Source organism: Brevundimonas sp. Bb-A, assembly GCF_009394735.1.
GTDB classification, from domain to species: domain Bacteria; phylum Pseudomonadota; class Alphaproteobacteria; order Caulobacterales; family Caulobacteraceae; genus Brevundimonas; species Brevundimonas aurantiaca.
In genome coordinates this window covers 1,972,455-2,084,998 of sequence record NZ_CP045456.1, presented here as the reverse complement: position 1 = coordinate 2,084,998, position 112,544 = coordinate 1,972,455, and the positions used below count along the sequence as shown (strand labels likewise).

107 protein-coding genes and 1 tRNA gene (2 of these 108 cut by a window edge) are annotated in these 112,544 nt (G+C 67.3%); 38 read left to right on the top strand and 70 right to left on the bottom strand.

Annotated features, from left to right (window positions below; all coding sequences use genetic code 11):
• Positions 1–1,186, top strand: partial view of a PPC domain-containing protein gene (locus BSP_RS10255; protein WP_054765798.1) — the 3' portion only. It extends 638 nt beyond the left edge of the window; 1,186 of the gene's 1,824 nt are visible here — the last part of the coding sequence; its start codon lies off the left edge, out of view; its stop codon occupies positions 1,184–1,186.
• 18 nt (positions 1,187–1,204) lie between these two features.
• On the opposite strand, the gene hutH is transcribed toward BSP_RS10255, so the two are convergent.
• The 3 genes from hutH to hutG are packed head-to-tail and all read right to left on the bottom strand — an operon-like array spanning position 1,205 to position 5,216.
• A complete protein-coding gene (hutH, locus tag BSP_RS10250; protein ID WP_054765797.1) occupies positions 1,205–2,734 on the bottom strand; it encodes a histidine ammonia-lyase in 1,530 nt (509 codons plus the stop codon).
• A 2-nt stretch (positions 2,735–2,736) separates the two neighbouring features.
• On the bottom strand, positions 2,737–4,398 hold the full coding sequence (gene hutU / locus BSP_RS10245) for a urocanate hydratase (protein WP_152950279.1): 1,662 nt from the start codon (positions 4,396–4,398) through the stop codon (positions 2,737–2,739).
• Complete coding sequence (gene hutG / locus BSP_RS10240) at positions 4,395–5,216, bottom strand: N-formylglutamate deformylase (RefSeq protein ID WP_054765795.1); 822 nt, start codon at positions 5,214–5,216, stop codon at positions 4,395–4,397. Before hutG ends, hutU begins: the two co-directional genes overlap by 4 nt.
• A 74-nt stretch (positions 5,217–5,290) precedes the next feature.
• Between hutG and BSP_RS10235 the strand changes: the two genes are divergently transcribed.
• From BSP_RS10235 to BSP_RS10220, 4 genes are read left to right on the top strand one after another with little or no spacing between them, the layout of a single operon-like run.
• Positions 5,291–6,667 (top strand): formimidoylglutamate deiminase, encoded by a 1,377-nt coding sequence (locus BSP_RS10235; RefSeq protein WP_152950278.1) that lies wholly within the window; start codon positions 5,291–5,293, stop codon positions 6,665–6,667.
• Positions 6,664–7,398 carry a histidine utilization repressor gene (gene hutC, locus BSP_RS10230; protein WP_152950277.1) on the top strand — a complete coding sequence of 245 codons (735 nt, stop codon included), beginning with the start codon at positions 6,664–6,666 and terminating at the stop codon, positions 7,396–7,398. The genes BSP_RS10235 and hutC overlap by 4 nt, the downstream gene beginning before the upstream one ends.
• A complete protein-coding gene (hutI, locus tag BSP_RS10225; protein ID WP_152950276.1) occupies positions 7,395–8,606 on the top strand; it encodes an imidazolonepropionase in 1,212 nt (403 codons plus the stop codon). The genes hutC and hutI overlap by 4 nt, the downstream gene beginning before the upstream one ends.
• 55 nt (positions 8,607–8,661) lie before the next feature.
• Entirely contained in the window at positions 8,662–12,066 is a 3,405-nt protein-coding gene (locus tag BSP_RS10220) for a DNA methyltransferase (RefSeq protein WP_227975920.1), read from the top strand.
• An 8-nt stretch (positions 12,067–12,074) separates the two neighbouring features.
• Here BSP_RS10220 and BSP_RS10215 read toward each other — a convergent pair whose 3' ends face one another.
• Together BSP_RS10215 and BSP_RS10210 are read right to left on the bottom strand one after the other, a co-directional pair.
• Positions 12,075–12,452, bottom strand: coding sequence for a response regulator (locus tag BSP_RS10215; protein ID WP_152950274.1), 378 nt, complete (start codon positions 12,450–12,452; stop codon positions 12,075–12,077).
• The gene (locus BSP_RS10210; protein WP_227975919.1) at positions 12,449–13,954 is read right to left on the bottom strand and encodes a sensor histidine kinase; all 1,506 of its coding nucleotides are present in this window, start codon (positions 13,952–13,954) and stop codon (positions 12,449–12,451) included. The genes BSP_RS10215 and BSP_RS10210 overlap by 4 nt, the downstream gene beginning before the upstream one ends.
• A gap of 114 nt (positions 13,955–14,068) precedes the next feature.
• Here BSP_RS10210 and BSP_RS10205 point away from each other — a divergent pair, with 114 nt between their 5' ends.
• Complete coding sequence (locus tag BSP_RS10205) at positions 14,069–15,658, top strand: carboxylesterase/lipase family protein (protein ID WP_227975918.1); 1,590 nt, start codon at positions 14,069–14,071, stop codon at positions 15,656–15,658.
• A gap of 25 nt (positions 15,659–15,683) precedes the next feature.
• On the opposite strand, the gene gor is transcribed toward BSP_RS10205, so the two are convergent.
• From gor to metC, 7 genes are all read right to left on the bottom strand, one after another.
• The gene (gene gor, locus BSP_RS10200) at positions 15,684–17,066 is read right to left on the bottom strand and encodes a glutathione-disulfide reductase (protein WP_152950273.1); all 1,383 of its coding nucleotides are present in this window, start codon (positions 17,064–17,066) and stop codon (positions 15,684–15,686) included.
• Between the two features lie 117 nt (positions 17,067–17,183).
• Positions 17,184–17,516, bottom strand: coding sequence for a hypothetical protein (locus BSP_RS10195; RefSeq protein WP_152950272.1), 333 nt, complete (start codon positions 17,514–17,516; stop codon positions 17,184–17,186).
• A 62-nt stretch (positions 17,517–17,578) separates the two neighbouring features.
• Entirely contained in the window at positions 17,579–18,262 is a 684-nt protein-coding gene (gene rpiA / locus BSP_RS10190; protein WP_152950271.1) for a ribose-5-phosphate isomerase RpiA, read from the bottom strand.
• On the bottom strand, positions 18,259–19,620 hold the full coding sequence (gene glmU, locus BSP_RS10185) for a bifunctional UDP-N-acetylglucosamine diphosphorylase/glucosamine-1-phosphate N-acetyltransferase GlmU (RefSeq protein ID WP_054765786.1): 1,362 nt from the start codon (positions 19,618–19,620) through the stop codon (positions 18,259–18,261). Before glmU ends, rpiA begins: the two co-directional genes overlap by 4 nt.
• A gap of 81 nt (positions 19,621–19,701) precedes the next feature.
• A complete protein-coding gene (locus tag BSP_RS10180) occupies positions 19,702–21,777 on the bottom strand; it encodes a DNA topoisomerase IV subunit B (RefSeq protein ID WP_054765785.1) in 2,076 nt (691 codons plus the stop codon).
• On the bottom strand, positions 21,752–23,101 hold the full coding sequence (locus BSP_RS10175; protein ID WP_224762051.1) for an O-antigen ligase: 1,350 nt from the start codon (positions 23,099–23,101) through the stop codon (positions 21,752–21,754). Before BSP_RS10175 ends, BSP_RS10180 begins: the two co-directional genes overlap by 26 nt.
• Positions 23,102–23,123: 22 nt before the next feature.
• The gene (metC, locus tag BSP_RS10170; RefSeq protein WP_054765784.1) at positions 23,124–24,302 is read right to left on the bottom strand and encodes a cystathionine beta-lyase; all 1,179 of its coding nucleotides are present in this window, start codon (positions 24,300–24,302) and stop codon (positions 23,124–23,126) included.
• Positions 24,303–24,379: 77 nt separating this feature from the next.
• Here metC and BSP_RS10165 point away from each other — a divergent pair, with 77 nt between their 5' ends.
• Positions 24,380–25,477 (top strand): amino acid ABC transporter substrate-binding protein, encoded by a 1,098-nt coding sequence (locus tag BSP_RS10165; protein WP_227975917.1) that lies wholly within the window; start codon positions 24,380–24,382, stop codon positions 25,475–25,477.
• A gap of 33 nt (positions 25,478–25,510) precedes the next feature.
• Positions 25,511–26,839 (top strand): dicarboxylate/amino acid:cation symporter, encoded by a 1,329-nt coding sequence (locus tag BSP_RS10160; protein ID WP_152950270.1) that lies wholly within the window; start codon positions 25,511–25,513, stop codon positions 26,837–26,839.
• 6 nt (positions 26,840–26,845) lie between these two features.
• Here BSP_RS10160 and sseA read toward each other — a convergent pair whose 3' ends face one another.
• From sseA to BSP_RS10145, 3 genes are read right to left on the bottom strand one after another with little or no spacing between them, the layout of a single operon-like run.
• On the bottom strand, positions 26,846–27,694 hold the full coding sequence (gene sseA, locus BSP_RS10155) for a 3-mercaptopyruvate sulfurtransferase (protein ID WP_152950269.1): 849 nt from the start codon (positions 27,692–27,694) through the stop codon (positions 26,846–26,848).
• A 15-nt stretch (positions 27,695–27,709) separates the two neighbouring features.
• The gene (locus BSP_RS10150) at positions 27,710–28,930 is read right to left on the bottom strand and encodes a cyclopropane-fatty-acyl-phospholipid synthase family protein (protein ID WP_152950268.1); all 1,221 of its coding nucleotides are present in this window, start codon (positions 28,928–28,930) and stop codon (positions 27,710–27,712) included.
• Positions 28,931–28,952: 22 nt separating this feature from the next.
• Positions 28,953–30,404: a deoxyribodipyrimidine photo-lyase gene (locus BSP_RS10145; protein ID WP_152950267.1), complete on the bottom strand. Its 1,452-nt coding sequence runs from the start codon at positions 30,402–30,404 to the stop codon at positions 28,953–28,955.
• A 100-nt stretch (positions 30,405–30,504) separates the two neighbouring features.
• Here BSP_RS10145 and kdsA point away from each other — a divergent pair, with 100 nt between their 5' ends.
• From kdsA to BSP_RS10120, 5 genes are all read left to right on the top strand, one after another.
• Positions 30,505–31,374, top strand: a complete 870-nt coding sequence (gene kdsA, locus BSP_RS10140) for a 3-deoxy-8-phosphooctulonate synthase (RefSeq protein WP_370513357.1) — start codon at positions 30,505–30,507, stop codon at positions 31,372–31,374.
• A gap of 1 nt (position 31,375) precedes the next feature.
• A complete protein-coding gene (gene rfaD, locus BSP_RS10135; RefSeq protein WP_227975916.1) occupies positions 31,376–32,377 on the top strand; it encodes an ADP-glyceromanno-heptose 6-epimerase in 1,002 nt (333 codons plus the stop codon).
• Positions 32,374–33,471 (top strand): DUF3089 domain-containing protein, encoded by a 1,098-nt coding sequence (locus tag BSP_RS10130; RefSeq protein ID WP_054765778.1) that lies wholly within the window; start codon positions 32,374–32,376, stop codon positions 33,469–33,471. The genes rfaD and BSP_RS10130 overlap by 4 nt, the downstream gene beginning before the upstream one ends.
• A gap of 77 nt (positions 33,472–33,548) precedes the next feature.
• The gene (locus tag BSP_RS10125) at positions 33,549–34,532 is read left to right on the top strand and encodes an SPFH domain-containing protein (RefSeq protein WP_054765777.1); all 984 of its coding nucleotides are present in this window, start codon (positions 33,549–33,551) and stop codon (positions 34,530–34,532) included.
• A 14-nt stretch (positions 34,533–34,546) separates the two neighbouring features.
• Complete coding sequence (locus tag BSP_RS10120) at positions 34,547–35,005, top strand: NfeD family protein (RefSeq protein WP_054765776.1); 459 nt, start codon at positions 34,547–34,549, stop codon at positions 35,003–35,005.
• 15 nt (positions 35,006–35,020) lie between these two features.
• Here the strand turns inward: BSP_RS10120 and BSP_RS10115 are convergent, their stop codons facing one another.
• The 3 genes from BSP_RS10115 to BSP_RS10105 all read right to left on the bottom strand — a co-directional run bounded on the left by BSP_RS10115 (position 35,021) and on the right by BSP_RS10105 (position 41,538).
• The gene (locus BSP_RS10115) at positions 35,021–38,395 is read right to left on the bottom strand and encodes a PAS-domain containing protein (protein ID WP_152950266.1); all 3,375 of its coding nucleotides are present in this window, start codon (positions 38,393–38,395) and stop codon (positions 35,021–35,023) included.
• A gap of 93 nt (positions 38,396–38,488) precedes the next feature.
• Positions 38,489–40,159, bottom strand: coding sequence for an MFS transporter (locus BSP_RS10110; protein WP_054765775.1), 1,671 nt, complete (start codon positions 40,157–40,159; stop codon positions 38,489–38,491).
• Positions 40,160–40,719: 560 nt separating this feature from the next.
• Positions 40,720–41,538, bottom strand: coding sequence for an NAD(P)H-hydrate dehydratase (locus BSP_RS10105; RefSeq protein WP_054765774.1), 819 nt, complete (start codon positions 41,536–41,538; stop codon positions 40,720–40,722).
• Positions 41,539–41,652: 114 nt separating this feature from the next.
• On the opposite strand from BSP_RS10105, the gene BSP_RS10100 reads away from it, so the two are divergent.
• Together BSP_RS10100 and glnA are read left to right on the top strand one after the other, a co-directional pair.
• Positions 41,653–41,991, top strand: coding sequence for a P-II family nitrogen regulator (locus BSP_RS10100; protein WP_054765773.1), 339 nt, complete (start codon positions 41,653–41,655; stop codon positions 41,989–41,991).
• Between the two features lie 51 nt (positions 41,992–42,042).
• Positions 42,043–43,449: a type I glutamate--ammonia ligase gene (gene glnA / locus BSP_RS10095; protein ID WP_054765772.1), complete on the top strand. Its 1,407-nt coding sequence runs from the start codon at positions 42,043–42,045 to the stop codon at positions 43,447–43,449.
• 123 nt (positions 43,450–43,572) lie between these two features.
• On the opposite strand, the gene tatC is transcribed toward glnA, so the two are convergent.
• From tatC to BSP_RS10080, 3 genes are read right to left on the bottom strand one after another with little or no spacing between them, the layout of a single operon-like run.
• On the bottom strand, positions 43,573–44,463 hold the full coding sequence (tatC, locus tag BSP_RS10090) for a twin-arginine translocase subunit TatC (protein WP_054765771.1): 891 nt from the start codon (positions 44,461–44,463) through the stop codon (positions 43,573–43,575).
• Entirely contained in the window at positions 44,460–45,077 is a 618-nt protein-coding gene (tatB, locus tag BSP_RS16620) for a Sec-independent protein translocase protein TatB (protein WP_152950265.1), read from the bottom strand. The genes tatC and tatB overlap by 4 nt, the downstream gene beginning before the upstream one ends.
• A gap of 30 nt (positions 45,078–45,107) precedes the next feature.
• A complete protein-coding gene (locus BSP_RS10080) occupies positions 45,108–45,320 on the bottom strand; it encodes a twin-arginine translocase TatA/TatE family subunit (protein WP_152950264.1) in 213 nt (70 codons plus the stop codon).
• 109 nt (positions 45,321–45,429) lie between these two features.
• On the opposite strand from BSP_RS10080, the gene rnhA reads away from it, so the two are divergent.
• The gene (gene rnhA, locus BSP_RS10075; protein WP_054765769.1) at positions 45,430–45,882 is read left to right on the top strand and encodes a ribonuclease HI; all 453 of its coding nucleotides are present in this window, start codon (positions 45,430–45,432) and stop codon (positions 45,880–45,882) included.
• Between the two features lie 7 nt (positions 45,883–45,889).
• Here rnhA and BSP_RS10070 read toward each other — a convergent pair whose 3' ends face one another.
• Positions 45,890–46,504, bottom strand: coding sequence for a response regulator transcription factor (locus tag BSP_RS10070; protein ID WP_152950263.1), 615 nt, complete (start codon positions 46,502–46,504; stop codon positions 45,890–45,892).
• A 164-nt stretch (positions 46,505–46,668) separates the two neighbouring features.
• On the opposite strand from BSP_RS10070, the gene BSP_RS10065 reads away from it, so the two are divergent.
• From BSP_RS10065 to BSP_RS10055, 3 genes are all read left to right on the top strand, one after another.
• Complete coding sequence (locus BSP_RS10065) at positions 46,669–48,018, top strand: DcaP family trimeric outer membrane transporter (protein ID WP_152950262.1); 1,350 nt, start codon at positions 46,669–46,671, stop codon at positions 48,016–48,018.
• A gap of 2 nt (positions 48,019–48,020) precedes the next feature.
• Positions 48,021–49,973, top strand: coding sequence for an acetate--CoA ligase (acs, locus tag BSP_RS10060; RefSeq protein WP_152950261.1), 1,953 nt, complete (start codon positions 48,021–48,023; stop codon positions 49,971–49,973).
• A 98-nt stretch (positions 49,974–50,071) separates the two neighbouring features.
• Entirely contained in the window at positions 50,072–50,980 is a 909-nt protein-coding gene (locus BSP_RS10055; RefSeq protein WP_152950260.1) for an SDR family NAD(P)-dependent oxidoreductase, read from the top strand.
• Positions 50,981–50,998: 18 nt separating this feature from the next.
• Here BSP_RS10055 and BSP_RS10050 read toward each other — a convergent pair whose 3' ends face one another.
• Together BSP_RS10050 and BSP_RS10045 are read right to left on the bottom strand one after the other, a co-directional pair.
• Positions 50,999–51,757 (bottom strand): chorismate mutase, encoded by a 759-nt coding sequence (locus tag BSP_RS10050; RefSeq protein ID WP_054765764.1) that lies wholly within the window; start codon positions 51,755–51,757, stop codon positions 50,999–51,001.
• A 281-nt stretch (positions 51,758–52,038) separates the two neighbouring features.
• Positions 52,039–52,614 (bottom strand): prephenate dehydratase domain-containing protein, encoded by a 576-nt coding sequence (locus BSP_RS10045; RefSeq protein WP_152950259.1) that lies wholly within the window; start codon positions 52,612–52,614, stop codon positions 52,039–52,041.
• Between the two features lie 201 nt (positions 52,615–52,815).
• Between BSP_RS10045 and BSP_RS10040 the strand changes: the two genes are divergently transcribed.
• Positions 52,816–54,027, top strand: coding sequence for an FAD-dependent oxidoreductase (locus BSP_RS10040; RefSeq protein WP_152950258.1), 1,212 nt, complete (start codon positions 52,816–52,818; stop codon positions 54,025–54,027).
• Here BSP_RS10040 and BSP_RS10035 read toward each other — a convergent pair.
• Positions 54,005–55,375: a class II 3-deoxy-7-phosphoheptulonate synthase gene (locus BSP_RS10035; protein ID WP_152950257.1), complete on the bottom strand. Its 1,371-nt coding sequence runs from the start codon at positions 55,373–55,375 to the stop codon at positions 54,005–54,007. The genes BSP_RS10040 and BSP_RS10035 overlap by 23 nt on opposite strands.
• A gap of 213 nt (positions 55,376–55,588) precedes the next feature.
• Here BSP_RS10035 and BSP_RS10030 point away from each other — a divergent pair, with 213 nt between their 5' ends.
• Both BSP_RS10030 and BSP_RS10025 read left to right on the top strand, forming a co-directional pair.
• A complete protein-coding gene (locus tag BSP_RS10030) occupies positions 55,589–55,780 on the top strand; it encodes a hypothetical protein (protein WP_054765761.1) in 192 nt (63 codons plus the stop codon).
• 155 nt (positions 55,781–55,935) lie between these two features.
• On the top strand, positions 55,936–57,153 hold the full coding sequence (locus tag BSP_RS10025; RefSeq protein WP_152950256.1) for an LL-diaminopimelate aminotransferase: 1,218 nt from the start codon (positions 55,936–55,938) through the stop codon (positions 57,151–57,153).
• Positions 57,154–57,236: 83 nt separating this feature from the next.
• On the opposite strand, the gene BSP_RS10020 is transcribed toward BSP_RS10025, so the two are convergent.
• The 5 genes from BSP_RS10020 to BSP_RS10000 all read right to left on the bottom strand — a co-directional run bounded on the left by BSP_RS10020 (position 57,237) and on the right by BSP_RS10000 (position 61,182).
• Positions 57,237–57,449: a hypothetical protein gene (locus tag BSP_RS10020; RefSeq protein ID WP_054765759.1), complete on the bottom strand. Its 213-nt coding sequence runs from the start codon at positions 57,447–57,449 to the stop codon at positions 57,237–57,239.
• A gap of 55 nt (positions 57,450–57,504) precedes the next feature.
• Positions 57,505–57,579 (bottom strand) — tRNA-Val (locus BSP_RS10015).
• A 56-nt stretch (positions 57,580–57,635) separates the two neighbouring features.
• Entirely contained in the window at positions 57,636–58,925 is a 1,290-nt protein-coding gene (locus BSP_RS10010; protein WP_054765758.1) for a dicarboxylate/amino acid:cation symporter, read from the bottom strand.
• A gap of 115 nt (positions 58,926–59,040) precedes the next feature.
• Positions 59,041–59,754 carry an HAD-IA family hydrolase gene (locus tag BSP_RS10005; protein WP_152950255.1) on the bottom strand — a complete coding sequence of 238 codons (714 nt, stop codon included), beginning with the start codon at positions 59,752–59,754 and terminating at the stop codon, positions 59,041–59,043.
• A 15-nt stretch (positions 59,755–59,769) separates the two neighbouring features.
• Complete coding sequence (locus tag BSP_RS10000; RefSeq protein ID WP_054765757.1) at positions 59,770–61,182, bottom strand: FAD-binding oxidoreductase; 1,413 nt, start codon at positions 61,180–61,182, stop codon at positions 59,770–59,772.
• An 85-nt stretch (positions 61,183–61,267) separates the two neighbouring features.
• On the opposite strand from BSP_RS10000, the gene BSP_RS09995 reads away from it, so the two are divergent.
• Positions 61,268–63,004: a patatin-like phospholipase family protein gene (locus BSP_RS09995; RefSeq protein WP_152950254.1), complete on the top strand. Its 1,737-nt coding sequence runs from the start codon at positions 61,268–61,270 to the stop codon at positions 63,002–63,004.
• Positions 63,005–63,006: 2 nt separating this feature from the next.
• On the opposite strand, the gene BSP_RS09990 is transcribed toward BSP_RS09995, so the two are convergent.
• Positions 63,007–64,812: an aminopeptidase P family protein gene (locus BSP_RS09990; protein WP_152951114.1), complete on the bottom strand. Its 1,806-nt coding sequence runs from the start codon at positions 64,810–64,812 to the stop codon at positions 63,007–63,009.
• A gap of 18 nt (positions 64,813–64,830) precedes the next feature.
• On the bottom strand, positions 64,831–65,697 hold the full coding sequence (locus tag BSP_RS09985; RefSeq protein WP_152950253.1) for a 50S ribosomal protein L11 methyltransferase: 867 nt from the start codon (positions 65,695–65,697) through the stop codon (positions 64,831–64,833).
• Positions 65,698–65,884: 187 nt separating this feature from the next.
• Here BSP_RS09985 and BSP_RS16225 point away from each other — a divergent pair, with 187 nt between their 5' ends.
• Positions 65,885–66,421 carry a hypothetical protein gene (locus tag BSP_RS16225; RefSeq protein WP_194166955.1) on the top strand — a complete coding sequence of 179 codons (537 nt, stop codon included), beginning with the start codon at positions 65,885–65,887 and terminating at the stop codon, positions 66,419–66,421.
• A gap of 62 nt (positions 66,422–66,483) precedes the next feature.
• Here the strand turns inward: BSP_RS16225 and BSP_RS09975 are convergent, their stop codons facing one another.
• A complete protein-coding gene (locus BSP_RS09975) occupies positions 66,484–67,380 on the bottom strand; it encodes a LysR family transcriptional regulator (protein ID WP_152950252.1) in 897 nt (298 codons plus the stop codon).
• A 103-nt stretch (positions 67,381–67,483) separates the two neighbouring features.
• Between BSP_RS09975 and BSP_RS09970 the strand changes: the two genes are divergently transcribed.
• Positions 67,484–68,653, top strand: a complete 1,170-nt coding sequence (locus BSP_RS09970; protein WP_054765751.1) for an MFS transporter — start codon at positions 67,484–67,486, stop codon at positions 68,651–68,653.
• Positions 68,654–68,659: 6 nt separating this feature from the next.
• On the opposite strand, the gene BSP_RS09965 is transcribed toward BSP_RS09970, so the two are convergent.
• Genes BSP_RS09965 through BSP_RS09955 form a run of 3 tightly spaced genes read right to left on the bottom strand, consistent with a single transcriptional unit; the run spans position 68,660 to position 74,308 of the window.
• Complete coding sequence (locus BSP_RS09965; RefSeq protein ID WP_054765750.1) at positions 68,660–72,022, bottom strand: error-prone DNA polymerase; 3,363 nt, start codon at positions 72,020–72,022, stop codon at positions 68,660–68,662.
• Positions 72,019–73,590, bottom strand: coding sequence for a DNA polymerase Y family protein (locus BSP_RS09960; protein ID WP_227975915.1), 1,572 nt, complete (start codon positions 73,588–73,590; stop codon positions 72,019–72,021). The genes BSP_RS09965 and BSP_RS09960 overlap by 4 nt, the downstream gene beginning before the upstream one ends.
• The gene (locus tag BSP_RS09955) at positions 73,490–74,308 is read right to left on the bottom strand and encodes an ImuA family protein (RefSeq protein WP_054765749.1); all 819 of its coding nucleotides are present in this window, start codon (positions 74,306–74,308) and stop codon (positions 73,490–73,492) included. Before BSP_RS09955 ends, BSP_RS09960 begins: the two co-directional genes overlap by 101 nt.
• Positions 74,309–74,555: 247 nt before the next feature.
• On the opposite strand from BSP_RS09955, the gene BSP_RS09950 reads away from it, so the two are divergent.
• The 3 genes from BSP_RS09950 to BSP_RS09940 all read left to right on the top strand — a co-directional run bounded on the left by BSP_RS09950 (position 74,556) and on the right by BSP_RS09940 (position 78,020).
• Positions 74,556–76,085, top strand: a complete 1,530-nt coding sequence (locus BSP_RS09950) for a DEAD/DEAH box helicase (RefSeq protein ID WP_054765748.1) — start codon at positions 74,556–74,558, stop codon at positions 76,083–76,085.
• A 100-nt stretch (positions 76,086–76,185) separates the two neighbouring features.
• Positions 76,186–77,232, top strand: a complete 1,047-nt coding sequence (locus BSP_RS09945; protein ID WP_054765747.1) for a diguanylate cyclase — start codon at positions 76,186–76,188, stop codon at positions 77,230–77,232.
• A gap of 38 nt (positions 77,233–77,270) precedes the next feature.
• Positions 77,271–78,020, top strand: coding sequence for a 1-acyl-sn-glycerol-3-phosphate acyltransferase (locus tag BSP_RS09940; protein ID WP_152950250.1), 750 nt, complete (start codon positions 77,271–77,273; stop codon positions 78,018–78,020).
• Here BSP_RS09940 and BSP_RS09935 read toward each other — a convergent pair.
• From BSP_RS09935 to BSP_RS09880, 12 genes are all read right to left on the bottom strand, one after another.
• Positions 78,017–78,739, bottom strand: coding sequence for an RNA polymerase sigma factor (locus BSP_RS09935; RefSeq protein WP_054765745.1), 723 nt, complete (start codon positions 78,737–78,739; stop codon positions 78,017–78,019). The genes BSP_RS09940 and BSP_RS09935 overlap by 4 nt on opposite strands.
• Before the next feature lie 182 nt (positions 78,740–78,921).
• Positions 78,922–79,239 carry a hypothetical protein gene (locus tag BSP_RS09930; RefSeq protein WP_054765744.1) on the bottom strand — a complete coding sequence of 106 codons (318 nt, stop codon included), beginning with the start codon at positions 79,237–79,239 and terminating at the stop codon, positions 78,922–78,924.
• Positions 79,236–79,490 carry a hypothetical protein gene (locus tag BSP_RS09925; protein WP_054765743.1) on the bottom strand — a complete coding sequence of 85 codons (255 nt, stop codon included), beginning with the start codon at positions 79,488–79,490 and terminating at the stop codon, positions 79,236–79,238. Before BSP_RS09925 ends, BSP_RS09930 begins: the two co-directional genes overlap by 4 nt.
• A gap of 8 nt (positions 79,491–79,498) precedes the next feature.
• Positions 79,499–79,849, bottom strand: a complete 351-nt coding sequence (locus BSP_RS09920) for a hypothetical protein (protein WP_054765742.1) — start codon at positions 79,847–79,849, stop codon at positions 79,499–79,501.
• 21 nt (positions 79,850–79,870) lie between these two features.
• A complete protein-coding gene (locus BSP_RS09915) occupies positions 79,871–80,254 on the bottom strand; it encodes a hypothetical protein (RefSeq protein ID WP_054765741.1) in 384 nt (127 codons plus the stop codon).
• Between the two features lie 34 nt (positions 80,255–80,288).
• Positions 80,289–80,522, bottom strand: a complete 234-nt coding sequence (locus tag BSP_RS09910; protein ID WP_054765740.1) for a RebB family R body protein — start codon at positions 80,520–80,522, stop codon at positions 80,289–80,291.
• 19 nt (positions 80,523–80,541) lie between these two features.
• Positions 80,542–80,877, bottom strand: coding sequence for a RebB family R body protein (locus tag BSP_RS09905; RefSeq protein ID WP_054765739.1), 336 nt, complete (start codon positions 80,875–80,877; stop codon positions 80,542–80,544).
• A 3-nt stretch (positions 80,878–80,880) separates the two neighbouring features.
• Positions 80,881–81,108 (bottom strand): RebB family R body protein, encoded by a 228-nt coding sequence (locus BSP_RS09900; protein ID WP_054765738.1) that lies wholly within the window; start codon positions 81,106–81,108, stop codon positions 80,881–80,883.
• A gap of 24 nt (positions 81,109–81,132) precedes the next feature.
• Positions 81,133–81,459: a hypothetical protein gene (locus BSP_RS09895; protein WP_054765737.1), complete on the bottom strand. Its 327-nt coding sequence runs from the start codon at positions 81,457–81,459 to the stop codon at positions 81,133–81,135.
• Positions 81,456–81,821: a RebB family R body protein gene (locus tag BSP_RS09890; RefSeq protein ID WP_054765736.1), complete on the bottom strand. Its 366-nt coding sequence runs from the start codon at positions 81,819–81,821 to the stop codon at positions 81,456–81,458. Before BSP_RS09890 ends, BSP_RS09895 begins: the two co-directional genes overlap by 4 nt.
• Before the next feature lie 102 nt (positions 81,822–81,923).
• Entirely contained in the window at positions 81,924–82,247 is a 324-nt protein-coding gene (locus BSP_RS09885) for a RebB family R body protein (RefSeq protein ID WP_152950248.1), read from the bottom strand.
• 35 nt (positions 82,248–82,282) lie between these two features.
• Complete coding sequence (locus BSP_RS09880; protein ID WP_054765734.1) at positions 82,283–82,621, bottom strand: RebB family R body protein; 339 nt, start codon at positions 82,619–82,621, stop codon at positions 82,283–82,285.
• A gap of 292 nt (positions 82,622–82,913) precedes the next feature.
• On the opposite strand from BSP_RS09880, the gene BSP_RS09875 reads away from it, so the two are divergent.
• Entirely contained in the window at positions 82,914–83,522 is a 609-nt protein-coding gene (locus BSP_RS09875; RefSeq protein ID WP_152950246.1) for a hypothetical protein, read from the top strand.
• Positions 83,523–83,561: 39 nt separating this feature from the next.
• Here the strand turns inward: BSP_RS09875 and recO are convergent, their stop codons facing one another.
• The 3 genes from recO to BSP_RS09860 are packed head-to-tail and all read right to left on the bottom strand — an operon-like array spanning position 83,562 to position 85,430.
• Positions 83,562–84,293, bottom strand: coding sequence for a DNA repair protein RecO (recO, locus tag BSP_RS09870; RefSeq protein WP_152950244.1), 732 nt, complete (start codon positions 84,291–84,293; stop codon positions 83,562–83,564).
• The gene (locus BSP_RS09865) at positions 84,293–84,802 is read right to left on the bottom strand and encodes a nuclear transport factor 2 family protein (protein WP_152950242.1); all 510 of its coding nucleotides are present in this window, start codon (positions 84,800–84,802) and stop codon (positions 84,293–84,295) included. The genes recO and BSP_RS09865 overlap by 1 nt, the downstream gene beginning before the upstream one ends.
• Positions 84,803–84,824: 22 nt before the next feature.
• Entirely contained in the window at positions 84,825–85,430 is a 606-nt protein-coding gene (locus BSP_RS09860; protein ID WP_152950240.1) for a flavodoxin family protein, read from the bottom strand.
• 185 nt (positions 85,431–85,615) lie between these two features.
• Here BSP_RS09860 and BSP_RS09855 point away from each other — a divergent pair, with 185 nt between their 5' ends.
• Positions 85,616–87,127, top strand: coding sequence for an acetyl-CoA hydrolase/transferase family protein (locus tag BSP_RS09855; RefSeq protein ID WP_152950239.1), 1,512 nt, complete (start codon positions 85,616–85,618; stop codon positions 87,125–87,127).
• A 113-nt stretch (positions 87,128–87,240) separates the two neighbouring features.
• Here BSP_RS09855 and BSP_RS09850 read toward each other — a convergent pair whose 3' ends face one another.
• The 10 genes from BSP_RS09850 to folK all read right to left on the bottom strand — a co-directional run bounded on the left by BSP_RS09850 (position 87,241) and on the right by folK (position 96,295).
• Positions 87,241–88,476: a serine hydrolase gene (locus tag BSP_RS09850; RefSeq protein WP_227975914.1), complete on the bottom strand. Its 1,236-nt coding sequence runs from the start codon at positions 88,474–88,476 to the stop codon at positions 87,241–87,243.
• A gap of 15 nt (positions 88,477–88,491) precedes the next feature.
• Positions 88,492–89,439, bottom strand: a complete 948-nt coding sequence (gene era, locus BSP_RS09845) for a GTPase Era (RefSeq protein ID WP_054765728.1) — start codon at positions 89,437–89,439, stop codon at positions 88,492–88,494.
• On the bottom strand, positions 89,436–90,146 hold the full coding sequence (rnc, locus tag BSP_RS09840; protein WP_152950235.1) for a ribonuclease III: 711 nt from the start codon (positions 90,144–90,146) through the stop codon (positions 89,436–89,438). Before rnc ends, era begins: the two co-directional genes overlap by 4 nt.
• Complete coding sequence (gene lepB / locus BSP_RS09835) at positions 90,146–90,859, bottom strand: signal peptidase I (RefSeq protein WP_224761566.1); 714 nt, start codon at positions 90,857–90,859, stop codon at positions 90,146–90,148. Before lepB ends, rnc begins: the two co-directional genes overlap by 1 nt.
• A gap of 349 nt (positions 90,860–91,208) precedes the next feature.
• Positions 91,209–91,610, bottom strand: a complete 402-nt coding sequence (gene acpS / locus BSP_RS09830) for a holo-ACP synthase (protein WP_054765726.1) — start codon at positions 91,608–91,610, stop codon at positions 91,209–91,211.
• Positions 91,607–92,347, bottom strand: coding sequence for a pyridoxine 5'-phosphate synthase (locus BSP_RS09825; RefSeq protein ID WP_152950233.1), 741 nt, complete (start codon positions 92,345–92,347; stop codon positions 91,607–91,609). Before BSP_RS09825 ends, acpS begins: the two co-directional genes overlap by 4 nt.
• A 40-nt stretch (positions 92,348–92,387) precedes the next feature.
• Positions 92,388–92,972: an orotate phosphoribosyltransferase gene (gene pyrE / locus BSP_RS09820; protein WP_152950231.1), complete on the bottom strand. Its 585-nt coding sequence runs from the start codon at positions 92,970–92,972 to the stop codon at positions 92,388–92,390.
• A 39-nt stretch (positions 92,973–93,011) separates the two neighbouring features.
• Positions 93,012–95,168 (bottom strand): bifunctional (p)ppGpp synthetase/guanosine-3',5'-bis(diphosphate) 3'-pyrophosphohydrolase, encoded by a 2,157-nt coding sequence (locus tag BSP_RS09815; protein WP_194167030.1) that lies wholly within the window; start codon positions 95,166–95,168, stop codon positions 93,012–93,014.
• 134 nt (positions 95,169–95,302) lie between these two features.
• Positions 95,303–95,662 (bottom strand): DNA-directed RNA polymerase subunit omega, encoded by a 360-nt coding sequence (gene rpoZ / locus BSP_RS09810; protein ID WP_054765722.1) that lies wholly within the window; start codon positions 95,660–95,662, stop codon positions 95,303–95,305.
• An 84-nt stretch (positions 95,663–95,746) separates the two neighbouring features.
• Positions 95,747–96,295, bottom strand: a complete 549-nt coding sequence (gene folK / locus BSP_RS09805) for a 2-amino-4-hydroxy-6-hydroxymethyldihydropteridine diphosphokinase (protein WP_227975913.1) — start codon at positions 96,293–96,295, stop codon at positions 95,747–95,749.
• Positions 96,296–96,320: 25 nt separating this feature from the next.
• On the opposite strand from folK, the gene BSP_RS09800 reads away from it, so the two are divergent.
• The 3 genes from BSP_RS09800 (at position 96,321) to BSP_RS09790 (ending at position 97,788) form a co-directional block, all read left to right on the top strand.
• The gene (locus BSP_RS09800) at positions 96,321–96,863 is read left to right on the top strand and encodes an NYN domain-containing protein (RefSeq protein WP_152950228.1); all 543 of its coding nucleotides are present in this window, start codon (positions 96,321–96,323) and stop codon (positions 96,861–96,863) included.
• Complete coding sequence (locus BSP_RS09795; protein ID WP_054765720.1) at positions 96,860–97,498, top strand: uracil-DNA glycosylase; 639 nt, start codon at positions 96,860–96,862, stop codon at positions 97,496–97,498. The genes BSP_RS09800 and BSP_RS09795 overlap by 4 nt, the downstream gene beginning before the upstream one ends.
• A gap of 98 nt (positions 97,499–97,596) precedes the next feature.
• On the top strand, positions 97,597–97,788 hold the full coding sequence (locus BSP_RS09790) for a hypothetical protein (RefSeq protein WP_054765719.1): 192 nt from the start codon (positions 97,597–97,599) through the stop codon (positions 97,786–97,788).
• Positions 97,789–97,804: 16 nt separating this feature from the next.
• Here the strand turns inward: BSP_RS09790 and smpB are convergent, their stop codons facing one another.
• A complete protein-coding gene (gene smpB / locus BSP_RS09785) occupies positions 97,805–98,278 on the bottom strand; it encodes an SsrA-binding protein SmpB (RefSeq protein ID WP_054765718.1) in 474 nt (157 codons plus the stop codon).
• The gene (gene dapA / locus BSP_RS09780; RefSeq protein WP_054765717.1) at positions 98,278–99,162 is read right to left on the bottom strand and encodes a 4-hydroxy-tetrahydrodipicolinate synthase; all 885 of its coding nucleotides are present in this window, start codon (positions 99,160–99,162) and stop codon (positions 98,278–98,280) included. The genes smpB and dapA overlap by 1 nt, the downstream gene beginning before the upstream one ends.
• A 125-nt stretch (positions 99,163–99,287) precedes the next feature.
• Between dapA and BSP_RS09775 the strand changes: the two genes are divergently transcribed.
• Positions 99,288–101,339, top strand: a complete 2,052-nt coding sequence (locus BSP_RS09775) for a lytic transglycosylase domain-containing protein (protein ID WP_227975912.1) — start codon at positions 99,288–99,290, stop codon at positions 101,337–101,339.
• Here BSP_RS09775 and BSP_RS09770 read toward each other — a convergent pair.
• From BSP_RS09770 to BSP_RS09755, 4 genes are read right to left on the bottom strand one after another with little or no spacing between them, the layout of a single operon-like run.
• Positions 101,333–102,088, bottom strand: coding sequence for an ABC transporter ATP-binding protein (locus BSP_RS09770; RefSeq protein ID WP_370513383.1), 756 nt, complete (start codon positions 102,086–102,088; stop codon positions 101,333–101,335). The genes BSP_RS09775 and BSP_RS09770 overlap by 7 nt on opposite strands.
• Entirely contained in the window at positions 102,088–103,077 is a 990-nt protein-coding gene (locus BSP_RS09765) for an iron ABC transporter permease (protein WP_054765715.1), read from the bottom strand. The genes BSP_RS09770 and BSP_RS09765 overlap by 1 nt, the downstream gene beginning before the upstream one ends.
• The gene (locus BSP_RS09760) at positions 103,074–103,877 is read right to left on the bottom strand and encodes an ABC transporter substrate-binding protein (protein ID WP_054766935.1); all 804 of its coding nucleotides are present in this window, start codon (positions 103,875–103,877) and stop codon (positions 103,074–103,076) included. The genes BSP_RS09765 and BSP_RS09760 overlap by 4 nt, the downstream gene beginning before the upstream one ends.
• Complete coding sequence (locus BSP_RS09755; protein ID WP_054765714.1) at positions 103,877–104,506, bottom strand: TetR/AcrR family transcriptional regulator; 630 nt, start codon at positions 104,504–104,506, stop codon at positions 103,877–103,879. The genes BSP_RS09760 and BSP_RS09755 overlap by 1 nt, the downstream gene beginning before the upstream one ends.
• Positions 104,507–104,633: 127 nt before the next feature.
• Between BSP_RS09755 and BSP_RS09750 the strand changes: the two genes are divergently transcribed.
• From BSP_RS09750 to BSP_RS09740, 3 genes are read left to right on the top strand one after another with little or no spacing between them, the layout of a single operon-like run.
• Positions 104,634–106,016, top strand: a complete 1,383-nt coding sequence (locus tag BSP_RS09750; protein ID WP_054765713.1) for a glycosyltransferase — start codon at positions 104,634–104,636, stop codon at positions 106,014–106,016.
• An 18-nt stretch (positions 106,017–106,034) separates the two neighbouring features.
• Positions 106,035–106,946, top strand: coding sequence for a class I SAM-dependent methyltransferase (locus BSP_RS09745; RefSeq protein ID WP_054765712.1), 912 nt, complete (start codon positions 106,035–106,037; stop codon positions 106,944–106,946).
• Positions 106,943–107,752: an RNA methyltransferase gene (locus BSP_RS09740; protein ID WP_054765711.1), complete on the top strand. Its 810-nt coding sequence runs from the start codon at positions 106,943–106,945 to the stop codon at positions 107,750–107,752. The genes BSP_RS09745 and BSP_RS09740 overlap by 4 nt, the downstream gene beginning before the upstream one ends.
• Positions 107,753–107,774: 22 nt before the next feature.
• Here the strand turns inward: BSP_RS09740 and BSP_RS09735 are convergent, their stop codons facing one another.
• The 3 genes from BSP_RS09735 to hrpB form a co-directional block, all read right to left on the bottom strand.
• Complete coding sequence (locus BSP_RS09735) at positions 107,775–109,061, bottom strand: MFS transporter (RefSeq protein ID WP_152950224.1); 1,287 nt, start codon at positions 109,059–109,061, stop codon at positions 107,775–107,777.
• A 71-nt stretch (positions 109,062–109,132) separates the two neighbouring features.
• Positions 109,133–109,342, bottom strand: coding sequence for a hypothetical protein (locus BSP_RS09730; protein WP_042823661.1), 210 nt, complete (start codon positions 109,340–109,342; stop codon positions 109,133–109,135).
• A 75-nt stretch (positions 109,343–109,417) separates the two neighbouring features.
• Complete coding sequence (hrpB, locus tag BSP_RS09725; protein WP_152950223.1) at positions 109,418–111,853, bottom strand: ATP-dependent helicase HrpB; 2,436 nt, start codon at positions 111,851–111,853, stop codon at positions 109,418–109,420.
• A gap of 156 nt (positions 111,854–112,009) precedes the next feature.
• Between hrpB and BSP_RS09720 the strand changes: the two genes are divergently transcribed.
• Positions 112,010–112,544, top strand: partial view of an amino acid permease gene (locus BSP_RS09720; RefSeq protein ID WP_152950221.1) — the start only. It continues 1,076 nt past the right edge of the window; 535 of the gene's 1,611 nt are visible here — the first part of the coding sequence; it begins with the start codon at positions 112,010–112,012; the stop codon falls past the right edge of the window.

Below are 112,544 nucleotides of genomic sequence, written 5' to 3'. Positions count from 1 at the left end.
CAATGACGACGGCCCCGATCAGGGGCTGAACTCCCGCCTCGTCTTCACGGCGCCGACGGCGGGCGACTATGTGATCCGCGCCACGGCCGTGCAGGACGGAACCGGCGCCTATACGATCGGACTGGCGCCCGCCCCTGACGCCCCGCCGGCGAAACCCCTCGCGATCGGCGATAAGGTCGAGGGCGAACTGAATGCCGACACGGGGGCCAATGACGACGGTCAACGCGCCCAGCTGTATCGCTTCAGCGCTGAGGCGGGTCAGCGGGTCGCCATTGAACTGTCGTCAAAGGATTTCGACACCTATCTGGTCCTGCGAAACGGTGTTGATGGCAGTGTGATCGCCCAGGACGACGACGGCGCAGGCGTGGGTACGAATTCGCGCCTGACGGCGACCCTCGATACGGCGGGAGACTATGTGGTCGAGGCGCGGGCCTTCAGCGGCGACGGAGAGGGACGATTCACCTTGACCGTCAGCGAAGTCGCGCCCCCGCCGCCGCCGACGCCGATACAGTTCGGCGACACGGTCGAAGGCGAGATCAAGACCGAAGATCCCCAGTCGGATGGCGGCAAACACTATCACGCCTACGCCTTCTCCGGCGCGGAGGGACAGCGTATCCAGGCGATCCTTCGATCCGGCGACTTCGACGCCTATCTGGAGGTTGGGGCCGCCGAAGGCGATTTCACCGCCTTGGCCAGCGACGACGACGGCCTGGCCCAGGGTACGGATTCGCGGCTGAACTTCACCCTGCCGAAGACCGGCGACTACGTCATCCGGGTCATGCCCCTGTCGGCGGAAGAGGACGGGCTCTACGCCCTCGAACTGACCGAGCGCGGCCCGGAGCCGGAACCCGGCAGCATCCTGGTCGGCGCCACGGCGCGCGGAACCCTGAGTTCCACCGACGCCATGACCGAAGAGGGCGCCTATTACGACGCCTATCGCTTCCAGGCCAAGAAGGACGAGAAGCTGCGCATCACCCTGGTCTCGAACGCCTTTGACGCCTTCCTGGATCTGGGCGAAGGCGGCGAAGCCTTCACCAGTCTGGCGACGGACGATGACGGGCTGTCGGACACCCACGCCAAGCTGGAATGGACCGCGCCGGAAGACGGCTGGTACGTCGTGCGCGCCCGGGCCCTGGCCCCCAATGAGACCGGCGCCTATGCGCTGGCGGTGGAGCGCCAGCCCTGATCAGGGGCTGGCTCCGTCTCAGGCGGAGGGCAGCAGGTCGAGGGCGAAGGGGCGGTACCGCCCCGCCCGCACCCCGTCGGTCGCGCGGGCGATGTCGGGCGCGAAATAGTGGTCGCTGGCGTAGGGGGCGGCGGCTTCGCGGACGAGGGCGTAGACCCGTTCCAAGTCCTGGGAACTGGTCAGAGGACGGTGGAACTCCAACCCCTGGGCCGCCGCCAGCAGTTCGATCGCGACCACAGTGGCGGCGTTCTCCGCCATGTCCAGCAGGCGTCGCGCGCCATGGGTCGCCATGCTGACGTGGTCTTCCTGGTTGGCGCTGGTCGGCACGGTGTCGACGCTGCACGGGTGGGCCATCATCCGGTTTTCGGCCACAAGGGCCGCAGCCGTCACCTGGGCGATCATGAAGCCGGAGTTCAGCCCGCTTTCACGAACCAGGAAGGCCGGCAGTTCGCTCATCTTCGGATCGACCAGAATGGCCGTTCGCCGCTCGGAGACATTGCCGATCTCGCACAGGGCCATTGCGATCTGGTCCGCTGCAAAAGCAACGGGTTCAGCGTGGAAGTTGCCGCCTGAAATCACATCCCCGTCGTCAATGAAGACCAGGGGGTTGTCAGTCACTGCATTGGCCTCGCGTTCGAGGGCGTCGGCCGCCGTGGTCAGGACGTCAAGCACGGCGCCCATGATCTGGGGCTGACAACGCAGGGAGTAGGGATCCTGAACCTTGGCGCAGTCGTCTCTATGGCTGTCGCGTATGGCCGAGCCCTGCATCAGCGCTCTCAGCCGGCTCGCGACGGCGATCTGGCCCGGCTGGCCGCGCAGGGCGTGGATTCGTGGATCGAATGGGGCGTCTGACCCCTTCAGGGCGTCGACGGACAAGGCACCGGCCGCGATCCCTGCGGCAAACACCGCCTCTGCGGCGAACAGACCCGCCAAGGCCAGGGCGGTCGAGCATTGGGTGCCGTTCAGAAGCGCCAGGCCTTCCTTCGGCCCCAGAACCAGCGGCTCCAACCCGATCTTGGCCAGGGCCGCCTGGGCGTCCAGAACCGCGCCGCCCTGACGAGCCTCGCCGACGCCGATCAGTACGCTGCTCATATGGGCGAGGGGCGCAAGGTCGCCCGAGGCGCCCACCGATCCCTTGGATGGGATACAGGGCAGGATGTCGGCCTCGACCAGGGCGATAAGGGCCTCCAGCGTCTGACGGCGAACGCCCGATGCGCCGCGGGCCAGGCTGGCGATCTTCAGCACCATCATCAGCCGCGTCACTGGGTCGGGCAGGAGAGGGCCGACGCCGCAGGCATGGCTCAGCACCAGATTGCGTTGCAGGGTCTCAAGATCTTGAGGCGCGATGGAGGTGTTGGCCAGGAGACCGAAGCCGGTGTTGATCCCATAGACCGTTCGCCCTTCAGCGACGATGGCGGCCACCGTCTCGGCGCCGCGCCCGACGTCGGACCAAGCCTGGGGCGTCAGGGCTACCGTCACCGGCCCCTCCAGGACGGCGCGCAACTGGGGCAAGGTCAGGCGCGCAGCGCCGATGATCAGTTCTGTCATGATCAAGCCTCGAGGCTGGGAAGATTCAGACCGTGGGCCCGCGCCGCCGCACGGGCGATCTCGTAACCGGCGTCCGCATGGCGCATGACGCCTGTCGCGGGGTCGTTCCACAGGACCCGCTCAAGCCGGCGGGCCGCCTCCGGCGTGCCGTCGGCGACGATGACCACGCCGGAATGCTGCGAATAGCCCATGCCGACCCCGCCGCCGTGATGCAGCGACACCCAGCTGGCGCCGGAGGCCGTGTTCAGAAGGGCGTTCAGCAGGGGCCAGTCCGATACGGCGTCGGACCCGTCCGCCATGGCCTCAGTCTCGCGGTTGGGACTGGCGACGGAGCCGGAATCCAGATGATCCCGCCCAATCACGATCGGCCCCGACAACTCGCCCGAGGCGACCATGTCGTTGAACATCAGCCCCGCGAGATGACGGTCGCCTAGTCCGATCCAGCAGATTCGGGCCGGAAGTCCCTGAAAAGCGATTCTTTCCTGCGCCATGTCCAGCCAGCGGTGCAGGCCCGCATTGTCAGGAAACAGCCGTTTCATGGCCGCATCGGTCTTGCGGATGTCCTCTGGATCTCCAGTCAGGGCCGCCCAGCGGAACGGCCCCACCCCCCGACAGAACAGGGGGCGGATATAGGCGGGCACAAAGCCGGGGAAGTCGAACGCGCGCGCCACACCCTGATCCAGTGCGACCTGGCGGATGTTGTTGCCGTAATCGACCACGGGCGCGCCGGACGCCTGGAAATCAAGCATGGCCTGGACATGGCGGGCGATGGAGGCGGCGGCGGCGGCAGAGACGGCGCCGGGATCGGACTGGCGACGGTCCTCCCATTCCGCCACAGACCAGCCGGAAGGCAGATAGCCGTTCACCAGATCGTGGGCGCTGGTCTGGTCCGTCACCAAATCCGGCTTCACCCCACGCTTGACAAGTTCAGGCAGAAGTTCGGCCGCATTGCCCAACAGGCCGACCGAGATAGGTTTTTTGCTGATCTTGGCCTGCTCGATCAGATCGAGAGCCTCGTCCAGGCTTTCCGACATGACGTCGAGATAGCGGGTCTTCAGCCGCATCTCGATCCGGCTGCGCTGGCATTCGACGGCCAGACAGGAGGCTCCCGCCATGGTGGCCGCCAGCGGCTGCGCCCCGCCCATTCCGCCCAGGCCCGCCGTCAGGATCCATCGCCCGGACCAGTCGCCGCCGTAATGCTGGCGACCGGCCTCCATGAAGGTCTCATAGGTGCCCTGAACAATGCCCTGGGTGCCGATGTAGATCCATGACCCGGCGGTCATTTGTCCATACATCATAAGCCCTTTACGGTCGAGTTCTGAGAAATGATCCCAGGTCGCCCACTTCGGCACGAGGTTGGAGTTGGCGATCAGCACGCGTGGCGCATCCGCATGGGTGCGGAACACGCCCACCGGCTTGCCTGACTGGACCAGAAGCGTCTCATCGGGGGCCAGATCGGTCAGGGTTTGGACGATCCGGTCGAAGGCCGGCCAATCCCGCGCCGCCTTGCCGATCCCGCCGTAGACGACCAAATCCTGCGGTCGTTCAGCGACTTCCGGGTCGAGATTGTTCATCAACATCCGGATTGCGGCCTCGGCGGCCCAGGTCTTGGCGGTCCTTTCAGGACCGCGCGGGCTGCGGATCTCGCGCATATTGGTCTTCATGTCCGGCTCTCGGCGAAGGTGATGCAGGCGTTCAGGATGCGGCGCAGATGACGACGCATCGTCTCGGCCCGGTCCGGCTCATAGGGGCTGGGCCAGTTTTCGGGCGTCAGACCCTCGGCCGGTTCGCGCATATAGCCTCGGTCCGCCAACTCCATCTGGATGGCGTGCACGCCGACTTGGGGACGGCCGTAGTGGCGCGTGGTCCAACCGCCCTTGAACCGCCCATTGACGACCAGACTGTCGCCGCTGACGGCGCAGGCGGCCTCGACCGCCTGGGTCAGCTGCGGCGCACAGGTGGCGCCGTCATTGTCGCCGATGTTGAACTGGGGCAGTTCGCCGGCGAACAGCCGGGGCGCCACCGATCGGATCGAGTGGGCGTCATAGACGACCAGGGGCCCCTTCGCCTGCAACCGGTCGATCTGGGCCTGAAGCGCCGCATGATAGGGATCGAACCAGGCCGCCCGCCTTTCCTCGATCTCGGCAGCGTCGGGCGCCTGGCCGGGCCGGTAAAGGGGCTCGCCGTCGAAGGTTTCGAGCGGACAAAGGCCGGTCGTGATCTGGCCCGGATAGAGGGATGCGCCGGACGGGTCGCGGTTCACGTCGATCACACTGCGCGCCAGGGCGGTGCAAACCGTGGTCGCGCCCATGTCCCGGGCGAAGTCGTAAAGCCGATCCACCCACCAGTCGGCGTCCTTGCGCGCCAGCCAGGGCGAGCTCATCCGCGCCTCGATCGCTGCAGGAATGGTCGTTCCCGTGTGGGGCAGGCCGATGATCAGGGGGGCGGCGCCCTCGTGCACGGTCAGCCAGTCGGACGTCATCTCGGCCTCCCTCGCCAAATCGGATCGTCGTGGTATGTCTAGACATATTGATCGCAACCCGATGGACCTGTCCAGTGACGCCTGAGCCCACGCCCGTCGATCTGTCGCTCTGGTTCGAAGCGGCCCTGCTGCCGCAAGGCTGGGCGCGCGGGGTCAGGGTCCGGGTCCGCAAAGGCCGCATATCCCGTCTGGAGACGGAGGTCGCGCGATCGCCGCAAGACCAGGGCGGCGGCGTGGCCCTGCCGGGCGTCGCCAATCTGCACAGCCACGCCTTTCAGCGCGCCATGGCCGGTTTGACCGAGGCGCGGGGGCCGACCGATGACGACTTCTGGACGTGGCGGCGTCTGATGTACCGGTTTCTGGATCGGGGCGGCCCTGACGAGATCGAGGCCATCACGGCCCTGGCCTTCGCCGAAATGCTGGAGGGCGGCTTCACCCGGGTGGCGGAGTTCCACTACCTCCACAACGACCCGACCGGCGCGCCTTACGCCGACCGGGCGGAGATTGCGACCCGGATCGCGGCGGCGGCCGAGGCGACGGGCATCGGCCTGACCCTGCTGCCGGTCTTTTACGCCCATTCCGGCTTCGGCGGCCTGGCGCCGACCGAAGGTCAGAGACGGTTCATCACCGACCTCGACGGCTATGCGGCCCTTGTCGCCGATTGCCGCGCCCTGACCGCCGGACTGGCGGACGCCAGGGTGGGGGTGGCGCCTCACAGCCTGCGCGCCGTCACGCCGGAACAGTTGCAGGCGCTGCTTGCCATGGCCGGACAGGGGCCGATCCATATACATGTGGCGGAACAGACCAAGGAGGTTGAGGACTGTCTGGCCTGGTCCGGGGCGCGCCCCGTGGAATGGCTGTTGGCCAACGCTCCGGTCGATCCACGCTGGTGCCTGATCCACGCCACCCATGTGGCGGAGACCGAATGGCGGGGAGTCGCCGCGCGCGGGAGCGTGGTTGGCCTGTGTCCGATCACAGAGGCCAATCTGGGCGACGGAATCTTCCCGGCGGCGGCCTATCACCGCGCCGACGGCCGTTTCGGCGTAGGCACGGATTCCAATGTACAGATCGGCCTGGCCGACGAATTGCGGATGCTGGAATACAGCCAGCGGCTGGCCCTCAGAGGCCGGGCCGTCATGGCTGACCCCGGTCGTTCGACCGGACGGCTCCTCTTTGATCAGGCCCTGGCCGGGGGCGCTCAGGGGACCGGCGTGTCCTGCGGTTTGAGCGTGGGCGCTGCGGCGGACATCGTCGCCCTCGACGGCGGCCATATCAGTTTCGAGGGCCGGTTCGGAGACGCGGTGCTGGACAGCTGGATTTTCGGGGCGCCCAGAGGGGGCGTCGCCTCGGTCTGGCGCGCGGGACGGCAGGTGGTCCGGCAGGGGCGCCATGTCGCGCGCGACGCCGTTGAGGCGCGCTATCGCCAGGCCTTGAAGGCGGTGCTGGCGTGAGCGCGGGGCCGCTGCATCGCCGCATCTATTCCGATCTGGAGGATCGCATCCTTTCGGGCGCCCTGGCGCCGGGGCGGCGCCTGCCGTTCGAACATGAGCTCATGCAGGACTACGGTTGTTCGCGGGCGACCGTGTCCAAAGCCCTGTCGGAACTGGCGGCCCGAGGCTTGGTGGTGCGCCGACGCCGGGCGGGCACCTTTGTGGCCCAGCCCAAGGCCCACGCCGCCTTTCTGGCCATCCCCGATCTCAGGGCCGAGGTGACGGAGCGGGGACAGGTCTACGGCTATCGGCTTCTGACGCAGATCGAGCGCGGGCCGGCCGACGCCGCCGAAGCGGAGCTTGCGGCCGGCGCGCGCCTTTTGGACCTGACCTGTCTGCACAGCGCCGATTCCATTCCCCTGGCCCTCGAGCGGCGACTGATCGGGCTGAAGGCCGCGCCCCAGGCGATCGCCGTCGATTTCAAACGGGTTTCGCCAGGAAGCTGGCTCCTGGAATCAGAACCCTGGACCGAGGCTGAAAATCGCATCGGGGCGATGGGGGCGGACGCCCAATCGGCGCGCCTCCTGCAGATCAAGAGGGGCGCCGCCTGCCTTTGCGTGGAACGACGCACCTGGCGCGACGGTTTGGGCGTGACCCAGGTGCGCCAGCTCTTTCCGGGCGACCGCTATGATCTGGTCGCGCTTTTTTCCTCCGCCCGTTCCGGTGGACGCGCCGGGGAGCCGAGACGATGAAGATCGACCTGCTTTTGATCGACTGCCACGCCGCGACCCTGTCCGAAGGCGAGGGGGGCTATGGGGTGATCGAGGACGCCGCTGTGGCGGCGGCGGACGGACGCATCGTCTGGATCGGACCTCGGGCGGACCTGCCGACCGTTTCGGCCCGCAGGACGGAGCGGCTCGACGGGCGCTGGATCACGCCCGGTCTGATCGACTGCCATACCCATCTGATCTTCGGCGGCGATCGATCGGCCGAGTTCGAACAGAGGCTGGGCGGCGCGACCTATGAGGCGATCGCCCGGGCCGGCGGAGGGATTCTGTCTTCGGTCCGGGCCACGCGCGCGGCGTCGGAAGCCGAACTGTTCGCCTCGGCCATGGAACGGCTGGAGGGGCTGAAGGCGACGGGGGTCACCACCGTCGAGATCAAGTCCGGCTATGGTCTGGACCGAGACAGCGAGTTGAAGATGCTGCGCGTCGCCCGCCGCATCGGTCGAGAAGGCGGGGTGCGGGTTCGCACCACCTATCTGGGTCTGCACGCCACGCCGCCGGAGCATCGCGCGAACCCCGAAGCCTATGTCGATGAGGCCGTCGAACACATACTGCCCGCCGCCCACGCCGAGGGACTGGTCGATGCGGTGGACGCCTATTGCGAGCCGATCGCCTTTTCCCCCGATCAGGTGTCGCGCCTGTTCGACAAGGCGAGAGGGCTGGGGCTGCCGGTCAAACTCCATGCGGATCAGTTGTCCGACAGCGGCGGGGCGGCCTTGGCGGCGCGTTACGGCGCCCTGTCCGCCGATCATATCGAATATGCGACGCAGGCCGGCGTGGCGGCCATGGCCCAGGCGGGCGTCGTCGCGGTGCTGCTGCCGGGCGCCTTTCTGATGCTGCGCGAGACCCGGATTCCGCCGACCGACGCCTTGCGCCGTCACGGCGTGCGAATGGCGGTGGCTACAGATTGCAATCCGGGAACCTCTCCGCTCGCCTCCATGACGGCGGCGATGACTCTGGCCTGCGTTCAGTTTCGACTGACTCCCCAAGAGGCCTTGGCGGGGGCGACGCGAGAGGCGGCCCACGCCCTGGGTCTCGGCGCCGACCTGGGGCGTTTGGAGGTTGGTCTCAGGGCCGATCTGGCCGCCTGGGACATCCAAAATCCCGCAGAACTGGCCTATTGGCTGGGCAAGCCTGTGCTGCACGCCCGTTGGCTGGACGGCGTGCGCTCTTAGGTTGCAGACGTGCGGAATTTAACTGTAGGTTGCTTCCATAGCCGGGGAGCAATCTGTGGATGTTGACGCCTTTATCGCGCATTGGGACCAGGCCCCGATCGGGGAACGGTCGCATTATCAGACCTTCATCATTCAGCTGTGCCGTCTGATCGGGGTCCCGGCGCCCGACGACGAGCGAACCGGCGACCTGGACTATTGTTTCGAGCGGCCGGTTCGCTTTCGGCATGACGACGGCCGTGCGACCCAGGGCTGGATCGACTGCGCCAAGCGCGGCTGTTTCGTGCTGGAGGCCAAACAGTCGTCGAAGCGGCGCAACGGCGGCCCCCTTGATCCGGCGGTCCAACTGTCGCTTTTCCTCAAACCCAGCGCCAGGCCCCGCGCGCCTTCGCCTGAGGCGGTGGATCGCCTGATGCGCGCGGCGAAGCGCCAGGCTGAGAACTACGCCAAGGCGCTGGATGAATGGCCGCCCTTTCTGATCATCGTCGATGTGGGCCGGTGCATTGAGGTCTGGTCGGATTTCGATCGTCAGGGGAAGGCTTATATTCCTTACCCGGATCGCGCCACCTACCGCATCGAGCTGGAGCATCTTCGCGCGCCCGAGGTCCGTGACCGGCTGCGCCGGATCTGGCTCGACCCCCTGTCCTTGGACCCCGCCGCTGCCGTCGCAGAGGCGACGACGGACATCGTCCGACGTCTGGCCTCGCTGGTGCGCTCGATCGGCCAGAGACGATCGACGGCGGGTGAGGACCGGGTTCAGCGGGCGGCGCGCGCCAACCAGACCGCCCTCTTCGTGATGCAGTGCATCTTCGCCATGTTCGCCGACAGCGTCGGCCTGATTGAGGAGCGGGGATTTCTGCGGTTTCTCGAAGCCTATCGGGGCAAGGCGGATCGGTTCCACGAAGGGGCGCGGGTCTTCTTCGGCCTTATGGACCAGGGCGGGCATTGTCTGGCGATTCAGCAGCGTCTTCGCCGCTTCAACGGCGGCCTGTTCCGCTCCGCCGTCCCCTTGCCGATCACGGAAGAGGAGCTTGAGGCCCTGATCGCGGCGGCGCGGTGCGACTGGGCCCTGGTCGAGCCGGCCATCTTCGGCGCCCTTTTGGAACAGGCCCTAGACCCGCAAGAGCGCGCGGAACTGGGGGCGCACTACACCCCCAGGGCCTATGTCGAACGCCTGATCGAGCCGACCATCATGGAGCCCCTGAGAGCGGACTGGGAGGCGGTCGAGGCCCAGGCCCTGGGGCTCTATCTCGAAGGCGACGTCCAGGGCGCAAGGCGGATGATCCGCACCTTTCACGACCAGCTTTGCCGGGTGCGGGTGCTGGATCCGGCCTGTGGGACGGGGAACTTCCTCTATGTCGCCATGCATATGATGAAGGCGCTTGAGGGAGAGGTTCTGGGCGTTCTGGCGGAAATGGGGGAGGAGCAGGGCCGCCTGGGTCTGGACGGCCATGTCGTCAGTCCCGAACAATTCCATGGGTTGGAGAAGAACGCCTATGCCGCCTGGATCGCCGAGATGGTGATGTGGATCGGCCATCTGCAATGGCATTTTCGCCTGTTCGGCGACGCCGCCCCCTCTGAACCGATTTTGAAGGACTTTCGCCGGGTCGTGCATGCCGACGCCCTGGTCAGTTGTTCGCGGATCGCTGGGCGGCTGGGCGAAACGGGCGGGGATCGTGCGGTCGAACACTATGTCGATCCACGGCCGACGCCCTGGCCGGAGGCGCATTTCATCATCGGCAATCCGCCGTTCATGGGCGGCAAGGATCTGCGTGCGGCCTTCGGCGACGGCTATGTGGCCGCCCTGGACCAGGTGCGCGGCGGTCGGTTTCGCTCCGCCGATCTGGTGACCGTCTGGTGGGATCGTGCGGCCGAGATTCTGACCCGGCCGGGCTCGATCCTGCGCCGCTTCGGCTTCATCACCACCAATTCCGTCACCCAGACCTTTTCGCGCCGTGTCATCGCGCATCATCTCAACCGCCGCCCGGCGGTTCGATTGGTATTCGCCATCCCCGACCATCCGTGGGTCGTCGGCGTCGGCCGCGCCGACGTCCGCATCGCCATGTCGGTGGCGGAAAGGGGGGAGGCGGACGGCCAGGGCCGGTGGCTGGGCGTGACCGACGAGGCCGACCTCGACACCGATCTTCCCCGTCTGACCTTTCAGGAAAGGCGAGGGGTCATCGGCGCAGACCTCATGATCGACGAGGGTCTGGGCCGGGCGGTCGATCTAAGGGCCAATGCGCACCTGGCCTATCGCGGCGTCCAGCTGATGGGCGCCGGATTCCTGGTGACGCCGGAGCAGGGGCGCGCCCTGCTGGGCGGTTCAGAGGTCGGAGCGCCGTCGCCGATCCGCGCCTGTCGGAATGGTCGTGATCTGGCTGATCGCAGCCGAAATCTTGAGGTGATCGACCTGTTCGGGTGGGACGAGGCCGACGTGCGGCGGCGCCATCCTCTGATCTATCAGCATCTGCTTGAGACGGTGAAGCCCGAACGGGAGCGCAACAACCGCGCCGCCTACAGGGACAGTTGGTGGCTCTTTGGCGAGCCGCGCCGCGAGCTTCGCGCGGCCCTGACGGGTCTTGATCGCTATATAGTTACGGTCGAAACCGCCAAACACCGCTGGTTCCGCTTTCTGGACAAGGACGTCCTGCCCGACAACAAGCTCGTCGTCATCGCCAGTGACGATCCGGCCGTGCTGGCGGTGCTGTCGTCCCGCGTCCATCGGGCCTGGTTCGCCGCGAACGGTGGAAGGATCGGCGAGTATCAGCGCGAGGCCGTCTATGTGAAAGGCGTCTGTTTCGACCGCTTTCCCTTTCCCGAACTGGACCCGGCCCAGGCGGCTGAACTGGCGGCCCTGGGGGAGGAGTTGGACCAGACGCGGGCGCGCGTCCTGGCTGAGAATCCCGACCTGACCATGACGGCGCTTTATAACGCGATGGCCCGCGCGGCCGAGGCCCGTCCCCTCGAGACGTCCGAACGGGACAGACATGACCGCGGCCGCATCGGCATCCTCGATCATCTTCATCGCCGGCTGGATGAGCGGGTGACCAAGGCCTACGGCTGGCCGGCCGATGCGGATGAGGCGACGATCGTCTCGGGACTGACGCAGCTGAATCGAAGGAGGGCGGAGGAGGAGACCCAGGGAAGGGTGCGCTTCGTCCGTCCCGCCTATCAGAGCGGCAAGGTACGGATCATCGCGCCCCAGCCCGTCCAGACCGAGGCGGTCCTGGTATCGCCGCCCAGCCGGCCGCAGCTTCCGGAGGAGCCGGGCCCCTTGGCCTCAGCCCTGCTGTTCCGTCTGAGACGCGCCGGCGTCCCCATGCAGCCTGAGCATCTGGCGGCGGCGTTTGAAGGCGGCGGACGGCGTAAGACCCGCACGATCGAACATACGCTGGCGGTCTTGGCCGTTTCAGGGGCGGTTCAACATTCGGAGACAGGCTGGTTCGCCCCCCATCGAGCTTGAAACCCGAATCAGACCTCGGCCACGCCCATAGCCTTCAGCAAGGCGTCGCGCACCGCCGCCTCTGTGAAGGGCTTCTGGATGGTCGGCGACCCGCGCCATTCGTCCGGCAGACCGCCTTCGCCATAGCCGGTCGAGAAGACGAAGGGCACGCCGCGGGCTTTCAGGGCCTCCGCTACGGGAAAGACCTGCCGGCCGGCGACATTGACGTCCAACAGGGCTGCGTCCAGCTCGACCGTGTCGCGGGCCAGGGTCTCGCCCTCGTCGATATTGGACGCGGGACCGATGGGCACGCACTCCATGTCCTCCAGAATGGTCTCGAGCAACATGGCGACGAGGGACTCGTCCTCCACAACCAAGACACGGCGTCCATTCAGCGGCTGGTTCATAGGGGTGTCCTGTCGAGGGGAACCATGAGTTCCGCAATCAATCCGTCTTTGCCGTAAACCAGATCGATCTCACCCGCCAGATCGTGACGAATGTTTCGTTCAATCAATCGGCTACCAAAGCCTCTTGTGTCCGGTGGCGTAACTTTCGGCCCGTCCAGCTCTCGCCAGGACAGCTTTAATTTCGGCGCAGTCTGATCCGCCACGCCCCAGTCGACCAGAACCCGTCCGTGGGGCGTGGACAGGGCGCCGTATTTGCCGGCGTTCGTCGCCAGCTCATGGAAGATCATGCCCAGAGACAGGGCTGTCGCCGGCGCCAGGGCGACGGCGGGACCGTTCAGGTGGAAGCGCGTCGGACCGAACGCCTCAGTCTCGTGTTCCAGAATGGCGCGCAGATCGGCGCCCTCCCAATGGGTCCGCGTCAGAAGATCGTGGGTGTGGGAGAGTGCCAGGATTCGCGCCTGGAAGGCCTGGGCGAAGGTGGAGGGGTCGCGGTGGGACCGCGCCGTCTGGATCGCGATGGACTGGACCGTCGCCAGGGTGTTCTTCACCCTGTGGTTCAGCTCGTCGATCATCGACTTCTGACGGCGGGCGGCCAGGACGTTCTCGGTCACGTCGTGACCCTGTACGAAGATGCCGACCACCTGGCCGGCCTCGTCGCGAATGGGCTGATAGATGAAGTCGAGATAGTGGTTTTCCAGCGGCGCTCCCGGCCGCCGCTGAAGTTGCGCCAGGCTTTCGCGCCCCTCATAGGCTTCGCCTGTAGCGAAGACGGAATCGAGAAACTCGTAATAGCCTTGGCCGGCCAGCTCAGGCAGCGCCTCTCGGATCGGCTTGCCGGCGATGTCGCGGTGGCCGATCAACTGCCCATAGGCGGCGTTGTACATCTGAAAACAGTGGTCCGGGCCCGACAGAATGGCGACGAAGCCCGGCGCCTGCATGAACATCTCGACCAGGCGGTTGCGTTCCTTCTCCAGGCGACGGTTGTCCTCCTGCACCGACTGGGCGCGCCGCAGAACGGAACCGCCGACGATGGCATCGAGGGCCGTGGTCGGTTCGTCGGGCGGGGCGGCCGGGAACAGGTCCGTGATATCCATCGTGTGCTGAAGCAGAAGGACGACCTCGCCCTCGGCGTTGAGCAGCGGCGTATGGGTGGCGCTCCAGATCCGCTCCTCGAACACTTCCCGGCAGTCATCCAGGCGTCGCGGGAGCGAATAGCGGACGAGGGCCAGATGGTCGCGCTGTCGGGTGTCGCGCGCCTTTTCAAGTGAGGCCCTGACCTGCCGGACGTTTTCGGGCGCCTCCTGCCCCGGCCCGGAATCGAAGGCCTGAAACAGCGGTCGACCCAGGAGATCGGGCCGATTCGAACGGGTGACGTCCAAATAGGCCTGATTGACGTCGAAGATCCGCAAATCCGGGGTGAGCAACAGATAGGGATTGGGCGAAGCCGCAAACGCGGTCGCCAAATCGGCGATCGACGCGCCCTGTGTCAGAAGTTCAGTCAAGCCACGCCCCAGTCGAACCGGGCATAAACGCCGACCTGACGAAAAGGTTCACGCCAGCACAAATCATTTTCGGATCGTCATTGGCCCGTCGAGGGAATTTGCTAAGGACAGGGCATGACAATCGCCGGCGCCTTGGCCACCCTCTCCCTGATGATCGCTCAACCCACAGACCGGCCCGCCAACGATCCGCCTCTGATCCGGATCGACCAAGGCGAGTTGACGGGCGTGGCGGACGGCGACATCGCCGCCTTCAAGAACATTCCCTACGCCGCCCCGCCGGTCGCAGAGATGCGGTGGCGGCCGCCGGGGACAGCCCCGCGATGGGAAGGCCGTCGCGACGCCTCGACCTATGGGCCGATCTGTATCCAGGCCACGCCGCAGGGCGATCCCGGCGTCGGCCCTCTGCCGATGAGCGAGGATTGCCTGAACCTGAACGTCTGGCGCCCTCTTGATACGGCTGAGCCGGCGCCGGTGATGGTGTGGATCCATGGCGGCGGACTGGTGAACGGCTCGGGCACGGCCGCGCTCTACGACGGGTCGCACCTGGCGCGTCAGGGCATGGTGGTGGTCACGCTCAACTATCGCCTGGGACGGCTGGGCTTCTTTGATCACCCCGCCCTGGCGGCCGAACGGCCGGCCGATGAGCCGGCGGGCAACTATGGCGTCATGGACGTCATCGCCGCCCTGAGGTGGGTAAAGGCCAATATCGCCGCCTTCGGCGGCGACCCCGACAACGTCACCATATTCGGGGAATCCGCCGGCGGCGCCATGGTGACCCGCCTGATGATCTCGCCTCCGGCGCGTGATCTGTTCGCCCGGGCCGTCGTTCAGTCCGGGCTGGGTCGTGAGTTGCAGACGCCCCTGGATCGACGCGGCGCCTTTGACCTGCCGTCCGCCCGCGAACGGGGCGAGGTTTGGGCGCACGGTCATAATCTGATGACGGCGGCTGATCTGCGGTCGGCGCCGGTCGAACTGCTGCTGACGCCTGCGCCCGTCTTCGCCAACGGCGACCTGACTCTGATCGACGGCAGGATCGTGCCTTCGACCGTCGAGGCGGCCTTCCGCGCCGGGCTGCAGTCGCCTGCGCCCTTGATCATCGGGACCAACAGCGCCGAATTCTGGTGGATGAAGCCCACCGACCGCAACGGCTACGGCATGATCGACGACGACATGACCTGGCTGGAACGTGCCCAGATCACCCAGGCCTATGGCGGAGAGGCCGGGTTTGACCGCGGTTTCATCACCGACGCCGTATTCTCCGAACCCGCTCGGCTGCTGGCGCGGCTGCACGCCGCTGCGGGACGACCCGCCTATCTCTATCGGTTCGACATTTCCTCGCCGGACAATCCCGAACCGCACGGCGGCGCTACCCATGCGATCGAGCGGCCCTATGTCTTTGGAACGCTGTCGCTTCTGCCCTATCCGGTGCGGCCGGTGGATCAGGCCGCGTCCCAGGCCATGATGGGCTACTGGACCAGCTTCGCCCGCTCCGGCGATCCGAACGGAGTGGGCCGGCCCGACTGGCCGATGGCGGCCGGAACGGGGAATCCGACGTTGCTGCTGCTTCGGAACGACGGTCCCGTCGCCGTTCCGACCCCGGACGTGGGGCGTCTGGACCTGATCGAACAGTTCCGTGAGCGCCCGCGCGGGCGTCCTCGTGCGCTTCGGCCGGATGAAGATGCGGCTAGGCCCTATCAACACTGAGGGCCCGGCCTGAATTGCGGAAGGTTCAGCCCGCCGAGGTGCTGCTGGACTGCTTTTCTTTCAACGTCACCAACTCCTCCGCCATGGTGGGGTGGACGGCGCAGGTCGCATCCCATTGCGCCTTGGTGAGGCCGGCCTTAACGGCGATGGCGGCGAGCTGAATCATCTCCGGACTGTCCGGCCCGACGATATGGACGCCGACCACCCTTTGGCTGTCGGCGTCGACGACCAGCTTCATCAGAACCCGCTCCTCGGAGCCGGTGAAGGCGTATTTCATCGGCCTGAAGCGGGTGACATAGACATCGACGCCGGCCGAACAAGACCGGCGCGCCTCGGCCTCCGACAGGCCGACCACGCCGACGGGCGGCTGGCTGAACACCGCCGTCGCCACGGCCTCATAATCGAAGTGCTGGGGATTGTCGCGGAAGACGGTCTGGTGAAAGGCGACCGCTTCGCGAATGGCCACCGGAGTCAGGTTCATCCGGTCGGTGACGTCGCCGATGGCCCAGATGTTTTCGGCCGTCGTCCTTGACCAGCGGTCCACCTTGATCGCCCCGGCCTCGTTGAGCTCGACCCCGGCGGCTTCCAGCCCCAAGCCCTTCACATGCGGAACCCGGCCGGTGGCGAACATGACCACATCCGTTTCCAGCTTCATGCCGTTTTCGAGGTGGTTGATCAGTCCGGTGGGCGTCTTCTCGATCTTCTCGTGCTGGCAGCCCAGGATCACCTTGATGCCGCGCTTTTCGATCTCGCCGGCCAGATGGGCGCGCACATCGTCATCGAAGCCGCGCAGGATGTTCGGCCCGCGATAGATCAGGGTCGTCTCGACGCCCAGGCCGGCGAAAATTCCCGCAAACTCCACCGCAATATAGCCGCCGCCCGCAATCAGGATGCGCTTGGGCAGTTCGGGCAGGTGGAAGGCCTCTTCCGAGGTGATGGCGTGCTCGATCCCGGTCAGGCCGTCCGGCTTCCATGGGCGGCCGCCGGTGGCGATCAGTATCCTTTCAGCGGTGAAAACCTGATCCTTTCCGACGATTTCGACCGTATGGGCGTCTTTCAACACAGCCCGACCATGGACCAGCTCAACGCCGGCCTTACCCAGATTGGCGGCGTAGATACCCGAAAGACGCGCGATTTCGACGTCCTTGGCTTCGAGAAAGGTCGGCCAGTCGAACCGGGCCTGGTCGAACGACCAGCCGTAGCCCTCAGCGATCTCCAACGCATGGCTGACTTCGGAGGCCATGACCATGAATTTCTTGGGCACGCATCCTCGGATGACGCAGGTGCCGCCGACCCGGTATTCCTCGGCCACCGCGACCCGCTTTCCGTCCAGGGCGGTCAGCCGCGCTGCACGCACGCCCCCGGAGCCGGCGCCGATGACGAAGAGGTCGTAGTCGTAATCAGCCATCTGGCGCTCCGGCGTCCCGACGCTGCACAGAGCCGGACTCATTTAAGTTCGGCGGCATACGTCGCAGCCTGAGGTTCGAATTAGGAGGGGACGCTCGGCACGGCAAGGCTTGCGCCTTCAGCCGGCAGGGCGCCCCTTCACGATTCGGGCGTTGGCCGCCCGGGTCTTCGGCCCCTGTCCGCTCATCACTTCCGTTCGATACGGGCGATTGGTCTTGTCGCCGCCTTGCTGGAAGGGCTCGTCCAGCGCTTCGCCGTCGTCCGCATAATCGGCGACTTCTCCAGCGGCCGGAGGGGCGAGCGCTGCGTCGCGATAGTCGTCGGCGGCATAGGATTTCGCCTCGGGATGGACGGTGACGTGCTGCTCGCGCGCCTCATCGTTCGGGACTTGCGGCTCGTTGACGGCGTTCTGCGCCGTTGCGGTCGGAGACTCAGAGTTCTGGTGCGGCATGGTTCGCGTCCTTTTCGGGTGAAAAGGGATAGCGGCTAGGGCGCCAGGTCGTTCCGAGACTCCTAGGGCAGAAGCGTGTCCACGCCCTTGTCCGTGCCGATGATGGCGAGGTCGGCCAGGTCGAGGAACAGGCCGTGTTCGACCACGCCGGTGATCAGCTTCAGGTCGTCGGCCAGGCGCACCGGGTCGTGGATAGCCTTGCAAGCCGCGTCATAGATCAGATTGCCGCCGTCGGTGCGAACCAGACCGCGATCCGCCTGGCGCACGCGCGCCGGCGCATGGATATCATGGTCGACCAGGACGTCGGCGATGCGATTGGCCGTGGTCTTGTGCCCGAAGGCGACGACCTCGATCGGCAGGGGAAAGGCGCCGAGCACCGGAACCACCTTGGCGGCGTCGGCGATGACGATGCAGCGGCTGGAGGCCTCCCACACCAGTTTCTCACGCAACAGGGCGGCGCCGCCCCCCTTGATCAGGGCCAGGCCGGGACCGACCTCGTCCGCGCCGTCGACCGTCAGGTCGATGCGCGGCGTGTCTTCCAGCGTCGATAGGGTCAGTCCCAGATCGCGCGCCAGGTCGGCGGTCTTTTCGGATGTGGGGACGCACCGCAGACCGGACAGATTGCGGGCGGCCAGAGCCTTGACGAACCAGGCGGCCGTCGAGCCGGTGCCCAGGCCCACCACCATGCCGGGCTCGACATGCTGGGCGGCGGCTTCGCCGGCGTTCTTCTTTTGCAGATCGCTCATTTCAGCTTAGCGGCCTTGGCCGCCTCCTTCTTGGCCTTGGCCTTTTCACGGAAGTCGGCGGCGGCTTGCGGCCTGTTCGTCTGGCGGGCCCGGCCGAAGGCGAGGGCGTCGGCCGGCACGTCCTCGGTGATGACGGAGCCGGAGGCGACCAGGGCGCCCGCGCCGACCGTCACGGGGGCGACGAGACTGGAATTGGAGCCGACGAAGGCGCCGGCACCGACCTCGGTCTGCGCCTTGTTGAAGCCGTCATAGTTGCAGAAGATTGTTCCCGCCCCGATGTTGGCGCCGGCGCCGACCGATCCGTCGCCCAGATAGGCCAGGTGATTGGCCTTGGCGCCCTCGGCCATACGGACGTTCTTGACCTCGACGAAGTTGCCGACCTTGGCGCCCCTGCCCAGGTCCGCGCCTGGCCGCAGCCGGGCGTAGGGGCCGACCTCCGACCCGGCCGCGACGCGCGCGCCCTCGATATGGCTGAAGCTGCGGATGCGCGCCCCGCCCTCGATCACCGCGCCCGGCCCGAAGACCACATAGGGTTCGATCACCGTTCCGCCTCCGACCTGGGTGTCCCAGGCGAAGTGGACGGTATCCGGCGCGCTCATGGTCACGCCGGCGGCTAAGAAGGTCTCGCGCTGAACCTTTTGGAACAGGGCCTCGGCCTGGGCCAGTTCCGCCTGGGCGTTGACGCCCATGACCGCGTCCTCGTCGGCGAAGACGGCGCGGGTGGGATGGCCGGCCTTGCGCGCCAGTTCGACGACGTCAGTCAGATAGTATTCGCCCTTGGCGTTGTCGTTGCGGACCTGGGCCAACAGGGAAAAAAGCAGGGCGGCCGGCGCGGCCATGACGCCCGAGTTGCAGGCCGTGACGGCCAGCACCTCGGGCGAGGCCTCCTTGGCCTCCGTGATGGCGGTCAGGATGTCGCCCTCGAGGATCAGACGGCCATAGGCGCCCGGGTCGCGGGCTTCGAAACCGATCACGGTGACCCCCGACGCGCCGAAGACAGGCGCGATGTCGGCGGCCTTCAGCAGGGGGACGTCGCCATAGGTGACGACCACGTCTCCTTCGAACCCGGCCAGAGCCTGTTCGGCGGCGCGCACGGCGTGACCGGTGCCCAGGGGCGGGTCCTGGACAGCGATCGCAGCCTCGCCCAGGCGGTTGACGACGTGGGCCCGGACCTCCGGCGAATGCTCGCCCACCACCACGACCACCCGCTCGCAGCCTAGGGCCTCGGCGGCGTCAATGGCGTGATCCAGCATGGCGCGCCCGCCGACCGGATGCAGCACCTTGGGCAGGGGCGATTTCATCCGCGTGCCCTGGCCGGCGGCGAGGATGATGGCGGCGCGGGGCGGCGTCTGGGTCATGGATCGATCCGGCTGTCGGTCTTGGTCTGTCGCCCTCTAGCGCGCCTGGGTCCAGGCGTCACGGGGGCGTGGCGGGCGGGATCAGACGTCCAGCTCTTCCTTCACGAACTGGGCGTTTTCCTGGATAAACTGGAAACGGGCCTCAGCCCGCTTGCCCATCAGCCGTTCGACCAAATCCTCGATGCTCGCCTCGGCGTCCGGCACTGTGATCCGGGCCAGGGTGCGCTTCTTCGGGTCCATGGTGGTCTCCTTCAGCTGGGAGGCCATCATTTCGCCCAGGCCCTTGAACCGGCCGATCTCGGTCTTCTTGCCCTTGAAGACGGTGGCCAGAAGCTCGTCGCGGTGGGCGTCGTCGCGGGCGTATTCGCTCAAGGGGCCGGCCGAGATCCGGTACAGCGGCGGCAGGGCCATGAAGACCCGGCCCTGACGGATGGTCTCAGGCATGACACGATAGAAGAAGGTGATCAGCAGGGCCGCGATATGGGCGCCGTCCACGTCGGCGTCGGTCATGATGATGATCCGCTCGTAGCGGAGGTCGTCGATGTTGAAGCGATTGCCGGGCTGGACGCCGAGCGCCAGGGCCAGATCGGACAGTTCGACGTTCTGGCGCAGCTTGTCCGCCGTGGCCGACGCGACGTTCAGGATTTTGCCGCGCAGGGGCAGGATGGCCTGGGTGGTGCGGTCGCGCGCCTGTTTGGCCGAGCCGCCGGCCGAATCGCCTTCGACGATGAAGAGTTCGGTGCCCTCGGCGGCCTGACGGGAGCAGTCGGACAGTTTGCCGGGCAGGCGCAGCTTGCGGGTGGCGGCGGCGCGCTGGACCTCCTTGTCCTTGCGGCGGCGCAGCCGGTCTTCGGCCCGGTCGATGACGAAGCCGAGCAGGGCGTTGGCCTGTTTCGGGCTTTCGGTCAGCCAGTGGTCCAGCGGGTCGCGCAGCAGCTGTTCGACGATCCGCGCCCCCTCGGGCGAGGACAGACGGTCCTTGGTCTGGCCCTGGAACTCGGGATTGCGGATGAAGACGCTGATCAGGGCGCCAGCGTTGGCGATGACGTCCTCGGCGGTGATGACCGAGGCGCGCTTCTCATTGGTCAGTTCGCCATAGGCCTTGAGCCCCTTGACCAGGGCCGCGCGGAAGCCGGCTTCGTGCGTGCCGCCGTCGGGGGTGGAGACGGTGTTGCAGTAGGACTGGATGAAGCCGTCCGCCTCGCCGAAACCGGCGGGCGACCAGGTGACCGCCCATTCGAAGGCGCCCGCCTCGCCCTGACGCTCGGCGCGGCCGGCGAAGGTGGGGGTGACGGTCTCCAGCTGACCGATGCGGTCGGCCAGGGCGTCGGCCAGGCCGCCGGGGAAGTGGAGCAGGGCCTGGGCCGGGGTGGCGTCGGTGATCCGTTCGGGGGCGCAGGTCCATTTGATCTCGACGCCGCGGAACAGATAGGCCTTGGAGCGCGCCATGCGGAACAGGCGGGCGGGCTTGAAGGCCGCGCCGACGCCGAAGATCTGCTCGTCCGGCTTGAAGCGGATCAGGGTGCCGCGCTTCTTGGACGGGCCGACCTGCTGGATCGGGGCCAACACGTGGCCGCGCGAGAAGGCCTGCCTCCACTCGAAACCGTCGCGCCAGACGGTGACCTCGACGCTTTCGCTGAGGGCGTTGACGACCGAGACGCCGACGCCGTGCAGACCGCCCGAGGTCTCATAGGCCTTGCCCGAGAATTTGCCGCCCGAGTGGAGGACGGTCATGACCACCTCCAGCGCCGACTTGCCGGGGTGTTTGGGGTGGGGGTCGACGGGGATGCCGCGGCCGTCGTCGCGGACGGACAGATAGCCTTCGGCGTCCAGGTCGACGGTGATCAGCCGGGCGTGGCGGGCCACCGCCTCGTCCATGGCGTTGTCGAGGACTTCGGCGAACAGGTGGTGCAGGGCGCGTTCGTCGGTGCCGCCGATATACATGCCGGGGCGTTTGCGGACGGGCTCCAGGCCTTCCAGCACCTCGATCGAGGAGGCGGAATAGCCGCCGGGGACCGCAGCGGCCGGGGGCGGTGCGGGCGCAGGGGCGGGCGCCGCCGGCGCTGCAGGCGTTGCAGCCGGCGTGGGGGCAGGCTTGGGCGCCTCCGGCTTCTGAGGCTGGGGCGTGTCGTCAAAAGCGAAGAGGTCGGCGGCCATTCACATAGTCTGAGGCGATTCGGGGCCGGTTCTGGTAGGCCCGCTGGGCCGGTCGAGCAAGCGGCGGTCGTACCGGAACGGGATCGAAGGTCACGGCGCGGGCCAAAATCGCCAGCATCAGCACCCAGGGCAGGTTGGCGTGGGTCAGAAGCACGCTCTCCGAAAGGCTCAGGACGAAGAAGCCCGTCATATAGCCCAGGCTCCAGAAACCCTCGCGCGCGCCCATTCCGTTCAGCCGGGCCAGAATCATCACCGCCGAAACGGCCATGACCAAACCCACGAGGACGGCGCCGGGCCAGCCCAGCTGGACCAGAAGGTCGATCCAGCCGTTGTGGGCCGAGGGAACCGGCCATTGGGTCTCTATTCGGATCTCGCGCGCGGGGATGGAGTCCACGCCCCAGAAGGCGCTGAAACCGTAGCCGGTCCAGGGACGGTCGGCCACCTTGCGCATCAACGCCTCCCAAATCAGGGTCCGGCCGGTCAGGGAGGGATCCTTGCCCAGGGCTTCCAGGATGACGGCGGACTGGGTATTCCAAAGCCAGGCGCCGCCGGCCGCCATGACGACCCCCAACCAGACCGCAACCACGGTGACGGCGGCTCCGCCTTGGCGAAGCACCCACCAGCCCCCGACCATGCCGACCCCCAGGATCAGGCACAGCAGGGAGGTCTTGGACTGGGTGGCGACCACCAAAAGCGTGGTGAGGGCCAGGGTCAGGAGGGCGATCCAGGGTTTGCGGCCATTGTCAGCCAGATGATCGGCGACAAGAACGGCGGCGGCCGAGACGGCGCCGACCACCATGACCAGGCCCATCTGGTTCTTTTCGTACCAGAGCCCGCGCCACAGGCCGGCGTTGTCCAACTGGTGCACCCCGATCCGAGGAAACAGAAAGACCATGATCAGGCTGCCGATCGCCATCACCAGGCCGGCGCGCATCAGCAGGCGCGGCAGGGCGGAGCCATGAAAGACGGCGCCCAGATAGACGGCGAAGGCGCTGTTGATCGCCAGGGCGATGACGCGCCGCTCCGTCACCTCCGCATCGATCGACCAGTACTGGGAGACATAGGCCAGGCCGATCAGGGCGCCCACCGCCAGCCAGGCCGGCCAGGCGCGAATGACGCGCTCGAACCGGAAGACGATCAACCCCGCCGTCACCGCATAGACCGGCAGCCACAGGAACCGCAGCATGGGGGTCTCGCTCTGGTCCGGCGCAAAGACAGGGGCGAAAAGGGCGCCGGTCAGCATGAAGACGACGAAGCCCGCCGCCCACTGCTCCCAGGCGGGCGGATCGGTCGGCTGATCGAATCGGTCAGGCGAGGCGCGCACGCCCAAGGGTGACGCCGCCCGCTTAAGGAAGGGTGAGCGCGGCGCGGAAGGCCGCCAGTCCCCGCTCCAGGTCCGCAATCAGGTCCGACGGATCTTCCAGCCCCACATGCAGTCGGATCAGCTCTCCCTCCAAGGCGGGCGGGTAGACGCGAGAGGCCGTCTGATGGGTTTCGTGGGTGATCAGGCTTTCGAATCCGCCCCAGGAATAGCCCATGCCGAACAGGCTGAGGGCATCAAGCAGGGCCTGGCCGGCGGCCTCGGTCCCCCCCTTCAGAACGACCCCCATCAGGGAGGCGGCGCCGGTGAAGTCGCGTGTCCACAGCTCATGGCCGACAGAGCCGGGCAGGGGCGGATAAAGGACGCGGGACACCTCGGGCCGGGCCTGCAGCCATTCGGCGATGATCAGACCCGACCGACCCTGCTCGGCGTAGCGCAGCGGCAGGGTGCGCAGGCCACGCAGGGCCAGCCAGGCGTCGTCGGGCGAAACGTGCCAGCCCAGGTCTTCGATCGTATCTGCGATCGCCCGGCGACAGGCTGAATCCGTGACGGCGATCCCGCCCATCAGGACGTCGGAATGGCCGGAAACATATTTGGTCAGGGCCTGGACGCTGACGTCCACGCCGTGGGCCAGGGGTTTGAAGGCCAGGCCGGCGCCCCAGGTGTTGTCGATCATGCTGAGCACGCCGCGTTCTCGACAGGCCCGAGCCACCGCCTCGACGTCGATCATTTCAAACGTCAGGGAGGCGGGCGACTCCATCAGGACCAGGCGGGTGCGCGGCCCGATCGCGGCGATCACCGTTTCAGCATCCGCATCGGCCGGCAAAAATCGTGACGTGACGCCACGCGCGGCCTGGTAGCGGGACAGAAAGCGTCGCGACGGACCATAGAGGGCGTCGGTCGTGATCACCTCGTCGCCCGGCCGGGTCAGGGCCAGCAAAGGCACGGTGACGGCGGCGAGGCCGGAGGGGACGATAAAGGCGTCCTCGGCCCCTTCCAGATCGGCCAGGGCGGCCCGCAGCTGGCGCGCGGCCGTCCCGCCGTCCAGGCCGTAGGTCGGGCCATCAGCGTTATCTCGCATGGCCGCCGCACGGTCGCTGAGCATGGTCGAGGCCCGCTCGACGGGCGGATTGACCGGACGGCGGCCCTGCCCCCGGCGTGTGGCGGACGAGATCAGGCGGGTGCGGTCCGAATGCGGCGACATGGCCTCTCCGATGGCTTGCGGATCAGGGTCTAAAGGCCTCTAAAGTCGGCCTGGCGCAAGCGGAGGAGACGAACGCGATGCGGATCATGGCGATCGGAGCGATGACGGTCCTGCTGTTGGCGGCGGCGGCTTGCGGCCGCGACGACACGAGACGCGCCGCCGAAGACGACGCCCCCCCGGTCCCGGCGCCGGCGGTGACGACCGATCGTCCCGAAAGTCCGACCCTGGCGGCGGTCAAGCGCCGCGGGCGGCTCAATTGCGGGGTGCATCAGGGTCTGGTGGGCTTCGCCCACACCGACAATCGCGGGCAATGGCGAGGTTTCGACGCCGACTTCTGCCGGGCCATGGCGGCGGCGATCCTGGGCGACGCCGAGGCGGTGCGCTTCGTGCCCCTGTCGGCCTCAGACCGGTTCGCCGCCTTGGATGAGGGCAGGATCGACGTCCTTTGGCGCAACTCATCCTGGACCATGAGCCGCGACGCCGGCGAAGGCTTCGTCTTCGCCGGCGTCAACTATTACGACGGCCAGGGCTTTCTGGTGCGGCGGTCACTCAGCCTGAACAGCGCGACTGAGCTGAATGGGGCGCGGGTCTGCGTCCAGGCCGGCTCGACCGCCCAGGCCAACGCCGACGACTTCTTCAGGTCACGGGGGATCCCGTACCGGCCTGTCGTCTTGCCCACGGAGGAGGCGGCGCGCGACGCCTATGGCCGCGAGGACTGCGACGCCCTGAGCGCCGACATTTCGGCCCTGGCCGCTGCGCGCGCCGTCCTGGCCGATTCCCAGGCGCACACGATATTGTCAGACGTGGTGTCCAAGGAGCCGCTGGGACCAGTCGTCCGCGCAGGAGACGAACGCTGGGCCGACGTGGTCCGCTGGACCCTCAACGCCGTCATCCTGGCCGAAGAACTGGGCGTGACCCAGGAGAATGTCGAAGCCCAAGCCGAAGACGCCCGCGACCCGCGGATCCGGCGTCTGCTGGGCGCAGAGGGGGATTTCGGAGCCATGCTGGGCCTGTCGAAGACCTGGGCGAAGGACGCTGTTTCCGCAGTCGGCAACTATGGCGAAATCTTTGATCGAAACCTGGGATCTCAATCGCCGCTCGACCTGGCACGCGGATTGAACGCACAGTGGAACGGTCGGCCGCCCGGCTTGATCTATGGATTGCCGATCCGTTAAGCGCGACGACTTGCATCGTTTTCTGGGGGACAGATGACTGAGACCAAACGCGGGGGCTTGGCGCTCCACTGGCTGATGCTGATCGGCTTCACCGTCGGCTTGGCCGCCGGCCTTTGGGTCAACTTGACCCTCGGCGGCGACACGCCCTGGGTCGTCTGGCTGACCGACAACGTCACCGGCCCGGCCGGTCAGATCTTCCTGCGCCTGCTGTTCATGATGGTGATCCCCTTGCTGTTCTCAGCCCTGGTCATCGGGGTGGCGGAGATGGGGGATCTGAACGCCCTTGGCCGGGCGGGGATCAGGACCCTGCTTCTGACCATATTGGTGTCCGGCATCGCCGTGGTCATAGGGCTGGTGATGGTCAATCTGTTGCAGCCCGGTCGCGGCGTCGATCCGGCCATGGCTCAACAGTTGCTGGAGCAGGGCCGCGACGGCGCGGCCGGGATCGTCCAGAATGCGCCGGAGACCATCCAGCTCGGAGACTTCTTCCTAGACCTGGTTCCGTCCAACGCGGTCACGGCGGCGGCGGAGAACCAGATCCTGCCGCTCATGGTTTTCGCCCTGTTCTTCGGCATCGGCCTGGTCATGGCCAAGAGCCCCGCCACCGACCGCCTCCAGCAGGTCATCGAAGGCATTCTCGAAGTCACGATGAAGCTGATCAACCTCTTCATTAAACTGGCGCCCATCGCCATCGCCTGCCTGATGTTCAATCTGGCGGCCCTGTTCGGCTGGGATCTGCTGGTGCGTCTGGCCGCCTTCGTCGGCGTCGCCGTGGGGGCCATGGCGATCCATATGTTCCTGGTCTATCCCCTGGTCATCTGGATTCTGGGCGGACGCTCGCCGTTCGGCTTCTTCAAGGCGGTGCGCGAGCCCATGGTGGTGGCCTTCTCCACCGCCTCATCCAACGCCTCCCTGCCGGTGTCGCTGAAGGCGGCCGAGCACGAGTTGAAACTGCCGCGCAAGATCGCCCGCTTCGTTCTGACCGTCGGCGCCACCGCCAACCAGAACGGCACGGCCCTGTTCGAGGGAGTGACGGTGCTGTTCCTGGCCCAGTTCTTCAACGTCGAGCTGAGCCTGACCCAGCAGTTGATCGTCATGCTGGTCTGCATCCTGGGGGGAATCGGCACGGCGGGCGTTCCGGCCGGCTCACTGCCCGTGGTGGCCATGATCCTGGTCATGGTGAAGGTGCCGCCGGAAGGGATCGGTCTGATCCTGGGCGTCGATCGCTTCCTGGACATGTGCCGCACGACGCTGAACGTCACCGGCGACCTGGTGCTGGCCACCGTCGTCTCGCGCGGCGAGAAGGACGAGCCGGTCGAGCCGATCACCGAAACCCCGGCCTCGCCGCCGATCCTGGCCTGAGCGGCGTCAGGCCCCGGTGGCGACGGGGGTGTCGGTTCGAGATCCCCATTCAGCCCATGATCCATCATACAGGCGCGACGGCCGCCCCAGGGTTTCGAGCGCCAGGCTGATGATTGCGGCCGTGACGCCTGATCCGCAGGTCGTCACGACCGGTCGGGCCGGGTCCAGTCCGGCGGCGGCCAGGACGTCATCCAGGGACGCGCCCTGTTTCAGGCGACCGTCGCTGTCGATCAGGGCGGCGTAGGGCAGGTTGATCGCGCCGGGCATATGGCCCGCACGGACGCCGGGTCGGGGTTCCGCCGCCTGGCCGGCGAAGCGGGCGGGACCACGGGCGTCGGCGACCTGAATCCCCTCAGCGAGGGCGGCGCGCACATCATCCAGACCGGCGACTGCGCCCGCGTCGAAATCCGGGGTGAAACGAGCGGGCGAAGGCGAAGGCGGGGTCCCGGCTTCGACGGGGCGTCCCTCGGACTTCCACTTCGGCAGACCGCCGTCCAGCACCTGGACATGGGCGGCGCCCATGACCTTCAGCATCCAGCGAACGCGGGCCGCCGAGAACAGGCCGACGGAATCATAGACCACCACCCGGTCCGTCTCGCCGATCCCCAGGTCCGACAGGGCGGATGCAAAGGCTGCGGGCGAGGGCAGCATGTGGGGCAGGCCGCTGGAGCCGTCCGAGACGCCGTCCAGATCGAAGAATCGGGCGCCGGGAATATGTTCGACCGCGAACTCGGCCCGGCCGTCCCGTCCGTCCAGATGCCAGCTGGCGTCCAGTATGCGCAGCGACGGATCGTCCGTCAGGGCGGCGAGATCCCCTGTGGAAATCAGGGGAAAGAGGGGCGAGGTCTGGGTCATGGCCCCAGCCTAATGTCAGGCGCGGTCCAGCACCAGTTGCACCACATCGGTCCGCCGCGATCGGAAGCCCGCCTCGCAATAGGCCAGATAGAAGCGCCACAGGCGGCGGAACCGCTCGTCGAAACCGGTGATGCGCCGGATGTCGGACCAGGCGGCCTGGAAGCGATCGTCCCAGAGCTTCAGCGTCTCGGCATAGTCCAGACCGAACCGCTCGATGGGGCCCCAGGTCAGGCCGGCGGCGGCGACGACCGGCTTCAGCCGCTCTTCCGACGGCAGCATGCCGCCGGGGAAGACGTATTTCTGGATGAAGTCGGTGCGGGCGTTGTATTCGTCGAACAGGGGCTCCTGGATGGTGATGATCTGGAGGCCGGCGCGGCCGCCGGGCTTCAGCACCTCGTGGATCTTGCCGAAATAGGCGGGCCAGTATTCCTTGCCGACCGCCTCGAACATCTCGATGGAGGCGACGCGGTCGAACCGACCCTGGACGTCGCGATAGTCGGTCAGTTCGATCGTCGCCCGGTCCGAAAGGCCGGCGTTGAACAGGCGCCGGCGGGCGAAATCGTACTGTTCCTTCGAAATGGTCAGGCCGGTGACCTGGGCGCCGATCTCGCGGGCGGCGAACTCGGCGAAGCCGCCCCAGCCGCAGCCGATCTCCAGCACCGACATGCCGGGCTTGAGGTCCATCATCCGGGCCAGGGCGGCGTATTTGGCCTGCTGCGCGGCCTCCAGCGACCGGTCGGCGCCGTCGAACCGGGCCGAGGAATAGGTCATCGAACGGTCCAGCCAGGTCGAGTAGAAGGCGTTGCCCAGGTCGTAGTGGGCGTGGATGTTCTTTTTCGAGCCTGTCCGGCTGTTGCGGTTGCGCCGGTGGGCCAGCCAGTTGACCGCCTTCATCAGCCAGTTGCCGTCGAACAGGCGGCGGATGTGGTCATAGTTCTCGACCAGGGTCTCCAGCAGGGCGGCCAGATGGGGGCTGTCCCATTCACCGGCCATATAGGCCTCGGCGAAGCCGATGTCGCCGGCGGCCAGGACGCGGCGGGCGAAGCGATAGTCCTTGACTTCAAGCACGCCGCTGGGGCCGGGACGCGCGCCCTCCAACACATGGACCTCGCCGTTCGGCAGACGAACGGTGAGGCGGCCGAAGGTCCAGTTCGACGCCAGCAGACGCAGCAGCAGGCCGAAAACGCGTGGCGTGCGGGCGGCGGCGGCCTCGATGTCTAGAGCGGCGGCAGTCATGCAAGAACCTCTGTCTCAGTCGTCAGTCAGGATCAGCGGACGCATCGCGACCCGACACCGTCTTCAGGGCGTCGAGGGCGCGCGCACGCGCCTGGGCATGATCCAAGATAGGGTGCGGATAGTCCGTTCCAAGCCTCACTCCCGCGTCGCGCAGAACTTCGGCCGGGGCTGTCCACGGCGAATGGAGCCAACGATCCGGAAGGCGGCGCAGCTCGGGAACCCAGCGACGGACATAGGCGCCGTCGGGGTCGAACTTTTCGCCCTGACCTATGGGATTGAAGATGCGGAAATAGGGGGCGGCGTCGGCGCCCGAGCCCGCCACCCACTGCCAGTTCTGCACATTGCTGGCCAGGTCGGCGTCCACCAGAGTGTCCCAGAACCAGGCCTCGCCCTCGCGCCAGTCGATCAGCAGATGTTTGACCAAGAAGGAGGCCGCGACCATCCGCACCCGGTTATGCATCCAGCCGGTCGTCCACAGTTGACGCATGCCGCCGTCAACCAGGGGATAGCCGGTGCGCCCGCGCTTCCAGGCCGCCAGGCCCTCGGGATCGTTCCGCCAGGGCATGGCCTCGTATTCCGGGCGGAAGGCGCGGTCGACGATCGTCGGGAAATGGTGGAGCAGATGGGCAGAGAAGTCGCGCCAGCCCAGTTCGGAGACGAACTTGGCCGCCTCGGCCGCTGGCGCGGCCTCGCGGGCGCGCTGGGCCGCACGCCAGGGGCTGATCTCGCCCCAGTGCAAGTGGGGCGACAGGCGGCTGGTGGACGGCAGGCCGGGGCGGTCGCGGTCGGCCGCGTAGGTCTTCGCACCGCGCGCCAGGAAGTCGGACAGGGCCGCTGCGGCGCCGGCCTCGCCCGGCGTCCAGTCGAAGCCCTTCGACCAGTCGGGCCGGGTGGGGTGCAGACCCCAGTCGTCCACCGCCTCGCCCGCCACCTCGGCCGGGGTCTCGATCCGACGCGGTCCGGTCGTGTGCGGCAGCGGCTCAATCTTCGCCAGCAGGGCCTTCATAAAGGGGGTGAAGACCTGGTAGGGCGCGCCCGACCCGTTCAGTACGGCGCCCGGCCGCGCCAGGAGCGACGCGTTGAAGCCTCGGCAGTCGACGCCGGCCGACTTCAGCTCATGGGCGATCTCGGCGTCGCGAGCGAAGGCGGCGGGCTCGAATAGACGGTTCATGAAGACGGCGTCGGCGCCGGTTTCTTGGATCAACACCTGAAGCTGCACCAGGGCCTCGCCCCGCCGCAGGATCAGCCGCGATCCTCGCTGGCGCAGCGCGGCGTCCAGGGCGCGCAGAGACTTGTCCAGCCACCACAGCGAGGCGGCGCCCGCCGGGCGGTCCGGGTCGCGGTCCAGGATGAAGACCGGCAGGATCGGACGGCCGGTCGCGGCGGCCTGGTTGAGGGCGGGATTGTCGTGCAAGCGAAGGTCGCGGCGAAACCAAAGGACGACAGGCTTGGGGGCCACGCAGGCGAACTCCATGATGATAGCTTGCGCTCACGGGAAATGAGCGCCACCTGATGGCCTCATAGCTGCGGCAAACGCCGCTCCCATAACGCCTGAACTTCGAAAGAGCCGCCTCGTGAGCCGACCCAACGCCGTCATTACGTTGTCCGAAGGTCTTCGGACGCCTGTCGTCATCGGCGGCGGCGCCCGAATCGTCTTCATCGCCGGCCCCTGCCAGATGGAGAGCCGTCAGCACGCGCTGGAGACGGCCCATGCGCTGAAGGAAATCGGCGAGCGGCTGAAGGTCGGCATCATCTACAAGACCAGTTTCGACAAGGCGAACCGGACCAGCGCCAATGCGGCGCGGGGAATCGGCCTGAAGGACTCCCTGCCGATCTTCGCCGAGATCCGCGAGGTGACGGGCCTGCCGACCCTGACCGACGTCCACTCCGAGGCGCAGTGCGGACCCGTCGGCGAGGTGGTCGACGTGCTGCAGATCCCGGCCTTTTTGAGCCGCCAGACCGACCTGCTGCTGGCTGCGGCCGCGACCGGCAAGGCGATCAACATCAAGAAGGGCCAGTTCCTGGCCCCCTGGGACATGAAGAATGTCGTGGCCAAAGTGGTTGGGGCCGGCAATCCGAACGTCATGGCGTGCGAACGGGGCGCCAGCTTCGGCTACAACACCCTGGTCAGCGACATGCGGGCGCTTCCGGTGCTGCGCGACATCGGCTGCCCGGTCGTGTTCGATGCGACCCACAGCGTGCAGCAGCCGGGCGGGCAGGGCACCTCGTCGGGCGGCCAGCGCGAGTTCGTGCCGGTTCTGGCCCGCGCCGCCGTCTCCGTGGGCGTGGACGCGGTCTTCATGGAGACCCACCCGGCCCCCGACAACGCTCCGTCGGACGGCCCGAACATGGTGCCGCTGGATCAGTTCGAGGCCTTGGCGGCCCAGCTGATCGCCTTCGACGATCTGGCCATCCAGATCGGCGCCAAGACGACCCAGGCCTGACATGACGCCCCGGATGATCGTGGTGACCGGCGGAGCCGGCTTCATCGGCTCCAACATCGTGGCCCGGCTGACGAAGGAGACGGCCTATGACGTCATCGTCTGTGATCGGCTGGAGACGGCCGATCTGGGCAAGTGGCGGAATCTGGCCAAACATCCGATCGCGGATTTCTGGTCTCCCGAGGAGATGTTCGACCAGCTGGAGCGCCATGCCGAACGGATCGAGGCCGTGGTCCATATGGGCGCGATCTCCTCGACGACCGAACCGGATGCGGACCTGATCCTGCGGACCAACTTCACCCTGTCGCGCGATCTCTGGGACTGGTGCGCCATCCGCAACGTCCGCCTGATCTACGCCTCCTCGGCGGCCACCTACGGCGACGGCGAGACGGGGTTCAACGACGATGACGACGCCCTGTCCCTGGGGCAGCTGCGGCCCCTGAACGCCTATGGCTATTCCAAGCTTCTGTTCGACCAGTACGCGGTTCGACAGGCGGACCGGGACCAGGCGCCGCCGCAATGGGCCGGGCTGAAATTCTTCAACGTCTATGGACCGAACGAGGGCCACAAGGGCGGGATGAAGTCGGTCGTCGCCCAGATCTGGCCCAAGGTGGCGGCGGGCGAGACCGTCAGCCTCTTCCGCTCGCACAACCCCGCCTATGCTGACGGGGGTCAGCTGAGGGACTTCGTCTATGTGGACGATGTGGTCGATGTGATCGAGTTCCTGCTGCAATCGCCTCAGGTCTCGGGGATCTTCAACGCCGGATCGGGCCAGGCCCGCTCCTTCGCCGACCTGGCGCGCGCCACCTTCGCCGCAGCCGGCAAGCCTGAGGCGATCGCCTATATCGACATGCCGGAGGTCATCCGCGACCGATACCAGTATTTCACCCAGGCGCGGATGGATCGCATCCGGGCTGCGGGTTTCGAGGGACAGGCGACGCCTCTGGAAGAGGGAGTGCGGCGCTATGTTCAGCAATTCCTTTCTCAGCCAGACCCTTATCGATGAAACATCTGACATTGCGTCAATGGATTGGATACAGCGGCTTTGTCCTGGTCTTTCTGTTGACGGCGGCGGTGGCCGTTTGGCGGGGCGACATTCTGCGCGCCGCCCTTGATCCGCAGATTCCGTTTCAGACCTATCGCCCGCCCCCGGCGCCCGACTACGCCCAGCCCTCGGCCTGGGCCCTTCTGGACGCGCGGGTTCAAGGATCCGGCGCGGCCAATGTCTTCTTCGTCCACTCAACGACCTTCGACGGCGGCCGCGACTGGAACGGCGCGATCGGCGACAAGAAGGCCGACGCCTATCTGGAGCGCGTGGTTCTGCCGAACTACGCCGGACCCTTCGCTCGCGCCGGCGCCGTCAGCGCGCCCCGCTATAGGCAGGCCAGCCTCTATACGCGGCTGACCCTGCGCGACGACGCGCGCGAAGCGCGCGCCTTCGCCTATGACGATATTCTGTCCGCCTTCGACGTCTGGCTGGGTCGCCATCCGACGGGCCCCATCGTCCTGGCGGGGGTGGAGCAGGGGGCCGATCTTCTGGATCGTTTGATCCGGGAACGGATCGCGCCTGATCCCGCGCTAAGAAGCCGGATGGTCGCGGCCTATCTGATGGACGCCATCATCGCCGTCGAAAACCTGCCGGCCGACACGCCGCCCTGCGCCGACCGGCGGCAGATCCACTGCGTCGTCGCCTGGTCTCAAGTCGGCGCTCCCGATGATGCGGCCGCGCATCGCCGGCTTCGACGGGCGACGGTTTGGGACGAGCGCGGACAGTTCGTCGATCTTGCGGGCCGCCGCCCGGTCTGCGTCAATCCGGTGACGGGCGGAACGGGCGAAGCGCGCGTCCCCGCACGGCTTCATCGCGGCGCCACCAACGCCACCGGCCTGGAATGGGGCGCAAGGCCGGCCCTGATGGCGCGGGAGGTCGAGACCCAGTGCCGCGACGGATTGCTGCGCCACAGCTGGCCTGATCTGGAGTCCTTCAAGGAAAGAGGGAGTTGGGCGGATCGACGAAAAGCCCGCCCTTACAACTTGTTCTATGGTGATATTGAAGACGATGTTGCGGAGCGTCTGGCGGTTTACGCCGCTCGGGCGGGCTGAAACGGTCGTCTCGCGTCCGGTTTTTATGGCGCAGCCGCCTGCCGCGGCGTAACCTGGGGTTCTCAAGGAGGACCCCCATGGACGTGCTCACCATCTTCGCCGGCGTTCTGCTGTTCCTCGCCGTCTCGCTGCTGTTCAGCGTGATCAAGATCGTGCCCCAAGGGCGCGAATTCACAGTCGAACGGTTCGGAAAATACACCAAGACCTTGAGCCCCGGCATTGGCTTTCTGACCCCGTTCGTGGAACGAATCGGCAAGCGGATGAACATGATGGAGCAGGTTCTTGACGTACCGACTCAGGAAGTCATCACCAAGGACAACGCCATGGTCCGGGTGGATGGCATCGTCTTCATCCAGGTGATGGACGCCGCCCGCGCCGCCTATCGGGTCGACGACCTGACCTACGCCATCGCTCAACTGTGCATGACCAATCTGCGAACTGTGGTCGGCTCAATGGAGCTGGACGAGGTGTTGAGCCAGCGCGACAGCATCAACACCCGCCTGCTGCACGTCATCGACGCGGCGACCGAGCCCTGGGGCGTCAAGGTCAACAGGATCGAGATCAAGGACCTGACCCCGCCGACCGACGTCACCAACGCCATGGCCCGTCAGATGAAGGCCGAGCGCGAACGCCGCGCTGTGGTGACCGAAGCCGACGGCGAGAAACAGGCCGCCATCGCCCGCGCCGAGGGTGCCAAACAGGCAGCCATTCTGGAGGCCGAAGGCCGCAAGGAGGCCGCCTTCCGCGACGCCGAGGCGCGCGAGCGGGAAGCCGAGGCGGAAGCCCGCGCCACCGCCATGGTGTCGGAAGCCATCGCCCGAGGGGACGTCAACGCCATCAACTATTTCGTCGCCCAGAAATACGTCGAGGCCTTCGCCGACCTGGCCCGCAGCCCTCAGCAGCGGACCGTCATCGTTCCGGCGGAAATGGGCGCCCTCGTCGGCACGATCGCCGGCATCGGCGAGATGGTCGGCTTGGCCAAGGCTCAGCAGCAGGACGCGCCGCAGCCTGCTCGGCCAACGACGACCGCACGTCGTTCGTCGGTTCCGCCGACCGCCTGATCGGAGCGCGCGACATGACCCTTGTGGCCGATCTCTACACCGCCCAGCCGTTCTGGATCTGGCTGGGCGTGGGCGTGCTCCTTCTGGCGGTGGAGGCGATGTTCTCGACCGAATGGCTGCTGTGGCCTGCGGTCTCGGCGGGACTGGTGGCGGTGATGACGGCGGTGGGTCTGCGTCTGGGCCTGCCGGGCGAGGTCGCCGTCTTCGCCGTTCTGACCGTGATCGCCACCATTCTGTCGCGGCGTCTGGTGCAGAAAGCCAATCCGCCCGGCCAGGACATCAACGATCGGGACAGTCGTCTGCTTGATCAGCGCGCCCGGGTCGTGGAGGCCTTCGTCGCCGGCCACGGGCGGGTGTTCGTATCCGGCGCCGAATGGGCTGCCGTGATCGAGGGCGAGGCGCCCGAACCAGGGCAGGACGTGGTGGTCAAGGGCGTCAGCGGATCGGTGCTGACCGTGCGCTCGGCCGTCTGAATCCAAGCCGGCGCTTCAGCTGGACAGAAAGGCTTTCAGCGCCGCGGGCTTGATGGGTTTGGGCAGCAGCACCGCCCCGGCGGCGGTCGCCTGATCGTTCAGGCCGTCGCGCGTATCGGCCGTGACCAAGGCGATCCGACGCACGCCCAGCGGCCGCAGCCAGTCGATCACCGCAAATCCTTCCGGCCCTTCGCCCAGATGCAGGTCGATCAGGGCGGCGTCGAACGGCCCCGTCGCGGCCTTTGCGGCCTCAAGGCTGGACGCTGTGACCGGACGGGCGCCCCAGCGGGTCAGCAGGGCCGTCAAGGCGTCCAGGATCACCGGCTCATTGTCGACGCAGAGCACCCGCAAACCCGACAGAGGCAGCCGCGTCTCCTTCAGCGGCGCCGGTTCAGGCGGACGATCGGCGTGACGGCGCGGCGCCGTAATGCGGAAGGCGGTTCCGGCCCCGACGCGGGACGTCAGCGTCAGCGGATGATCCAGCAGGCTGGACAATCGTCGCACGATGGCCAGGCCCAGCCCCGCGCCCGGTTCATCGACCGGCGCTCCGGGCAGGCGGACGAACTCCCCGAAAACGGTCTCACGATCGGCGTCGGGGATGCCTCGCCCGGTGTCGTACACCAGGATTTGCACGGTCTCGCCCTTGCGCCGCGCCCCGACCAGCACCCGTCCGGTGTCCGTATACCGAATAGCGTTGGCGATCAGGTTCTGAAGCATCGACCGCAGCAGATCCCGGTCCGACTGCACCCACAGACCGCTCCGCACCAGAGTCAGCCGCAGCCCCTTGGCCTCCGCCACCGGCAGAAATTCGCGCTCCAGCTCGTCGAACAGTCCGTCCAGCGACACCTGTGTCACGGCCGCCTTCACCCCGCCGGCCTCCAGCTTCGACAGGTTCAAAAGAGCGGTCAGAAGCCGGTGCGCGCTGTCTATGGCCCGGTCCGCATTCAGGGCCAGGGTGCGGCCGGCCGGCCCCGCCTCCGGTCCCGAGACGGCCGGCTCTTCCTTGAGGGCGGCGATGAACAGCCGCGCGGCATGCAAAGGCTGCAACAGGTCGTGGCTGGCGGCGGCCAGGAAGCGGGTCTTGGAGGCCGTCGCCTCCTCCGCCGCGCGCCGCGCTTCCTCGAGCCGAGCCGTCCGGTCGGCGACCCGAGCTTCCAGCCTTTCGTTGGCCTCTTCCAACTGGCTGGCCGCCCGCCGCAGGGCGGTGATGTCCGTATAGCTGGTCACATAGCCGCCGCCGGGAATCGGCGCCCCGGACGAACGCAGCACCCGCCCGTCCGGCTGAAGCCGTTCATGGTCATGGGGAATGCGCCGGCTCAAGGCTTCCAGCCGCCGCTCCACCCAGGTGTCAATGTCGTTGGGGCTTTCACCGCGTTCGGCGTTCAGTCGATAGATGCTGGCGATCGGCAAGCCGACGTGAACGAAGCCGGCCGGGAGATCGAACATAGACACATATCGGCGATTCCAGGCCGTTATGCGCAGGTCTTCGTCCACGACGATCACGCCCTGGTCGATATTGTCCAGGGTCGTCTGAAGCAGGTCCCGACTGAATTGGACGGCCTGGGACGCCTCGTCCAGCATCCGCACCACATCCTCGGGCGCGCGGCCGCCGCCGGCCAGGGCGGCGGCGATCACCCGCCGAGCCGAGGCCGCCCCGATGGCGCCGGCCAGCATCCGCTCCGCCGCCCTTGCCAAACTCGCATTGGCCGGATCGGCGTCTCGCAACCGGACATCGGTTTCGGCGCTCCAGGCCGCAAAGGCCCGCTCGGCGCGTTCGTCCCCGATGAAGCGGGCGACGAGGGCGCGCAGATCGCCGACCGAGGCGCCGGCCGGCGACGGCCGCGCCTCCAGCCAGTCGGGCCCCAGACGATCGACGAAGGCCCGCGCCTGGACTCGGTCGATCAGCCGCGGCTGGGCGAACCGCGACACCCCGACATAGGCGGCCAGGTTCAGCCCCAGGCTGACGAAGACGCCCAGCGCCAGCGGGTCCTTAACCCCCAACATGACATGCAGATGCCAGGGCGCGGCCGGCGCCAGCTGGGGCAGGGCCAGCATGGCGATCCAGACCGTGATCCCGACGGTGACGCCCGCCAGGGCGCCGTGGGCGTGACCGCCGCGCCACAATACGGCGCCGAACAGGGCGGGCGCCAGTTGCGCCATGGCGGCGAAGGACACCAGCCCCATGGCCGCCAGCCCCCGCGACTGATCAGTCGCCTGATAGTAAAGCCAGGCCAGCAGCAGCACCGCCACAATGGCCCCCCGTCGCACCTGCAATATGATGCCAGACATGTCCGAGGCGTCGCCGCGCAACCGCCATCGGTCTCGCGCCAGGAAGGGCAGGATCAGGCTGTTGGACACCATGGCCGACAGGGCCACGGCCTCGACGATGACCATGGCCGTGGCGGCGGAAAACCCCCCGACGAAGACGACGGCGGTCAGCCACGTCTCGCCCCGCCCGAACGGCAGGGCCAGAACCAGCAGGTCGGGGTTGGTCGAGGGTGCGAACAGGGCGCCGGCGGCCACCAACGGCAGCACCGCCAGGCTGGTCAGCACCAGATAGGCCGGAAAAATCCAGCGGGCCCGGCGCACATGGCTGGGGTCGGCGCCCTCGACGAAGGCGACGTGAAACTGACGCGGCAGACAGAAGATGGCCAGGGTGGCGATCAGGGCGATGGCCAGGAATCGAGGCGTCAGCTCCGGCGGGGCGGCGAGGGCGCCCAGCCCCTCTCGGATTGTCGCGCCTGAACCGTTCTGAACCAGCAGCAACAGGGCGAAGGCCGCGACCAGAAGCAGAGCGCCCAGCTTGACCAGGGACTCCAACCCGACGGCCTGGATCAGGCCCCGATTGTGTTCGGTCAGATCCGGCCGCCGCGCCCCGAACAATATGGCGAACCCCGCCAGCACCCCCGCCAGCACCAGAACGGTCAGGCTCTCGGAACCGGCCACCGGCGTCCCCGCCGTCAACAGGGCCCCCGCCATGGACAGGGATTTCAGCTGCAGCGCGATGTAGGGCAGGGAGCCCAGTATGGCGACCAGCGTCACGACCGCGCCCAGGGTCTGGCTCTTGCCATAGCGGGACGCCACGAAGTCCGCCATCGAGCCGACGTTCTCGCGCCGGGCGGCGGCGGCGATCCGACGCCACAGAGGAAACAGCACCGTTAGCCCCAGCACCGGGCCGATGTAGATGGGCAGATACTCCCACCCCTCACGGGCTGCGGTGCCCACCGCGCCATAATAGGTCCAGGAGGTGCAGTAGATGGCCAGCGACAGGGCATAGACCGACGGACCCAGGCCGCGCCCGCGCGCGCCCGGCCGCTCCTGGTGCCAGGCGACGCCGAACAGCACCGCCATATAGGCGATGACCAGGCCGAGGATCATCAGGCTGAACATGGCGGCATCTGAACCGGGCAGGGGGGCTTTCACAAGGGAAAGGCGGGCCGTCTTGCGACGACCCGCCCCTCATCCACGCCTGATTGCAAGAATTCAGGCGTTTAGATCGACATCCTTTCCTTCCTTGACCAGAAGGAAGCCCAGCACGACCGTCCCCAGCGCCACGATGATCGGGTACCAGAGGCCGGAATAGATGTTGCCGGTCGCCGCCACGATGGCGAAGGCCGTGGTCGGCAGGAAGCCGCCGAACCAGCCGTTGCCGATGTGATAGGGCAGGGACATGGAGGTGTAGCGGATATTGGTCGGGAACATCTCGACCAGGGCCGCAGCGATCGGTCCGTAGACCATGGTCACATAGAAGCCGAGGATGAACAGGATCAGCACCACCATCGGCTTGTTGACCAGATCGCTGTCCGCCTTGGCAGGATAGCCGGCGGCCGTAAGGGCCTCGCCCAACTGCTTGTCCCAGGCCTTTTTCTCCGCCGCGAAATCGGCAGGCGCCATGGCGTCTCCGCGGAAGCTCTGGACGACGGCCTGGTCGCCGATCCGTACCTGAGCCACCGTGCCTGCGGGCGCCTCGACATTGGTGTAGGTCACCCCGGCCTTGGCCAGATAGGATTTGGCTAGGTCGCAGGAGTGGTTGAACACCGTCTTGCCGATCGGATCGAACTGGACGTTGCAGTCCGCCGGATCGGCATAGACCACGACCGGCGCCGAGGCGGCCGCGGCGGCCAGGCGCGGATTGGCGGCCTGGGTCAGGGCGTTGAACAGGGGGAAATAGGTGAGGGCGGCGATCAGGCAGCCGGCCAGGATGACCGGCTTGCGTCCGACCTTGTCCGACAGCCAGCCCCAGAAGATGAAGAAGGGCGATGCCGCGACCAGGGCGATGGTCAGCATCACATAGACGAGGGTGGCGTCCAGCTTCATCACCCGTTCCAGAAAGAACAGGGCGTAGAACTGACCCGTGTACCAGATCACGGCCTGGCCGGCGGTGAGGCCTAGCAGGGCGATCAGCACCAGCTTCAGGTTCGGCCACTTGCCGAAGGAGTCCTTCAGCGGGGTCTTGGACCCCTTGCCCTCGGCCTTCATCCGTTTGAAGGACGGGCTTTCGGACAGCTTCAGACGAATCCACAGCGACACGCCCAGCAGCAGGATCGAGACCAGGAAGGGGATCCGCCAGCCCCATTCCGCAAAGGCCTCCTCGCCGACCGAGACACGGACGCCCAGAATGACGACCAGGCTCAGCACCAGGCCGGCCGTGGCGGTGATCTGGATGAAGGAGGTGTAGAAGCCGCGTTTACCATGTGGCGCGTGCTCGGCGACATAGGTGGCGGCGCCGCCGTATTCGCCGCCCAGGGCCAGACCCTGGATCAGCCGCATCAGCACCAGAATGATCGGCGCGGCGATGCCGATGGCCGCATAGGGCGGCAACAGACCCACGACGAAGGTGGAAAGCCCCATCAGGAGCATGGTCACCAGGAAGGTGTTCTTGCGACCCCACAGGTCGCCCAGACGCCCGAAGACCACGGCCCCGAACGGTCGAACCGCAAATCCGGCGGCGAAGGCCATCAGGGCGAAGATGTAGCCGGTCGTCTCATTGACGCCCGAGAAGAACTGCACGGTGATGATCGCGGCCAGCGACCCGTACAGATAGAAATCATACCATTCGATAACGGTGCCGACCGACGACGCCAGAATCACCAGCTTGTCGTTCTTACCCACCACATACTCATCGACCGGCGCACCGATGGCGCTGTCCGTCATAGCGTAGCCTCCCAGCTGTCTGGTCTTTCCGACCGTTTTCACGCCGCAAGTGCGCGATTGGCCGAGAGAGTGACGCAGGGCTGAGACAAGCGTCAGGGCGACTTTGGTCGAGTGTCCTTTTCTCGCCTAAGATATATTATGCGAAGAACGCCCAAGTTGGTCGGTGTTGCTTTGAGTTTCGCTAATCCTGAGATTTCAGCATTTCCGCAGGATTGGCGCCGTAAGCCTGAGACTCCTGTTCCGTAACGCTGAGACTGAGTTTGCAAGGCTCCCGCACCGGGCCCATCCTCGAGATGCTGCATCAGCGCCTTCGACGTACAAGTCCGCTGCGCGCTCCGCTCGATTACGCGCCAACGTCTTGACGGATTCGTGGGGCCTTGCGAGGCATGCGCAAGGACATGCGTATGGGCGGCTCAGCCCGATGATGACGGAAAAGCCACGCTCCTCTCGGCGATGGAACTCATCCTTTGCGAACTCGAGCGCCTAATGGGCCGGGATTAGGGCGCCTTCGGCGAATCCATCGTCACTGAAGGAAGGCTGCTGCGGCGCTTGATACGGCTTCACCGCAACGCCTTCAGGCTTTGCGGCAGCACGTCGCACAGGTCTTCGGAGATCAGACCCGGACCAAACCGCGCGGCGGCGTCGGAATGCAGCCAGACGGCGGCGCTGGCGGCCTCGAAACTGTCCATACGCTGGGCGATCAGGCCGCCGATCATGCCGGCCAGGACGTCGCCGGTTCCGGCCGTCGCCAGCCAGGGCGAGCCGTTGGGATTGAGGCGCACCCGGCCGTCCGGCGCCGCGATCAGGGTCTGCGCGCCCTTCAGCACGACGACGGCCTGGGCGCGGCGGGCGGCCTCGACGGCGGCGGCCGCCCTGCCCTGTTTCAACAGGCCGGGAAACAGCCGTTCGAACTCACCCTCATGGGGCGTCAGCACGTCGTCGCGGTCGAGAACGGCGAACAGTTCGGCGCTGCGGCCCTTGAACACCGACAGACCGTCCGCATCGATCACCAGGGCCGCGCCGCTCAGCGCCAGGGCCTGGATGTTGGCCACTGTACCCTCGTCAAGCCCGGCGGCTGGGCCGGCGACGACGGCGTCCATCTCCTCGACCTCCCGCCCCAGCGCCTCGGGTGATCCGAAGGGGGTCAGCATGACGGCCGTGACCGTTGGGGCGATCGTCGCGACCGCGTCGGGCGGGCACAGAATCCGCACCACCCCGGCGCCGATCCTCAGGCCGGCGCGTGCCGCCAGACGGGCCGCCCCGGTCTGATGCGCCCGACCGGACACCACCCCCAAGCGTCCCCGCGCATGCTTATGCGTTTCCGGCCCAGGCCACGGAAGAAAATTGCGCCAGATCGCCGGGTCGTTGGTTTCAATCATCCGAACTCCGAATATCCGTGACTTTTCTGCGAAAACTGCTTGCCTTCGATGGCTTTGATGTGTCCCATTCCCGCCCGAACGCCGCTGCATTTCGCACGCCGTTCAGGGGTCGCCATGAAGAAAATCGAAGCCATCATCAAGCCCTTCAAGCTGGATGACGTCAAAGAGGCGCTCCAGGACGTCGGGGTGCAAGGCATGACCGTGCTGGAGGCCAAGGGATACGGCCGCCAGAAGGGCCATTCCGAACTGTACCGCGGCGCCGAATACGTCATCGACTTCCTGCCCAAGATCAAGATCGAGGTCGTCGTCGCCGACGACCTGGCGCCTGCGGTCGTCGAGGCCATTCAGACCTCGGCCCGCACCGGCAAGATCGGCGACGGCAAGATCTTCGTCTCCGACGTCGCCGACGTGATCCGCATCCGCACCGGCGAAACCGGGGCTCAGGCGGTCTGACTTCACCTGCCCCTCTTCCTCCCCAACGACCAAGAAACAGGACTTCCGAGAATGAGCGCCAGCAAGATCCTCAAAGAGATCAAGGAAAAGGACGTCAAATACGTCGACGTTCGCTTCACCGACACCCGCGGCAAGCTGCAACATGTGACCTTCGACGTCGACCTAGTCGATGAGGACTTTCTGAACGAAGGCACCATGTTCGACGGCTCGTCCATCGCCGGCTGGAAGGCGATCAATGAGTCGGACATGCTGCTGAAGCCGGACCTGACCACGGCCTATATCGACCCCTTCTATCAGCAGACGACCATGTTCCTGTTCTGCGACGTGCTGAACCCGGACACCGGCGAGCCCTACAACCGCGACAGCCGTTCGATGGCCAAGAAGGCCTTGGCCTATGTCCAGTCTTCGGGCGTGGGCGATCAGGTCTATTTCGGCCCGGAAGCCGAGTTCTTCATCTTCGACGACGTGCGCTGGAACACCCAGCCTCACAACACCGGCTACAGCTACGATTCGACCGAGCTGCCCGCCAACACCGGCGCCGAATACACCGAGGGCAACATGGGCCACCGCCCTGGGCCCAAGGGCGGCTATTTCCCGGTCAACCCGGTCGATTCGGGTCAGGATCTGCGCGGCGAAATGCTGGGCGTGATGCGTGACCTGGGCCTCCAGCCCGAGAAGCACCACCACGAGGTGGCGCCGGCCCAGCACGAACTGGGCCTGAAGTTCTCGGACCTGCTGACCATGGCCGACCGGCTGCAGCTGTATAAGTACGTCATCCACAACGTCGCGGCCGCCTACGGCAAGACCGCGACCTTCATGGCCAAGCCCATGTTCGCCGACAACGGCTCGGGAATGCACGTGCACCAGTCGATCTGGCGCGACGGCAAGCCCCTGTTCGCCGGCGACAAATACGCCGGCCTGTCGCAGGAATGCCTGTGGTACATCGGCGGCATCATCAAGCACGCCAAGGCCATCAACGCCTTCGCCAACTCGACCACCAACTCCTACAAGCGTCTGGTCCCCGGTTACGAAGCCCCGGTGAAACTGGCCTATTCGGCTCGCAACCGTTCGGCCTCGATCCGCATTCCGCACGTCTCCTCGCCGAAGGCCAAGCGTCTGGAAGCCCGCTTCCCCGACCCGATGGGCAACCCCTATTTGACCTTCGTCGCCCTGCTGATGGCGGGCCTGGACGGCATCGAAAACCGCATCGATCCCGGCGCGCCCGCCGACAAGAACCTCTACGACCTGCCGCCGGAAGAGCGCGGCTCCATCCCCGAGGTCTGCGGCTCGCTGCGTGAAGCCCTGGAGAACCTCGACAAGGACCGCGCCTTCCTCAAGAAGGGCGGCGTCATGGATGACGACTTCATCGACAGCTACATCGAGCTGAAGATGGAAGAGGTGATGCGCCTGCAACTGCACCCGCACCCGGTTGAGTTTGACATGTACTACAGCTGCTGATCGACATATCAGAGGCGAACAAAGGGCGCCGGCGCGAACCGCCGGCGCCCTTTTTGTCGTCCAGCGCGCCAAGCGAGGCGGCGGCCGTTTTCAAGGGGTGAGCAGGGAGTGGCTGGACCGGCCTCAGGCCGCTTCGGCTTCCAGATCGTCCGCCTTCTTGCGGCGCAGTTCGATCAGCCGCACGCACCAGATCGAGACCTCATAGAGAATGACCAGGGGCACCGCCAGCATCAGCTGGCTGATGGGGTCCGGCGGCGTGACAACGGCGGCGACCACCACCACGGCGACGATGGCGTAGCGGCGACCCGAGGCCATCATCTTGGAATTGATCAAGCCGGCCAGGCCTAAAAGGGTCGTCACGACGGGCAGTTGGAAGCACAGGCCGAAAGCCAGCAGCAGGGAGGTGACCAGGTTCAGATAGTCCGAGATCTTGGTCGTCTGGGCCACCGATATGCCGTCGCTGACCACCTGCTGCCCCAGGGAGAACAGCATGACGAAGGGCAGCATGACGTAATAGACCAGGGCTCCGCCCAGGCAGAACATCACCGGGGCGGCGATCAGGAAGGGCAGAAAGGCGCCCCGCTCATTGCGGTACAGGCCGGGCGCGACGAAGCGGTAAACCTGCCAGGCCATGACCGGGAAGGTCAGGACGGCCGCGCCGAAGGCGGCGATCTTCATCTTGGTGAACAACTGTTCCAGTGGGGCAGTGGCGATCAGTTGCACCACGGCGGCCGAACCGGGCGGATAGGGTTTGAAACCCGTCATGATCGCGATCAGCTCCAGCGGATTGGCGTGGCCTCCAGAGGCCGCCGCCGCCGCATGAATGGCCGCCGCCGCCTGATAGGGTTTGATCAGGGCGATCTGGATCTGATTGGCGAAGGCGAAACACAGGATGAAGCCCAGACCGAAGGCGACCACGCAGACCAGCAGCCGGCTGCGCAGCTCTATCAGATGGTCCATCAGGGGCGCGCGCGACGCCTCGATCTCGGCCTCGTCGCGGTCGGAGATAGTCAAAGCTCGACGGCCTTCTTGCGCGGGGTCTTGGTCTTGGCGGACGCCTGGGCCGGCGCCTGGGCGTCCGAGATCTGGGTCTTGGCGGCGCCCTTGGCCGAGGCGCGGGTCTTCGCCGCGACCGCCCCGCCCGCCCTGGCGGTCTTCTTCGTTTTCGCGGGCGTTGCTGAGGTTTCGGGGGTCGAACTGCTGCGCTTCGACCTGGGCCTTAAATCGGGCTTCGACTTGGCCTCCGGCTCCGGCTCCAGCGGGGAGACAGGCGACGCATCGGGCCATTCATCCACCGCCGGGGTCGGCAGTGAGGCGACGGGCGGCGGCGTCGTCAGACCGGCGTTGATCTCCTTGAAGGCCGCATCGGCCTCGGCGCCCAGGGGGTACATGGCCCCCTGCCCGCTCCGCAGCGCCTCGACCTCCTTACGCAGCTCGTCCAGCTCGGACTGGCGCGCCATCTCGTCGAAGCTGGTACGGAACTCATTGGCCATGGCGCGGGCCTTGGCCAGCATCTGGCCCACGCGGCGCATGAGCACAGGCAGGTCCTTGGGCCCCACCACCAGCAGGGCCACCAGACCGATCACCAATAATTCGAAGCCCCCGATACCGGGGCCGAGCCCGCCCATACGTCAGCCCTCAAAGACCCGACGCGGACTTCAGTGCTTTTCCTTCTCCGCCTCGGTGCGCGTCAGGGCGCCGACGCCGTCTTGCGTCGCGTCCTTCTTGCCGTCGTCCGACAGGCCGTCCTTGAATGCGCGGATGCCCTTGGCGGCGTCGCCCATGATGCTGGACAGCTTGCCGCGTCCGCCGAACAGGACGGCGACCACGACAATGACGATGGCCCAGTGCCAGATGCTCATGGAGCCCATGGGTAATCTCCTCGAAGAGGCCGATGATCGGCCCCATCCACTCTTCTTCGTCCCGCATATAGGCGGAGTCATGGCCCCACGCCAAGGGAGGCTGTAGGTGTGCGCGACCATGAGTCTCTCCGATCACGTCATCATCCACACCGACGGCGCCTGCAAGGGCAATCCGGGCCCCGGAGGCTGGGGCGCCCTGCTCCAGACTGCGGGCGGTCACGAGAAGGAACTTTGGGGCGGCGAGGCGAATACGACCAACAACCGCATGGAGCTGACGGCCGCCATCATGGCGCTGGAGGCGCTGAAACGCCCGTGCAAGGTCGAGCTTCATACGGACAGCAAATATGTCATGCAGGGCGTGACCGAATGGATGCGCGGCTGGAAGGCGCGCGGCTGGCTGACCGCCGACAAGAAGCCGGTCAAGAACGCCGACCTTTGGCGACGTCTCGATGAGGCGCGCCAGAGGCACGAGGTCAAATGGCGCTGGGTCAAGGGCCACGCCGGCCATGCGTTGAATGAGCGCGCGGACCAGTTGGCGAACCGCGGCGTGGCCGACCTGAAAAGGGCCTAAACCAGGGTCACCGGGTCAGGTCCATCTGCTGAGCCAGAATCACCGCCTGGGTCCGATTATAAACGCCCAGCTTTCGAAACACGCTGGTCAGATGCGCCTTGATGGTTGCTTCGGAGACGCCCAGGTCGAAGGCGATCTGCTTGTTCAACCGCCCCGCCTTCAACCCTTCCAGTATGCGCAGCTGCGACGGCGTCAGGCTGCCGACCCGGGCGGCGAGGTCGTCCTCTCCGGCCGTCTCCGGCGTCTCGGGCGCCCAGGCGTCGCCGGCCAGAACGGCCGTGATCGCCTCCACCATCTGCGGAAGGGCGGCGGATTTTGGTATGAAGCCTGCGGCGCCCAGGGCCAGGGCGCGGCGCACGACGCTCGCCTCCTCGCTGGCCGAGACGACGGCGACCGGAACGACGGGATGTTCGGCCCGAACGGCGGCCAGGCCCGCCATGCCTTCACTGTCGGAGAGTTTGAGATCCAGAAGCAGCAGGTCGGTCGGCGTCCTGAGGGCCGCTCGCGCCTCGGCCAGGCTGGAGCATTCCTCTATCGTCGCTTCGGGCGAGGCCTTGGAGACGGCGGACCGCAGCGCGGCGCGGAACAGGGGGTGATCGTCGGCGATGACGATTCGATCCATCAGGCGTCCTTCCCTTCGCGCAGCGTTCTTGGCGGCCGCGTCGGCAGCAGCATGACGCGGTTCGACTTTGGTCGAAACTAGACCATTGGCTAATGGCCGCATACGCCCCTTGGGGAAAAGGTTCATTCGGACGCTCGCAACAGACGAGCCAGGGAGGAACCATCATGATCAAATCCAGCCTGGCGGCAGGATGCGCGGCGGCGGCCCTGCTTCTGGCCCCCGGCGTCGCCTCGGCGCAAGACGCCCAGGCCGCCCTCGAAGCCCGAATCGCTCAGCTTGAAGCCGAGCTGAACGCCCTCAAATCCGAAGTCGTGGCCGCCCGCACCCAGCAGGCGGCGCAGCAGCAGGACATCATCCGGCTTGAGACCCGCCCGACGCCCGCGCCGGCGCCGGTCCAACAGGCCGCCGCACCGAGCGACGGTTTCCGGATCGGCGACCACACAGTGAAGTTCGGCGGCTTCGTCAAGGTGGACGCCTCGGCCTCCAGCTATTCCGGCGGCGATCCCGCCAATGGCGACGCCCTGCGTGAGTTCCATATCCCCGGCTCCATCCCCATCGGCGGCGCCGACGAGGATACGGCGACCGACTTCAACGCCCGCCAGACCCGGTTCTGGCTGACGACCGACGGCCTGGTCGGCGGCCACAAGGTCGGCACGCGGCTGGAGATGGACTTCCAGACCCTGCCCGGCACAGCGGACCAGCGCACCACCAGCCCCGCCAACCCGGCCCTGCGCCGCGCCTTCGTGACCATCGACAACTGGCTGATCGGCCAGGAGTGGACCAACTTCCAGAACACCGCCGTCCTGCCCGAATCCGCCGACTTCATCGGCGCGGCCGAGGGCACGGTCTTCGCGCGGCAGGTCCAGGTGCGTTACACGCGCGGTCCCTTCTCCGTTTCGGTGGAAAACCCCGAGACGACCGTGACCCCGTTCGGCGGCGGCGCGCGGATCATCGCCGACGACAACAGCCTGCCCGACTTCACCGCCCGCTACGCCCTGGCGCGGCCCTGGGGGGATCTGCAGTTCGCCGGTCTGCTGCGTCAGCTGAAGTACCAGAACCCGTCGACCAGCATCGATTCCACCGCCACCGGCTGGGGCCTGTCCGCCTCGACCAAGATCAAGGTCGGCGCCAAGGACGATCTGCGTCTGATGGTGACGGGCGGCGAAGGGATCGGCCGATATGTCGGGCTGAACTTCTCGAACGACGCGGTGCTGGACGCCTCGGGCGAACTGGACGCGATCGGCGTCGTCGCCGGCTTCGCCGCCTATCGTCACGTCTGGGCGCCCGGCTGGCGCTCCAGCCTGATCTGGTCGGCGCAGTCGGTCGATAATGACACGAGCGCGACCGGTCTGGCCGTCAACCGGTCGGCCCAGAGCGTCCACGCCAACTTGATCTGGTCGCCGGTTACGGCGTTTGATGTCGGCGCCGAGCTGATGTTCGCCGACCGCGAAATCGAATCCGGCGCGAGCGGCGACATGACCCGATTGATCCTGTTCGCCAAATACGGATTCTAAAGATGCTGGAGACGTCTCGCGTGCCCGATTCCGACCTCTACCCCGTTCCCGCAGACTTCGCCGCCAAGGCCCATATGGACCGGCGAGCCTATGAGGCGGCGCGGATCGCGGCGCGCGAGACGCCCGAGGCCTTCTGGTCCGAACAGGCGAAACGCCTCGACTGGATCAGGGCGCCGACCAGGATCAAGGACGTCTCCTTCAGGAAGGAGGATTTCCGCATCCGCTGGTTCGAGGACGGCGTCCTGAACGTCGCCGCCAACTGCATCGACCGACACCTGCCCCACCGCAAGGATGAGACCGCGATCATCTGGGAGGGCGACGATCCGGCGGACAGTCGTCACATCACCTACGGCGAGCTGCACGCGCAGGTCTGCCGCATGGCCAATGTACTGAAATCCCACGGGGCCAAGAAGGGCGACCGGGTCACCATCTATCTGCCGATGATCCCCGAGGCCGCCTACGCCATGCTGGCCTGCGCCCGGATCGGGGCGGTCCATTCCGTGGTCTTCGGCGGCTTTTCGCCCGACAGCCTGTGCGGCCGGATCGAGGACTGCGGCTCCAACCTGGTCATTACGGCCGACGAGGGCGTGCGCGGCGGCAAGATCGTGCCGCTGAAGGCCAATGTCGATGCGGCCCTCGAGAAGGTGAAGGTCGATACGGTTCTGGTGGTCCGCCGCACCGGCGCCGACGTGCCGATGATCGAAGGCCGCGACATCGACTACGCCGTCGAGGCGGCCGAGGCCTCGACCGACTGTCCGCCCGAGCCGATGAAGGCGGAAGATCCGTTGTTCATCCTCTACACCTCAGGTTCCACCGGAAAGCCGAAAGGCGTTCTTCACACGACGGGCGGCTATCTGTTCTGGGCCGCCTGGACCCATGAGCTGACGTTCGACTATCGCCCGGGCGAGGTCTTCTGGTGCACCGCCGACGTGGGCTGGGTCACGGGCCATTCCTATCTGGTCTATGGTCCGCTGGCGAACGCCGCGACCACCCTGATGTTCGAAGGCGTGCCCAACTATCCCGACGCCAGCCGGTTCTGGCAGGTGGTGGACAAGCACAAGGTGGAGGTCTTCTACACCGCCCCCACGGCCCTGCGCGCCCTGATGCGCGAAGGCGACGCGCCGGTGAAGGCCACGTCGCGCAAATCGCTGCGTCTGCTGGGCACGGTCGGCGAGCCGATCAATCCCGAGGCCTGGCGCTGGTATCACGAGATGGTCGGGGACGGGCGCTGCCCGATCGTGGACACCTGGTGGCAGACCGAGACGGGCGGCCATCTGATCACCCCCCTGCCCGGCGCCACCGACCTGAAGCCGGGTTCGGCCACCCTGCCCCTGCCCGGCGTGGAGTTGCAGATCGTCGATGCGGAGGGCCAGGAACTGGTCGGGGCCGTCTCGGGCAATCTGTGCATCACCGACAGCTGGCCGGGCCAGATGCGCACCGTATACGGCGATCATCAGCGCTTCTTCGAGACCTATTTCTCGACCTATCCGGGTCGGTATTTCACCGGCGACGGCTGTCGCCGGGACGAGGACGGCTATTACTGGATCACCGGCCGGGTCGACGACGTCATCAATGTCTCGGGCCACCGGATGGGTACGGCCGAGATCGAGAGCGCCCTGGTGCTGCACGACGACGTGGCCGAGGCGGCCGTGGTCGGCTATCCCCACGACATCAAGGGCCAGGGCATCTACGCCTATGTCACCCTGAACAAGGGGGTCGAGGCGACCGAGGATCTGCGCAAGGCCCTGGGCGCCCACGTCCGTCGCGAGATCGGCCCCATCGCCGCCCCGGACGTGATCCAGTGGGCGCCCGGCCTGCCCAAGACCCGATCCGGCAAGATCATGCGCCGCATCCTGCGCAAGATCGCCGAGAACGAGATCGGCTCGCTGGGCGACACCTCGACCCTGGCCGATCCGTCGGTCGTCGAGGATCTGGTGAAGAACCGCGCGGGCTGATCAGGCCGGACTTGTGCGCCGCGCCCGGCGTCGTCAAAACCGGATCAAGGGGCCGGCTGTAGCGCCGAGGGCCCCAGTGCTTGGGTGGAGACGATAGGATGACGATCCGGTTCGACGGACAGGTGGCCATTGTGACAGGCGCGGGCGGTGGTCTGGGGCGGCAGCACGCCCTGGCCCTGGCGGCGCGCGGGGCCAAGGTGGTGGTCAATGATCTTGGCGGCGCCCGCGACGGTTCGGGCGGTTCCGTTACCGCCGCCGAGGCTGTCGTGGCCGAGATCGAGGCCGCCGGCGGCGAGGCCATGCCCAATGCCGCCTCAGTCACCGACTTCGCCGCCGTTCAGGCCATGGTGGAGGCGGCCATGGCGAAATGGGGTCGGGTCGATCTGCTGGTTAACAACGCCGGGGTCCTGCGCGACAAGACCTTCGCCAAGATGGAGCTGGAGGACTTCCGCTTCGTCGTGGACGTCCATCTGATGGGGGCGGTCAACTGCACCAAGGCGGTGTGGGAGATCATGCGCGGCCAGAACTACGGCCGCATCGTCATGACCACCTCCTCCTCGGGTCTTTACGGCAATTTCGGCCAGTCGAACTATGGGGCGGCCAAGATGGCCTTGGTCGGTCTGATGCAGACCCTGTCGATCGAGGGGGCCAAGAACGACATCCGCGTCAACTGCCTGGCGCCCACGGCCCATACGCGCATGACCGAAGACCTGGGCGCCGCCCTGCCCCTGGAGGCCCTGGATCCGGCGCTGGTGACGCCGGGCCTGCTGTATCTGCTGAGCCGGGAGGCGCCGAGCCGCTGTATCCTGGCGGCCGGCGCCGGCGGGTTCGAACGCGCCTATGTGACGCTGACCGAGGGCGTCCACATCTCGGGCGAGGATGCGCCGGAACAGGTGGCGGCCCAGTTCGACGCCATCTCCGACCGGGCGAAAGAGATCGTGCCGGAGATGGGCGCCGCCCAGGGCATGATCGAACTGACCAAGGCCCAGAAGGCGCACGCCTCCTGAGCCTTCATGTCGGCGCGGTCAGCCGATCGCGCCGACGCAGCCTTCCGCCTCGCCCGGCGTCAGTTCCGCCTCGGTCAGGGCGATGGTCCAGCCGTGGTGGGTGTTCAGGCCCCAGCGACGAGCGCCGCCGCCGTCGCCGGCGTCTCCGCCGGCGGTGACGACCACGCGGCGGCCCTTCGGCAGGGCCGGCGGATCGATCTTGCCGACGGCCAGAGACGTCGGCGTCTCGCCGCCGTAACCGTCGAACACGCTGAGCATTGACCATTCACGGCGAAGGCCCATCCACCAGGCGTCCTCGGTATTGATGGCCAGAACGGCCACGCCATGGCCCTCGGCGGCGAAGGCCAGGGCCTTCTGCGGGTCGCGCACCATCTTGATGTCGGCGGCGGCGCCGAAGCGCAGGCGGGCGCCGTCATAGGCGCGGGTCGGTTCGATCGGGGCCCAGACCTGGACCTGCAGCCGGCCCTGACGCGCCAGCCCCCAGCCGACGATCTCGCGCCAGAGGTGTTCGACCGCCTCGGCGTTTTCGGGGCGGCACTTGGACAGCATCCGCGACAGGACAGTCTGCTCGCGGTCGGGGCGAAGCTTGGTGTGGGGGCCCGTGGGCGCGTCCTTGGCGCGGCCGACGGTGGCGGCGACGGCGAGACGTTGTTCGAACAGGGCCAGGATCTGATCGTCGATGGTGTCGATCTCGGCGCGCAGGGCGGCCAGGGCCTGTTGTTCAGGCGTCAGTTCAACCTGTTCAGGTCGGATCATCTGGACGTTGGAAGAGGACATGGGTTCGGGCTTTCGGCAAAGGCAGGATTTCGATGTGCAGGGGCGGACAGCCGCTCTGGTCCAGAGCGGTCGCCGGCGAGACAGTCAGGGACGAAGAGCGCCCGACGCCTCAGCCGGCGTATCGAAAGCCGTAAAAGCCGTAGCCGAAATAGAGGCCGGACACCGCGCGCGAACGGTCGAAGGAAACAGAAAGGGCGCGCTGGCGGGACATGGGTCCGGGTCCGGTTATGCGGATCGTTCGCGATCCGAGCGGCCTTAAAGCACGCAAAGACCGTGCGCCGTCAAGCCCTATCGGCCCCCAGGAGGACGAAACGCGTCCGGTTATTGCTGGAATCCTGAAGATCGTTGCGCAGGATCGACAGGCCATAGACCTCGGCGGCCCCTACCGGCGCAATGGCCGCCTGGGTCGGATCGCCCGCCTCGGCGACGTCGCGGGCGGCGCCGGCGGTGTCGAAATGCTCGACCACGTTCAGCTTCAGGCCCTTCAGTGTCCGTTCGCACTGAGCCAGGGCGATGGGGTGGCTGAGCACCCGCTTCAGATCGGCGATGCGCGCGCCGTCCAGTCCCATCAGGGCGTGGCGGATCGGCCGCCAGGCTTCGGCGACCACGCGAAGGCCGGAGTCGCGCACCAGGGTCGCGGCCGGTTCGACCACGCCGATGGAGGAGTTCTCAACCGGGATCAGGGCGCAGTCGCAGTCCCCGGTCTTCAGGGCTGCGATGGCCTCGGCGAAGGTTTCGAACGGCACGGGCTCGTCCCAGGGACGAAGCGCCGCGCAGGCCTCATGACTGAAGGCCCCGGGCGCGCCCTGATAGGCGACCCGACCGGGCTTGTCGTCTTGCTGTGCTGGCTTGTTCATTTCGTCACTCACGGGGTCTCGCCCGAAAGCCTTTCCTTTGCTGGCCGCCGATCAGACGGAGCATAGTTGTCCGAGCCGTGACCGTTTCGCGCCGTATCTGCGGCGCCGCTTTCGTCCCCACAAGCCGAATGTGATCGTGGGGTGCTTTCGGGCCGCGCATGGTGCGGGTAGCGTCGCAGTTCGCATCTTCCGGAGCCGCTCATGTCCGTCGTCGTCCGCTCCAACCGTCGCGCCGTGTTGACGGGCCTGGCGGGAGCCTTAGCAGGCTGCGCGCCGACGCCCGCCGTCCTGCCGGCGACAGGGTTCGCCCCGCGTCGGATCGCACCGATCCTGATGACGCCCGAGCGGATCATACGCATCACCGTCTGCACCCGTCCTTTTCGCTCGACAGGCCCGCGCCTGAACGTGGAGACGGTCGGCGAGACCAGGGTGGTTCACAACTATGGCCACGGCGGCAGCGGCTGGTCGCTGTCCTGGGGCTCCAGCGCCATCGCAGCGCGCAAAGCCATGGCTCTGGCGGGTCTGGCGGGCGGTCCGCCCGTGGTCGCGGTGATCGGCAGCGGCGCCCTCGGCTTGACTTCGGCGCTCCAGCTTCAGCGCATGGGGGCGCGGGTGACCATCTATGCGCGCGAACGCGCCGCCTTCACACGATCCATGCGCGCCACAGGCAGTTGGACGCCCGACAGCCGTATCGCCGACGCTGATCGGGTTGCGGCCGACTTCCCCGCCCTTTGGGAGCAGATGGCGCGCGAGACCTACGCCACTCACCAGACCTATCTGGGGACAGAAGGCGATCCGGTCGTCTTCAGCGACCGCTATATCCTGTCGGGCGCAGCGGACCTGCCGCGTACGGTCGAGCCGCCGCCGATCCGTACTGCGCCTGGGATAAAGCCGATCCGATTCGCCGAATACAGGCTGGACGGGCTGGCGCCGCGTTCCATCCCCCTCCCCGCCTCCGCCTCGCCCTTTCCGGTCGGGGAGACCCGGATGGTCAGCGCCATGCAGTTCAACGTCGCCGAACTGGCGCACCGGTTGGAGACCGAGTTTCTGAGCCAGGGCGGCCGGATCGAGACCCGCACATTCAACACGCCGGCGGATCTGACGACCCTGCCCGAGAAGATCGTCGTCAACTGCACCGGCTATGGCGCGAAGGCCCTGTTCGAGGACAAGGAGATGATCCCCGTGCGCGGCCAGATCGCCTGGCTTGCGCCCCAGCCCGAGGCCAACTACGGCCTGCAATTCCGGGGCGTGACCGTGCTGTCGCGACCGGACGGCATCGTGGTTCAGGCCACGCGCAATGACATGAACGGCGTCGGCATCGACGACGAGACGCCGGACCGGGCCGAGGCGAACGCGACCATCGGCCTCGTCGCCCCGCTGTTTCCGTCGATCAGGCGGCTTCCGACCGGCTGATCCGGCCTGCCTTCAACCGCTCGGCCACCAGGAAGGCCAGCTCCAGCGCCTGGTCGGCGTTCAGGCGCGGGTCGCAATGGGTGTGATAGCGGTTGGACAGGTCGTCCTCGGTCACGGCCTGAGCGCCCCCGATGCATTCGGTGACGTTCTGGCCGGTCATCTCCAGATGGACGCCGCCGGGGTGCACCCCTTCCGCCTCCGCCACGTCGATGAAGGTCCGCACCTCGCTGAGGATCCGGTCGAACGGCCGGGTCTTGTAGCCGTTGCCGGCCTTCAGCGTATTGCCGTGCATCGGGTCAATGGACCAGATCACCTTGCGGCCCGAGGCCTTCACTTCGCGCATCAGCTTGGGCAGGCGTTCGCCGACCTTGTCGTGACCGAAACGGCCGATCAGCGTCAGTCGGCCCGAAACATTGTCCGGATTCAAGACGTCGATCAGGGGCAGCAGGTCGTCGGCCGTCATTGTGGGTCCGCACTTCACGCCGATGGGGTTCTTGATCCCCTTCATGAACTCGACATGGGCGCCGTCCAGCTGACGCGTGCGTTCGCCGATCCACAGCATATGCGCCGAGGTGTCGAACCATTCGCCGGAACCGCCGTCCAGCCGCGTCAGGGCGCTCTCGACGTTCAGGAGAAGGGCCTCGTGGCTGGTGAAGACCTCGACCCGGCTCAGATCCGGATGGGTCTCGGGCGTGACGCCGACCGCCTCCATGAAGGCCAAAGCCTCGGTGATCTTGTCGGCCAGTTCGCGGTACTGGGCCCCGGCGGCGTTGTCGCCCGCAAAGCCCAGGGTCCAGCGATGGATGTTGTACAGGTCGGCGTAGCCGCCGCCCGCGAAGGCGCGCAGCAGATTCAGGGTCGAGGCCGACTGGTTGTAGGCGCGGATCAACCGTTGCGGATCGGGCGCGCGCTCCTCCGGAGTGAACCCCATGCCGTTGATGATGTCGCCGCGATAGCTGGGCAGTTCGACGCCGTCGATCTCTTCCAGCGGCGACGAGCGCGGCTTGGCGAACTGGCCGGCGATCCGCCCCACCTTCACGACCGGCTTGCGGCCGGCGAAGGTCAGGACCACGGCCATCTGCAGGATCAGGCGGAAGGTGTCGCGGATGTTGTCGGTCGAGAACTCCTTGAAGCTCTCGGCGCAGTCGCCGCCCTGGAGCAGGAAGGCCTCGCCCCGCTCGACCTGCGAGAGTTTCGACGTCAGGCGCCGCGCCTCGCCGGCGAAGACGAGCGGCGGCAGGGCGCGCAGTTCGTCCTCGACCAAGGCCAGGGCGTGCGGATCTGGATAGTCCGCCGGCATGTGCAGGGCGGTCTTGGTTCTCCAGCTTTCGGGGGTCCAGCGTGTCATCCGGCAAGAATAGGGCCTTGCCGCCGCAGGAACAACGAAAAGACGAACAGATATTGCGGCGGAGACCCAATTCTCGGCTGGCGGCGCCGGAAAAGGCGCCGTTTTGGCGCGCCCGGACCGTGAAATTTCCACGACATCGCCATCTGGCTCTGGCGTCCTGACAGGGCCGCCCCATCTCGTCGGAGGGGGCGAACCGTGAGCCGGAGATGCGCCATGACGTCTTACGACCTGACCCTGGACGAGATGCTGTCAGATCCCATCGTGCGTCGGCTGATGGAGCGCGACGGGGTCGCCGAGGCCGAGGTGCGCGGCCTGTCCGACTATGTGCGGCGGCGGCGAGGCCCGCAGAACCGCTCACCGACGCCCGCGCGTATCGGCGAGGAGCCGCGCGTCTTCATCGGCTAGGCCGGCTCGCAAGCTTCTTGCGTAGGAGCGGCGCGAGAGAGGCCGCGTCACAAGTTTTTGGCGGATAAAGCCCGTCAGCCTTCATCTTTCTGTTTCATGAAGCGCGCATCGGTGGCATCGCTTGCGCCCCCTTCACCTTCCACCCACAAAGACCGATGTCCGAAGAATTCTATCGCATGAAGCGCCTGCCTCCGTATGTGATCGCGGAGACCAACGCCATGCGAGCCGCCGCCCGTCAGGCCGGTGAGGACGTCATCGACCTCGGCATGGGCAATCCGGACCTGCCGCCGCCGCCGCACGTCATCGACAAACTATGCGAAGTGGCGCGAAAGCCGGACGCCCACGGCTATTCGGCCTCCAAGGGCATACCCGGCCTGCGCCGGGCCCAGGCCAACTACTATGGCCGTCGTTTCGGCGTCGATCTGGACCCCGAGACCGAGGTCATCGTCACCATGGGCTCCAAGGAGGGGCTGGCCAGTCTGGCGACGGCCATCACCGAGCCGGGGGACGTGGTCCTGGCGCCCAACCCCTCCTATCCGATCCACACCTTCGGCTTCATCATCGCCGGCGCCGCCATCCGCAGCGTGCCGACCACGCCGGACGAGCGCTATTTCGAGAGTCTGGAACGGGCCATGGCTTATACGGTGCCGCGCCCCAAGGTTCTGGTGATGAACTATCCGTCGAACCCGACGGCCGAGACGGTCGACCTGGCCTTCTATGAGCGGGTCGTCGCCTTCGCCAAGGCCAATGACCTCTGGATCATCAGCGACCTGGCCTATTCCGAACTCTATTACGACGGCAAGCCGACCGTCTCGATCCTGCAGGTGCCGGGCGCCAAGGACGTGGCGATCGAGTTCACCTCCCTGTCAAAGACCTACAGCATGGCCGGCTGGCGCATCGGCTTCGCCGTCGGCAATCGCAAGCTGATCGCCGCCATGGCGCGGGTGAAGTCCTATCTCGACTACGGCGCCTATACGCCGATCCAGGCGGCCGCTGTCGCGGCCCTGAACGGTCCGCAGGACATCGTGGATCAGAACCGCGCCCTGTATCATCGCCGCCGTGACGTCCTGATCGACAGTTTCGCCCGCGCGGGATGGGACATCCCCACGCCCGCCGCCTCCATGTTCGCCTGGGCGCCCGTGCCCCCCGCCCTCGCCCACCTGGGAAGCCTGGAGTTCTCCAAGCAACTGTTGACCCACGCCAAGGTCGCGGTGGCGGCGGGCGTCGGCTACGGCGAGAACGGCGAGGGCTTCGTGCGGATCGCCTTGGTCGAGAACGAGCATCGGATTCGTCAGGCCGCGCGCAACATCAAGACCTATCTGAAGTCGATGGGCGTCAATGTGCCGCCGGGACGCGACGTGCCGGACGTCTGAGGATCAGGCTCTCGCTTTAATCTGGAGCCTGATTCACGGTTTCAGCGGAATCGCGAAGCGATTCCACTGAAACCGATCAGGCTCTAAGGCCGGCTTCTGACTTCCCAGTCCAGGGTCCAGCGGTTCGGCCCGGCGCGCTTCAGCTCCGTCACGGCCGCCGGAACCTGCCGGTCCAGACCGTCCAGCAGCGCCACCCCCTGGCCGATCGAGGCGATGGTGGCGTTTGTCTGCCAGAAGGGCCCGCCCAAACCTCTGAGCGAGAAGCGGATATGAACCGTGTCGTTGATCTGCGGCATCGACACTCTCGTCGCGTTCGCAAGCTGGGCTGCAAGGCGTCTATGAGGGAAAAGATGGTGGATGCGACAGGGATTGAACCTGTGACCCCCTCGGTGTGAACGAGGTGCTCTCCCGCTGAGCTACGCATCCATGCCTTGCGGAGGCGGCGACATAGCCCGGTCGCTCGCGCGGCGCAAGCGTCCGTTTCAGATTCCGGCCGCCTGAACGGCTTCGGGCGTCTCCGCCTCCGGATCGCCGGGCAGCCAGGCCACGTGGCCGTCATAGATATCGACGTTCAGAATGCCTTCCTCCCTGGCCACCAAGACCGGGACCAGCATCTGACCGGTCACGTTCGTCGCCGTCCGCATCATGTCGATGACCCGGTCGATGGCGACGATATAGCCGATGCCTTCCAGCGGCAGGCCGGCGGTGGACAGGGTCAGGGTCAGCATGACGATCGAGGTTCCCGGAACCCCCGCCGTCCCCAGCGAGCCCAAGACCGCAGTCAGGCCGATCAGTATGTATTGGGTCAGGGTCAGGTCGATCTGAAAATATTGGGCGATGAAGATCGAGGCGATGGCGGGATAGATGGCGCCGCACCCGTCCATCTTCACATTGGCGCCCAGAGGCACGGCGAAGGCGGCGTAAGCCTGGGGCACGCCCAGCCGCTCGACCGTCTGACGCAAGGTGATCGGCAGGGTGCCGAGCGACGACGAGGTGGCGAAGGCCGTCTGCTGGGCCGCGAAGGCGCCGCGGAAGAAGCTGACGACCTTCAGGCCGTGGAGCTTCAGCAGCCCCGAATAGACGACCAGTATGTGGAACAGGCAGGCGGCGTAGATGGCGCCGATAAACTTCAGCAGGGGCAGAAGCGCCTCCCAGCCATAGCCGCCGACGACGGAGCCGATCAGGCCGAAGACGCCGATGGGGGTCAACTGGATCACCCAGCGGGTGATGCGGAATATGACGGCCGCCCCCTCGTCCACCAGTCGCCGCACGCCCTGGGCCCGGTCGCCCAGCGCGACCAGAGCCATGCCGACCAGGGCGGAGAAGAAGATGATCTGCAACACCTTCCCTTCGGCCAAGGCGGCGAAGGGATTGGTGGGGACGACGCCGATCAGCACCTCCAGCGGCGTCGGAATGACCCTTTCCTTGACCTCGCCCAGCGGCAGGTTCGACAGGCCCACGCCCGGATTGATCAGATGGCCGAAGGCGAAACCGACCAGCACGGCCAGCAGCGACGTGATCGCGAACCAGACGAGGGTGCGCACGCCCAGGCGGACGGCCCCCGCCCCTTCTCCCAACTTGGCGATCGAGCTGGCGATGGTGAACAGCACCAGGGGCGCCACCACCATGCGGATCAGGTTCAGATAGACGTCGCCGATCGGCTGCAGCCAGGTCTCGGCGCGTTCACGCAGAATCAGGCCGGCGATCACCCCCAGGGCGAGGCCCGCGAAGGTGCGCTGCCAAAGCGGAATCTGGAAGAAGCGGGAGATCATGAAGGGGGCTTTCGGCTGGGATGGGCCAATCTGTCCATCGGCCCCCCGTTCCGCAACCGTCGTCGTCCCCGAACGTGGCGCAGTTTTCCTGCGTACAGGCTTAAGCGCAGCTCTTTCAGACCTTAAGGGCCCGCCTTACGTAAAACTCGGCCAGAATGCCGTCGATCGCCTCTTCCACGTCTTCGAAGGCGTCGATCAGGACGTCTCCGCCCAGGGTGTCCACCGGCACGGGCGTGTAGCCGAAGGTGGTCAGGATGCAGGGCATGTCGGCGTCGCGGGCCGCCTCGGCGTCGGGCGCGGCGTCGCCGACCATGATCGCGCGGGCCGGGTCACCGCCCGCCATCGCCACAGCCTCTTTCAGATGCGCGCCCGAGGGTTTGCGCGCGCTGACCCGATCGGGGCCGGCGACGGCCAGGAAATGGCGGCGAAGATCAAGCCGGTCCAGCAACAGTTCAGACAGGTCCGACCGCTTGTTGGTGGCGACCGCCAAGACTGCGCCGCGTTCGGCCAGGCGTTCCAAGGTCTCGACGACACCCTCGAACGCCCGCGAGCCGTCGGCGATATGGGCGGTGTAATCGACCAGGAACCGCTCAAAGAGCGCATCGGACCGGGCCCGTTCCACATCGGCGCCGGCCGCCTCGAACCCATGCGCCAACAGGGCGCGCGCGCCCGAGCCGATCAAGGTCCTCGCCGCTTCGGGTCGCGCAGGGGGCAATCCCTCCTCGACCAGCAGACGGTTCAGGGTTCCAACCAGATCCGGAGCGGAATCGACCAGGGTGCCGTCCAGATCGAAGAGGACGGTCCAGCCGTCCAGGTCACGCAGGCTCATCGTCGCCCTGTCCGTCTAGAAGAGAACTGAGGGGTTCATGATCCGCTGCGGATCGATGGCGCGTCGGATGGCGGCCATGGTCTCGATCTCCAGCGGCGACTTGTAGCGTTTGACCTCTTCGGTCTTCAGCCGACCCAGGCCGTGTTCGGCCGAGATTGAGCCGTCGTAACGCCCGACGACGTCGTGAACGACCTGCGAGCCCTCTTTCCAGCGGCCGATAAAGGCCGCCACATCCTCGCCGACGCCGGGCAGGATGTCGTAGTGCAGATTGCCGTCGCCGACGTGGCCGAACACCGAGACACGGGCGCCGGGATGGAAGCGCTCGACGGCCGCTGTGGCCTCGTCGATGAATTCGGCGATGCGGCTGATCGGGACGGAGACATCGTGTTTCCACCCGCCGCCCTCGGGCTTCAGGGCCGCTGAATGCTCTTCACGCAGCCGCCAGAAGGCGGCGCGTTGCGCATCGTTCTGCGCTATGGCGGCGTCGGTGATCAGCCCCTCCTCAAAGGCGACTTCCAGCAGCCGCTCCATCTGGGCCTCGGCGCCCCCCGCCGTCCCGGACGCGATCTCGATCAACACATACCAATTCGGCGTCGTGTCCAGCGGTTCGCGGGTGTCGGGGATGTTCTTTAGCACCAGCTCCATGCCCAGACGTTTCATCAACTCAAAGGCCTCGACCCCGCCGCCGGTCTCAGCCTTGGCGCGGGCGAGCAATTCGATGGACGCCGCAGCCGTTTCCAGGGCGACCACGGCGACCGCGCGTGACCGCATGATCGGAAACAGCTTCAGGGTGGCCGCAGTGACGACGCCCAGGGTGCCCTCCGCACCAATCAGCAACTGCTTGAGATCATAGCCGGTATTGTCCTTTCGCAGCCGCTTCAGACCGTGAAAGATCTCGCCGTTCGGCAGGACCGCCTCCAGGCCCAGGACCAGGTCCCGCATCATGCCGTAGCGCAGCACCTGGGTGCCGCCGGCGTTGGTGGAGATCACCCCCCCGATCGTCGCCGAGCCTTCGGCCGCCAGGCTGAGCGGAAAGGCCCGTCCGGCCGCCGCCGCCGCCTGCTGGGCCTCCAGCAGGGTCAGACCCGCCTCCACCGTCATGGCGTCGTCCAAGGGGGTCACGTCGCGCACGGCCCGTATCTTCTTGAGGGACAACAACACCTCGCCGAACGGGATCTGTCCCCCGACCAGGCCCGTGCCCCCGCCCTGGGGGGTGACGGCCACGCCTGACTGGGCGCAGATGGCGATCGCCTTGGCGGTTTCCTCGGTCGAGCGCGGCGTCAGCAGAATAGGCGTATGACCCGTCCAGCGGTTTCGCCACTCCGTCAGGGACGGGGCGATGACCTCTGGATCCTGGGTCCAGCCGCCAGGGCCGAGGGCGGCCTTCAGCGCGTCGAGGACAGCGGTCGAGGGAATGGCGTGGGGCATTCGCCCCTTTTGTCAGGCGTCGCGATCGGTTGAAAGGCGTTTTCGCGCCATTTCACCTCCTCCCTTATCTGCCGTACAAGACGCCATGGCTCCGCTTCGTCCCGACACCCTGGCCGTCGCCCTGGCGCGCATCTTCGAAGGACCGATGATCGATCGCGCCAGTTGGTTCGCCCTGACCGGGGGCGAGCGGCTGTTTGCGGCGGGCGATCCGTCCGACACCCTCTATCTGGTCCGCTCGGGCCGGCTGGGGGTGTTTCACGTCGAGACGGATCAGCCGCCCCAGCTGGTCGGCGTCATCCGGCCCGGAGAGCCGGTCGGCGAAATGGCCATGGTGGCCGGCACCCCGCACACCGCGGACGTGGTCGCCCTGCGCGACACCGAAATCCTGGCCCTGCCGCGCGAAGCCTTCTTCGACGCCGCTCGATCCGAGCCGGATCTGCTGGTCGAACTGTCGCGCCTGATGATCCATCGCGCCCGCGAGCGGGCCGTGGGCGCCGCCGAGCCCAGCGTCTTCGGCTTCGTCTCGGCCCGCCCGCGCCCGATCCGCGCCTTCGTCGAACGGATCGCGGCGGGCGTCCAGGCCATGGGCTTCACCTGCAAGGTGATCGATCAGTCGGCTCTCAGCTCGGCCGCCGAATGGTTCAGCCGGGTCGAGGACGACCACGACTATGTCCTCTATGTCGCCGAACTGGACCAGAAGGCCTGGGCCGAGCTGTGCGCCCGCCAGGTCGATCGCCTGTTCATCGTCGGCAGCGGGCTTCTGGCCCCGCCGTCGGATCTGCCCCGGCGTATGGGCTTCGGCGACGGCCGGCGTCTGACCGATCTGATCCTGCTGCGCGATCCGCGCATGAACCGGCCGGCCAACACTCGCGTCTGGCTCAATGTGCTCCAGCCGGACCGCTGGTTCCATTGCGTCGAGGGAGTCGAGACCGATTCAGACCGCATGGCCCGCGTCATCACGGGCACGGCGGTCGGCCTGGTCCTATCGGGCGGCGGGGCGCGGGCCTATTGCCACATGGGGGCGATCAAGGCCCTGGAGGAGGCCCGGGTCCCCATCGACTTCGTCGGGGGCGCCTCCATGGGGGCGGTGGTGGCGGCCGGACCGGCCATGGGCTGGTCGTTCGAGCGGCTGGACTTCGAGATCCGTCGCGCCTTCGTCGAATCCGACCCCTTGTCCGACCTGGCCTTTCCCATCATCGCCATGTCGCGCGCCCGCAAGGTGGCCCGGCTGCTGGAGCGGGCCTATGGCGACACCGATCTGGCCGATCTCTGCCTGCCCTTCTTCTGCGTCTCCTCCAACCTGACGTCCGGCCGGATCGAGGTTCATCGCGCGGGCCTGATGCGCCGGGCCATGCGCGCCTCGATCGCCATTCCCGGCGTCCTTCCGCCCGTGGTCATGGACGGCCAGGTTCTGGTGGACGGGGCGGTGCTGAAGAACTTCCCCACCAGCGTGATGCGCCAGCTGAACAACGGCCCCCTCATCGGCGTGGACATGTCCCAGACCCGCGGCGTCGATCCGGCCGCCCTGGAGAATCCCCCCTCCTGGTGGAAATGGGTGCTGTCGGGCGCCTGGAAGGCCGGCCCGCCCATCGTCTCCATCCTGATGCGCTCGGCCACCATCACCACCGACGCCGAGATGGAGCAGTCGCGCGCCGCCGCCGACGTCCTGATCCTGCCGCGAACCGGCGGGACCGACATCCGCGACTGGAAGGCCTATGAGGAGCCGGTCGCCTCAGGCTACGCGGCGACCCGGGCGGCCCTGGCGGACCTGCCCGTTCCCGTCACCCACCTGCGGCGGCGATCCCGCGCCTTCGACCTGTAAGTTCAGAGCGGGGCGCAGGCCTTTTCCAGCCAGGCCCGCACCTCGCCCTCGACCAGGGGGCCGACCTTGGCCAGGGTCTCGGCGTGATAGGCGTCGACATAGGCCCGCTCGTCCGGGGTCAGCAGATCGACGTCGATCAGCTTGCGGTCGATCGGGGCGAAGGTCAGCTGTTCGAACCCGTGCATCGGCCGCTCGCCGCCCTCGAGAACCACGGCCGGCGTCACCACCTGCAGGGTCTCGATGCGGACGCCCCAATGGCCCTCGCGGTAATAGCCGGGCTCGTTGGACAGGATCATCCCCTCCAGCAGCGGCTGGCTGGTGCCCCATTTGGCGATCCGCTGCGGCCCCTCGTGGACGCCCAGATAGGAGCCGACGCCGTGGCCGGTCCCATGGTCGTAATCCAGCCCCGCCGCCCACATCGGCGCCCGCGCTATGGCGTCCAGCGCCATGCCGCTGGTCCCCGCCGGGAAGCGGATCGTCGCCATGGCGATATGGGCCTTCAGCACCAGGGTGAACTTGTGACGCTGGTCCGCCGTCGGCTCGCCCACCGCCATGGTGCGGGTCACGTCGGTCGTCCCGTCCAGATACTGGCCGCCGCCGTCCACCAGCAGCAGGGAGCCCTTCTCGATCTTGCGGATCGTGGCCCCGACCGGCTTGTAATGCGGCAGGGCGCCGTTCGGCCCGGCCCCGGCGATGGTGTCGAAGCTCAGATCTTTCAGGGCGCCCGTCGCCTCGCGGAACCGCTCCAGGGTCTCCACCACCTCGCGCTCGTCCGGCAGGGTCTGCTGGGCGACCGTGCCGACCCAGTGCAGGAAGTTGGCCAGGGCGGCGCCGTCGCGGATATGGGCGCGTCGGCTCCCCTCGATCTCGACCGCGTTCTTGGCGGCCCGCGGAACGGCGCAGGGGTCCATGGCCCGCACCACCGTCGCCCCCGCCTGCTCCAGCCGGTCGAAATACCAGGCGGACGACAGGGCGGGATCGATCATCACCTTCTTGCCGGCCAGGCCATCTAGCGCCTCGCCCAGCCGCTCGGGCGCCTCCAGCCGCACGTCGTCGCCCAGCCAGCCGGGCAGTTCATTGGTCACCTTGGCCGGATCGAGGAACAGGCGCGCCTTGCCGTCGGCCTCCAGCACCGCCTGACCGATCGGCAACGGCGAGCGGATCACGTCGCCGCCGCGCACATTGAACAGCCAGGCGATCGACATGGGCGCGGTCAGAACCACGGCCTCGGCGCCGGCGTCCGCCACGGCCCGACCGATCCGCGCCCGCTTCGCCGCATGGGGCTCGCCGGAATAGACGTCTTCGTGCGGGACGACCGGAGCGGTCGGCTGGGCCGGACGATCCGCCCCCCAGGCCAGGTCCAGCGGATTGGCCTCGACCGGCTTCAGCTCCGCCCCCGCCTTCTGGGCCGCCGCCTTCAGCGGGACCAGGGCGTCCGGGCTGTGCAGACGCGGATCATAGCCGATTACCTGGCCGGGCTTGGCCGTTTCCAGATAGGCGGCGACGTCGTTCAGGTCGCGCCGTTCGAACAGGGCCGGATCGGTCTGGACCTTGACCTGCACCGTATAGCGGCCGTCGGTGAACATGCTGGCCCGGTCCTGGAACACCACGGCCGCCCCGGCCGAGCCGTTGAAGCCGGTGGCCCAGGCCAGCCGCTCGTTGGCGTCGGGCAGATATTCGTTCTGGTGTTCGTCCTCGTGCGGGATCAGGAAGCCGTCCAGCCCCTGCTTGGCCATCTCGGCGCGCAACAGCGGCAGGTGTTTGGCCCCGAAGGACGGATCGGTGGTCTCGTCGAAGGTCTGGCGCATCATCTCGTCTCTCGTTCCTCAGCCCATTCGCCGCAGCACCAGGGCGCTCCAGGCGTCGTGATGGATGCGCTTCTCCAGACGGAATCCGCGCGACGTATAGGCCGCCGTCACCCGACGTTCCTGGGTCCGCAGCAGGCCCGACAGTATGGCGACCCCGCCCAGGCTCAGCGCCGTCTTGATGTCCTGCGACAGGGCCACCAGCGGCGGGGCCAGGATGTTGGCGAAGACCAGATCATAGGGTCCGTGCTTTCTCACCCGCTGGTCGTTCAGGCCCGAGGCGTGGACGAAGCTGGCGTGGGCCTGGTTCAGGGCGGCGTTCTCATTGGCGATCCGCACCGAAGGGGCGTCGATGTCGGTGCCGATGGCGATCCGGCTGCCGGTGCGGGCCGCGGCGATGGCCAGGACGCCCGTGCCGCAGCCGACGTCCAGCACCCGTTCGAACCGCTCGCGCTTCAGCAGGTCGTCGAAGGCCTCCAGACAGCCGACCGTCGTGCCGTGGTGGCCGGTGCCGAAGGCGGCGCCGGCGTCGATCTTCAGATTGACGGCGTTGGGCGGAACCCGTCCCTCGTCATGCGCCCCATAGACGAAGAAGCGCCCGGCCCGGACCGGCGGCAAGCCCGACAGCGACATGGCCAGCCAGTCGGCGTCGGCCAGCTTCTCGACCGTGACGGTGACGGGATAGTCGGCCAGGGTCGCCTTCAGCCCCTCGACCTCGTCTTCTGTCGTCGGGAAGGCGTCGATGCGCCAGAGGTTGCGATCCTCGTCCTCCTCCAGGATGGAATAGGTCGCGCCCTCAAGCATGGGATCGGCGTCGATGGCGGCGGCGGCGGCCTCTGCGCTGTCGCGCGAACCGCGTGCGATTATCTGAACTGCGGACTCGGACATTTCTCAAACACCGCTAAGATGGCGAATCGTTGCGATCCGGCGCTTCGTCCTCCCGACGCCGCCGGGCTTTTTAACTAACCGAGGGGTCGGGGAATACATGGCCAAGTCACCGTCTACGTCTAAACCTGCGTCGCCGAAACCGGCGACCGCCGCTTCCAAGCCTAAAGCCGCGCCGAAGTCGAGCGCTGTGAAGGCCGTCGCCGAGAAAACCGCCGCGCCCAAGGCGACCAAGCCCGCCGCTGCGAAGCCTGCGGCCAAGACGGCCGCCCCCAAGGCTGCAGCCGCCAAGCCCGCCGCCAAGGCCCCGGCTGCGAAGCCGGCCGCCAAGGTCGCCGCGCCTAAGGCCGCCGCTGCGAAGACCGCTGCGCCCAAGGCCACCGCCGCCAAGACCGCTGCTCCGAAAACCGCCGCCCCCAAGGCGGCCGCCAAGCCCAAGGCCGCTCCGGCCGCCGCGCCCAAGGCGTCCAAGCCCGCCGCTGCAAAGCCCGCCGCCAAGACCACAGCCGCGAAGCCGACCGCCAAGGCCGCTGCGCCCAAGCCTGCCGCCCCGGCCGTCGTCGCGGCTCCCACGCCCGCTCCGGTCGCGGCGCCGGCCGCCGCCGCCCCGGCGCCCAAGCCGGTCGAAGCGCCCAAGCCCGCCGCTCCGACCCCGGCCGCCGCGCCGAAGGCGGAAGAAAAGAGCTTCTTCGCCAAGCTGGGCGATCTGATCTTCGGCAAGCGCTGAGTTCAAATCGCAGTCGAGACTGAAGCTCGCCGGACGGGTCCGCTCGTCCGGCGATTTCCGGTTCAGCGCAGCCGTTCCGCCAGAAAGTCCACGAAGACCCTTACCCGAGCCGGCATATTGGCGCCGCCCACAAAGACGGCGTGGATCGGCTCGCGATCACCAGGATTAAAGGCTTCCAGCAGCGGGACAAGCCGCCCCGTTTCGATGGCGTCCGCCACGCTGAAATTGCCCACTCGCGTCACCCCAACGCCGGCCAGCGCCAGCTGCGTCAGCGTCTCGCCATTGTTGGCCTCGATCGGTCCCCTCACCGTCAGGGCGTAATCCCGGCCGTCGCGCCGGAAGGGCCAGACCGGCTCGGCCCGACGGAAATTGAAGTTCAGACAGTCGTGATCGTGCAGATCCTCCGGGACCTGCGGCGCGCCCCGTCGCGCCAGATACTCCGGCGAGGCGACAATGGTCCGCCCCGTCTCGCCCAGTCGGCGCGCCGTCAGCGGACTGTCGGCCAGCGGTCCGAACCGGATGGCGACATCGGCCTGGCCCGCCGCCACATCGACCACGACATCGGTCAGGTTGAAGTCGATTAGTATACGCGGATACAGGCGGGCGAACTCGCCCAGCAGGGGCACGACACGCTGGCGACCGTGGGCCAGGGACGCGCTGACCCTGACCCGTCCGCGCGGCGCCCCTTGGTCGGAGATGACCCGCTCGGCATCGTCCAGATCGGCCAGGATCCGACGCGCCGCCGCCAGATAGGTCTGGCCCTCCGCCGTCAGCGTCAGCACCCGCGTGGTCCGCAGCATCAGCCGCACGCCCAGCCGCGCCTCGATCCGGTCGATGGTCCGGCTGACCGCTGACGGCGTCAAATCCAGCATACGGCCTGCGGCCGAAAAACTGCCGCTCTGCGCCACCGCAGCAAACACTTCCATCTCTCTCGCGCGGTCCACGCCGGTTGTCTGCATCTGTGCGTCTAGATCAAAAATCTTTGGCCTGAAGCCTGCCTAACGCTCGCGCGGATCGCCGTCCATCTGTGCGCCTGGACAAGGACATCGCCGAAGGACAACCATGAAACTCAATCCTCCCCTGCTCGCCCTCGCCGCCGGCGCCTTCGGTATCGGCGTGACCGAGTTCGCCCCGATGGGCCTCCTCCCCGTCATCGCCACCGATCTCGGCGTCTCCATTCCCACGGCCGGCCTGCTGATCAGCGCCTATGCCCTGGGCGTCATGCTGGGCGCGCCGCTGATGACCCTGACCACAGGCCGCATGCCGCGCCGAGCCCTGCTGATCGGTCTCGCCGCCATCTTCACCGTCGGCAATCTGCTGTCGGCGATCTCGACCGACTATTCGATGCTGCTGGTCGCCCGAGTGATCACCTCGCTGAACCACGGCGCCTTCTTCGGCGTCGGCTCGATCGTGGCCGCCGGCCTGGTCCCGCCGAACCGTCAGGCGGGCGCCGTCGCCGCCATGTTCATGGGCCTGACCATCGCCAATGTCGTCGGCGTGCCCCTGGCGACCTGGGCCGGCGACGCCCTGGGCTGGCGCGCCAGCTTCTGGGGCATCGCCGCCATCGGCGTGGGGGTCATGGCCGCCCTGCGCCTGACCCTGCCCAACCTGCCCGCCCCGACCGGCGGGAACACCGCCGCCGAGCTGCGCGTCCTCAGTCGCGGCTCCGTGCTGGCGGCACTGGCCCTGACGGTGATCGGCTCCAGCGCCATGTTCACCGTCTTCACCTATATCGCCCCTATCCTGCGCGAGCAGACCCACGCCTCGCTCGGCTTCGTCACCGCCATGCTGGTGACCTATGGGCTGGGCCTGACGCTCGGCAACTGGCTGGGCGGCAAGTTCGCGGACAAGTCCGTGGACCGGACCTTGATCGTGACCCTGGCCTCCCTGTCCGCCATACTGGTCGCCTTCGCTGTCGCCATGCCGTTCGCGGTCCCGACCTCGATCCTGGTCTTCCTGTGGGGGATCGCCAGCTTCGCCCTGGTGCCGCCGCTCCAGGTGCGGGTCATGGGCGCCGCCGGCGATGCGCCCAACCTGGCCTCGGCGATGAACATCGGCGCCTTCAATCTGGGCAACGCCATCGGCGCGGCCGTGGGCGGAGCGGTCATCGCAGGAGGCCTCGGTTATCCAGCCGTGTCCTTGGCCGGAGCCGTCGCTTCCGGACTGGGCCTGTTGCTGGTCCTTTTCCTAAGCCGCAAGCGGACAGCGGTGGCGGCCCCCGCCACCTGCTGACGTCCGTCAGTGAAAGTCGCGCGACCCCGGCAAGATTCGGACGTCGCGCGGATGCCGGCCGGTCGGGCTGCGCGGGCCTTGCGGATATTTCACCGCATCCGCCCGCGACAGCTCGACCTCAAGGTCATAGTCCTCGGACAGCCGCCCCAGCTCGGCCGAACGATCGATCACCCGCCGCGCCATGAGGTGCAGCACGCCCTCGACGCTCTTCTCGACCGTGCCCTCCACCTCCATCAGCCGCGCGGCCATGACCTCGCGCCGGAAGGTTTCGAACAGCCGCGCCCACAGCAGGATGTTCACCACCCCGGTCTCGTCCTCCAGGGTCACGAAGATGGCGTTGCCCGTGCCGGGCCTCTGGCGCACCAGCACCACCCCCGCCGTCTTCACCAGCGCCCCGTGCCTCTTGGCGTAGACCGCCTCGGCGCTCAGCACCCGCTCGGCGTCGAACATCGGCCGCAGGATCTGCATCGGGTGCCCCTTCAGCGACAGGCGCGTCGTCTGATAGTCGGTGGCGATATGCTCCTTCAGCGGCATCAGCGGCAGGTTCGCCGCCGCCTCGACGCCCAGCTCCCGCGCCCGCGCCGCCTGGAACAGCGGCAGGGGCTCGTCGTCCGGCAAGCGTCTGACCGCCCACAACCCCTCGCGTCGATCCAGCCCCATCGATCGAAACGCGTCCGCATCCGCCAGCTTCCGCATCGCGGCCGCCTCCAGACCCGTCCGCCGCGCCATTTCCTCGACATCCGCGAAGGGCGCATCCCGCGCCGCGACGATCCGATCCGCCCAGACTTCCTTGAACCCGTCGATCTGCCGCATCCCCAAGCGTAAGGCCGGATAGTGCGGCCCCCGCGCCGTCGGCTCCAGCCTATTGTCCCAGAGGCTGTGGTTCACGTCGATCGCACGCACCTCGACCTTCTGCGGGCTCTCCTGCGCATCCCGCACCAGTTGGGCCGGGGCGTAGAAGCCCATCGGCTGGCTGTTCAGCAACGCACAGGCGAACACCGCCGGGTGATGACATTTGATCCAGGACGAGATGTAGACCAGCCTGGCGAACGACACCGCGTGGCTCTCGGGAAAGCCGTACGAACCAAAGCCCTTGATCTGTTCGAAACATCTTTGCGCGAAAGCGGGGTCGTAGCCGCGGGCGATCATCCGACCGACCATTCGCTCTTCGTACTTCCAGAGCGTCCCGTCGCCTCGAAAGGTGCCCATCGCCTTGCGCAGACCATTGGCCTCGGCCGAGGTGAACTCGGCCGCCACCATGGCGACCTTCATCGCCTGCTCCTGAAACAGGGGCACGCCCAGGGTCTTTTTGAGCACCTTCTTCAGCTCGTCCGGATCGTGCGGCAGGCCGGGTCGGGCGTAGTCCGGCGCCTCCAGACCTTGGCGTCGACGCAGATAGGGATGCACCATGTCGCCTTGGATCGGTCCCGGCCGGACGATCGCCACCTGAATGGCCAGATCGTAGAAGGTCGCGGGTTTCAGCCTCGGCAACATGTTGATCTGCGCCCGGCTCTCCACCTGAAAGACCCCGATGGACCGTCCTTCCTGAAGCATGCGGTAGACGGCCGGATCCTCGTCGGGAACCGTATCCAGCCGCAGGTCCACCACCCCCAGCGACCGCATCAACTCGAACGCCTTGGCGATACAGGTCAGCATCCCCAGCGCCAGAATATCGACCTTCATCAACCCCAGGGCGTCGATGTCGTCCTTGTCCCATTCGATGAAGGTCCGGTCCGGCATGGCCGCATTGCCGATGGGCACGACCTCGTCCAGCCGGTCCTGGGTCAGGACGAAGCCTCCGACGTGCTGTGACAGGTGACGCGGGAAGCCCAGCAGCCGCCGCGTCATGGCGACGGCGCGCGCGATCTGCGGATTGGCGACTTCCAGTCCGGCCTGGGCGACGTGGCATTCGGTCATGTCGCTGCCGAAACTGCCCCACTGACTGCCGGCCAGTCGCGCCGTCACATCCTCGGTCAGACCCAGGACCTTGCCGACCTCGCGAATGGCGCTGCGGGGTCGGTAACGGATGACCGTCGCCGCTATGCCCGCCCGGTGCCGCCCATACCGGTCGTAGATGTGCTGAATGATCTCCTCGCGTCGCTCATGTTCGAAATCGACGTCGATGTCCGGCGGCTCATTGCGATCGGCCGACAGGAAACGTTCAAACAGAAGATCATGCTGACTGGGATCGACCGAGGTGATCCCCAGCACATAGCAGACGGCCGAGTTCGCCGCCGATCCCCGTCCTTGACACAGAATGCCCTTGTCGTTCGCGACCTGGACAATGTCGTGGATGGTCAGGAAATAGGGTGCCAGATCGCGCTCGCGGATGTAGGCGAGCTCCTTGTCGAGATCATCGCGCACCTTCTGAGGCGCGCCCTGCGGATATTTCTGGTCCAGGTTTCGGTCGACCAGGTGCGCCAGCCAGTCCTGGGACGACCACCCCGGCGGGATCGGCTCCTCGGGATAGTTGTAGCGAAGATCCTCAAGGTCGAACCTCACCCGCGCCAGCATATTCTGCGTCTCCGCCACCGCCTCTGGCGCATCGGCGAACAGGCGGGCCATTTCCCGCGGCGGCTTCAGGCGGCGCTCGGCGTTCTCTTCCAGGCGTCGCCCTGCCGTCTCCAGAGTCACGCCTTCGCGGACACAGGTCAGAACATCCTGGAGGTCGCGCTGTCCGGCCTCATGATACAGGACGTCATTGACCGCCAGCAGGGTCGCGCCTGTCCGCTTCGCCATCGCCTTAAGCCGCGCCAATCGTCGCCGGTCGTCGCCCGAACGGGTCATGGCCGCCCCCAGCCAGACCGCGCCCGGCGCCGCAGCGACCACCCGCGCCAGCACGGCCTCCAAGCCTTCCAGACGAGGCGGCGGCATGACGATCAGCAGCAATCCCTCGGGCGCCGCGCACAGGTCGTGCAGGCCGATCTCGCATTGACCTTTCCTGGCTCGACTGTTGCCCAGCGTCAGCAGGCGACACAGGCGCGCCCAGCCCTGGCGATCCTCCGGATAGGCCAGAATGTCCGGCGCGCCGTCATTGAACCGAAGCCGGGCGCCGAGAACCAGTTTGAAGGCCTGGGCGCGCTGCTTGACCCGGTCGCTCAGGGCCGGGTCGTTCATCGGATCCTCGACCCAGCCGACCTCGCCTGGACCGCCGCCCTCGCGCACCTTTTCCGGCGGCGACAGCCCTTCCTCCCTCAAGGCCTTCAGCGCGCTCCAGGCCCGGACCACGCCCGCCAGACTGTTGCGATCGGCCAGACCCATTCCCGTATGGCCCAGCAGGATCGAAGCCAGCACCAGTTCCTTCGGATGAGACGCCCCCTCCAGAAAGGAGAAGTTGCTGCGCGTCGCCAGTTCGGCATAGGCGGTCATGCGAAGACCCCGTGCAGGAACCAGCGCGGGGCCGGCTCCTCGCCGTAGAAGCCGGAACGGAACAGCCAGAAACGCCGCCCCTCCTGGTCCTCGACCCGGTAATAGTCGCGCGTCGGCTCCAGGGGGGCCTGCACCCTGCGCCACCATTCGGGCGCGAGGCGTTCGGGGCCTTCGACCCGGACCAGCCGGTGGTCCACCCGCCGCCAGATGAAGCGGTTCGGCGGATGATCGGGCACTTCCGCCGTGGCCAGAACCGGCTGGGGCGGATCAAATATCTGCAACGGCCGCAGCGGCGGGTCGGCAGGGTCCGGTTCGGACCAGGCGGCGATCTCGCCCAAGGGATGGTCGGCTGGGGGATGGGCGGCCGGGCTCAGGCGGACGGCGCGTTCGGGCCAGTGCGACTCTATCGGCTCGAACCGGCTGACCGCCTCCGGTCCCAGGCGCGCGGTCAGCCGGTCGATCAGTCGCCCCAGATCTTCGGCGGTCGACGGGGCGGCCTCAAATCCCCTCTGGCGCGAGGCCAGGCGATCGGCGACCGTTACGGACAGACGCATCTGGTCGAAGCCGAAACCGGGCTCCAGTGGTCGCGCCAGATTGGCCAGCCGTTCGCGAAACAGGCGCAGCACAGCCGCCGCGTCGCGACTGGGGCGGCCCGTCCGCACGGTGATGTGGCGCACCTCTCCGTCCAGGCGGAAAAAGCCGGCCTGAAACGCACGCCCGCCCTGACCGCGCAGGTCCAGCCGGTCCATAGCCTCGACTAGCAGGTCGCCGATCACCGCCTCGACATCGGCTGTCTCCGTGATCGGCTCGACCAGAACCCGGTCGACGGAAATCAGAGGAAGGGGGCGTTCGGGGCGGATGCGGACGTCTTCACGTCCCAACACCCGGTTCAGCCGCGTCGCCGCCGCCGTCCCGAACCGGGCGGCGATGGGCGCCGTGGGGCGATCCGCCAGATGCGCCAAGGTCTTCAGGCCCGCGCGCGACAGGGCCTGGATCTCCTTGTCCGACACTTCCAGCGCCGCGACCGGCAAGCGACGCAGGGCCTGGCTCTGGTCCTCGCCCTGATAGATTCCGCCAGGACCGAAGCGGGCCAGGGCGCGCGCCGCCTCGGGCGTGCCGGCCAGGGCCAGGCGCGTCGCCAGACCCACGCCCTCAGCCCGCGCCCCGACCGCCCGGATCAGTCCTTCTTCACCCCCGAACAGGTGGGCGCAACCGGTCACATCCAGCGCCAGGCCGTCCGGCCCGTCCGTCGCCGCCATCGGGGTGAAGCGTCCGAAATCCAGCAGCACCCGTCTCAACAGGGCCGTGTCCGCCTCGGGCCGGTGCGGCTCCACGCGGATATTCGGCGCCCGCGCCCGCGCGTCCGCCAGAGTCATGCCCGGCGACAGACCCAGAGCCAGGGCGGAACCATTTGCAGCGGCCAAACGGAGCGCGCCCTTCACCTTTTCCACCAACACGGTGGCCGGTTCAGCCGTAGCGTCTGAGCCCCTCTCCTCGCGCCTCAGCCGATCTGTCGGCAGCAGGGGAAACCAGACCGCCAGATAGCGCCGGTCGTTGCGGCTGTTCATGTCCGGCATTCTGCCCGCCCTGTTCGAAGATTCCGCGCTCACGATCCCACTCCATGATCCAGCTTCTCGGCTGCGCGCCCAGCCGATGTCGCAACAGTTCGACCGCATAGGTCGGATGGCCAGGGGCCTCCGCTTCCAGCGCCCGCGACAAAGCCCCCCTGATCCGCCACCGCGTTTCGGCTGCACTGGGCTGGGGCTGGGCCGCCAACCGGGTCAGGAGTGCAGTCGCCCGTCCCTGCCCTGCCGCCATCGACAGGCGACGCGTGGCGGTCAGGCTCAGCACCTTGCTCTCGCCCCAGGCTGTCAGCAGCACCGCTCCCACGGCTCCACCGGCCAGGGCTTCCTCTCCCGCCGCCAGCAGATCCTTCGTCTCCTTGACCCGCACCAGCACCAGCCGGCCGGGATCCAGCCCCAGTTCGCGCAGGCCCGTCCCATAGATCCGCCCCGTCTCCAGTTCGGCCATGGCCTGGACCCCCCAGACCACAGGTCGATCGCCCGCCGTCCGGCGGACCAGTCCCAGAGCGAACCCCAGGGCCGCTGTCGCATCAGGCGTAGTCGCGGCGTAAACCTCGTGCAGCCCATGGGTCGCCAGCCCGCCTAGATGCCGGTCAGCCGCCTCCAGTCCGAGATCGAAGCGTGCGTCGTCCACTGGATGACCGGCTGCCTCCAGGGTTTTCAGATGTTGGCGCAGGGCTTCGATCTTGCGGTCGGACCGCACAACAGTTCTCCTTTTGTTCTCTTATATGCCTCTTTCAGGCCACGAGGAGTCAAGCGACCTCCAACTTGACCATGGGAATTTATTCCGCTTCAGCAGGCCGAAATAGCGAGAATACTTGACTTTGTCGGAGGGGCTTCTATATCGCCCCCAGCCTCGGGACAGGTCTGCGATCCGCGCCGCCCGCTCGCCCAAAGAGGGGCGGTTCCGTCGCTGCTATGCACGCAGACGCTTTTCGTCCCAAGGATTCATGACAGAATTTTCCCAACTGGGCCTTTCGCCCACGACCCTGCAAGCGGTCGCCGACACCGGCTATACGACCGCCACCCCCATTCAGGAACAGGCGATCCCCGTCGCCCTCGCCGGCCGCGACGTCCTGGGCATCGCCCAGACCGGGACGGGCAAGACCGCCGCCTTCACCCTGCCCCTGGTCGAGCGCCTGGCCTCGGGCCGCGCCCGTGCCCGGATGCCGCGCGCCATCGTGCTGGCCCCGACCCGCGAACTGGCCGACCAGGTCGCCGAGAGCTTCGCCAAATACGCCAAGGGCACCAAGCTGAGCTGGGTGCTGCTGATCGGCGGCGTCTCCATGGGCGACCAGGTGGCGGCGCTGAACAAGGGCGTCGACGTCCTGATCGCCACTCCGGGCCGCCTGCTCGACCTGTTCGAACGCGGCAAGATGCTGCTGACGGGCGTCGAGATCATGGTCGTCGATGAAGCCGACCGGATGCTCGACATGGGCTTCATCCCCGACATCGAACGGATCTTCAAACTGACGCCGCCGCGTCGCCAGACCCTGTTCTTCTCGGCCACCATGCCGCCGGAGATCACCCGCCTGACGACCGCCTTCCTCAAGGATCCGACCCGGATCGAGGTCTCGCGTCCCGCCCAGACCGCCGACACCATCACCCAATATCTGGTTCGCATCCCCACCAGCGACCCCAAGGCCAAGCGCACCGCTCTGCGGGCCATGATCGAGCGGTCGGACGTCAAGAACGGCATCGTCTTCTGCAACCGCAAGTCGGAAGTCGATATCGTCGCCAAGTCGCTGAAGACTCATGGCTTCGACGCCGCCCCCATCCATGGCGACCTGGATCAGTCGCACCGGATGAAGACCCTGGCCGACTTCCGTTCGGGGGCGCTGAAGATTCTGGTGGCGTCCGACGTCGCCGCGCGCGGTCTGGACATTCCCGACGTCAGCCACGTCTTCAACTACGACGTCTCGCACCACGCCGACGACTATGTGCACCGCATCGGCCGCACGGGCCGGGCCGGGCGTCTGGGACAGGCCTTCATGATCGTGACCCCGGCCGACGACAAGTCGCTGGATAAGGTGCTCAAGCTGATCAAGAAGGAGCCGGAGGAGTTGGTCCTGGACGGCGTCGATTTCGACACGACCAAGAAGCCCGCCCAGCGCGATGACAAGGGCGGACGCGAAAGAACCGGCCGCGGTGGGACGCGATCAACGGACAAGACGGAACAGGCCGTCGTGGCGTCTGCGGAAATCCCGACCGAAGCGCAGACCGCCGAGGCTCCGGCCCGCTCTCGCAGCCGCCGCAAGACCAAGCCGGAGGCCGCGCCTCCGCCAGCGGTCGAGGCGACCCTCTCCGAGCCGGTTTCTGTCGATTCGGATCGTCCCGCCCGTGCGGAACTCGAGCCTCAACTGCGCCAGTCCGATCGCCGCGGCGAACGCCGGCCGGAGGAGCGCGAGCGGACCGGGGTCAAGGGTTTCGGCGACGACATACCCGCCTTCCTACGCCGACCGGTGATCATTCACGGCTGATCCCCGCTGATTTACGCCCTCTCCCCGTCTGCTGTTTACCCGGTGTTACGGATAGACATCTAATGTCCTGCGAAACTCTAGAAGGGGGTTGGAGCGTAGAATGACGGCCGAGCTGGAGACGACGGTCAGAGGGCCTCAGGCTTACGCCTTCGCGCACCATGTCATCGACGAGATGGAAAAGGCCGGCGTCTGGCCTACCCGACTGAACTTCGAGCTCTGGCTTCATTACCTTGACGACCGCGAGAGCCCGCTCGCCTGCGAGATCGACCGGCTCCTGGCCGCGTCGGCAATCATATCGGACGAGGTGTCCGAGCGGCTCGCCGCAGAATTCCTGCCGCGCGGCCGCTTGTCGGAGCAGATTCGCGACGCCGGCGCCGTGCTGGACCGGGAACTGGCCAGCGTCGCCAACGCCATCGCCAAGGCCCATAAGACCCAGGCGGACTATGGCGACACCCTGGCGGATGCGTCCAACACTATTGAAGCCGCCGGCGCCGCCTCGCCGCTGAAAGCGCTGGTCGGCGGCCTGTCGACGGCGACCAAACGCGCGCGGCGCGAAACCGCCGTCCTGGAAAAGCGGCTGGAGACCTCCAACAAGGAAATCGCGCGACTACGCGAGCATCTGGAAGAGGTCCGGCGCGAAGCGATGACCGACGCCCTGACCAGCCTGGCCAACCGCAAGGCCTTCGACGAGCGGTTGGAACAGTCCTGTGCGTCTGGCGATGCGCCGCTGATCCTGGCGATCATCGACATCGACCACTTCAAACGGTTCAACGACACTTGGGGCCATCAGACGGGCGACCAGGTTTTGCGCTATGTCTCGACCGTCCTGTCTCGCTTCAGCGGCGGAAATCGCTTCGTCGCCCGCTTCGGCGGTGAAGAGTTCGCCATCCTTTTCCCCGGCGAGGGTGCGGGGACGGTTCTGGCGGCGCTGGAGACCATCCGCGAAGAGGTTGCGTCCCGAGCCTTGCGGCGTCGCTCGACCAACGACGATCTGGGCAAGGTGACGCTTTCGGCCGGCTTTGCCGACTATCGGCCGGGAGAAAGCCCCGCCGCCCTTCTGGAGCGCGCGGACGCGGCGCTTTACGCCTCCAAGCGCGGGGGTCGCAATCGCGTCACGCGGGCGCCCGCCCTCGAAAACGCGGCTTGAGGGCATGACATCGCGGCCAGCTGCGCAATAATCGATCCATGCGCAGCTTTTCATTCAACGTCGCCTACTGGATTCTCTCGATCGCCTATGGCTTGGCCGCCGCCTTCGCGGCGCTTGCCCCCGGGCGGGGCCCGACTGGCTGGGTCATCCGCCGCTACGTCCGACGCATGGTGCAGGCCATGGCCCTCTTCGCCGGCATCCGCCTGGACGTGCGGGGCAAGGAACGGCTGCCAGAAGGCGCCTTCATCATCGCCTCCAAGCACCAGAGCTGGGGCGACGGCTTCGCGACCTATGATCAGTTCGACGATCTGGCTTTCGTCACCGGCGACCACCTGGAAAAATTTCCCCTGCTCGGCGGCGTTCTGAAAAAGCTTGGGGCGATCGTGGTCAACAGTTGCGGCGGCCACGAAGCGCGTCAGGCGCTCGCAACCCGCGCCGCCCAGGCCAGGGCTGAAAACCGCAAGATCCTGATCTATCCTGAAGGTCACCTCGCCCCGGTCGGACAGAAATACCGCTATCGCTCAGGTGTCTGGCATATGTATCGCGACTTCGACATGCCGGTCGTGCCGCTGGCCACCAACCTCGGCCTCTTCTGGCCCGAAGAGAAGTACGAGAAGCATCCAGGCACGGCCACGCTCGAGTTTCTGGACCCCATTCCAGTCGGCCTGGACAAGGACGAGTTCCTGGCGCGCCTGGAAGCCGTGATCGAAGCGCGCACGGCCGAGCTGGTGGCAGAGGCCACAGGCACCCCCCTGTCGCCGGCGGTGCTGGTCGATACGCCCGCCTAGAGGTCCAGCAACAGGCGCAGACGGTTCTTGGCAAGTTGTCGTCGTTTTCGAACCAGTTCGCGACTGATGTTCAGATGGGCGGCGATCCGATCATCCCCCCAATCGTCCAGGTGAAGCCGCAAGGGTTCGACCAGTGCGGCCGGCAGGGCGTTCATGGCCTTGCCCCAGGCGGCGTCTCGCTCTTGTTGCGACAGGGCCTCTTCCGGCGACGGCGCCGCCCTGACCCAGGCCGCCGCAGTCGGCGGCGGCAGATCGGCGTCCCCTGTCTGTATAGGGATTCGGTTGGCGTTCTGGCGATGCAGGTCCATGCAGGTGTTGTGCAGTATACGCACCAGCCAAGCTCGGGGATTCTCCACCGGTTGCCGCTGAAAAGCCTGGGCGGCCCGCACCATGGCGGCGCTCAGCGCATCCTCGGCGTCGGCGCGATTTCCGCCGGACAGACGAAGACTTCTCTGCCGCAGGGCTGTCTGATGCGCCATCCAGATGGCCCAGAACCGATCCATGGAGGCCGGCCGCTCCAGGGATCGAGCGATGACCTCCGTCGGCGTCAGCGGCGAAGCGGCGCGCCGCCCTCCGGCCGCCCTGGCCAGAACATCGACCGGCGAAGGCTGGGCCGGCTGTAATCCCCGACGCAAGCCTCGTTCGGTTCGGGCCGGCGACTTGGCGATCTGTTCGATCTCCTGGGTTTCCTTTTCTGGAAACAGGCGGACAACATTCATCTTCCCGACCCCTCTGTCCCATCGGGCTGAAGTCGGCCGCCGACGCACCGATCCGACCTTGGCGGAGAAGCGCGCCGCCCGCCGTCTATGCGACGTCGCCGCCCCATCACCCCCGCGATACAACTTAAACGGGTTTTCCGGAGTTTTGTGAAGCGTGCGATCCGAATTCGAGGGAAATCAGATCAGCTGTGCGTCGCCTCGGCCGATAGAGCCGCCCCCTCTTCTGTCTCGGCCGCGCGCGCCAGCATCGCGCAGATGGCGAGATCCAGCTGTCGCGTCACCTCCTGCGCAATGATCGCCCGCAGGGCATCGACGATCTCGCGACTGACCTGGGCGGACGGCCCAAGCGCCGCGCGGCGCATCTCCTCCGGCATGGCCGCCAAGCGCTGGTCCGCCACGGCCTTCCTCAACTGTTCGCGTTGATCGGCGAAACTGTCGACGGCTTGGTGCTTCTGCGCCGAGATGGCGTCATACAGATGCTGGCCCGCCCCTTCCGTCACGAGGTCTTGTCCTTATCGGCGGCGGGCAGGCCCAGGGCGCGCTCGACCTGTCCCTTCAGCTGGTTGATCATCTCGTCGCTGAACTTGGCCACCTGACCGGCCGCCGGATCTTGCAGCTTCAGAAGATCCGGCAGCTGAGTGCCGGCCAGGTTGAACATTTCGATCACCATCTGTTGCGCCGCCAGAACAATGGGATCGCGCGCCGGCGCCGGGGGGGCGTCCGGCTCGACGCCGGCGTCATCGTTCGTCATGGGGCGCCTCAGTCCTTGTCGCCGGACGCCGGGACGAAGGTGGTCTTGGCGACCAGTTCGCCTTCCTCAATATCGGTCAGCAGGCCCTTGGCCTTGACCATCAGCTTGGCGGCCCATGAGGCGTAGGGGTCGTCGAGAAGCGGCTCCTGCATCTGATAGAGGATGGCCACAACCGTTTCCGACGCGCGGCGCAGGTCCAGGTAGCGTTCCTGGCTGGCGGCGAAGGAGGGTCGCGACAAGCCGTCTCCGGCCTCCTCGCTCCAGTCTTCCATTGCGCGCTGCGTCTCCCATTCCAGGGCTTCCGCTTCCTGAATCACGGCCTGGGCGTCGCTCTTTGCGGACAGGGTCAGTCGGCTCACGATAGTCTCCTTTGTTTGGCTTCAGTTCTTGGGGAAGCTCTCGACGGCCTTGGTGACGGACTCCGCCGCCAGACCGGCTGCGATGGGGGCGGCGAACGCGCTGACCAGGGCCATGGCGTAGGCGACCAGGGCCGGTTCGTTCAGGCCGCCGGAGGCCAGCATCATCGCCATCGCCTTGCCTTGGACGGTGGTGCTGATCGACATCACATTGCGCTGGTAATCGGCCGCGTCCTGAACCGCCAAGGCTGCGGCTTGGGTCGCCTTGTCATAGGCTATGGCCCCGCCGGCAGAGACGCGGCTGGCGCTGGACGGCGTGCCGGCGTCCAGGGGCGCAAAGCCCATGGCCCAGTTGGTCGAGGTCTGGACGGCGTCCTTGATCTGGCTGTTGACGGCGGGTTCGCTCACGGCGCGGCTGCTTTCGTTTCAGGAGGGCCCGGCGCTATTTGTGCGCGGCGTTCATGATCATGGTGACGGCGCTTGAGGTGACGGCGTTGCCGATCTGCTGCAGCCCGCCCTGCGCCTGCTGAGCGTTCTGCATGGCCAGGGAAATGGAGTGAGCCATGCTCTGATAGACCAGGGCCATGGACTGGGCGGGCGCCTCGCCCAGCACCTTGACGTTGGTCTGGGTGACGGCGTCGGTGACCTGAGAATTGACGGGCGTATCGGCGGCCATGGTTCAGATCCTGACAAATCTAGAGTTTCAGCATTTTCAGAGCGACGAGCAGCATCACGGCGGTCTCCAAAGTGTTCGAAGCCGGCGGGCGCGCCGCAACGCGAGCGGTGGCCGCCGCCGAGACGAGGCCGCCCATCTCATAGACCTGCATCACCCCCTGGTTGGTCGCCGCCTGGGCGCAGATGGAGGCCTGGCGCTGGGCTTGAACCGCATTTTGGAAGACGATGGCCGTCGAATGGGCGGCGCTCTGGTAGATCGAGCCCATGGCCACCGTCGAAGCGGAGCCCAGAACCATCATGTTCTGTTGCGTCACCGCATCGGTGATTCGGCTGTTGACGGCGAGTGAATAGGCCATGCCTCAGGCCACCGGGATTTCGAGAATCTTGGCGATCAGGGCGCCGACCGCCGCATTGTTGATCTGCTGCATGCCGCCCTGGGCCTGGCTGGCGTTCTCCACCGACAAGCTGGTGGCGTGGGCCACCGCCTGAACGGCGATCGCCACAGCCTCCGCCGGACCTTCGCCCAGAACCTTGACGTTGGTTTGGGTCACGGCATCGGTGATCTGCGCATTGACGGTGTCGGTCATAAGCCTTCCCCCTCTTTCAGATGCTCAGGTGACGACGGGCGCGCCATACATGGGCGACGGCGCCTGAGCATGGGTCTGCGAAACGGCGCGGACGCCCATGTCCGCCGCGCGGGCGGCGCGCATCGGCTGCATCTCGGCCAGGCTGGTCGCCAGCTGCCGCAGTTGCAGGGTCGACAGTTCGGCCGCGTGTTGGCTGGACGCCGCCAGGCGCGCGGCGAAGGCGTCGGCCGAGGCCATGATGGTGATCAGGCTGGCGTTGCAGACCCCCGCCCCGCCGCACAGCACCAGAAGGTCATCCCGGCAGGCGGCCGAACCCCGCAGGTCCGGCGATCGCGTCTCCTCCTGCGTCATTCGAACGGCTCCTCTCGACGCGGATTGATGTCTGGCCAGGGCACGAAGGACGGCTTGTCCATCAGGGCGTTGACGCAGTTCATCGTCGCCACCATGCCCAGGATGTTGGTCGTCTGCTGATGGGCCACGGCGTTGTGGTACATCAGCCCGCTGGCCTGATTGGCGGCGACCAAACTCTGCATCGCCGCAAAGCTGGGTCCCGAGCCGATAACCGTCAGCAAGGTGCTGGCCACCGAATCGGCGATCGGCGCGGTGGCCGGATTGCGGCTGAGCTCCAGGGCGAGCTTGAGGATGTCCTCATAGTCGCCGAGGTTGGGCGAGCCCTTGTCGGCGCCGCCGCTCTTGTTGCTGGCCTCGGACACGTCGTCCTCCCAAGGGTGGCGCGGCGGGCGCCGGGGCCCGACCGCAACGATGGCGGATTACGACAGTCGACGCTCGCCGGCCGCGTCGCCCGTCAGCCGATCTCAGACCTGGGTGGCGCGCAGGGCCGTGAGCAGCGACAGCAGGTTGTCGGGGGTGTCCGACTGGCTGATCTTGCTGGCCGCCACGGCGCCGGCCATGGTGTCCACGCTGTAGATCTGGATCACGCCCTGGTTGGTCGCGGCCTGTCCGGCGATCGCCAGCTGCTGCTGCGAGGAGGCGGCGTTCTCGTAGAGAATGCCGGTCGAGTGGGCGAGCGACTGGTAGATCGCGCCCATGGCCATGGCCGGGGCGTCGCCCAGAACCTTGACGTTGGCCTGGGTGACGGCGTCGGTGATCATGCCGTTGACGGGAGTGGGAAGCGCCATGTCTCAAATCCTTCTTTCAGTGCGAGGGTGAAGCGTCAGGAGACGCCGGCGCCGGGGCCGACGGCGCGCAGGGCGGTCAGCAGGGACAGCATATTGTCGGGGGTGTCGGACTGGGCGATCTTCGAGGTCGCCACGGCCCCGGCCATGGTGTCCACGCTGTAGATCTGGATGACGCCCTGGTTGGTGGCGGCCTGCGCCGCGATCGCCAGCTGCTGCTGCGACGAAGCGGCGTTTTCGTACAGAATGCCCGTGGAATGGGCCAGCGACTGGTAGATCGCGCCCATGGCCATGGCCGGGGCGTCGCCCAGGACCTTCACATTGGCCTGGGTTACAGCGTCGGTGATCTGACCGTTCACCGGAGTTGGAATAGCCATCAGTTCTCTCCTTACCCGTTGGATCGAGGCCCGTTTTGAGGAAGGTCGCCTTGCCCCGCTGAAGCGCGACCTCACGGCCTTGACGATTGAGCGCTCAAGTCGTGAACCACCTTCAGTTGATTTTCTCGCCCTGAGGCTGGCCGATTGAAAATACCCGCCCAAGTTTCACAGGACGCCGTCGGCCACGTCGGGTGTGCGGGACGCCACCGCTCGCGTCGCAGTCTTCCGGGGCGCGGCTCTGACGCGGGAGTGGTGGGCCAGACCGTGCAATCGGGACCGGGAGCATCCCATCATGTCGAGAGCGCTCAACCTGTTGTTGCTCGGTCGTATGGTCGAAGGCCGTTCGGTCCGTCCCTCAGCCACCGCGCCCTTCTCCGGCGTCGCCCGACCGGCGAGCGCCAATGCGGAAGCGACACCTATGCCGATCTCCACCGCCAACTTCATGGATCTGGTCACCCAATGGGCCAGCGCCAACGTCAATCGAATCCGCCTGGTCTGGCCGCTCGCCGGCGGTTGGGAGGCCTGGGCCCAGGCCGAAATCGCCGGCCACATCAACGCCAATGTCCAGGACGCCTGGATCGAGCGCGAAGCCTATGTCTATCCCGACCGGGCGCGCGCCGACTTCCTGGTCAACAACCCTTTCGAAAACCCGTCCTCGGACGAGATTGTGGTCGAGATGAAGTGCGAGTCGCTCCGCAACTGGGCCGGCTTCATCGACGGCCTGCGGTACGACACCTGGAAGCTGAACGGTCCGATGCGGCTGGGGCTGGGGGGCGCCAGGAAGATCTCGCTCGGCCTGTTTTTCTCTCCGGAATCGGAAGAGCAGCTCGCCATGCTGACCGGATATGAGATCCGCTACACGCCCCATCGCGAGATCGGCATCGCCTTCCTCGTCGCCTGAACCGCGTCAAGCCTGGGATCTGGAGCGACGCTCCAGATCCTACAGCCGCCCCGTCTCGGCCAGCTTGTCCAGCATCCACACCCGCGCCGGCGGCAGGGGCCGGTTCTGCGGGTGGAAGACGAACTGCTCCAGGAAATGCCCGGTCAGGTCGAAGCCCGCCTTGACGTCCCCCTCGTCCACGCCGGCCTGGGCGCCGAGCATGAAGGGCGGCAGGGCCAGCATCTTGTCGGCATAGGGGGCGCCGGCCGCGCGGCTGACGGCGCGGCCTGTGCGGGGGCTGACATAGATCAGGTCGTCAGTGACGCCGGTCGCCGCGCATTTCGAAAGATCCAGCCCGAAGCCCAGATCCTCCAGCAGCCCTGCCTCGAACCGCACGAAGACCGCCGGCCAGACCTCGGGCCAGGCGAAGGCCGCCATCAGGGCTTCGAAGGCCAGGAAGACGCCCGGATGCGGCTCGCGCTCCGGCAGGGCGCCCTGGGCCACGCCCGCCGCCGCCGCCAGACCGGTCAGGGCCAAGGCGTCGTCAAACAGGGCGCTCGGTCCCTCGCCCACCGGCTCCAGCCGCGCCCCGCCCAGATGGTCCGAGGTCCGCGCCCGATAGTCCGCCACGACCCGCGCCCCCGGCTGCAGAAACGGCCGCATCTTCCGCGACGCCCCGCCCGCCACATAGGCCGCGCGCCGCCCATGGGTCTCGGTCAGCAGATCGACCACGGCGCCGGTGTCGCCATGGCTGCGCGCCGACAGGACGAAGGCCTCTTCGTGGAAATCCATCAGTCGGCGGAGTCGGACTTGATCAGGGCGACCACGGCGCGCGCGCGGTCGTTCGGCACGGTGAAACTGAGCACATATTGCTCGATCTTCCACACACCTTCCGGCCCGCTCCGCCGCAGCAGGCCGGATCCCCGCAGGGCGCCGTAGCCGTCATTGTCCAGCTTCTCGTCGAACCAGGCGACGTCGCCGGAGACGATCAGAGTGCGGTCAGAGGGGCGATAGGTCCAACCCTGGCCGCGGGCGAACAGCGGCTCGGCATAGGCTTTGAACGCGGCGATATCCCAATGTTCCGACGCGTCGGTGCCGACGAATCGCGCGGTGTCGCTGAATTGGGCGAAATAGGTTTCGCCGTCCGCGTCTGCCGCCGCCTGATGCATCCGGTCCAGGGTCGCCGCCGCCGCGTCCGCCTCCCGTTGGGCGGTCGCGCGGACCTCATTGGTCCGCACTGACGACCCGGTCGTCGGCGGCGCGGCTTGAAGGGCGAGAACGGCGAACAGGGCGATGATCATGCCGCCCGTTCTAGTCCTGTTCTCAGCTTTCGGGAACGGGGTAGGTGTCGGGCCTCAGAACACGGGCCAGGGCCAGAAGATTGCGCGCGGCGTTTCGGCCAACCCGATCGGAATAGTCATGGCCCTGATCCGTCTCGACATAGTCGGGACCGGCGCCCGGCCCCAGGTGCCAGTAGGTCCAGCTCTGCGCCGGCATGGTGAAGCCCATGTCGATCAGGGCCTGGGACACGGTGGCGACGATATGGTGCGCGCCGTCCTCATTGCCGGTGATGACGATGCCGCCCACCTTGCCGAAGGCGACGGGCCGGCCGCTGTCGTCCGTTTCCCCGAACAGGGCATCCATCCGCTCCAGGGCCCTCATACAGACGCTCGACATCTGGCCGACCCAGGTCGGGGTGGCGAAGACGACGATGTCGGCCGCCATAATCTTGGCGTGAACCGAGGGCCAGTCGTCGCCTTCGCCCTCGTCCGTAATCACGCCCGGCTTGAGGTTCAGATCCACCAGCCGGACCAGCTCGACCTCGGCGCCGCCCTTTTCCAGCTCCGCGATCACCACCCGGGCGAGGGCCTCGGTGCTGGACGTCTGGGGCGAAGGTTTCAGGGTGCAGTTCAGAACGAGCGCTCTCATGGGGATCCTTTCCGTCGTTTTCTGGCAAACCGGCGGGGCCTTGAGGCGTTCCATCGAGGCGTGGCGGGTTTGACGAAGATCAGGGACGCCTGGGCCGATCTAGACCAAGGTCGAATGGATCGCCTTCAAGGCGCCGCCTAACCGAGACGCTGAAGGCCCTCCCCGGCCGTAACCCTGAAGAGTTCATGTCGCGCATCCGTTGTTCGTCCCTGCGTTCCAAGCTTATGTCGGCCGAAGACGCCGCCGCCCTGATCCCTCCAGGCTCCACGGTGGGCATGAGCGGCTTCACCGGCTCCGGCTATCCCAAGCTTGTCCCCCCGGCCCTGGCCCGGCGGATCGAGGCGGCGCATGACGCGGGCTCCCCCTTCCGGCTGAACCTGTGGACCGGCGCCTCTACCGGACCCGAGCTGGACGGCGCCCTGGCCAAGGCCGACGGCATCGAACGGCGTCTGCCCTACAACTCCGACCCCATCGCCCGCGAGAAGATCAACTCCGGCCAGATGGACTATCTGGACATGCACCTCAGCCACCTGGCCCCCATGGTCTGGCAAGGCGTGCTGGGCAGCCTCGACACGGCCGTGATCGAGGTTTCGGCGGTCAAGGAGGACGGCTCCCTGGTCCCCTCATCCTCGATCGGCAACAACAAGACCTGGCTGGACCGGGCCGAGCGGGTGATCCTCGAAGTCAACGCCTGGCAGGATCCCGCCCTGGAGGGGATGCACGACATCTATTACGGCACCGCCCTGCCGCCCAATCGGGTGCCCATCCCCCTGACCCGGCCCGACCAGCTGATCGGCCAGCCGACCCTGCGCTGCGACCCGGACAAGATCGTCGCCATCGTCGAGACGGAGGCGCCGGACCGCAACCTGCCCTTCGCCGCTCCGGACGCCAACGCCCGCGCCATCGCCGATCACCTGATCGAATTCCTGAAGCATGAGGTGAAGGTCGGCCGCCTGCCCGCCGCCCTGCTCCCGCTCCAGTCGGGCGTCGGCAATGTCGCCAACGCCGTCCTGGCGGGCCTGATGGACAGTCCGTTCGAGCGGATGGCCGCCTATACCGAGGTCATCCAGGACGGGATGCTGGACCTGCTGGACGCCGGAAAGCTGACCGTCGCCTCCGCCACCGCCTTCTCCCTCAGCCCAGAGGCGGCGGCCGATCTGAACAGCCGGATGGCGCAATTCCGCGGCAAGATCATCCTGCGCCCGCAGGAGATCTCGAACCACCCCGAGCTGATCCGCCGCCTGGGCTGTATCGCCATGAACGGCCTGATCGAGGCCGACATCTACGGCAACGTCAACTCGACCCAGGTCATGGGCTCGCGCATCCAGAACGGCATCGGCGGTTCGGGCGACTTTTCGCGCAACGCCTTCATCTCGTGTTTTGTGACCCCCTCGACGGCCAAGGGCGGCGCCATCTCGGCCATCGTCCCCATGGCCAGCCATGTCGATCACATCACCCAGGACGTCCAGGTCATCGTCACCGAACAGGGCCTGGCCGATCTGCGCGGCCTGTCGCCGAAACAGCGCGCCCGGCTGATCATCGCCCAGTGCGCCCACCCCAGATACCGCGACGGACTGACCGACTATTTCGAGCGGGCGCTGAAGGGCTCCTACGGTCTCCAGTCGCCGCATCTGCTGAACGAGGCCCTGTCCTGGCATCAGCGCTATATCGACACCGGGTCCATGCTTGCAGCCTGAGGAAGCGGGTCGGATCACTTCCGTCCGCTCCTGAATACGGCGGCGCAAGCCTTTGCGTCCCGCGCCGGCCCGTTTAGCGGGAGCGGACGCTTTCAGGACAGCCTCAGAAGAGGCTAGCGGTGCAGGGTCGTGGGGAAGTCACGGCCCAGGGCTTCGGCCATCGCCTGCTGGCTGATCAGGAAGACCTGATCCCGAAGGTGATAGTTGTTCGACAGCACGATCACCGTCACATCGGCCTCGGGTTGGTACAGCATCAGATTGCGGAATCCGCCCCAGCTGCCGGTATGGTAGATTTGGCGATCCTGGAAGCCTGGCCGAACCTGATCGCCCAGCCGGTTCGCGAAGATGCCGTAGCCCCAGTCGCGGCGTGGATGGCCCCGCTCCATCGGCGTATCGGCGGGGGCGTGGTCGGCGAGCATCTGCTGATAGCTGGACGGCTTCAGCAGACCGCCGCGGTGCAACGCCCTCTGCCAGACCAGCAGATCGTCCAGCGTCGAATAGACCGCCCCCGCCCCCGCGACGATGGAGGTGTTGGCGTTCGGCTGGGCCGCCAGCCCGCCGGGGAAGTTGGCGTACCCCATAATCAGCCCATGGTCGCCGCCGTCCAGGTCCAGCCCGCTGTCCTTCATGCCCAGGGGGCCGAAGAAGGTGTCGTGCATATAGGCTTCATACGGCCGTCCGCTGGCCTTCTCGACAATCGCCGCCGCCAGGTTGAAGCCTGCATTGTCGTACCGGACCTTGGTCCCTGGCGTGAACTGCAGGCCGAACCGCTTCGAATCCTCGGTCAGCTCGTCCAGGGTCGCCGGAGTCGTGCGCCTCATGCCCCAGCCCGGCCGCGCCATCAGGTCCGGTATGCCCGAGGTGTGCGACAGCAGGTGGCTGATCCGCACCGGCTCCCACGCCTTGGGACAGGGCTGGATCCATTTGCAGACGGGGTCCGAGACGCTCAGCCGTCCCTCGCCCTGCAGATGCAGAATAGCCGCCGCCGTGAACTGTTTGGAGATCGAGGCCAGCCGGAACCGCGAGTCCAGTTTCAGCGCCTGGTCCTGCCCATAGTTCGCCTTGCCGTAGACCTGACGGAACAGAACCCGGTCGCCCCTGGCTACCAGGACCCCGCCCATGAACCGACCGGCGGCGGCCTCGCGATCCAGCCGCGCGGCCAGCTGAGGCAGGTCCTCGACCACGACCAGCGGCGGGCGCGGCGGCGTATCGGGCGCAGCGGCGGCGCGCGCTGCGTCGCTGACGGGCCTTACCGCTGTGGAGAATCCGGCCCAGACGGCGCCGCCGAGGATCAGCGCCCCCAGGACGCCCAGAACGAGCCGGGGATGCCCCCCCGGGGTACGCGGCACTTCAAACACGGGCGCTCAGACGTCGAAATCCAGACCGAACTGGGCGTAGAGCGCCCGCGAATCCTGCCACTTCGGATCGACCTTCACCGTCAGGAACAGGTGGACCTGGCGGCCCAGAATCTCGTTCAGCTCCTCACGCGCCTTCTGGCCGATCCATTTCAGGGTCTGGCCGCCCTTGCCCAAAACGATGGGGCGCTGGCTCTCGCGCTCGACATAGATGGTCTGTTCGATGCGGGCCGAGCCGTCGGCCCGCTCCTCGAAACTGGTCGTCTCCACCGCCGCCGAATAGGGTAGTTCCTCGTGGACCCGCAGATAGACCTTCTCGCGCGTGATCTCGGCCGCCAGAACCCGAACCGGCACGTCCGCCGCCTGGTCCTCGGGATAGAGCCACGGCCCCTTGGGCATGGACCGCGCCAGCCTTTGCTTCAGGTCCTCGACCCCGTCGCCGTTGGCGGCGGAGATCATATAGACCTCCTCATAGACGCCGCTCTCGAAGAGCTTCTGCGACAGGCCCAGCAGGGTGTCGCGCCGCATGCCGTCGATCTTGTTCAGGGCCAGGATCACCTTGGTCCCCGTCGCCTTGAGATTGGCGATGATGGTCTCGGTGTCCTCGGCCGAGCGCCGATCCGCCGCCGTGCCTTCGCGACCTTCGGCGTTGATGTGCGACTGGGCGTCGATCAGATGCACCACCACGTCCGCATCCTCGGCGCCGCCCCAGGCCGAGGCGACCATGGCCCGATCCAGACGCCGGCGCGGGGTGAAGATGCCGGGGGTGTCCACCAGCACGATCTGGGCGTCGCCTTCCATGGCGATGCCGCGCACGGGGAACCGCGTGGTCTGCACCTTCTGGGTGACGATGGAGACCTTGGACCCGGTCAGCCGGTTGACCAGCGTGGACTTGCCCGCGTTCGGGGCGCCGATGATGGCGGCGAAGCCCGCCCGCTGGTTTTCAATATCGGTCAAATGACGCCTTCACGTTTCAAAAGGGCCGTTGCGGCCGCCTTCTCCGCCTCCTGACGCGAACGCCCCTGCGCGGTCAAGGGCTCCACGCCCTCAACGGACACCTCGACGGTGAAAGTCGGTGCATGATCCGAACCCGTCCGATCTGCGATGCGATAGGTCGGCAGGGGCCGGCCCAGCCCTTGGGCCCATTCCTGCAAGGCCGACTTGGGATTGGTCACGGTTCGCGACGGGGGCGCTGCAAATTCCAACGCCCAAGCCTTGTCGAACACGGTCCGGGCCGCCTCGAGACCGCCGTCCAGATAGACGGCCGCCAGTATGGCCTCGACCGCATCGGCGATGACCCCGGCCTTGCGGCGGCCGCCCGTCTTGGTCTCGCCCGGCGAAAGCCGCATCGCCGGGCCGACGCCCAGGGCTTCGCCCACACGGGCGCAGGCGGTCTTGTCGACCAGGGCGTGCAGGCTGGACGACAGCTGTCCTTCGTCTGCGGTCGGATAATCCCGCGACAGCTTGTCCGCCACCAGCAGGCCCAGAACCCGGTCGCCCAGGAACTCCAGCCGCTCGTTGTGCTTGGGCCCATGGACGCCGACCGGCGCCCCCTCGCCCACGCTGGCGTGGGTCAGGGCGCGATCCAGCAGGGCCTTGTCCCGGAAATGATGGCCGAGCTGCGCCTCAAGCGCCGCGACCGCCTCGGCCCGCGTATTCGCCATCAGTGCAGAACGTCGAAGAACCGATCGAGCCGCACATTGCCCCAGGTCCAGGGCTTGAACAGCGAGGCGCCCGGCTTCCACGAGAACAGGATGATCTGCGCCTTGCCGACCAGGTTCTCGGCCGGGACCATGCCCACGCCGCTGGACTGTTCGACGCGGCTGTCGATCGAGTTGTCGCGGTTGTCGCCCATCATGAAATAGTGACCGGCCGGCACCTCATAGACGGGGGTGTCGTCCAGATCGTTGCCCGGGCCGAAGTCCTGGGTCATGAAGCTCTTGCCGTTGGGCAGGGTTTCGCGAACCTCTGTGACGGGGCGCGGGCCGAAGATGTCGTTGATCTCCTGCTGGCTGACCACGACGTCCTGAACAGGTTTATCGTTGATATACAGCTTGTTGGCGATCATCTGGATCCGATCGCCGGGCAAGCCGATCACGCGCTTGATGAAGTCGGTCTTGTCGTCGCGCGGCAGTTTGAACACGACGATGTCGCCCCGCTTGGGCGCCGACCCCATGATCCTGCCGTCGAACAGCGGCGGGCTGAACGGGATCGAATGTCTCGAATAGCCGTAAGACCATTTCGACACGACGATATAGTCGCCCTCATACAGGTTCGGCTCCATCGAGGCCGATGGAATGGTGAAGGGCTGGAACAGGAAGATCCGCAGCACCATGGCGATGAGCAGGGCGAAGACGACCGTCTTGACGATTTCCATCGTCTCGTCCCCGGCCCCGCCGCCCTGTTTGGCCTTGGAAGACTTGTCCGCCTTTTGCGCCGCAGGCGCCGGCGCGTCCTCGAAGGGGGCGTCGCCGTCGTCGCTCCAAACCGGCCGCTTCGCGGCGACCGGCGCCGCCGAGGTGGTCGAGGTCATCGGCTCGACAGACGCCTCCGCAGGCTTCTCCGCCTTGTCGCCCTCAGTCCAGACATAGACGTCGCCCGCCGAGGCCGCACCCGCAGCATCGCTCGTGTTCACGTCGTCGCCCTGCGGCTTTTGATCTTCGCTCATGCGATCAAGCATCCTCTTGCCGCGTCCGCGCGGTCGTCCAGTGACGGGTATATCGCGATTACGACAGCGGCAAGGCTTCGATCACCACGAAGGCGAGCGCATAGGGGTGTTCGTCGCTCAGGGTCAGGTGGATCTTCGCCTCGTGTCCGGCCGGCGTCAGCCGCGCCAGGTGATCGGCCGCGTGGCCGGTCAGGGCCAGGGTCGGCTGCCCGGACCTCAGGTTCACCACCCCCATGTCGCGCCAATAGACGTCCGCCCTCATGCCGGTGCCCAGGGCCTTGGCGCAGGCCTCCTTGGCCGCGAACCGCTTGGCGTAGCTCCAGGCCGGGTCCGGCTTCCGATCCGACCGCGCCCGTTCGATGTCGGTGAAACACCGCTGTTTGAACCGCTCGCCGAACCGGTCGAGCGAGGCCTGGATACGCCGGATGTCCGACAGGTCCGCGCCGACGCCGATGATCACTTCGCCGAATCCATCGCCGCCCGCATGCGACGGATCGCTGTATCCAGGCCCACAAATATGGATTCGCCGATCAGGAAATGGCCGATGTTCAGCTCCCGAATCTCGGGAATGGCCAACATCCTTGGGGCGGTCTCATAGTCGAGCCCGTGACCGGCATGGACCTCCAATCCCAGGACGTCGGCCTGGGCGGCGGCGGCCGCCAGCCGCTCGAACTCGACCTCCCGCTCCCCGGGATCGGTCAGGTGGCAATAGCGGCCGGTGTGAAACTCCACCACCTGGGCGCCGACCGCCGCAGCGGCCTCGACCTGAGCCTCGGACGGTTCGATGAACAGCGAGACCCGTATCCCAGCTTCCGTCAGGGCCTGGGCGACAGGCTTGATCCGCGCCTCCTGTCCCGCCACCGCCAAGCCGCCTTCCGTCGTCACCTCTTCGCGCCGCTCGGGCACAAGGCAGGCGGCGTGGGGGCGGTGGCGCAGGGCGATGCTCAGCATTTCATCGGTCACGGCCATCTCAAAGTTGAGCGGCTTGCCTGCGCGAGCGCAGAGCGCGCTCAGCACGCCGATGTCGGCATCCGTAATGTGGCGCCGGTCCTCGCGCAGGTGGGCGGTGATGCCGTCTGCCCCCGCCATCAAGGCCGTCTCCGCCGCTCTGGCCGGATCCGGATGGGCGCCGCCGCGAGCGTTCCGAACCGTCGCGACATGATCAATATTGACGCCCAGCCTCACCCGTTCGCGCATCTTCAGCTCCTCGCCGGCCCCGACGTCGCTTCGCCGGACATTATTTCGCAAGTCTACGGCTGCCGGGGTCTTCGACCGGCACGGCCGCAAGTTCCGGCGGCAGGGCGTCGGCTGGATAGGCCGGCACCTCCAGCGACGCCAGGGCGATGAGGGGCACGCCCACATCGGCCTTTCCGCCTGACCGATCGACGATACAGGCTGCAGCGACCACCTCGCCTCCCGCCGCCTGGATGGCGGCGATGCATTCGCGCGACGACAATCCGGTGGTGACAATATCCTCCACCATCACAACCTTCTGGCCCGGCTCGACCGAAAACCCGCGCCTCAGTTTGAACTGGCCGCCTTCGCGCTCGACATACATCGACGGGACGCCCAGGTGACGCGCCGTCTCATAGCCGGGAATGATCCCGCCCACGGCCGGCGAAATGGCCACATCCACCGGCCCGACCGTCGCGACGATCTTTTCAGCCAAAGCCTTGCACAGCCGCTCGCAGCGGTCCGTCTGCATGAAGACCAGGTTCTTCTGCAGAAAGACCGGGCTGTGCAGACCGGAGGACAGGACGAAATGGCCTTCGCGCAGGGCGCCGGCGTCGCGAAACTCGTTGAGGACGTCTTGGGTGTTCATGCGGGGCGTCTTAGCGCCTCGCCCCGTCCGGCGAAAGACTCAGCCGCGCCCGCGATCGACGTTGTCGACCGAAGGATTGGCCCGCAGAGCCGCCATGATGGTGGTGGCGTGTTTGGCGTCCTCCACCTCCACATCAATCGTCACGTCAAAGAAGTCCTGCTGACGATAGGCCATCGACAGATTGATGATGTTGCCGCCCGCCTCGCCGATCAGGGTGGTCACCTGCCCCAGCACGCCCGGCGCATTGCGGATGGTGGCGTTTAACCGGACCGCGGCGACGGCGTCCGTCTCGGCCTGGGGCGTCCATTGCAGATCGTGCCAGACCGAATCGTCATCGGCGAAGGCCGCCAGGGCCTGACAGTCGATAGTATGGACGGTGAGCCCGGTCTCCGGCTCGAGAATGCCCACGATGCGATCGCCGGGCACAGGCGTGCAGCAACGGCCGAAATGGACGCTGACGCCGGGCGTCAGTCCGCCCCCGCGAACGAACAGCCGGGCCGTGTCGCCTTCGATCCTCTGTTTTTCCGGCCCGGCCTTCAACCGCCCCTTCAAGGACGGGAACAGGGTCTCGGCCACGGTCGTGGGCGAGAACCGACCGCGGCCCAGATTTTCGAACACATCGTCGTCCGAGGCGACCGCCAGGGTTTCCAGAACCGGCTTCAGCGAGACGTCGGCCAGAGACTTCTCCACCCGGGCCAGCGTCTGCTCCAGCGCCACACGGCCCAGCTTGATGAACTCTTCACGCTCGGAGGTTCGGATATGACGACGAATGGCGGAACGGGCCCGCCCGGTCACCGTCAGACTACGCCAGTCCGCCGGCACCTCCCGCTTGGCCCCGCGAATAATCTCGACCACGTCGCCGTTCTGCAAGGGCGTCCGCATCGGCTTCAACTCGCCGTTGACCTTCACCCCGACGGCCGTGTCGCCGACCTCTGTGTGAACCGCATAGGCGAAGTCCAGCGGCATGCCGCCCCGCGGCAGGGTCACCAGCCGGCCCTTGGGCGTAAAAACGAAGACCTGATCCAGGTACATTTCGAGCTTGGCGTGCTCGACCCAGTCTTCCCCGCCCTCGCCATGTTCAATCACCTGAACCAGGTGGCGCAGGTTCTGCAAGGGATCGCGGCCGCCTCCGGTCGCCATGGCTTCATGATCGAAACCGTAGGAATGGTTCTTGTAGCGCCAGTGGGCCGCCACCCCGTCCTCTGCGACGCGGTCCATCGCCTCGGTGCGGAGCTGCATTTCGATTCGCAAGCCGCGCGGCCCCACGACCGTGGTGTGCAGCGAGCGGTAGTTGTTCGACTTGGGCGTGGAAATGAAGTCCTTGAACCGTTCCGGCACCATCGGCCAGGCCCGGTGGATGACGCCCAGCGCGCGGTAACAGTCGTCCTCCGCCTCCAGGATCACCCGGAAACCGTAGATGTCCGACAGGGACGAAAACCCGACCGACTTGCGTTGCAGCTTCCGCCAGATGGAATAGGGCGTCTTCTGCCGACCGAAAACCCGCGCCGGCACCCCGGCTTCCGACAGCACCCGCTCCACCTCGTCCGACACGCCTTCAATGGCGTGACCATGCTCCAGCTTCAACGCCTCAAGCCGACGTTCGATGGCGGTCTTGGCCGTGGGATTGAGATAGGTGAAGGCCAGTTCTTCCAGTTCGGATGCGATGGAATGAATTCCGATCGACCGTCCCAGGGGCGCATAGACCTCCAGCGTCTCGCGGCTGATGCGCTCACGCTTCTCCGGCTTAACGTACTGAAGGGTCCGCATGTTGTGCAGGCGGTCGGCCAGCTTGACCAATAGGACCCGCACGTCCCGGCTGATCGCCAGGATGAATTTCCGGAGGTTTTCAGCCTGGCGCGTATGCTCGGCCTGAAGCTCAAGCCGGCTCAGCTTGGTGACGCCCTCGACCAGGACGGCCACCTCTTCCCCGAACATCTGAGCGATGTCTTCGCGTGTGGCCGAGGTGTCCTCGACGACGTCATGCAGCAGGGCCGTGACGATCGTCGCCGTGTCCAGCCGATAGTCGGTCAATATGCCCGCGACCTGGATCGGATGGGCGAAATAGGGATCGCCTGAAGCCCGCAACTGCGAGCCGTGCATCTTCATCGCATAGACGTAGGCGCGATTCAGAAGCGCTTCGTCCGCCGTGGGGTCATAGGCCTTGACCGCCTCGATCAGCTCGAACTGGCGCAAGATCGGCGCACGTTTCGACGATCGCGGCGCGCCGTCCGCCGTCGGCGTCGGATCGTTTTTGTTTGCAGCTTGGGGCGCCGGCGGAACCGTCTCGGTCCGCGCCGGCAGGATAGTGACGCCTGGGGCTCCCTCGGGCGTCAGTAGCGCTCCTCCTGACCGCCGTCCCGATCGCTTTGCAGGGCGCGGATCAGCTCGGCCTCGGCCATGTTCATGTGCTGCGGCTCGGCCAGCAGGGCGACGGTTTCCGCCTCGTCCTCGGCCTCCGTGCGCTCATCGACGCGTTGCAGCGTCGTGATGATCGTCTCGCGCAGTTCATCGGGCGCCACCGTGTCATCGGCGATCTCGCGCAGGGCGACCACGGGGTTCTTGTCATTGTCGCGGTCGATCGTCAGGGCGGCCCCGTTGGCGATGCTGCGGGCGCGGTGACCCGCCATCAGCACCAGACCAAAGCGGTTCGGAACCTTCTCGATGCAGTCTTCGACGGTGACGCGGGCCATGAAATTCCTCGAACGCGGGGGAGAACCGCGTCAAATACAGATGTGGTCGCTGTTTTGCAACGCCAGAGCGGCGAAACTACGGCGTCAGATCGGATGAGCGTCCTTGCCGACCCCTGCGGCCCCGGCAAGGGCTGCGGCGTCGCCGCCGGCGGGATGAACCCAGTCCGGCGCAATCTCCGCAATCGGCCCCATGACGAACCTGCGCTCAGCCGCCCTGGGATGCGGCAGGATCAGGCCGTTCAGGTCGCCGATCAGCCGCCCGTAGGCGATCAGGTCCAGGTCCAGGGTGCGCGGCGCGTTGCGCACCGACCGACGCCGCCCGAAGGCGTCTTCGATTCGGCCCAGGGCCGCCATCAGATCATGGGGATCATGGGCGGTGCTCACGATCACGACGCCATTCAGGAACGGCGGGTCCTGCGGATCGGGCCAGGCCAGTGACGACCACCAGGACGACCGGGCGATGATGTCGATCCCTTCCGTGCGAAACCGCGCCAGAGCCGCCTCCAGGGCCTCGCGGCAAGACGACCAGGCCCCCTTGTCATTACAGCCCAGCGCCACGATGACTGCGGCGTTCAGGTCGAGTGCGGCGTCGATTCTCGTATCGACCGGCGCCCCTCGCCTTTCGTCCCTCATTTCATCTCTTTCGACGGCCTCGACCATGTTTCATCCCACCGACCGCCTGGCGATCTTCATCGACGGATCCAACCTGTATTCCGCCGCCCGCGCCCTGCAACACGATATGGACTTCCGGCGGATGCTGGACTGGTTTCGCGAGAAATCCATCCTGATCCGCGCCTACTATTACACGGCGGTGGTGGAGGGCGAAGAGTTCTCGCCGGTAAAACCCTTGGTGGACTGGCTGGACTACAACGGCTTTTCCGTCGTCACCAAGCCGGTGAAGCGGTTCACCGACACGGCCGGCCATAGCCGGATCAAAGGCAATATGGACATGGAGATCGCGGTGGACATGCTGGAGCTGGCTCCGGCGCTGGATCATGTGGTGCTGTTTTCCGGCGACGGCGATTTCCGACGGCTGGTCCAGGCCGTCCAGGCCAAGGGCGTGCGGGTGACGGTCATCTCCACCCAGAAGACTCAGCCGCCCCACATCGCCGACGAACTGCGCCGTCAGGCGGACGCCTTCCTGGACCTGAACGATCTGATGGCCGACTTCGGCCGACCCAAGTCGGCGACGGCGCAATGAGCCTAACGCCCGAGCCGCCCCGCGACTGTCCGCTCTGCCCGCGACTGGTGGCCTATCGCCAGGAAAACGCCCGCCAGAATCCGGATTGGTGGAACGGCCCCGCCCCCTCCTTCGGCGACCCTCAGGCGCGGCTTCTGGTCGCCGGCCTGGCGCCGGGCCGCACGGGAGCCAACCGCACCGGCCGTCCATTCACGGGCGACCACGCCGGATGGCTGCTGTACGACACGCTGAAGAAGACCGGCTTCGCGACCGGAACCTATGAGCCGAACGGCGACGATGATCTGACCTTGGTCGATTGCATGATCACCAACGCCGTCCGCTGCGCCCCGCCCGGCAACAAGCCCCTGCCGGTCGAAGAGACGACCTGTCGTCCTTTCCTGATCGACCGACTTGCGCTTCTGCCCAATCTTAAGGTCATCATCACCCTGGGCGACGTCTCTCGCCGCAACATCCTCAAGGCGTTCGGCCGCCCCGCCTCGGCCATGCCGGCGGGGCATGGGGCCGAGGGCGAGGCCGGAGGCTATGTGATCCTGAACTCCTATCACTGCTCCCGATTGAACACGAACACGGGTCGCCTGACCCCGGACATGTTCGAAGCGGTGTTCAATCGCGCCCGGTCGATCATAGAAGCCTGACCGTGCTGTCGCGGAGGTGTCGCACCAATCCGGCAGGATCCAATTGAGGCGGAACTGAGGCCCCGCCGCTGCGTTCTCGAGGGGAGGGAGGCTGAACCATGCAACGCACGACCGATCGACTCTTCACCCCAGCCGAGCGCAGGCTGGCCTTGATCGCAGCCGTGGTCGTGGTCGCCTTCACGGTGCTGACGCTGTTGACAGGGGGTCTGGTCGCCCCCTCCGCCGGCGGCCAGATGAGCCGAGGAGTCTCCGACCTGCCCGGCGTGATGGACGCCCGCCCTCTCAGCTAGGCGACGGCGACGGGGCTCAGCCCTTGTCCCGCATCAGCCGCGCCTTGTCGCGCTGCCAGTCCCGTTCGGCCGAGGCCTCGCGCTTGTCGTGCAGCTTCTTGCCCTTGGCCAGGGCGATCTCCAACTTCGCCTTGCCCGCTTCGTTCAGATAGAGCCTCAGCGGGATGATGGTCTGACCGTCGCGTTGCACCGCCCCCATCAGCTTGTCGATCTGCTTGCGATGCAGCAACAATTTGCGCGGCCGGCGGGGCTCGTGATTGAAGCGGTTGGCCTGTTTGTAGGGCGGAATGTCGGCGTTGATCAGGACGATCTCTCGCCCCTCAACCGCCGCATAGCTTTCGGCGATATTGGCCCGACCGTCGCGCAGAGCCTTGATCTCGGTGCCCAGCAGCTGAATCCCCGCCTCTATATTGTCCTCCAGGAAATAGTCGAAGCGCGCGCGGCGGTTCTCGGCGATGACCTTGGACTTGGGCTGCGGCTTGGGCGCCATCAGATCACGCCCGCCTCGACCATGGCCTTGTCGATGGCCGGCTTGACCGCGTCGGCGGTCGGCGACAGCGGCAAGCGCGCCTCTTCCCGGCACAGGCCCAGCCGGGCCAGGGCGTATTTGGTCGGGGCGGGAGAATTATCGAGGAACAGCGCCTTACACAGGCCGATCAGACGGTCCTGCCAATCCCGCGCTGCGGCATAGTCGCCGGCCGCCGCCGCATTGTGCAAAGCGACCATGGCTTCGGGCGCCACATTCGACGCCACCGAAATCAGTCCGACCCCGCCATGGGCGTGATAGCCCAAATAGCTGGAGTCATCGCCGGAGATCAGGTCGAACGGCTCTTGGATCTCGGCCCGCATCCAGCTGACCCGGCTCATGTCGCCGGTGGCGTCCTTGATGCCGACGATGTTCGGATGAGCCGCCAATCGCGCCACCGTCTCATTCGCCAGGTCCGCGCCGGTTCGCGCGGGCACGTTGTAAAGCAGGATGGGCAGTTGGACGGCGTCCGCTATGGCCTCGAAATGCGCCGCCATCCCGGCTTGGGACGGGCGGATGTAATAGGGCGTCACGACCAAGGCGCCGTCCGCCCCGACCGTCTTGGCGTGGCGGGTCAGGTCGATGGCTTCCTTGGTGTAGGGCGAACCGGTTCCGGCGATGACGCGAACGCGGCCGGCGACCAGCCGCACGCACAGTTCGATCACATGCTTGTGCTCGTCCAGATCCATACTGGCGCCCTCGCCTGTCGTGCCGACGGGCACCAGACCGCTGACGCCTGCGGCGATCTGACGCTCGATCAGCGTGGCGAATGCGGCTTCGTCCACGTTTCCGTCATGAAGTGGTGTGATCAGGGCGGTGATCACGCCCTTGAACAAGGGGGCGGTCATGGGACTAGCTAGCCTAATTGGGGAGGGGCGATGGACGGACGTCCAGGACCTCTGTCTTGAGAGCGCGAGACGTTAGGTCGCCAGCGGCTTCGCCGCAACCGGGATGAATGAGAACAGGAAAGATCATGATTGCGACGAGTCTGGCGGCGGTGCTCGCCTTGATTGCGCCGAGCCCTCAAGACGCGGCGCCGGCGCAGGCCGTCCCCTATGGTTCCGTCACTCAAACCGGCGTCGCCTATGGCCAAACCCGCGTCCTGAACGATCAGGACACGGCGCTGTTTCGTCAAGGACTGGCCGCCGCGCGGGCGCGCGACGTGCTGGGCGCCCAGTCGGCCCTCTCACAGATCGGCGATCCCGCAGCGCGCAAACTGGTCCAGTGGGCCCTGATCGACACCTCGGGCGAACAGCTGTCCTACGCCGACCTCGCCCGCGCCCAGACGGAGCTGGCCGGCTGGCCGAGGGCCGAATCACGCCGCGAAGCGACAGAAAAGGTGCTGGCCCGGTCCGGCGTCGGCCCGGACGCCGCCCTGGCCCTGTTCGCGCAGGAACCGCCCCGCACGGTCGATGGCGCCATCGCCTATGCGACCGCCCTGGAACAGAGGGGGCGACGCGACGAGGCCCGCGCCCTGATCCGCGAATGGTGGCGCACGCGATCCTTCGACGAGGCGCCGCAATCGCGCATTCTGGCCGCCTGGGGCGGATGGTTGACCCCGGCGGATCATGAGACCCGCCTCAATCTGCTGCTGATGGGCCCTCACGGCCCGGCCACCCGCGCGATGATGGGCCTCGTCTCGCCGGAACGGGCGGCCGTCGCCAACGCCGTCATGAGCCTGCGCACCGCCTACAGCCCCGACGCCGTCGTCGCTTCCCTGACCCCGACACAGGCCGTCGATCCCGTCGTGGTCCTGGAACGGGTTCGTATCCTGCGGTCTCAGAACCGTCAGTCCGAAGCCTTCCCGCTTCTGGCCTATCTGCCGCCGGCGCCGGGTCACACGGCGGGCGACAACACCCTGTGGACCGAGCGCCGCAACTATTATCTGGACGCCCTGCAGCAGGGAAACTGGCGCGCGGCCTATGACGCCATGAACGGCCATGGCTTCACCTCCGGAGACCGGATGGTGGACGCCGAGTTCTTCGCCGGATGGGTCGCCCTGACCAAGCTGAACCAGCCCGAAGTCGCCGCCCGTCATTTCGAGGCCCTGCGCACCGCCTCCTCAACTCCGATCACCCAGGGCCGCGCCTATTACTGGCTGGGCCGGGCCGCCGAGGCCCGGGGCGAGCGCGACGCCACCCTCGCCTATTATCGCAACGGCGCCCAGCACTGGCAGACCTTCTATGGCCAGCTCGCCGCCGAAAAGGCCGGGATGACCACCCTGACCCTGCCCGGCGATCCGGCGCCTACCCCTGCGGACATCGCCCGATTTGAAGCCGACGAACGGGTTCGCGCCACTCGGATTCTCGGCGAGACCGGAGAGACCAGCCTGCTGCGGGTCTTCGCCTATCAACTCGACAACGACCTCCCCACGATCGAGGATCTGGCCCTGCTGATGGATTTGAGCCGCAGCTACGGCGACGGTTTCGCGGCCATGATGGTCGGCCGTGCGGCCAGCCAGAGGGGCTTTGTCCTGCCAGAGCGGATGTATCCGGTCCGCATACCGCCACAGGTCGCCGGCGCGGCGCCTCTGGAGTTCACCCAGGCCATCACACGTCAGGAATCCAGTTTCGACCCCCGGGCCCGCTCCGGGGCCGATGCGCGCGGAATGATGCAGTTCCTGCCCTCTACCGGCTCCGGCGTGGCCCGTCGCCTGGGCATGAGCTTCTCGGCCGAACAGCTGTGGGACCCGGACTACAACATGACCCTGGGCAGCTATCACCTGGGCGAGCTGATGGCGGCCAACAACGGCTCCATGCTGCTGGCCACGGTCGGCTACAACGCCGGCCCAGCGCGGCCGAACCAGTGGATCGCCCGCTGCGGCGACCCGCGCGGCGACGCCAACGCCGCCATCGACTTCATCGAATGCGCCCCCTTCACCGAGACGCGCAACTATATGATGCGGGTGATGGAGAATATGGCGGTCTACAAGGCCCGGCTGAACGGCGGCTCGGCGCCTCTGACGCCCTCGGCCGACATTGCGCGCGGCGCCGCTGCGGGTCCGCGTCCCTACGTCGCCTACTGAGCCCGACGGGCCGCCAGCAGCGGCCCGTCCGGCGTTTCGACCCAGCGCCCGTCCAAGCCGAAGACGCTTTTGAGCACGCCCGGCTCCAGCGCCTCCATCGGCGGGGCGGCGGCGACGACCTGTCCCTGATGCATGACCATCACCTGGTCGGCGAAGGCCGCCGCCAGGGTCAGGTCGTGCAGGCTGACCAACACGGCGGCGCCGCCGTCCGCGCGGGCGCGCAGCCGCTCCAGCACCAGCCGCTGCGCGTCCGGATCGAGCCCCGCGATCGGTTCATCCGCCAGCAGCATGGGGGCGTCGGTCGTCAGAGCGCGCGCCAGCAGCACCCGCGCCCGCTCGCCGCCGGACATTTCGGCTACGCCGCGATCGACCAGATGGGCGCCGCCCACTTCAGCCAGAGCCCGCTTGGCCCGCGCCAAGGCTTCGGGACCGGCCAGGAAGGGCGCGCCCAGGGCCGCCACCTCCACCGCCGGCAGGTTCCAGGCGATCCGCCGCTCCTGCGGCAGATAGGCGATGCGCCGGGCCCGTTCTCGAGGGGACAGTGTCGTGACGTCGTCGCCGTTCAGGCGGGCGACGCCGCCGTCCAGCGCCAGCAGTCCGACGAACGCCTTGATCAGGCTGGACTTGCCCGCCCCATTGGGACCGACCAGGGCGACCAATCGGCCGCGCTCGACCTGGACGTTCGCACCGTCCAGCACCTTGCGCCCGCCCAGGGCCGCCTGGGCGTCCCACATCGTCAGCGGCGCGATCACAGCCGCCACTCCCGCGCCGCCCGCCAGGCGATCAGGGCGAACAGGGGCGCCCCGATCAAGGCCGTGAACACCCCCAGTTTCAGCTCCTGATCCGTCGGCGTCAGCCGCGCCGCTAAATCCGCGACCACCAGGATCAGTCCGCCGGCCAGGGCCGAGGGCGCCAGGATTCGCCCCGCGTCCCCGCGTACCGCCGCCCGCACCAGATGGGGCGCCGCCAGACCGACGAAACCGATCACGCCCGCGACCGCCACCGCCGCCCCCGTCGCCAGCGCCGCCGCGATCAGGGCGAAGCCTCTCAACCGCCCCATGGAGAGGCCCGAGGTTGCGGCCGTTTCATCGCCAAGGGTGAGCATCCGCAGTCCCCGCGCCGACAGGCCGGCGAAAACGGCGGCCATCGCCAGGGCCGGCGCCACCCAGGCGACATCGACCCAACTCCGGTTCTGCACCGATCCCAAGAGCCAGGCCATGACCTCGGCCTGGGCGATGGGGGACGGCGACAGGTTGAAGATCAGGGCCGTCGCCGCCCCCGCGAAACTCGACAAGGCCACCCCAAAAAGGATCAGGGCCTCCGGCGCCCGCATCAGTCCGGCTGCCGCGACCAGCACCCCGCCGGCCACAGCAGCGCCGGCCAGGGCCGACATCTCCACCAGGCCCGCAACGCCCGCGCCGCCCAGGACGATCGCCAGGGCCGCGCCCAGGGCCGCCGTCGCCGAAACCCCCAGAACGCCAGGATCGGCCAGGGGATTGCGGAGCAGCCCCTGCATCACCGCCCCCGCCAGCCCCAGAGCCGCCCCCACGACCAGGGCGCAGACGGCGCGGGGCGCCCGCACCTGCCACAAGACGGCCCAGGGACCTGAAGACGGATCGCCGAAGGCCGCCGCATACTGGGCGCGGTCGAACCCCGTCTCTCCGAACAGTACGGCGGTCGCCACGGCCGCCGTACAGAGCAGGCCCAGCGTCACGCACAGACGAACCGTCCCACTCATGGCCGCGCCTTCATCATCTCCACCCCGTCGGCGGCGAACCAGGCGGGACAGGTCAGGACGGCCGCCGGCAGCTTCGCCGCCGTCCGCCCCTTGGCGGCGCGACGCACCACCGGATGGCGGCCCGCGCCTCGCCAGTCGGCCCGCAACTGGTCGAAAAAGCCCAGCACGAACCGGATGGGCGGCTGAAGCGCGATCTGCTCGACACTGACGGCGCCGAAGCCCGGCGCGGTCGTCAGATTGCGAAAGCCGGCGGCCCGCATCATCGCATCCATCAGCGTGCCGGGACCGGACGTATAGCCGCCCGAGGTCAGATAGAGGGCGCCGGGCGTGGGGCTTCCGGCGGGCGGCGCCGCGCGATCCAGCTTGGCCTGCATGATCCGCTCCAGTCGAGCCCCCCGCTCGGCCTGTCCGAGACCCTGCGCTGCGGCGCGAATATTGGCGCGCACCCCGTCGAAGTCCGTCGCGTCCGCGATCGTGACCACCTTGGTCCCGCGCTGCTCCAGGGCCGCCAGCAGCCGGGGTTCGCCGCCCCAGTAGCGTACGACCACATCCGGTTTGAACCCGACCGCCGCCTCCAGGGTCGGGCGCAGCCGCCTGTGTCCGGCCGCCTCGCGCCTCAGCCAGGCGTCAGGATCGTCGGCGCGTGGCGACAGGGCCAGTTCGGCGTCGGGCGCCAGGGCCAGGACATATTGATCGGCGCACTGATCCAGGGCCATGACCCGCAAGGGCCGAGCCTGGGCGGGGACCGGCGTCAGCCCCACAAGGACCAGACAGAGAACGAGCGACCGGACGCGTGGGATCACGGTTTAAGCAGGCCGTTGAACACGGCGTCCAGGGTCGTCTTGACCAACTGGTCCCGCTCCACCCACGGAAAATAGGGTTTGGTGATCATCAGCGATACGACGCCGTGCGCAGCCGCCCAAATCGACTGAGCGATCGCCCTGGCGTCGCCCTCCATACGCCCTGCGGCCACGGTCTCCTCAACCAAGGCTACAAAGGCGGAAAAGACGACGGCGCCCAGTTCCTGGGACAAGGTCTGAGCGCCCTCTCGGGCCTCGATGGGACGGGTCAGATAGATCAGGCGATAGGCGTTGGGCTGATCGAAACCGAACTGGGCGTAGGCCTCGATCATGGCCCTCAGGCGGACCTCCGGCGGCGCGGAACCCGCCGACAGGGAGGCCGCAGCCGCCGTCAGGACGCTGAAGGCGTTGCGGCAGATCTCCTGCAGGATCGCGCCCTTATCGGGGAAATGCATATAGAGGGCGGTCGAGGACAGGCCGACCTCATCCGCGATCTTGCGAATGGTCGCTCCTTCATAGCCGTGCTCGACGAAAATCCGCTCGGCGGCGGCCAGGATTTCGCCGCGCCGTGAATGGCCTTCCCCCTTGGGCTTGCGGTGGGAACGAGACGATTGCGACGCGAGGGGCAAAGGCGACTCCAGGTCAGGAGCGATCTGAATAGCGACAATCGATCATCGGCGCCAATCGGCGCAAAAAATCCAGTTGCAGCGCAAATATATTTCAAGTTGTATTTGACTCGGGCGGGGGCTTGGAACCATGACGATCAAGACGAATGCGCTCAGCGGCGCAGGGCGTCGAACGCCGACGGCCTGGCAGGCGGCGGTTGTCGGCGGGTTGGCGACATCTGCGGCGCTCGCCCTCGTCCTCTGGCCACGGGCGACGCTGGAGGCCCTGATCTTGGGGCTTCAGGCTTGTTTCGTCGCCACGGCCGTTTGGCGGGCCGTCCTGGCGGCGGCCAGTCTTTCTCCGCCGCCCCCGCCGCCCAAGCCGGGCCGCTGGCCGCGCTATACGGTCCTGGCGGCCTTGTATGACGAGGCGGCGGTGGTGGAGCAGTTGGTGCAGAACCTGTCTCGGCTGGACTACCCCCGCCGACAGTTGCAGGGGTTCCTCATCCTGGAAGCGCACGATCAGTCAACCATTGCGGCCGCGACGGCCGCAGCCAGGCCTGACTGGCTGCAGATCCTGATCGTGCCGCCCGGCGCGCCCCAGACCAAGCCGCGCGCCCTCAACCACGCCCTTCCCTTCATCAAGGGCGAACTGGTCACCGTCTATGACGCCGAAGATGCGCCGGACCCGGGGCAGTTGCGTGAAGCGGCGGCGCACTTCGCCCAGAGCCCTGATCTGGCCTGCGTTCAGGCGCCGTTGCGCGTTCGCAGAGGCGCCGGCCTGAAGGGGTTTCTCGATCGACAGTTCGCCCTGGAGTACGCCGCCCTTTTCGAGGTGAATCTTCAGGGCATGGCGAAGCTGAACCTGCCCTTCCCCCTCGGCGGCACCAGCAATCATCTTCGGACGGCCATCCTCCGGGATCTGGGCGGTTGGGACGCCTATAATGTGACGGAAGACGCCGACCTGGGCTTTCGGCTCTGGTCGGCGGGGTGGCGTCTGGGGGTCATCCACCGACCGACCTGGGAAACGCCGCCCGGCCCTTTCGAGCGCTGGCTGCCCCAGAGAACGCGATGGTTGAAGGGCTATATGCAGACCTGGGGCGTCCATACGCGCTCGCCCGCCGCCCTGGACGAGCGCGGACTGCTGTCGCTTGTCATGACCTTGGGGGCCGCCGTCATATCCGCCGCCTGCCACGCTCCCGCCTTGGCCTGGATCGGCTCGGCCCTTCTCCTGGGTCTTCACGCGGGCGCGGCGCCATCCTTGCCGGTCGGATCGCTCGCCGTCCTGGCGCTGGGCGTCGTCGCCGCATGGATGAGTTGCGCCGTCGGGGCGCGCCGCGCCGGTCTGGACTATCGTCTCAGCGACATGCTGCTGGCGCCGGCCTATTGGTCCCTGCTCAGCGTCGCGTTTGTACAGGCTCTGTGGCGACTGATCGTATCGCCCTATGTCTGGGACAAGACGATCCATGAGCCGGACCATGACGCCGAATGCGGCGCCTCCACCCATGTCGATGCTGGACGTAAGGCCGCCTGACCGCCTATCAGCCGCAGGATGGCGCCCCTGCTCTCTCCCACCCCCGAAACCCTGGTGACCCACGGCTGGTCCGACTACGCCCTGCTGGACTCCGGCGAGGGCAGGAAGCTTGAGCGCTACGGCCCCTATACGGTGGTCCGGCCCGAGCCCCAGTGCTTCTGGTCCCCGCGCGACCCGGCCGCTTTCGACCAGGCCACCGCCGCCTTCGATCCGCAGCAGGAGGAGGAAGACTCCGGCCGCTGGCGCTTCGACCGGCACGGCCCCGTCGACGCCTTTCCCCTGAAATGGCGCGAGGTGAAGTTCACCGGCCGTTTCACGCCTTTCCGCCACCTGGCCTTCTTCCCGGAACAGGCCGCCAACTGGGACTGGCTGGACGCCCGCGTGCGCGCCTTCACGCGCGACGCCGGCCGAGCGCCGAAGATCCTGAACCTGTTCGGCTATACCGGCGTCGCCAGCCTGGCCTGCGCCGCCGCCGGGGCCGAGGTCACCCACGTCGACGCTTCCAAGAAATCGGTCAACTACGCCCGCGAGAACGCCGAACAGTCCGGCCTGTCCGACCGCCCGATCCGCTGGATCGTCGAGGACGCCCGCAAATATGTGGCCCGCGAGGTCCGGCGCGGCTCGAAATACGACGGTATAATCCTGGACCCGCCCAAGTACGGACGCGGCCCGACCGGCGAGGTCTGGCGCCTGTTCGAGGACATGCCGGCCCTGCTGAAGGACTGCGCCGCCCTGTTGTCCGACGAGGCCGATTTCCTGCTGCTGAACGCCTACGCCGCCCGCATCTCCGGCCTGTCCCTGGCCCATCTGATGGCCGAGGCCCTGCCGGATCGCGGCGGCCGCATCGACTGGGGCGAACTGGCCCTGTCCGAAGACGGTGCGAACGCCCGCGCCATCGGCCTGTCCTTCTTCGCCCGGTGGAGCCGATGAGCGCGCACGACACCCACCGCGTGATCACCTCCCTGACCAATGACACGGTCAAGGCCGTCCGCGCCCTGCATATGCGCAAGGAGCGGGACAGCACCGGAACCTTTTTGGCCGAAGGGCTGAAATTCATCGGCGAGGCCCTCGACCTGGGCCGCGCGCCGCGCCTGCTGCTGGTCGGCGAGGACGCCCGCCCCCACCCCCTGCTGGACCGGGCCAAGGCCGAGACGCGCAAGGCCGGCGGCGAAATCGTCGTCGTCACCCACGCCATCCTCGAAAAGATCAGCCGCCGCGACAATCCTCAGACGGTCTTGGGCGTGTTCGATCAGCTCTACGCCCCTCTGGACAGGCTGGACCCGGCCTCGGCCCCCTGCTGGGTCGCCCTGGAGCAGGTGCGCGATCCCGGCAATCTGGGCACCATCATCCGCACCGCCGACGCGGCCGGCTGCGGCGGCGTCATCCTGATCGGCGACTGCGTCGATCCCTATTCGGTCGAGGCGGTGCGCGCGACCATGGGTTCGGTCTTCGCCGTCTCCATCACCAAAACCGACCCCGAGGCCTTCCTGGCCTGGCGCCGAACCTGGCCCGGCAGCGTCGTCGGCACCCGGCTGGACGCCAAGGTCAGCCACCGCTCGGCGGTGATGCAGAAGCCGTCGCTGATCCTGATGGGCAACGAACAGGCCGGGTTGACCGACCAGCTGGCCGCCGCCTGCGACGTCAACGTCAAGATCCCGATGCGCGGCCGGGCCGACAGTCTGAACCTGGCCATAGCGACCGGGATCATGGTCTATGCGGCGACGGACGAAGCCTAGAGGTCCGTATCAGAGTTCCGTATCAGAGTTCCGTCTCCGGGCTGACCCGCCCCATGCCCCACAGGGCCAGTATGGTCACCACCGCCGACAGGGCCAGATAGCCGCCGACCGCCGCCAGCCCATAGGTCTTGGCCAGCCAGGTCGCCAGATAGGGCGCCAGCGACGCCCCCACGATCCCGGCCAGATTGAAGGCCATGGACGCCCCCGTATAGCGGACGGCCGTTGGGAAGGGCCGCGCCATGGCCGCGCCGATAGGGCCATAGGTGCAACCCATCAGGGCAAAGCCCAGGGCGAAGAAGATCAGCAGCCCCGTCAGCCCCGCGCCGAACAGGGGGGCGAACAGGCCGCCGAACAGGGCGATGCCGACCGACGAGGCGATCAGCACCTTCACCTGGCCGAACCGGTCGGCCAGCAGGGCCGTAACCGGAATGAAGGCGGCGAAGAACAGCACACCGATCAGCTGGACCGGCAGGACCTCGCCGCGCTCAAGCCCCATCCCCGTCGTCGCCCAGCCCAGGGCGAAGACCGTCATCAGATAAAAGAGGGAGAAGGTCGTCACCCCGCTGAACGTCCCCAGGAACAGGGCGGTCTTGTGCTGGGCGAACAGGGTCACGGCCGGCGCCTTGACCCGCTCCTTCCGGTCCATCGCCGTCTGGAATTCCGGGGTCTCGGTGATCTTCAACCGCACCCACAGACCGACGAAGACCAGGACGGCGCTGGCCAGAAAGGGCAAGCGCCAGCCCCAGGCCTCGAACTGGGCCTCGCCCATCGTCGAGGTCAGGACGATGAAGGCGCCCGTCGACAGGATGAAGCCGATCGGCGCCCCCAGTTGCGGGAACATGCCGAACCAGGCCTTCTTGCCCGGCGGCGCGTTTTCGGTGGCCAGCAGCACAGCCCCGCCCCATTCGCCGCCCAGGCCGAGCCCCTGTCCGAACCGGCACAGGGCCAGCAGCAGGGGAGCGACAATACCGACCGTCGCATGGGTCGGCAGCAGGCCGATGGCCACGGTCGAAAGGCCCATGGTCATAAGGGCCGCCACCAGGGTCGCCTTGCGTCCCACCCGGTCCCCGAAATGCCCGAAAGCCAGGGCGCCGACCGGTCTTGCGAAAAAGGCGATGGAGAAGGTGGCGAAGGACGACAGCATGGCCGTCGTCGGGTCTCCGCCCGGGAAGAACAGCTGCGGAAACACCAGCACCGCCGCCGTGGCGTAGATGTAGAAGTCGTAGAATTCGATCGTGGTGCCGATCAGGCTGGCGAAAAGAACCCGCGCCTTGCCGGCTGTGGGCGATATGATCCTGGCGTTCGACACGATTTCGTCCCCGGTTGGCGCACCGCAGGTGCGCCTGACCATATCGCGTCATCTTCCCCCGCTGAAAAGCCTCAACCTGCGGGCGACGGCCGTCCCATGGTCCAGTTCGCCTGCATCCGCACGACCGGGTTGGGCGCGCACCAGATTTCTCCGGTCTCGGTAATGGCCGTCACCCAGATCAGATTGTGCTCCTGACCATAGTCGATGACGGCGAAGGCGAACCCCTTGCCGCGATCCTGCACGGTGACAGGCAGCGGGGGGTCGAGTTGGGTAAGTGCCATGGGGCGTCCTCTGCGAGATTGGCTCAACGCAGCGCTTGCCGCCCGGTTGCAGCCGCTTGGGACCGGTTCGACGCTTCACGTCCCGCGGGGCTTGGCCCGGTTGGTCGCCTGGGCTTCGGCCGGGTTCTCGGGCCAGGGATGGCGCGGATAGCGGCCGCGCATCTCCGAGCGCACCGCCGCCCACGAGCCCGCCCAGAATCCCGGCAGGTCCTGGGTCACCTGCACCGGCCGCCGCGCCGGCGACAGCAGGGCCAGGGTCAGGGGAACGCGGCCGCCGCCGACCGTCGGATGGGTCGTCACGCCGAACAACTCCTGAACGCGGATCTCAACGCGCGGTCCGCCCTCCGCGCCGTAGTCGATGCCCGCCGACCCCAGCGGCGTCGTCAGTCGCGGCGGCGCCAGTTCGTCCAGCCTGTGTTGCAGATCCCAGGGGATCAGCCCCCGCAAGGCGTCCGCCAGCCTGCCGTCGTTGGTCGCCGCCAGCGACTTCGCGCCCTCCAGCACCGGCCACAGCCAGGCCTCGCGCGCCGCCATGAGACCATCGTCCGACACATCAGGCCAGGCCGGGTCCAGCCCGTGCAGAAAAGCCAGCCGCGCCCGCAGAGCCGAGGCCTGCTCGCCCCAGTGCAGGGCGCCGATCCCCTCGGCCTCGACCTCGGCCTTCAGCACGGCCGACAACTGGCTCGCGTCAGGCGTCCCGATCACCTTCTCATCCAGAACGATCGCGCCGATCCGTCGGATGCGCTTGATCACCGCCCGGCCCGAGGGCTCGCGCGCCAGCCGTTCCTCGGTTTCGATCAGCCGCGCCAGATCGGTTTCAAGCGTCGCCGCGTCCAGCGCCGCCGCCAGCCGCACCCGGTCCCGCGCCTCGCCGCCCCCCAGCTCGGCCACCGCCAGCCAGGTCTCGCGCGCCAGGGGATCGGTCGCCTCGACCATGGCCCCGCGCCCGCTGGCCAGCAGCATCTCGCCGGCCTTGCCCCGCATCCGCGCGATCCGTTCGGGGAAGGCCTCGGCCAGCAGCAGTCCCTCATCGACCGACCCGCCCGCGCCGCCGCCCGCCGCCCGAGCCCAGCGCTCAGCCAGTTTCAACGCATCCCGCGCCCGCGGCGACCGGTCCCGCGCCAGGCCGACCAGCCGGTCGTGCAGATCCACGTTCGATCCGCCCAATCCCGGCTCGCTCAGCACCGCCGCGATCCGCGCGCCCGTCATGGCGTCGTGCCCGTCCGAGGCCACGGCGACCATATGGGCCAGGCGCGGCGACAGGGGGATGCGTGTCAGCCGCCGCCCGTGATCGGTCAACCCGCCCTCCGCATCCAGCGCCCCCAGCCGCGTCAGCACCTTGCGCGCCTCGCCCAGGGCTCCGGCCGGCGGCGGGTCCAGCAGGGCCAACCCCTCGACCGACCGCGCGCCCCATCGCGCCAGATCCAACGCCAGGCCGGTCAGGTCCGCTTCCTGGATTTCCGGCCGCTGATGCGGGACCAGGCCGCGCGTCTGTTCCTCGTCCCACAGCCGATAGCAGACGCCCGGTTCGGTCCGTCCCGCCCGTCCCCGGCGCTGTTCCGCCGACGACCGGCTGACCCGAACCGTGGCCAGCCGGGTCAGGCCGCTGGACGGCTCGAACCGAGGCACGCGCGACAGGCCGCCGTCCACCACCACCCGCACCCCGTCGATCGTCAGGCTCGTCTCCGCAACCGAGGTCGCCAGCACCAGCTTGCGCCGCCCCGGCGCCGCCGGTTCGATGGCGCGGTCCTGCTCCGCCCGATCCAGTCCGCCATACAGCGGAACCACGTCGACGTTCGGCAGCCTCAGCCGTTCGTTGATCTGCCGCACGACCCGATGAATCTCGCCCTGCCCCGGCAGGAAGGCCAGAACCGACCCCGTCTCCTCGCCCAGGGCCGTCAGACAGGCCCGCGTCATCGCCTCCTCGAACCGCTCGGTCGGATTGCGGCCCAGATAGCGGGTGTCGACCGGATAGGCCCGCCCCTCCGCCTCGATCACCGGCGCGCCGTCCAGCAACCGCGACACCCCCGCCACGTCCAGGGTGGCCGACATCACCAGCAGCCGCAGATCCTCCCGCAGCGCCCCTTGCGTTTCCCGCGCCAGGGCCAGACCCAGGTCGGCGTCCAGGCTGCGCTCGTGAAACTCGTCGAACAGGACCACTCCCACCCCCTCCAGGCCGGGGTCGTCCAGGATCATCCGTGTGAAGACCCCCTCGGTGATCACCTCGATCCGCGTCTTCGGCCCGATCCGGCTCTGCAGCCGGGTGCGGTAGCCGACCGTCCCGCCCGCCTCCTGGCCCAGGGTGGCGGCCATCCGGTCGGCGGCGGCCCGTGCGGCGATACGGCGCGGCTCCAGCACCAGCAGCCGTCCGTCGCCCAGCCAGGCCTGGTCCAGCAGGGCCAAGGGGACGACCGTGGTCTTCCCCGCCCCCGGCGGGGCGGCCAAAACCGCCGTATTTCCGTTTGCAAGGGCGGATTTCAGCGGGTCGAGAACGGCGTGGATCGGCAACATGATCCGCCTCTAGCCCGATGCGCCCCCGATGCGCCACGATCACGAAAGCGTCGTGAGCGCTTCACCCCGCCGTCATGCGCGTTGCGCGGCCCGCATTCCGCCGCTAGCGTCCCCGCCGACGCGGCCAGAGGGCCGCCGTAAACGTGGGGGTATTCTATGTGGCGCGTTAAGTCGCTCGACGCGATTCTGGCCACGGCCGAGAAGAAGTCGCTTCATCGGTCGCTCGGACCTGTTCAACTGACCTTGCTCGGCATCGGCGCCATCATCGGCACCGGCATCTTCGTTCTGACGGCTGCGGCCTCTCAGAAGGCCGGCCCCGGCATGATGGTCAGCTTCGTCATCGCCGGCGCGGTCTGCGCGGTGGCGGCGCTCTGCTATTCGGAACTGGCGGCCATGGCCCCGGTCTCCGGCTCGGCCTACACCTATACCTACGCCGTCCTGGGCGAGCTGCTCGCCTGGTGCGTCGGCTGGGCCCTGATCCTCGAATACGCTGTTGCGGCCTCGGCCGTGTCGGTGGGCTGGTCCGGCTATGTGCTGGGCCTGATAGAGAACGGGATAGGCTTCGACTTCCCGGACCTCCTATCCGCCGGACCGACCTGGAGCATGAACGGTTTCATCCCGACGCCGGACTTCTCGGCCGGGATCGTCAACATTCCCGCCATCATCGTGGCCCTGGCCGTGACGGGCCTGC

What these genes read in the sequence shown, in the direction of transcription:
- hutH (WP_054765797.1), bottom strand. Translation starts at nt 2,734, where the DNA reads ATGACAGAACTGATCATCGGCGCTGCGCGCCTGACCTTGCCCCAGTTG.
- hutU (WP_152950279.1), bottom strand. Translation starts at nt 4,398, where the DNA reads ATGAAGACCAATATGCGCGAGATCCGCAGCCCGCGCGGTCCTGAAAGG.
- hutG (WP_054765795.1), bottom strand. Translation starts at nt 5,216, where the DNA reads ATGACGTCCGACTGGCTGACCGTGCACGAGGGCGCCGCCCCCCTGATC.
- hutI (WP_152950276.1), top strand. Translation starts at nt 7,395, where the DNA reads ATGAAGATCGACCTGCTTTTGATCGACTGCCACGCCGCGACCCTGTCC.
- BSP_RS10215 (WP_152950274.1), bottom strand. Translation starts at nt 12,452, where the DNA reads ATGAACCAGCCGCTGAATGGACGCCGTGTCTTGGTTGTGGAGGACGAG.
- BSP_RS10205 (WP_227975918.1), top strand. Translation starts at nt 14,069, where the DNA reads ATGACAATCGCCGGCGCCTTGGCCACCCTCTCCCTGATGATCGCTCAA.
- gor (WP_152950273.1), bottom strand. Translation starts at nt 17,066, where the DNA reads ATGGCTGATTACGACTACGACCTCTTCGTCATCGGCGCCGGCTCCGGG.
- BSP_RS10195 (WP_152950272.1), bottom strand. Translation starts at nt 17,516, where the DNA reads ATGCCGCACCAGAACTCTGAGTCTCCGACCGCAACGGCGCAGAACGCC.
- rpiA (WP_152950271.1), bottom strand. Translation starts at nt 18,262, where the DNA reads ATGAGCGATCTGCAAAAGAAGAACGCCGGCGAAGCCGCCGCCCAGCAT.
- glmU (WP_054765786.1), bottom strand. Translation starts at nt 19,620, where the DNA reads ATGACCCAGACGCCGCCCCGCGCCGCCATCATCCTCGCCGCCGGCCAG.
- BSP_RS10180 (WP_054765785.1), bottom strand. Translation starts at nt 21,777, where the DNA reads ATGGCCGCCGACCTCTTCGCTTTTGACGACACGCCCCAGCCTCAGAAG.
- metC (WP_054765784.1), bottom strand. Translation starts at nt 24,302, where the DNA reads ATGTCGCCGCATTCGGACCGCACCCGCCTGATCTCGTCCGCCACACGC.
- BSP_RS10165 (WP_227975917.1), top strand. Translation starts at nt 24,380, where the DNA reads ATGCGGATCATGGCGATCGGAGCGATGACGGTCCTGCTGTTGGCGGCG.
- BSP_RS10160 (WP_152950270.1), top strand. Translation starts at nt 25,511, where the DNA reads ATGACTGAGACCAAACGCGGGGGCTTGGCGCTCCACTGGCTGATGCTG.
- sseA (WP_152950269.1), bottom strand. Translation starts at nt 27,694, where the DNA reads ATGACCCAGACCTCGCCCCTCTTTCCCCTGATTTCCACAGGGGATCTC.
- BSP_RS10150 (WP_152950268.1), bottom strand. Translation starts at nt 28,930, where the DNA reads ATGACTGCCGCCGCTCTAGACATCGAGGCCGCCGCCGCCCGCACGCCA.
- BSP_RS10145 (WP_152950267.1), bottom strand. Translation starts at nt 30,404, where the DNA reads ATGGAGTTCGCCTGCGTGGCCCCCAAGCCTGTCGTCCTTTGGTTTCGC.
- rfaD (WP_227975916.1), top strand. Translation starts at nt 31,376, where the DNA reads ATGACGCCCCGGATGATCGTGGTGACCGGCGGAGCCGGCTTCATCGGC.
- BSP_RS10130 (WP_054765778.1), top strand. Translation starts at nt 32,374, where the DNA reads ATGAAACATCTGACATTGCGTCAATGGATTGGATACAGCGGCTTTGTC.
- BSP_RS10125 (WP_054765777.1), top strand. Translation starts at nt 33,549, where the DNA reads ATGGACGTGCTCACCATCTTCGCCGGCGTTCTGCTGTTCCTCGCCGTC.
- BSP_RS10120 (WP_054765776.1), top strand. Translation starts at nt 34,547, where the DNA reads ATGACCCTTGTGGCCGATCTCTACACCGCCCAGCCGTTCTGGATCTGG.
- BSP_RS10115 (WP_152950266.1), bottom strand. Translation starts at nt 38,395, where the DNA reads ATGTTCAGCCTGATGATCCTCGGCCTGGTCATCGCCTATATGGCGGTG.
- BSP_RS10110 (WP_054765775.1), bottom strand. Translation starts at nt 40,159, where the DNA reads ATGACGGACAGCGCCATCGGTGCGCCGGTCGATGAGTATGTGGTGGGT.
- BSP_RS10105 (WP_054765774.1), bottom strand. Translation starts at nt 41,538, where the DNA reads ATGATTGAAACCAACGACCCGGCGATCTGGCGCAATTTTCTTCCGTGG.
- BSP_RS10100 (WP_054765773.1), top strand. Translation starts at nt 41,653, where the DNA reads ATGAAGAAAATCGAAGCCATCATCAAGCCCTTCAAGCTGGATGACGTC.
- glnA (WP_054765772.1), top strand. Translation starts at nt 42,043, where the DNA reads ATGAGCGCCAGCAAGATCCTCAAAGAGATCAAGGAAAAGGACGTCAAA.
- tatB (WP_152950265.1), bottom strand. Translation starts at nt 45,077, where the DNA reads ATGGGCGGGCTCGGCCCCGGTATCGGGGGCTTCGAATTATTGGTGATC.
- BSP_RS10080 (WP_152950264.1), bottom strand. Translation starts at nt 45,320, where the DNA reads ATGGGCTCCATGAGCATCTGGCACTGGGCCATCGTCATTGTCGTGGTC.
- rnhA (WP_054765769.1), top strand. Translation starts at nt 45,430, where the DNA reads ATGAGTCTCTCCGATCACGTCATCATCCACACCGACGGCGCCTGCAAG.
- BSP_RS10070 (WP_152950263.1), bottom strand. Translation starts at nt 46,504, where the DNA reads ATGGATCGAATCGTCATCGCCGACGATCACCCCCTGTTCCGCGCCGCG.
- BSP_RS10065 (WP_152950262.1), top strand. Translation starts at nt 46,669, where the DNA reads ATGATCAAATCCAGCCTGGCGGCAGGATGCGCGGCGGCGGCCCTGCTT.
- acs (WP_152950261.1), top strand. Translation starts at nt 48,021, where the DNA reads ATGCTGGAGACGTCTCGCGTGCCCGATTCCGACCTCTACCCCGTTCCC.
- BSP_RS10055 (WP_152950260.1), top strand. Translation starts at nt 50,072, where the DNA reads ATGACGATCCGGTTCGACGGACAGGTGGCCATTGTGACAGGCGCGGGC.
- BSP_RS10050 (WP_054765764.1), bottom strand. Translation starts at nt 51,757, where the DNA reads ATGTCCTCTTCCAACGTCCAGATGATCCGACCTGAACAGGTTGAACTG.
- BSP_RS10045 (WP_152950259.1), bottom strand. Translation starts at nt 52,614, where the DNA reads ATGAACAAGCCAGCACAGCAAGACGACAAGCCCGGTCGGGTCGCCTAT.
- BSP_RS10040 (WP_152950258.1), top strand. Translation starts at nt 52,816, where the DNA reads ATGTCCGTCGTCGTCCGCTCCAACCGTCGCGCCGTGTTGACGGGCCTG.
- BSP_RS10035 (WP_152950257.1), bottom strand. Translation starts at nt 55,375, where the DNA reads ATGACACGCTGGACCCCCGAAAGCTGGAGAACCAAGACCGCCCTGCAC.
- BSP_RS10030 (WP_054765761.1), top strand. Translation starts at nt 55,589, where the DNA reads ATGACGTCTTACGACCTGACCCTGGACGAGATGCTGTCAGATCCCATC.
- BSP_RS10025 (WP_152950256.1), top strand. Translation starts at nt 55,936, where the DNA reads ATGTCCGAAGAATTCTATCGCATGAAGCGCCTGCCTCCGTATGTGATC.
- BSP_RS10020 (WP_054765759.1), bottom strand. Translation starts at nt 57,449, where the DNA reads ATGCCGCAGATCAACGACACGGTTCATATCCGCTTCTCGCTCAGAGGT.
- BSP_RS10010 (WP_054765758.1), bottom strand. Translation starts at nt 58,925, where the DNA reads ATGATCTCCCGCTTCTTCCAGATTCCGCTTTGGCAGCGCACCTTCGCG.
- BSP_RS10005 (WP_152950255.1), bottom strand. Translation starts at nt 59,754, where the DNA reads ATGAGCCTGCGTGACCTGGACGGCTGGACCGTCCTCTTCGATCTGGAC.
- BSP_RS10000 (WP_054765757.1), bottom strand. Translation starts at nt 61,182, where the DNA reads ATGCCCCACGCCATTCCCTCGACCGCTGTCCTCGACGCGCTGAAGGCC.
- BSP_RS09995 (WP_152950254.1), top strand. Translation starts at nt 61,268, where the DNA reads ATGGCTCCGCTTCGTCCCGACACCCTGGCCGTCGCCCTGGCGCGCATC.
- BSP_RS09990 (WP_152951114.1), bottom strand. Translation starts at nt 64,812, where the DNA reads ATGCGCCAGACCTTCGACGAGACCACCGATCCGTCCTTCGGGGCCAAA.
- BSP_RS09985 (WP_152950253.1), bottom strand. Translation starts at nt 65,697, where the DNA reads ATGTCCGAGTCCGCAGTTCAGATAATCGCACGCGGTTCGCGCGACAGC.
- BSP_RS09975 (WP_152950252.1), bottom strand. Translation starts at nt 67,380, where the DNA reads ATGCAGACAACCGGCGTGGACCGCGCGAGAGAGATGGAAGTGTTTGCT.
- BSP_RS09970 (WP_054765751.1), top strand. Translation starts at nt 67,484, where the DNA reads ATGAAACTCAATCCTCCCCTGCTCGCCCTCGCCGCCGGCGCCTTCGGT.
- BSP_RS09965 (WP_054765750.1), bottom strand. Translation starts at nt 72,022, where the DNA reads ATGACCGCCTATGCCGAACTGGCGACGCGCAGCAACTTCTCCTTTCTG.
- BSP_RS09960 (WP_227975915.1), bottom strand. Translation starts at nt 73,590, where the DNA reads ATGAACAGCCGCAACGACCGGCGCTATCTGGCGGTCTGGTTTCCCCTG.
- BSP_RS09950 (WP_054765748.1), top strand. Translation starts at nt 74,556, where the DNA reads ATGACAGAATTTTCCCAACTGGGCCTTTCGCCCACGACCCTGCAAGCG.
- BSP_RS09945 (WP_054765747.1), top strand. Translation starts at nt 76,186, where the DNA reads ATGACGGCCGAGCTGGAGACGACGGTCAGAGGGCCTCAGGCTTACGCC.
- BSP_RS09940 (WP_152950250.1), top strand. Translation starts at nt 77,271, where the DNA reads ATGCGCAGCTTTTCATTCAACGTCGCCTACTGGATTCTCTCGATCGCC.
- BSP_RS09935 (WP_054765745.1), bottom strand. Translation starts at nt 78,739, where the DNA reads ATGAATGTTGTCCGCCTGTTTCCAGAAAAGGAAACCCAGGAGATCGAA.
- BSP_RS09925 (WP_054765743.1), bottom strand. Translation starts at nt 79,490, where the DNA reads ATGACGAACGATGACGCCGGCGTCGAGCCGGACGCCCCCCCGGCGCCG.
- BSP_RS09910 (WP_054765740.1), bottom strand. Translation starts at nt 80,522, where the DNA reads ATGGCCGCCGATACGCCCGTCAATTCTCAGGTCACCGACGCCGTCACC.
- BSP_RS09905 (WP_054765739.1), bottom strand. Translation starts at nt 80,877, where the DNA reads ATGGCCTATTCACTCGCCGTCAACAGCCGAATCACCGATGCGGTGACG.
- BSP_RS09900 (WP_054765738.1), bottom strand. Translation starts at nt 81,108, where the DNA reads ATGACCGACACCGTCAATGCGCAGATCACCGATGCCGTGACCCAAACC.
- BSP_RS09895 (WP_054765737.1), bottom strand. Translation starts at nt 81,459, where the DNA reads ATGACGCAGGAGGAGACGCGATCGCCGGACCTGCGGGGTTCGGCCGCC.
- BSP_RS09885 (WP_152950248.1), bottom strand. Translation starts at nt 82,247, where the DNA reads ATGGCGCTTCCCACTCCCGTCAACGGCATGATCACCGACGCCGTCACC.
- BSP_RS09880 (WP_054765734.1), bottom strand. Translation starts at nt 82,621, where the DNA reads ATGGCTATTCCAACTCCGGTGAACGGTCAGATCACCGACGCTGTAACC.
- BSP_RS09875 (WP_152950246.1), top strand. Translation starts at nt 82,914, where the DNA reads ATGTCGAGAGCGCTCAACCTGTTGTTGCTCGGTCGTATGGTCGAAGGC.
- recO (WP_152950244.1), bottom strand. Translation starts at nt 84,293, where the DNA reads ATGGATTTCCACGAAGAGGCCTTCGTCCTGTCGGCGCGCAGCCATGGC.
- BSP_RS09865 (WP_152950242.1), bottom strand. Translation starts at nt 84,802, where the DNA reads ATGATCATCGCCCTGTTCGCCGTTCTCGCCCTTCAAGCCGCGCCGCCG.
- BSP_RS09860 (WP_152950240.1), bottom strand. Translation starts at nt 85,430, where the DNA reads ATGAGAGCGCTCGTTCTGAACTGCACCCTGAAACCTTCGCCCCAGACG.
- BSP_RS09855 (WP_152950239.1), top strand. Translation starts at nt 85,616, where the DNA reads ATGTCGCGCATCCGTTGTTCGTCCCTGCGTTCCAAGCTTATGTCGGCC.
- rnc (WP_152950235.1), bottom strand. Translation starts at nt 90,146, where the DNA reads ATGGCGAATACGCGGGCCGAGGCGGTCGCGGCGCTTGAGGCGCAGCTC.
- lepB (WP_224761566.1), bottom strand. Translation starts at nt 90,859, where the DNA reads ATGGAAATCGTCAAGACGGTCGTCTTCGCCCTGCTCATCGCCATGGTG.
- BSP_RS09825 (WP_152950233.1), bottom strand. Translation starts at nt 92,347, where the DNA reads ATGCGCGAACGGGTGAGGCTGGGCGTCAATATTGATCATGTCGCGACG.
- pyrE (WP_152950231.1), bottom strand. Translation starts at nt 92,972, where the DNA reads ATGAACACCCAAGACGTCCTCAACGAGTTTCGCGACGCCGGCGCCCTG.
- rpoZ (WP_054765722.1), bottom strand. Translation starts at nt 95,662, where the DNA reads ATGGCCCGCGTCACCGTCGAAGACTGCATCGAGAAGGTTCCGAACCGC.
- folK (WP_227975913.1), bottom strand. Translation starts at nt 96,295, where the DNA reads ATGAGGGACGAAAGGCGAGGGGCGCCGGTCGATACGAGAATCGACGCC.
- BSP_RS09800 (WP_152950228.1), top strand. Translation starts at nt 96,321, where the DNA reads ATGTTTCATCCCACCGACCGCCTGGCGATCTTCATCGACGGATCCAAC.
- BSP_RS09795 (WP_054765720.1), top strand. Translation starts at nt 96,860, where the DNA reads ATGAGCCTAACGCCCGAGCCGCCCCGCGACTGTCCGCTCTGCCCGCGA.
- BSP_RS09790 (WP_054765719.1), top strand. Translation starts at nt 97,597, where the DNA reads ATGCAACGCACGACCGATCGACTCTTCACCCCAGCCGAGCGCAGGCTG.
- smpB (WP_054765718.1), bottom strand. Translation starts at nt 98,278, where the DNA reads ATGGCGCCCAAGCCGCAGCCCAAGTCCAAGGTCATCGCCGAGAACCGC.
- dapA (WP_054765717.1), bottom strand. Translation starts at nt 99,162, where the DNA reads ATGACCGCCCCCTTGTTCAAGGGCGTGATCACCGCCCTGATCACACCA.
- BSP_RS09775 (WP_227975912.1), top strand. Translation starts at nt 99,288, where the DNA reads ATGATTGCGACGAGTCTGGCGGCGGTGCTCGCCTTGATTGCGCCGAGC.
- BSP_RS09765 (WP_054765715.1), bottom strand. Translation starts at nt 103,077, where the DNA reads ATGAGTGGGACGGTTCGTCTGTGCGTGACGCTGGGCCTGCTCTGTACG.
- BSP_RS09750 (WP_054765713.1), top strand. Translation starts at nt 104,634, where the DNA reads ATGACGATCAAGACGAATGCGCTCAGCGGCGCAGGGCGTCGAACGCCG.
- BSP_RS09745 (WP_054765712.1), top strand. Translation starts at nt 106,035, where the DNA reads ATGGCGCCCCTGCTCTCTCCCACCCCCGAAACCCTGGTGACCCACGGC.
- BSP_RS09740 (WP_054765711.1), top strand. Translation starts at nt 106,943, where the DNA reads ATGAGCGCGCACGACACCCACCGCGTGATCACCTCCCTGACCAATGAC.
- BSP_RS09730 (WP_042823661.1), bottom strand. Translation starts at nt 109,342, where the DNA reads ATGGCACTTACCCAACTCGACCCCCCGCTGCCTGTCACCGTGCAGGAT.
- hrpB (WP_152950223.1), bottom strand. Translation starts at nt 111,853, where the DNA reads ATGTTGCCGATCCACGCCGTTCTCGACCCGCTGAAATCCGCCCTTGCA.